107 protein-coding genes, 1 other RNA gene, 1 pseudogene and 1 riboswitch (1 of these 110 running past the window's edge) are annotated in these 112,481 nt (G+C 60.8%); of the genes and pseudogenes, 81 read left to right on the top strand and 28 right to left on the bottom strand.

The window, feature by feature from the left end; translation table 11 throughout:
- The 4 genes from ACUXAC_RS00005 to ACUXAC_RS00020 form a co-directional block, all read left to right on the top strand.
- On the top strand, positions 1 to 333 hold a 333-nt coding region (locus tag ACUXAC_RS00005), incomplete at its 5' end, for a fimbrial protein (protein WP_454266376.1).
- A gap of 30 nt (positions 334 to 363) precedes the next feature.
- Positions 364 to 849: a type 1 fimbrial minor subunit FimG gene (locus ACUXAC_RS00010; RefSeq protein ID WP_228011820.1), complete on the top strand. Its 486-nt coding sequence runs from the start codon at positions 364 to 366 to the stop codon at positions 847 to 849.
- 16 nt (positions 850 to 865) lie between these two features.
- On the top strand, positions 866 to 1,837 hold the full coding sequence (locus ACUXAC_RS00015) for a fimbrial protein (protein ID WP_072271068.1): 972 nt from the start codon (positions 866 to 868) through the stop codon (positions 1,835 to 1,837).
- Positions 1,838 to 1,963: 126 nt separating this feature from the next.
- Positions 1,964 to 2,683, top strand: a complete 720-nt coding sequence (locus ACUXAC_RS00020) for a helix-turn-helix transcriptional regulator (RefSeq protein ID WP_060441107.1) — start codon at positions 1,964 to 1,966, stop codon at positions 2,681 to 2,683.
- 771 nt (positions 2,684 to 3,454) lie between these two features.
- On the opposite strand, the gene ssrA is transcribed toward ACUXAC_RS00020, so the two are convergent.
- Positions 3,455 to 3,818: a transfer-messenger RNA gene (gene ssrA / locus ACUXAC_RS00025) on the bottom strand.
- 49 nt (positions 3,819 to 3,867) lie between these two features.
- Entirely contained in the window at positions 3,868 to 4,350 is a 483-nt protein-coding gene (gene smpB, locus ACUXAC_RS00030; protein WP_033654311.1) for an SsrA-binding protein SmpB, read from the bottom strand.
- A gap of 161 nt (positions 4,351 to 4,511) precedes the next feature.
- On the opposite strand from smpB, the gene ACUXAC_RS00035 reads away from it, so the two are divergent.
- The gene (locus tag ACUXAC_RS00035; protein ID WP_004929096.1) at positions 4,512 to 4,946 is read left to right on the top strand and encodes a type II toxin-antitoxin system RatA family toxin; all 435 of its coding nucleotides are present in this window, start codon (positions 4,512 to 4,514) and stop codon (positions 4,944 to 4,946) included.
- On the top strand, positions 4,939 to 5,223 hold the full coding sequence (locus ACUXAC_RS00040; protein WP_004929098.1) for an RnfH family protein: 285 nt from the start codon (positions 4,939 to 4,941) through the stop codon (positions 5,221 to 5,223). Before ACUXAC_RS00035 ends, ACUXAC_RS00040 begins: the two co-directional genes overlap by 8 nt.
- 116 nt (positions 5,224 to 5,339) lie before the next feature.
- Here the strand turns inward: ACUXAC_RS00040 and bamE are convergent, their stop codons facing one another.
- From bamE to nadK, 3 genes are all read right to left on the bottom strand, one after another.
- Positions 5,340 to 5,678, bottom strand: a complete 339-nt coding sequence (gene bamE, locus ACUXAC_RS00045) for an outer membrane protein assembly factor BamE (protein WP_004929101.1) — start codon at positions 5,676 to 5,678, stop codon at positions 5,340 to 5,342.
- A gap of 240 nt (positions 5,679 to 5,918) precedes the next feature.
- Positions 5,919 to 7,580 carry a DNA repair protein RecN gene (recN, locus tag ACUXAC_RS00050; RefSeq protein ID WP_387444605.1) on the bottom strand — a complete coding sequence of 554 codons (1,662 nt, stop codon included), beginning with the start codon at positions 7,578 to 7,580 and terminating at the stop codon, positions 5,919 to 5,921.
- Positions 7,581 to 7,666: 86 nt separating this feature from the next.
- On the bottom strand, positions 7,667 to 8,545 hold the full coding sequence (gene nadK, locus ACUXAC_RS00055; protein WP_019452304.1) for an NAD(+) kinase: 879 nt from the start codon (positions 8,543 to 8,545) through the stop codon (positions 7,667 to 7,669).
- Positions 8,546 to 8,670: 125 nt separating this feature from the next.
- Here nadK and grpE point away from each other — a divergent pair, with 125 nt between their 5' ends.
- Positions 8,671 to 9,255, top strand: a complete 585-nt coding sequence (gene grpE / locus ACUXAC_RS00060; RefSeq protein WP_025303955.1) for a nucleotide exchange factor GrpE — start codon at positions 8,671 to 8,673, stop codon at positions 9,253 to 9,255.
- Positions 9,256 to 9,310: 55 nt separating this feature from the next.
- On the opposite strand, the gene ung is transcribed toward grpE, so the two are convergent.
- Positions 9,311 to 9,994, bottom strand: coding sequence for a uracil-DNA glycosylase (gene ung, locus ACUXAC_RS00065; protein WP_033635636.1), 684 nt, complete (start codon positions 9,992 to 9,994; stop codon positions 9,311 to 9,313).
- Positions 9,995 to 10,340: 346 nt separating this feature from the next.
- Here ung and grcA point away from each other — a divergent pair, with 346 nt between their 5' ends.
- From grcA to ACUXAC_RS00080, 3 genes are all read left to right on the top strand, one after another.
- On the top strand, positions 10,341 to 10,724 hold the full coding sequence (grcA, locus tag ACUXAC_RS00070; RefSeq protein ID WP_004929114.1) for an autonomous glycyl radical cofactor GrcA: 384 nt from the start codon (positions 10,341 to 10,343) through the stop codon (positions 10,722 to 10,724).
- A 183-nt stretch (positions 10,725 to 10,907) separates the two neighbouring features.
- Entirely contained in the window at positions 10,908 to 11,870 is a 963-nt protein-coding gene (locus ACUXAC_RS00075; protein ID WP_100397051.1) for a DUF2974 domain-containing protein, read from the top strand.
- Positions 11,863 to 12,618 carry an ankyrin repeat domain-containing protein gene (locus ACUXAC_RS00080; RefSeq protein WP_387444612.1) on the top strand — a complete coding sequence of 252 codons (756 nt, stop codon included), beginning with the start codon at positions 11,863 to 11,865 and terminating at the stop codon, positions 12,616 to 12,618. Before ACUXAC_RS00075 ends, ACUXAC_RS00080 begins: the two co-directional genes overlap by 8 nt.
- 52 nt (positions 12,619 to 12,670) lie before the next feature.
- On the opposite strand, the gene srmB is transcribed toward ACUXAC_RS00080, so the two are convergent.
- The gene (gene srmB / locus ACUXAC_RS00085) at positions 12,671 to 13,993 is read right to left on the bottom strand and encodes an ATP-dependent RNA helicase SrmB (RefSeq protein ID WP_016929798.1); all 1,323 of its coding nucleotides are present in this window, start codon (positions 13,991 to 13,993) and stop codon (positions 12,671 to 12,673) included.
- Between the two features lie 99 nt (positions 13,994 to 14,092).
- On the opposite strand from srmB, the gene trmN reads away from it, so the two are divergent.
- A complete protein-coding gene (gene trmN / locus ACUXAC_RS00090) occupies positions 14,093 to 14,872 on the top strand; it encodes a tRNA(1)(Val) (adenine(37)-N(6))-methyltransferase TrmN (protein WP_060441112.1) in 780 nt (259 codons plus the stop codon).
- Between the two features lie 38 nt (positions 14,873 to 14,910).
- Here trmN and nadB read toward each other — a convergent pair whose 3' ends face one another.
- Positions 14,911 to 16,512, bottom strand: a complete 1,602-nt coding sequence (gene nadB / locus ACUXAC_RS00095) for an L-aspartate oxidase (RefSeq protein WP_387444616.1) — start codon at positions 16,510 to 16,512, stop codon at positions 14,911 to 14,913.
- Positions 16,513 to 16,726: 214 nt separating this feature from the next.
- Between nadB and rpoE the strand changes: the two genes are divergently transcribed.
- The 4 genes from rpoE to rseC are packed head-to-tail and all read left to right on the top strand — an operon-like array spanning position 16,727 to position 19,418.
- Complete coding sequence (gene rpoE, locus ACUXAC_RS00100; RefSeq protein WP_004929136.1) at positions 16,727 to 17,302, top strand: RNA polymerase sigma factor RpoE; 576 nt, start codon at positions 16,727 to 16,729, stop codon at positions 17,300 to 17,302.
- A 30-nt stretch (positions 17,303 to 17,332) separates the two neighbouring features.
- Complete coding sequence (gene rseA / locus ACUXAC_RS00105) at positions 17,333 to 17,986, top strand: anti-sigma-E factor RseA (protein WP_060441113.1); 654 nt, start codon at positions 17,333 to 17,335, stop codon at positions 17,984 to 17,986.
- Positions 17,986 to 18,942, top strand: coding sequence for a sigma-E factor regulatory protein RseB (gene rseB, locus ACUXAC_RS00110; protein WP_025303948.1), 957 nt, complete (start codon positions 17,986 to 17,988; stop codon positions 18,940 to 18,942). Before rseA ends, rseB begins: the two co-directional genes overlap by 1 nt.
- Positions 18,942 to 19,418, top strand: coding sequence for a SoxR-reducing system protein RseC (gene rseC / locus ACUXAC_RS00115; protein ID WP_004929144.1), 477 nt, complete (start codon positions 18,942 to 18,944; stop codon positions 19,416 to 19,418). The genes rseB and rseC overlap by 1 nt, the downstream gene beginning before the upstream one ends.
- Here the strand turns inward: rseC and ACUXAC_RS00120 are convergent.
- Positions 19,415 to 20,251, bottom strand: a complete 837-nt coding sequence (locus ACUXAC_RS00120; RefSeq protein WP_387444623.1) for a hypothetical protein — start codon at positions 20,249 to 20,251, stop codon at positions 19,415 to 19,417. The two genes, rseC and ACUXAC_RS00120, sit on opposite strands and share 4 nt — an antisense overlap.
- A 518-nt stretch (positions 20,252 to 20,769) precedes the next feature.
- Between ACUXAC_RS00120 and lepA the strand changes: the two genes are divergently transcribed.
- From lepA to acpS, 7 genes are all read left to right on the top strand, one after another.
- Positions 20,770 to 22,569 carry a translation elongation factor 4 gene (gene lepA, locus ACUXAC_RS00125; RefSeq protein WP_033635625.1) on the top strand — a complete coding sequence of 600 codons (1,800 nt, stop codon included), beginning with the start codon at positions 20,770 to 20,772 and terminating at the stop codon, positions 22,567 to 22,569.
- Between the two features lie 32 nt (positions 22,570 to 22,601).
- Positions 22,602 to 23,579, top strand: coding sequence for a signal peptidase I (gene lepB, locus ACUXAC_RS00130; protein ID WP_033644122.1), 978 nt, complete (start codon positions 22,602 to 22,604; stop codon positions 23,577 to 23,579).
- 235 nt (positions 23,580 to 23,814) lie between these two features.
- Positions 23,815 to 24,495 carry a ribonuclease III gene (rnc, locus tag ACUXAC_RS00135; protein ID WP_004929158.1) on the top strand — a complete coding sequence of 227 codons (681 nt, stop codon included), beginning with the start codon at positions 23,815 to 23,817 and terminating at the stop codon, positions 24,493 to 24,495.
- Positions 24,492 to 25,400: a GTPase Era gene (gene era / locus ACUXAC_RS00140; RefSeq protein WP_004929162.1), complete on the top strand. Its 909-nt coding sequence runs from the start codon at positions 24,492 to 24,494 to the stop codon at positions 25,398 to 25,400. The genes rnc and era overlap by 4 nt, the downstream gene beginning before the upstream one ends.
- A 6-nt stretch (positions 25,401 to 25,406) precedes the next feature.
- The gene (gene recO, locus ACUXAC_RS00145) at positions 25,407 to 26,138 is read left to right on the top strand and encodes a DNA repair protein RecO (RefSeq protein ID WP_004929165.1); all 732 of its coding nucleotides are present in this window, start codon (positions 25,407 to 25,409) and stop codon (positions 26,136 to 26,138) included.
- A gap of 71 nt (positions 26,139 to 26,209) precedes the next feature.
- On the top strand, positions 26,210 to 26,941 hold the full coding sequence (gene pdxJ / locus ACUXAC_RS00150; protein ID WP_047730060.1) for a pyridoxine 5'-phosphate synthase: 732 nt from the start codon (positions 26,210 to 26,212) through the stop codon (positions 26,939 to 26,941).
- Entirely contained in the window at positions 26,941 to 27,321 is a 381-nt protein-coding gene (gene acpS, locus ACUXAC_RS00155; protein ID WP_019452319.1) for a holo-ACP synthase, read from the top strand. Before pdxJ ends, acpS begins: the two co-directional genes overlap by 1 nt.
- A 45-nt stretch (positions 27,322 to 27,366) precedes the next feature.
- On the opposite strand, the gene ACUXAC_RS00160 is transcribed toward acpS, so the two are convergent.
- Together ACUXAC_RS00160 and ACUXAC_RS00165 are read right to left on the bottom strand one after the other, a co-directional pair.
- The gene (locus ACUXAC_RS00160; protein ID WP_100396630.1) at positions 27,367 to 27,627 is read right to left on the bottom strand and encodes a YfhL family 4Fe-4S dicluster ferredoxin; all 261 of its coding nucleotides are present in this window, start codon (positions 27,625 to 27,627) and stop codon (positions 27,367 to 27,369) included.
- A gap of 51 nt (positions 27,628 to 27,678) precedes the next feature.
- On the bottom strand, positions 27,679 to 28,527 hold the full coding sequence (locus ACUXAC_RS00165; RefSeq protein ID WP_033654299.1) for a MurR/RpiR family transcriptional regulator: 849 nt from the start codon (positions 28,525 to 28,527) through the stop codon (positions 27,679 to 27,681).
- Positions 28,528 to 28,694: 167 nt separating this feature from the next.
- On the opposite strand from ACUXAC_RS00165, the gene murQ reads away from it, so the two are divergent.
- Genes murQ through yfhb form a run of 3 tightly spaced genes read left to right on the top strand, consistent with a single transcriptional unit; the run spans position 28,695 to position 31,634 of the window.
- A complete protein-coding gene (gene murQ / locus ACUXAC_RS00170; RefSeq protein ID WP_443017434.1) occupies positions 28,695 to 29,588 on the top strand; it encodes an N-acetylmuramic acid 6-phosphate etherase in 894 nt (297 codons plus the stop codon).
- 18 nt (positions 29,589 to 29,606) lie between these two features.
- Complete coding sequence (locus ACUXAC_RS00175; protein WP_240023625.1) at positions 29,607 to 30,974, top strand: PTS transporter subunit EIIC; 1,368 nt, start codon at positions 29,607 to 29,609, stop codon at positions 30,972 to 30,974.
- Positions 30,975 to 30,977: 3 nt separating this feature from the next.
- Positions 30,978 to 31,634: a phosphatidylglycerophosphatase C gene (gene yfhb, locus ACUXAC_RS00180; protein ID WP_141959967.1), complete on the top strand. Its 657-nt coding sequence runs from the start codon at positions 30,978 to 30,980 to the stop codon at positions 31,632 to 31,634.
- A 47-nt stretch (positions 31,635 to 31,681) separates the two neighbouring features.
- Here the strand turns inward: yfhb and ACUXAC_RS00185 are convergent, their stop codons facing one another.
- A complete protein-coding gene (locus ACUXAC_RS00185) occupies positions 31,682 to 32,734 on the bottom strand; it encodes a DUF2157 domain-containing protein (protein WP_225529416.1) in 1,053 nt (350 codons plus the stop codon).
- Positions 32,735 to 32,851: 117 nt separating this feature from the next.
- On the opposite strand from ACUXAC_RS00185, the gene tadA reads away from it, so the two are divergent.
- Positions 32,852 to 33,358, top strand: coding sequence for a tRNA adenosine(34) deaminase TadA (gene tadA / locus ACUXAC_RS00190; RefSeq protein ID WP_015378796.1), 507 nt, complete (start codon positions 32,852 to 32,854; stop codon positions 33,356 to 33,358).
- On the opposite strand, the gene mltF is transcribed toward tadA, so the two are convergent.
- The gene (mltF, locus tag ACUXAC_RS00195) at positions 33,359 to 34,819 is read right to left on the bottom strand and encodes a membrane-bound lytic murein transglycosylase MltF (protein WP_084827256.1); all 1,461 of its coding nucleotides are present in this window, start codon (positions 34,817 to 34,819) and stop codon (positions 33,359 to 33,361) included.
- Between the two features lie 275 nt (positions 34,820 to 35,094).
- Between mltF and purL the strand changes: the two genes are divergently transcribed.
- The 15 genes from purL to ACUXAC_RS00270 all read left to right on the top strand — a co-directional run bounded on the left by purL (position 35,095) and on the right by ACUXAC_RS00270 (position 57,167).
- Positions 35,095 to 38,988 (top strand): phosphoribosylformylglycinamidine synthase, encoded by a 3,894-nt coding sequence (gene purL / locus ACUXAC_RS00200; RefSeq protein WP_197814707.1) that lies wholly within the window; start codon positions 35,095 to 35,097, stop codon positions 38,986 to 38,988.
- A gap of 886 nt (positions 38,989 to 39,874) precedes the next feature.
- Positions 39,875 to 41,311, top strand: coding sequence for a sensor histidine kinase (locus ACUXAC_RS00205; RefSeq protein WP_049200747.1), 1,437 nt, complete (start codon positions 39,875 to 39,877; stop codon positions 41,309 to 41,311).
- Positions 41,312 to 41,314: 3 nt separating this feature from the next.
- Positions 41,315 to 42,187 carry a two-component system QseEF-associated lipoprotein QseG gene (qseG, locus tag ACUXAC_RS00210; protein ID WP_060425036.1) on the top strand — a complete coding sequence of 291 codons (873 nt, stop codon included), beginning with the start codon at positions 41,315 to 41,317 and terminating at the stop codon, positions 42,185 to 42,187.
- Positions 42,184 to 43,524 (top strand): two-component system response regulator GlrR, encoded by a 1,341-nt coding sequence (gene glrR, locus ACUXAC_RS00215; protein WP_025303931.1) that lies wholly within the window; start codon positions 42,184 to 42,186, stop codon positions 43,522 to 43,524. The genes qseG and glrR overlap by 4 nt, the downstream gene beginning before the upstream one ends.
- A 130-nt stretch (positions 43,525 to 43,654) precedes the next feature.
- Positions 43,655 to 45,277, top strand: a complete 1,623-nt coding sequence (locus tag ACUXAC_RS00220; protein WP_025303930.1) for an NAD+ synthase — start codon at positions 43,655 to 43,657, stop codon at positions 45,275 to 45,277.
- An 11-nt stretch (positions 45,278 to 45,288) separates the two neighbouring features.
- A complete protein-coding gene (gene glnB, locus ACUXAC_RS00225) occupies positions 45,289 to 45,627 on the top strand; it encodes a nitrogen regulatory protein P-II (protein ID WP_004847623.1) in 339 nt (112 codons plus the stop codon).
- Positions 45,628 to 45,959: 332 nt separating this feature from the next.
- Positions 45,960 to 46,883, top strand: a complete 924-nt coding sequence (locus tag ACUXAC_RS00230; RefSeq protein WP_038874511.1) for a LysR substrate-binding domain-containing protein — start codon at positions 45,960 to 45,962, stop codon at positions 46,881 to 46,883.
- Positions 46,884 to 46,998: 115 nt separating this feature from the next.
- Entirely contained in the window at positions 46,999 to 48,462 is a 1,464-nt protein-coding gene (locus tag ACUXAC_RS00235; protein ID WP_047730064.1) for a gamma-aminobutyraldehyde dehydrogenase, read from the top strand.
- A gap of 73 nt (positions 48,463 to 48,535) precedes the next feature.
- On the top strand, positions 48,536 to 49,690 hold the full coding sequence (gene ydcS, locus ACUXAC_RS00240; RefSeq protein WP_454266381.1) for a putative ABC transporter substrate-binding protein YdcS: 1,155 nt from the start codon (positions 48,536 to 48,538) through the stop codon (positions 49,688 to 49,690).
- Between the two features lie 53 nt (positions 49,691 to 49,743).
- Complete coding sequence (locus tag ACUXAC_RS00245; protein ID WP_033651579.1) at positions 49,744 to 50,772, top strand: ABC transporter ATP-binding protein; 1,029 nt, start codon at positions 49,744 to 49,746, stop codon at positions 50,770 to 50,772.
- Between the two features lies 1 nt (position 50,773).
- On the top strand, positions 50,774 to 51,718 hold the full coding sequence (locus ACUXAC_RS00250; protein ID WP_033644105.1) for an ABC transporter permease: 945 nt from the start codon (positions 50,774 to 50,776) through the stop codon (positions 51,716 to 51,718).
- The gene (locus ACUXAC_RS00255; RefSeq protein WP_038874514.1) at positions 51,708 to 52,514 is read left to right on the top strand and encodes an ABC transporter permease; all 807 of its coding nucleotides are present in this window, start codon (positions 51,708 to 51,710) and stop codon (positions 52,512 to 52,514) included. The genes ACUXAC_RS00250 and ACUXAC_RS00255 overlap by 11 nt, the downstream gene beginning before the upstream one ends.
- Positions 52,515 to 52,549: 35 nt before the next feature.
- Positions 52,550 to 53,974 (top strand): aminobutyraldehyde dehydrogenase, encoded by a 1,425-nt coding sequence (patD, locus tag ACUXAC_RS00260; protein WP_015378788.1) that lies wholly within the window; start codon positions 52,550 to 52,552, stop codon positions 53,972 to 53,974.
- 101 nt (positions 53,975 to 54,075) lie between these two features.
- Positions 54,076 to 55,986 (top strand): NAD(P)-binding protein, encoded by a 1,911-nt coding sequence (locus tag ACUXAC_RS00265; RefSeq protein WP_454266382.1) that lies wholly within the window; start codon positions 54,076 to 54,078, stop codon positions 55,984 to 55,986.
- Positions 55,983 to 57,167, top strand: coding sequence for a c-type cytochrome (locus tag ACUXAC_RS00270; protein WP_197658719.1), 1,185 nt, complete (start codon positions 55,983 to 55,985; stop codon positions 57,165 to 57,167). Before ACUXAC_RS00265 ends, ACUXAC_RS00270 begins: the two co-directional genes overlap by 4 nt.
- A gap of 37 nt (positions 57,168 to 57,204) precedes the next feature.
- Here ACUXAC_RS00270 and hmpA read toward each other — a convergent pair whose 3' ends face one another.
- A complete protein-coding gene (hmpA, locus tag ACUXAC_RS00275; protein WP_197658718.1) occupies positions 57,205 to 58,395 on the bottom strand; it encodes an NO-inducible flavohemoprotein in 1,191 nt (396 codons plus the stop codon).
- A gap of 357 nt (positions 58,396 to 58,752) precedes the next feature.
- On the opposite strand from hmpA, the gene glyA reads away from it, so the two are divergent.
- Positions 58,753 to 60,006, top strand: coding sequence for a serine hydroxymethyltransferase (glyA, locus tag ACUXAC_RS00280; RefSeq protein WP_004941389.1), 1,254 nt, complete (start codon positions 58,753 to 58,755; stop codon positions 60,004 to 60,006).
- 157 nt (positions 60,007 to 60,163) lie between these two features.
- Complete coding sequence (locus tag ACUXAC_RS00285) at positions 60,164 to 61,309, top strand: 3-phenylpropionate MFS transporter (protein ID WP_038874523.1); 1,146 nt, start codon at positions 60,164 to 60,166, stop codon at positions 61,307 to 61,309.
- On the opposite strand, the gene csiE is transcribed toward ACUXAC_RS00285, so the two are convergent.
- Positions 61,310 to 62,575 (bottom strand): stationary phase inducible protein CsiE, encoded by a 1,266-nt coding sequence (gene csiE, locus ACUXAC_RS00290; RefSeq protein ID WP_203088695.1) that lies wholly within the window; start codon positions 62,573 to 62,575, stop codon positions 61,310 to 61,312.
- A 182-nt stretch (positions 62,576 to 62,757) separates the two neighbouring features.
- Here csiE and ACUXAC_RS00295 point away from each other — a divergent pair, with 182 nt between their 5' ends.
- Together ACUXAC_RS00295 and ACUXAC_RS00300 are read left to right on the top strand one after the other, a co-directional pair.
- Positions 62,758 to 63,393 (top strand): DUF1007 family protein, encoded by a 636-nt coding sequence (locus ACUXAC_RS00295; protein WP_033651572.1) that lies wholly within the window; start codon positions 62,758 to 62,760, stop codon positions 63,391 to 63,393.
- Positions 63,384 to 64,406, top strand: coding sequence for a nickel/cobalt transporter (locus ACUXAC_RS00300; RefSeq protein ID WP_049200710.1), 1,023 nt, complete (start codon positions 63,384 to 63,386; stop codon positions 64,404 to 64,406). Before ACUXAC_RS00295 ends, ACUXAC_RS00300 begins: the two co-directional genes overlap by 10 nt.
- A 56-nt stretch (positions 64,407 to 64,462) precedes the next feature.
- Here the strand turns inward: ACUXAC_RS00300 and suhB are convergent, their stop codons facing one another.
- A complete protein-coding gene (suhB, locus tag ACUXAC_RS00305; protein WP_004941400.1) occupies positions 64,463 to 65,266 on the bottom strand; it encodes an inositol-1-monophosphatase in 804 nt (267 codons plus the stop codon).
- 119 nt (positions 65,267 to 65,385) lie between these two features.
- Here suhB and trmJ point away from each other — a divergent pair, with 119 nt between their 5' ends.
- The 22 genes from trmJ to ACUXAC_RS00415 all read left to right on the top strand — a co-directional run bounded on the left by trmJ (position 65,386) and on the right by ACUXAC_RS00415 (position 85,358).
- Entirely contained in the window at positions 65,386 to 66,120 is a 735-nt protein-coding gene (trmJ, locus tag ACUXAC_RS00310) for a tRNA (cytosine(32)/uridine(32)-2'-O)-methyltransferase TrmJ (RefSeq protein WP_025303916.1), read from the top strand.
- 193 nt (positions 66,121 to 66,313) lie between these two features.
- Positions 66,314 to 66,808 carry a Fe-S cluster assembly transcriptional regulator IscR gene (iscR, locus tag ACUXAC_RS00315; RefSeq protein ID WP_004941404.1) on the top strand — a complete coding sequence of 165 codons (495 nt, stop codon included), beginning with the start codon at positions 66,314 to 66,316 and terminating at the stop codon, positions 66,806 to 66,808.
- 54 nt (positions 66,809 to 66,862) lie between these two features.
- Positions 66,863 to 68,077: a cysteine desulfurase gene (gene iscS / locus ACUXAC_RS00320; protein ID WP_015378780.1), complete on the top strand. Its 1,215-nt coding sequence runs from the start codon at positions 66,863 to 66,865 to the stop codon at positions 68,075 to 68,077.
- A 24-nt stretch (positions 68,078 to 68,101) separates the two neighbouring features.
- The gene (gene iscU / locus ACUXAC_RS00325; RefSeq protein ID WP_004941408.1) at positions 68,102 to 68,488 is read left to right on the top strand and encodes a Fe-S cluster assembly scaffold IscU; all 387 of its coding nucleotides are present in this window, start codon (positions 68,102 to 68,104) and stop codon (positions 68,486 to 68,488) included.
- 54 nt (positions 68,489 to 68,542) lie between these two features.
- Positions 68,543 to 68,866, top strand: coding sequence for an iron-sulfur cluster assembly protein IscA (gene iscA, locus ACUXAC_RS00330; protein ID WP_004941410.1), 324 nt, complete (start codon positions 68,543 to 68,545; stop codon positions 68,864 to 68,866).
- Between the two features lie 62 nt (positions 68,867 to 68,928).
- Positions 68,929 to 69,450: a co-chaperone HscB gene (gene hscB, locus ACUXAC_RS00335; protein WP_004941412.1), complete on the top strand. Its 522-nt coding sequence runs from the start codon at positions 68,929 to 68,931 to the stop codon at positions 69,448 to 69,450.
- A gap of 32 nt (positions 69,451 to 69,482) precedes the next feature.
- A complete protein-coding gene (hscA, locus tag ACUXAC_RS00340; RefSeq protein ID WP_100396640.1) occupies positions 69,483 to 71,333 on the top strand; it encodes a Fe-S protein assembly chaperone HscA in 1,851 nt (616 codons plus the stop codon).
- A gap of 2 nt (positions 71,334 to 71,335) precedes the next feature.
- Positions 71,336 to 71,671 carry an ISC system 2Fe-2S type ferredoxin gene (gene fdx / locus ACUXAC_RS00345; RefSeq protein WP_004941417.1) on the top strand — a complete coding sequence of 112 codons (336 nt, stop codon included), beginning with the start codon at positions 71,336 to 71,338 and terminating at the stop codon, positions 71,669 to 71,671.
- Between the two features lie 32 nt (positions 71,672 to 71,703).
- Positions 71,704 to 71,904 (top strand): Fe-S cluster assembly protein IscX, encoded by a 201-nt coding sequence (iscX, locus tag ACUXAC_RS00350; protein ID WP_006327336.1) that lies wholly within the window; start codon positions 71,704 to 71,706, stop codon positions 71,902 to 71,904.
- A gap of 83 nt (positions 71,905 to 71,987) precedes the next feature.
- Positions 71,988 to 73,283, top strand: a complete 1,296-nt coding sequence (gene pepB / locus ACUXAC_RS00355; protein ID WP_198509101.1) for an aminopeptidase PepB — start codon at positions 71,988 to 71,990, stop codon at positions 73,281 to 73,283.
- Between the two features lie 89 nt (positions 73,284 to 73,372).
- Positions 73,373 to 74,203 (top strand): enhanced serine sensitivity protein SseB, encoded by an 831-nt coding sequence (gene sseB / locus ACUXAC_RS00360; protein ID WP_038874537.1) that lies wholly within the window; start codon positions 73,373 to 73,375, stop codon positions 74,201 to 74,203.
- 161 nt (positions 74,204 to 74,364) lie between these two features.
- Positions 74,365 to 74,790, top strand: coding sequence for a nucleoside-diphosphate kinase (gene ndk / locus ACUXAC_RS00365; protein WP_421115171.1), 426 nt, complete (start codon positions 74,365 to 74,367; stop codon positions 74,788 to 74,790).
- 237 nt (positions 74,791 to 75,027) lie between these two features.
- Positions 75,028 to 76,224 carry a bifunctional tRNA (adenosine(37)-C2)-methyltransferase TrmG/ribosomal RNA large subunit methyltransferase RlmN gene (locus tag ACUXAC_RS00370; protein ID WP_004941426.1) on the top strand — a complete coding sequence of 399 codons (1,197 nt, stop codon included), beginning with the start codon at positions 75,028 to 75,030 and terminating at the stop codon, positions 76,222 to 76,224.
- Between the two features lie 98 nt (positions 76,225 to 76,322).
- A complete protein-coding gene (gene pilW, locus ACUXAC_RS00375) occupies positions 76,323 to 77,072 on the top strand; it encodes a type IV pilus biogenesis/stability protein PilW (protein WP_060424943.1) in 750 nt (249 codons plus the stop codon).
- Entirely contained in the window at positions 77,062 to 78,036 is a 975-nt protein-coding gene (gene rodZ / locus ACUXAC_RS00380; protein ID WP_038874539.1) for a cytoskeleton protein RodZ, read from the top strand. The genes pilW and rodZ overlap by 11 nt, the downstream gene beginning before the upstream one ends.
- A gap of 47 nt (positions 78,037 to 78,083) precedes the next feature.
- Positions 78,084 to 79,205 (top strand): flavodoxin-dependent (E)-4-hydroxy-3-methylbut-2-enyl-diphosphate synthase, encoded by a 1,122-nt coding sequence (ispG, locus tag ACUXAC_RS00385; protein WP_016929756.1) that lies wholly within the window; start codon positions 78,084 to 78,086, stop codon positions 79,203 to 79,205.
- Between the two features lie 139 nt (positions 79,206 to 79,344).
- Positions 79,345 to 80,619: a histidine--tRNA ligase gene (gene hisS, locus ACUXAC_RS00390; RefSeq protein WP_025159556.1), complete on the top strand. Its 1,275-nt coding sequence runs from the start codon at positions 79,345 to 79,347 to the stop codon at positions 80,617 to 80,619.
- Positions 80,620 to 80,632: 13 nt separating this feature from the next.
- Positions 80,633 to 81,253 carry a YfgM family protein gene (locus ACUXAC_RS00395; protein ID WP_033635592.1) on the top strand — a complete coding sequence of 207 codons (621 nt, stop codon included), beginning with the start codon at positions 80,633 to 80,635 and terminating at the stop codon, positions 81,251 to 81,253.
- Positions 81,254 to 81,264: 11 nt separating this feature from the next.
- Complete coding sequence (gene bamB, locus ACUXAC_RS00400) at positions 81,265 to 82,446, top strand: outer membrane protein assembly factor BamB (protein WP_060424928.1); 1,182 nt, start codon at positions 81,265 to 81,267, stop codon at positions 82,444 to 82,446.
- A gap of 131 nt (positions 82,447 to 82,577) precedes the next feature.
- Positions 82,578 to 84,068 (top strand): ribosome biogenesis GTPase Der, encoded by a 1,491-nt coding sequence (gene der, locus ACUXAC_RS00405; protein ID WP_019452357.1) that lies wholly within the window; start codon positions 82,578 to 82,580, stop codon positions 84,066 to 84,068.
- 99 nt (positions 84,069 to 84,167) lie between these two features.
- Positions 84,168 to 85,124 (top strand): AEC family transporter, encoded by a 957-nt coding sequence (locus tag ACUXAC_RS00410; RefSeq protein WP_047570928.1) that lies wholly within the window; start codon positions 84,168 to 84,170, stop codon positions 85,122 to 85,124.
- A 12-nt stretch (positions 85,125 to 85,136) separates the two neighbouring features.
- On the top strand, positions 85,137 to 85,358 hold the full coding sequence (locus tag ACUXAC_RS00415; protein WP_421115172.1) for a zinc ribbon domain-containing protein: 222 nt from the start codon (positions 85,137 to 85,139) through the stop codon (positions 85,356 to 85,358).
- Positions 85,359 to 85,362: 4 nt separating this feature from the next.
- On the opposite strand, the gene ACUXAC_RS00420 is transcribed toward ACUXAC_RS00415, so the two are convergent.
- From ACUXAC_RS00420 to ACUXAC_RS00430, 3 genes are all read right to left on the bottom strand, one after another.
- Complete coding sequence (locus ACUXAC_RS00420) at positions 85,363 to 85,704, bottom strand: protealysin inhibitor emfourin (RefSeq protein ID WP_033635587.1); 342 nt, start codon at positions 85,702 to 85,704, stop codon at positions 85,363 to 85,365.
- A complete protein-coding gene (locus tag ACUXAC_RS00425) occupies positions 85,704 to 86,729 on the bottom strand; it encodes a M4 family metallopeptidase (RefSeq protein WP_060424922.1) in 1,026 nt (341 codons plus the stop codon). The genes ACUXAC_RS00420 and ACUXAC_RS00425 overlap by 1 nt, the downstream gene beginning before the upstream one ends.
- Before the next feature lie 62 nt (positions 86,730 to 86,791).
- Positions 86,792 to 87,874 (bottom strand): LacI family DNA-binding transcriptional regulator, encoded by a 1,083-nt coding sequence (locus ACUXAC_RS00430; RefSeq protein WP_060424920.1) that lies wholly within the window; start codon positions 87,872 to 87,874, stop codon positions 86,792 to 86,794.
- A gap of 359 nt (positions 87,875 to 88,233) precedes the next feature.
- On the opposite strand from ACUXAC_RS00430, the gene ACUXAC_RS00435 reads away from it, so the two are divergent.
- Positions 88,234 to 89,544 carry an MFS transporter gene (locus ACUXAC_RS00435; protein WP_421115173.1) on the top strand — a complete coding sequence of 437 codons (1,311 nt, stop codon included), beginning with the start codon at positions 88,234 to 88,236 and terminating at the stop codon, positions 89,542 to 89,544.
- An 11-nt stretch (positions 89,545 to 89,555) separates the two neighbouring features.
- Positions 89,556 to 91,922, top strand: coding sequence for a glycoside hydrolase family 31 protein (locus tag ACUXAC_RS00440; RefSeq protein ID WP_387444763.1), 2,367 nt, complete (start codon positions 89,556 to 89,558; stop codon positions 91,920 to 91,922).
- A gap of 3 nt (positions 91,923 to 91,925) precedes the next feature.
- On the opposite strand, the gene xseA is transcribed toward ACUXAC_RS00440, so the two are convergent.
- Entirely contained in the window at positions 91,926 to 93,302 is a 1,377-nt protein-coding gene (gene xseA, locus ACUXAC_RS00445) for an exodeoxyribonuclease VII large subunit (RefSeq protein ID WP_055312720.1), read from the bottom strand.
- Positions 93,303 to 93,472: 170 nt separating this feature from the next.
- Here xseA and guaB point away from each other — a divergent pair, with 170 nt between their 5' ends.
- The 3 genes and pseudogenes from guaB to ACUXAC_RS00460 all read left to right on the top strand — a co-directional run.
- On the top strand, positions 93,473 to 94,936 hold the full coding sequence (gene guaB / locus ACUXAC_RS00450) for an IMP dehydrogenase (protein ID WP_004941460.1): 1,464 nt from the start codon (positions 93,473 to 93,475) through the stop codon (positions 94,934 to 94,936).
- A 102-nt stretch (positions 94,937 to 95,038) separates the two neighbouring features.
- Positions 95,039 to 96,616, top strand: coding sequence for a glutamine-hydrolyzing GMP synthase (gene guaA / locus ACUXAC_RS00455; protein WP_025303899.1), 1,578 nt, complete (start codon positions 95,039 to 95,041; stop codon positions 96,614 to 96,616).
- Positions 96,617 to 96,829: 213 nt separating this feature from the next.
- Positions 96,830 to 96,961, top strand: a pseudogene (locus tag ACUXAC_RS00460) (type II toxin-antitoxin system Phd/YefM family antitoxin); the annotation flags it as partial.
- Between the two features lie 204 nt (positions 96,962 to 97,165).
- Here the strand turns inward: ACUXAC_RS00460 and ACUXAC_RS00465 are convergent.
- Complete coding sequence (locus ACUXAC_RS00465) at positions 97,166 to 97,528, bottom strand: winged helix-turn-helix transcriptional regulator (protein WP_060424915.1); 363 nt, start codon at positions 97,526 to 97,528, stop codon at positions 97,166 to 97,168.
- Positions 97,529 to 97,650: 122 nt separating this feature from the next.
- Here ACUXAC_RS00465 and ACUXAC_RS00470 point away from each other — a divergent pair, with 122 nt between their 5' ends.
- Positions 97,651 to 98,484: an enoyl-CoA hydratase/isomerase family protein gene (locus ACUXAC_RS00470; RefSeq protein WP_454266385.1), complete on the top strand. Its 834-nt coding sequence runs from the start codon at positions 97,651 to 97,653 to the stop codon at positions 98,482 to 98,484.
- A gap of 14 nt (positions 98,485 to 98,498) precedes the next feature.
- On the opposite strand, the gene ACUXAC_RS00475 is transcribed toward ACUXAC_RS00470, so the two are convergent.
- Positions 98,499 to 100,280, bottom strand: a complete 1,782-nt coding sequence (locus ACUXAC_RS00475) for a hybrid sensor histidine kinase/response regulator (RefSeq protein ID WP_049270632.1) — start codon at positions 100,278 to 100,280, stop codon at positions 98,499 to 98,501.
- Entirely contained in the window at positions 100,277 to 100,909 is a 633-nt protein-coding gene (locus tag ACUXAC_RS00480; RefSeq protein WP_141967240.1) for a response regulator transcription factor, read from the bottom strand. Before ACUXAC_RS00480 ends, ACUXAC_RS00475 begins: the two co-directional genes overlap by 4 nt.
- Positions 100,910 to 101,084: 175 nt before the next feature.
- On the opposite strand from ACUXAC_RS00480, the gene ACUXAC_RS00485 reads away from it, so the two are divergent.
- The gene (locus tag ACUXAC_RS00485; RefSeq protein ID WP_025303891.1) at positions 101,085 to 101,399 is read left to right on the top strand and encodes a putative periplasmic lipoprotein; all 315 of its coding nucleotides are present in this window, start codon (positions 101,085 to 101,087) and stop codon (positions 101,397 to 101,399) included.
- Positions 101,400 to 101,594: 195 nt separating this feature from the next.
- Positions 101,595 to 104,657: an autotransporter outer membrane beta-barrel domain-containing protein gene (locus ACUXAC_RS00490; RefSeq protein WP_387444795.1), complete on the top strand. Its 3,063-nt coding sequence runs from the start codon at positions 101,595 to 101,597 to the stop codon at positions 104,655 to 104,657.
- A 138-nt stretch (positions 104,658 to 104,795) separates the two neighbouring features.
- On the opposite strand, the gene rluF is transcribed toward ACUXAC_RS00490, so the two are convergent.
- The gene (gene rluF, locus ACUXAC_RS00495; protein ID WP_141967245.1) at positions 104,796 to 105,665 is read right to left on the bottom strand and encodes a 23S rRNA pseudouridine(2604) synthase RluF; all 870 of its coding nucleotides are present in this window, start codon (positions 105,663 to 105,665) and stop codon (positions 104,796 to 104,798) included.
- 212 nt (positions 105,666 to 105,877) lie between these two features.
- On the opposite strand from rluF, the gene ACUXAC_RS00500 reads away from it, so the two are divergent.
- Both ACUXAC_RS00500 and ACUXAC_RS00505 read left to right on the top strand, forming a co-directional pair.
- Positions 105,878 to 106,258, top strand: coding sequence for a putative T6SS immunity periplasmic lipoprotein (locus ACUXAC_RS00500; RefSeq protein WP_387444799.1), 381 nt, complete (start codon positions 105,878 to 105,880; stop codon positions 106,256 to 106,258).
- A gap of 55 nt (positions 106,259 to 106,313) precedes the next feature.
- Complete coding sequence (locus ACUXAC_RS00505; RefSeq protein ID WP_033655345.1) at positions 106,314 to 106,574, top strand: DUF1158 family protein; 261 nt, start codon at positions 106,314 to 106,316, stop codon at positions 106,572 to 106,574.
- On the opposite strand, the gene ACUXAC_RS00510 is transcribed toward ACUXAC_RS00505, so the two are convergent.
- Entirely contained in the window at positions 106,571 to 107,029 is a 459-nt protein-coding gene (locus ACUXAC_RS00510; RefSeq protein WP_072271073.1) for a winged helix-turn-helix transcriptional regulator, read from the bottom strand. The genes ACUXAC_RS00505 and ACUXAC_RS00510 overlap by 4 nt on opposite strands.
- A gap of 95 nt (positions 107,030 to 107,124) precedes the next feature.
- Here ACUXAC_RS00510 and ACUXAC_RS00515 point away from each other — a divergent pair, with 95 nt between their 5' ends.
- Positions 107,125 to 108,354 (top strand): MFS transporter, encoded by a 1,230-nt coding sequence (locus tag ACUXAC_RS00515; RefSeq protein ID WP_201966041.1) that lies wholly within the window; start codon positions 107,125 to 107,127, stop codon positions 108,352 to 108,354.
- Here ACUXAC_RS00515 and ACUXAC_RS00520 read toward each other — a convergent pair.
- Both ACUXAC_RS00520 and ACUXAC_RS00525 read right to left on the bottom strand, forming a co-directional pair.
- On the bottom strand, positions 108,331 to 109,011 hold the full coding sequence (locus ACUXAC_RS00520) for a methyltransferase (protein ID WP_387444806.1): 681 nt from the start codon (positions 109,009 to 109,011) through the stop codon (positions 108,331 to 108,333). The two genes, ACUXAC_RS00515 and ACUXAC_RS00520, sit on opposite strands and share 24 nt — an antisense overlap.
- 101 nt (positions 109,012 to 109,112) lie before the next feature.
- On the bottom strand, positions 109,113 to 109,538 hold the full coding sequence (locus tag ACUXAC_RS00525; RefSeq protein ID WP_047730087.1) for a GNAT family N-acetyltransferase: 426 nt from the start codon (positions 109,536 to 109,538) through the stop codon (positions 109,113 to 109,115).
- A gap of 142 nt (positions 109,539 to 109,680) precedes the next feature.
- Positions 109,681 to 109,777: riboswitch (TPP riboswitch) on the top strand.
- Positions 109,778 to 109,812: 35 nt separating this feature from the next.
- Between ACUXAC_RS00525 and thiM the strand changes: the two genes are divergently transcribed.
- From thiM to ACUXAC_RS00540, 3 genes are all read left to right on the top strand, one after another.
- On the top strand, positions 109,813 to 110,604 hold the full coding sequence (gene thiM / locus ACUXAC_RS00530) for a hydroxyethylthiazole kinase (RefSeq protein WP_033644073.1): 792 nt from the start codon (positions 109,813 to 109,815) through the stop codon (positions 110,602 to 110,604).
- A complete protein-coding gene (gene thiD, locus ACUXAC_RS00535; RefSeq protein WP_197848212.1) occupies positions 110,604 to 111,404 on the top strand; it encodes a bifunctional hydroxymethylpyrimidine kinase/phosphomethylpyrimidine kinase in 801 nt (266 codons plus the stop codon). Before thiM ends, thiD begins: the two co-directional genes overlap by 1 nt.
- Before the next feature lie 84 nt (positions 111,405 to 111,488).
- Complete coding sequence (locus ACUXAC_RS00540; protein ID WP_084827272.1) at positions 111,489 to 111,947, top strand: inhibitor of vertebrate lysozyme family protein; 459 nt, start codon at positions 111,489 to 111,491, stop codon at positions 111,945 to 111,947.
- Positions 111,948 to 111,986: 39 nt separating this feature from the next.
- On the opposite strand, the gene gutQ is transcribed toward ACUXAC_RS00540, so the two are convergent.
- Positions 111,987 to 112,481: the 3' portion of an arabinose-5-phosphate isomerase GutQ gene (gutQ, locus tag ACUXAC_RS00545; protein WP_049270680.1), read on the bottom strand. It continues 477 nt past the right edge of the window; the window shows 495 of its 972 coding nt (coding positions 478–972); the start codon falls outside the window, past its right edge; it ends in the stop codon at positions 111,987 to 111,989.

The raw sequence follows: 112,481 nt of genomic DNA on the forward strand, positions 1-112,481 counted from the left end.
CCATCCATACCTTTCAAGATTGTCTTCGACAAGTGCGGCAGTTCCGCGACGGCAGTTCGCGTGGGGTATGTCGGAACCTCTGACAGCGACAACACAACCCTGTTAAAGATTGATACTGGAACAAACGCCGCAAGCGGTATTGGGGTGCAAATACTGGATCGCGACAAGACTCCGATCCCTTTAAATGCGGCTCAGGACTCCCTGAAGTGGACGACATTGACGGCGGGCCAGTCCAATACATTGGGCTTTTATGCACGCTTAATGGCAACGCGCGCGCCCGTGACGGCAGGAACAGTGACAGCGACGGCCAATTTCACCTTAGAGTTTCAGTAAGGAAGTCTGAAGATGATCATTATCAAGAACATGATGCTGGCGGGGGCGTTGCTTTTTACTACAACATTCGCCGCGCATGCAGCTGACGTGACCATTACGGTCAACGGACGCGTAGTGGCCAAGCCCTGCACCGTATCAACGCCTTCGGCGATGGTAGACTTGGGTGACCTTTTTTCTTTCAATTTTACACAGCCCGGTTCGGGCTCGGCCTGGCATCCGGTAACGCTGAATTTGACCAATTGTCCAATAGGCACTTCGAGAGTCACGGCAACATTCACGGGGACAACGGACAGCACGGGATATTACAAAAATCAAGGTGGGGCAACCAATCTTCAATTGGAACTGCAGGACACCAGTGGCAATAACCTAAACAACGGAAAAACCAAGGCGGTTCAGGTTGATGATTCCACACAGTCAGCGAGTCTGCCATTACAGGTTCGTGCGTTATCAGTTAATGGCAACGCCAAGCAAGGCAGTATTCAGGCCGTAATTAATGTCACATACACTTACGCCTAAATTGAGGAGTCACGTCATGACACTGGTTTCAAAACTAAATAAAGTGTTGAAGAAAAAAGAAGTTGCTGCCCTCGTGGCTTCTGTATGCCTAATGGCATATTCATCCGGCGCTAATGCTTTTGCTTGTAAGGATGCTACAGGAAATGTAATTAATTCTAGCTCTGGAGGAGGGGCAGGAACTTTCACTGTTTATGCTAACTTAACGCCTAGCGTACAGGCTGGTCAGAACCTCGTTGTAGACCTAAACTCAAGCATAAGTTGTCGAAATGAACTTCCACAATCCTATATTGACTGGGTGGCTTTAAATGACGGCAGCGCCTATGGTGGGGCGCTGGAAAATTTCACAGGAACGGTGAAGTATTATAATTCAAGCTATCCACTGCCAGTTACTAATAGAACCAAAGAGACCGCATTTACAACCAGTTCATATCAGCCATGGAATGTTATGCTATTTCTGAAGCCTATTTCAGCGGCGTCAGGAGTATTAATTAATAAGGGTAGTTTGATTGCCAGATTAAATATGTATAAATATTCAACAAACCCTCAAACCGGTCAACAAAATGGCACAATAGACCGTTTCACATGGAATATTTATGCTAATAACACAGTGGTGGTTCCCACTGGTGGTTGCGACGTGTCATCGCGCAATGTGACGGTTACCTTGCCGGATTACCCCGGCACGGCTGCTGTACCGCTGACTGTCCATTGCGGACAAAACCAACAGCTGGCTTATTATCTGACCGGCACAACTGCTGATACGGCAAGCACCATATTTACCAATACGTCATCTTCAAATCCGGCTACTGGCGTTGGCGTACAACTGTCTAACCGTAATGGCATTGTAGCTACCAATAAGAATGTCTCTCTCGGTACGGTCGGTACCAGCCCCCAAAGTTTGGGACTAACGGCTTCCTATGCACGAATCAATGGGCAAGTGGTAGCAGGCAATGTTCAGTCCATTATTGGCGTGACGTTCGTTTACGAGTAGCATTATCTATATCTTATACCTCGATAAAACGCTTTAGCAGATAAAAATTCGCGACATGATTATCATGTAGGGCTCGTTTAATCTCGAAACTACTTGCGCTCGGGGTCATAAGTATATGGTTATTACATGGGCATCGCAATCTTGAAGAAAAACAACAGAAAGATAAATATTGTAGTGATGGATCCGGTGGTTTTTTATCGGGAGAGTATGGTTCAGGTATTAAGTAAATATTTTGTTGAAAGAATAAATGTTACCGATGTGGTATCCAGTCTATCCGCACTAATGTGTTTGGCGCTGAGGAAAGGACCTGCCGATGTCTATTTGATGGAGGCCTTCGGTCAGAATGAGAGTTATAATAACTGGGGAGAGTTCACTCACTTCATGGCCACTTATCATCCGTCAGTAAAGTGTCTGCTCTGGTCTTCAAAACCGACCATGTTTATAAATAAATTCAATAATTTTGAGCGGGGGGAGGCTGGCTGGCAGATACCAAAAAAAATTGACATAAGTTGCTTTGTTAGTTTTTTGACACGATTTTTTGATGGAGAGAATTTTGCCTCATATAATTCCCAGTTTTACATAGGTCCTCCCATGTCAAACCTCACACCTAGTGAAATAGCTATAATTACAGGTATCATTGAAGGGGATAGTATCAAGTGTTTGGCCAAGAAATTTAATGTTGCATATAAAACTATAAGCACGCACAAACGGAACGCCATGATAAAAATGCGCATATCGTCGACAGCTCAGCTACGTAGCCTTTTTCTGGACGGGCATATCTTGCGAGGCGATAAGGAACGATATCTTCCAATTGAAACTAGCTCTAACCAACCTTTTATGTTGTAACCTTAGGTAGTAGAGTGGCTTACTGAATTCGTCCATCTGAACAGAAGTGATATGTTTACCTAATCACGGCGCAGCTGTAGAAATTACATTCTAAACGTCTGTTAGGGTGGCTTTTTTTCGAAAATAATGATCTTCATCTGCTTAATGGGCATTTTTTTATAAGTAAAAGGGTATGGTTTATCGAGGTATTTATTCTCCATAATCAAGGTTGTCTGCCTCAGAAGCGTATCGCTAAACGGTTAGGACTCCCCAGGTTAACTGTAAACATTAGTTTCTTGCGAGCTACCCAAACTGGGGTGCGTTGACCTGTCAACTAACTGGAACTGGAATGCACTCTACTATTGCCATACTAATGCTTCAATCACCATTCTTGCCTTAATTTCCTGAATTAGGATAACTACAGACCTCGGAAAACAACTTTCTTAAGATCGCCAGATATCCTTGGCTAGTCCGCAGTTATCCTTGTTCGCTTAAGGGCAAACCAATTGGCCTCGACGGCTGCGAAAATGCTCTCTAAGGCAATTTGCTGCTATTCTGCCATTTGCTGGGCTCTGGTTTTTATACTTATGTAGTCCACGCTATGCACGGAGTCTTCCATCTATTGGTTGTACGTAATTGGTATCAATTTAGCGTATACCTAACCGCATACCAACAGTCTCCAGATTTAGCCGGATAAACTCGAACGATTACGGATACAAAAAAGCCCGCAACCGAAGTTGTGGGCTTTTTCGCTATTATCGCCGGGTCTATCTGGTTCACTGGCGACGTATTTGGTGGAGCTGGGGGGATTTGAACCCCCGTCCGAAATTACTACACCGTCGGCACTACATGCTTAGTCCAATCTTTACATTCGCCGGCCAGCTGCGGATGGACACGCTACTGACAGACTAGCCTGATTGAGTTTAACGCTTCAGCCCCAGGCAGGACGTCCACGCGATCTCTTTTGGGTTTGACCTCTCTTGATCCCCGTCCTAAGAGCGGAGGCTAGGGAGAGAGGGCTCTAAGCAGGGTATTAAGCTGCTAAAGCGTAGTTTTCGTCGTTTGCGACTATTTTTTTGCGGCTTTTTACGAGGCCAACCGCCCCTCGGCATGCTCCTAGGGCTTCGCAAATCCCGTCGAATCCAGAATCAGCCCCAAGTAACTTTGTGCAGTATACCAGAAGTTTACCTCGATAAGCCAGCGGCTTAACGATTGGCGTGCTTCATGATACGGGCTTTCGCCGTCTGCCATTCGCGATCTTTGATGTCATCGCGTTTGTCGTGCTCTTTCTTGCCTTTGGCTACGCCGATCTTGATCTTGCTCCAGGCATTTTTCCAATACAGGGACAAGGCCACCACGGTGTAGCCATCGCGGTTGACGCGGCCGAGCAGGGTGTCCAGCTCGCGTCGTTTCAGCAGCAGTTTACGGGTACGCGTCGGATCGCACACCACATGCGACGAAGCCACGTTGAGCGGAGTGATGGTGGCGCCAAACAGATAGGCTTCACCGTCACGGAACGTCACGTAGCTGTCGCTGAGGTTGGCTTTGCCTGCACGCAGCGATTTAACTTCCCACCCTTGCAGCGACAGGCCCGCCTCGAACTCTTCTTCAATGAAGTATTCGAAACGTGCGCGCTTGTTTTGAGCAATGGTGGCGGAACCGGGTTTGTGTGCTTTTTTCTTTGTCATAGTGCGTTCATTATACTGGATGCTTCAGCGAAAGAAATCCTTTCCCGTTCAGCACCTGCGCAATTTTTCGCATTTTTGGCGCCCCCATCCCTTAGCAGATTTTTTGTTTGCCGCCAGATAAATGGTATTATCTGTACGTTTTATGTCTCACAGGAAATGATATGCCCCAGATCAGTCGGTCTGCATTAGTGCCGTTCAGCGCCGAGCAGATGTATCAGTTGGTTAACGATGTTCACTCTTATCCCGATTTTCTGCCAGGCTGCACCGGCAGCCGGGTGCTTAACGCTACCTCCAACGAAATGACCGCCGCGGTGGACGTCGCCAAGGCTGGTATCAGCAAGACCTTCACCACGCGCAATACGCTGCTGGATAACCAGAGCATCAATATGCAGCTGGTCGATGGTCCGTTCCGCAAGCTGATGGGCGGCTGGCAGTTCACGCCGCTGAGCGAAGAGGCCTGCAAGGTGGAGCTGCACCTGGACTTCGAGTTCACCAACAAACTGATTGAGCTGGCGTTTGGCAAGGTGTTCAAAGAGCTGGCGGGCAGCATGGTGCAGGCATTTACCCAACGGGCGAAAGAGGTCTACAGTGTCTGACATCCAGGTCGAGGTGGTGTACGCTTTGCCGGAGCGTCAGTACCTGCGCAAGGTGAAACTGGCCGAGGGCAGCAGCGTCGAGCAGGCGATCCAGGCTTCGGGCCTGCTGGAGCTGCGCCAGGATATCGATCTCAAGAGCAACAAAATCGGCATCTACAGCCGCCCGGCCAAGCTGGGCGATACGCTGAACGACGGCGACCGGGTGGAGATCTACCGGCCGCTGATAGCCGATCCGAAAGAGCTGCGCCGGCAACGGGCAGAAAAGGCAAAAAAATAAGGCGCTTATAGCGCCTTATTTTTTATCTGAAACTGATTTCTCTTCCGCGTTGCAGCCTGCGACTGTCATGAGGAACATCATGCCCCCTCATGGGCCGGAAGAGCGGGCGGCGCCGATTACTTGGTCAGCGCCGGTTTGTTCTGGATATCGGTCAACACGCCTGCGCTGTCGAAGGTCAGCGTCAGCGTCTGCTGGGTGATGTCTTCATGGCCAGGCTGCTGGCGGAACACATAGAACCACGTCTGAGTCCCGAACGGGTCTTGCAGCATTGGGGTGCCCAATGTGTAAGCGACCTGTTGCTGGGTCATCCCTTTCTGAATTTTCGCCACGTCGGTCGACGTCAGGTAGTTCCCCTGGTTGATGTCAGGACGATAAACCACCTTTTCAAAAGTAGAACAGCCTGCAGTCAGCATCACAAGAACTACAGCGGCGGCAGTCAGCGTTTTACAGCGCATAGTAATCACATTCCTTTAGGGCATAGGATGCCGATGATAATAGACCTTGCGGCAGTTGGAAACCTTTATACCCTTCATCTTTCAAGTTGCGACGCGTTGGCTTTCTTTCAGCACCTCAAGCGCTTGGCCTGTTTCAGGCCGTTGAGGAAGCTTAAGATCACCGCCGCGCCGCACTTTAGATATCTTTCGGGTCAACAGCGTCACTGTCAGACCGCAGGAAAGTGAAAAAGTTGAGCTTTTTTATGCCGCCAGCAGTTCTTTGGCGTTCGCCAGCGTATTGCGGGTGACTTCGCTGCCGCCGAGCAGGCGCGCCAGCTCCTGCAACCGGGCGCGCTTATCCAGCGGCGCCATCTGGGTTTCGGTGACCGTGCCATCGGTCTGCTTACTGACGAACAGGTGCTGATGCCCGCATCCGGCCACCTGCGGCAGGTGAGTCACGCACATCACCTGGGTGGATTCGCCGAGCTGGCGCAGCAGGCGGCCGACGATGGCGGCGGTCGGGCCGCTGATGCCCACGTCGACCTCATCGAAGATCAGCGCCGGGGTTTCCATCTTGCGGGCGGTAATCACCTGAATGGCCAGCGCGATGCGCGACAGCTCACCGCCGGAGGCGACCTTCGCCAGCGGCTGCAGCGGCTGCCCCGGGTTGGTGGAGACGCAGAACTCGGTGCGGCTGGCCCCTTCGGCGCTCAGATGCTGCGGCTCGAAACGCACATCGATGTTGAACTTGCCGTGCGGCATGGAGAGCGCCTGCATGCTGTCGGTAATGAGCGTGGTCAGCTCGGCGGCGTAATGCAGGCGTTTCTGATGCAGCTGCTCCGCCAGCGCCAGCGCCTGCTGGTGATGCAGGGTGACCGCCTCATTCAGGTGCTCATGGTCGCTTTCCTGCTGTGAAAGCAGCTGTTGTTCATCCAGCAACTGTTGATGCAGCTGCGGCAGCTCTTCCGGCGCAACCTGGTGTTTGCGCGCCAGGCTGATTTGGCGCGACAGGCGCTGTTCCAGCTCGTGCAGGCGATTGGGATCGAGATCCATACGATCGGCGTAGTGACGCAGCTCGTCGCTGGCTTCGCTAATCTGGATAGAGGCCTCTTCCAGCATGTCCAGCAGGCCGCTGAGCTTGTCGTCCAGCCCGGCCAGCTCGAGCAGCAGGTGCTTGGCGCTGTAGAGTTGGCTGAGCATGTTGTTCTCGTCGCTGTCGGCCAGCAGCTGCAGCGTCTGCTGGCTGAGGGTCAGCAGCTGGCCGCTGTTGGCCAGGCGCTTGTAGTCGGCGTCGGTCTGTTCGAACTCGCCGGCCTGCGGCGCGAATTCGTTCAGCTCTTTCAACTGGTATTGCAGCAGCTGCTTGCGCGCTTCGCGCTCGATGGATTGCTGCTGATGGTGCGCCAGCTCGCGGCAGCTCTGGTGCCAGAGTTGGTAGGCCTGGCTCATCGCCGCCAGCAGGGCGGGTTCGTCGGCGTAGGCGTCGAGCAGCGCTTTTTGGTGCTCCGGTTTGAGCAGCAACTGATGGGCGTGTTGACCGTGGATTTGGATCAGGCGTTGCCCCAGCTCGCGCAGCTGCGACAGCGGCACGGCGGTGCCGTTGATAAAGCCGCGCGAACGGCCGTCGGCGTTGATCACCCGGCGCAGCAGGCATTCGTTGCTGTCGTCCAGTTGGTTCTGTTCCAGCCATTCGCGCGCGGACGGGGTGTCCGCCAGCGAGAAGCGGGCGCAGATGTCGGCGCGGGCGGCTCCCAGGCGCACCACGTTGCCGTCGGCGCGGTTGCCGAGGCACAGCCCCAGCGCATCGATGGCGATGGATTTGCCGGCGCCGGTTTCACCGGTGATCGCCGTCATACCCGGTTGAAAATCGATTTCCAACTCACGAACGATAGCAAAGTTGCTGATGGTTAATTGCGCCAGCATGGGAACCTTCCTGTGTATAAACACATAACTGTAGTTTCATACAGTATAAACTGGTTTTATATACAGTAAAGTGGCCGGCGCAGATTTTAGAACAATTTTTTCGACCAGCCCAGCTTGGTGCTTAACGTGTTGAAATAGCTGTAGTCCTTCGGGTGAATCAGATTCAGGTGGAAATCGCTGCGGCGGATCAGCACTTCTTCGCCTTCCTGGATAGGCAGCGCGATCTGGCTGTCGCAACTGATCTCCAGATCGCTGCCGATCTGCGAAAACTTCAGGCGGATGGTGCTGTCGCCGTTGATCACCAGCGGCCGGGCGGAGAGAGTGTGTGGGAACATCGGCACCAGCGCGATCGCCTCCAGCGACGGGGTGAGGATCGGCCCGCCGGCGGAGAGCGAGTAGGCGGTGGAGCCGGTCGGCGTGGCGATGATCAGGCCGTCGGAGCGCTGCGAGAAGGCGAAGCGATCGTCGATGTACACTTCGAATTCGATCATGTGCGCCACTTTGCCGGGGTGCAGCACCACTTCGTTGATGGCGGTGCTGATGCGGCACTGCTGGTGCTCTTTATGCACGATGGTTTCCAGCAGGAAACGCTGTTCGTCGATGTATTCGCCTTCCAGCACGTCCGCCAGCTGCTGCAGGGCGTTGTCGGGATCGAGATCGGTGAGGAAGCCGAGGTTGCCGCGGTTGACCCCGATCACCTTAATGTCGTAACGCGCCAGCACGCGCGCGGCGCCGAGCATGTTGCCGTCGCCGCCGACCACCACCGCCAGATCGGCCCGCTGGCCGATATCCGCCAGGCTGCCGGTCACGGCGTCTTTCAGCCCCAAATCATGGGCGATCTGGCGTTCGACCATCACCGAATAGCCGCGGGCGACCAGCCAGTGGAACAGCATCTCGTGGGTTGCCAGCGCTGAAGGGTGACGCGGGTGACCAACAATGCCAATACAGGCGAATTTTTTATTCATTTGTTGTGATTTTCCTCACCGGGACCCGTTTATGCCCCACATTGTGACCGGTTGACTTGAAACCCCGGTTTTGATCCCCATAATAAGCCAAGTTGCGAGATTAATGCTAAAACGCGGAGATATTCATGAGTAGTAAAGAACAGAAGACGCCAAACGAGCAAGTCTCGGAAGAAATGGAACAACACGCTCATCACGATGATACGCTGCCGGAAGCGGCGGAAGGCGTCGATCTGCGCGATGCGCGTATCGCCGAACTGGAAGCCCAACTGGCGGAAGCTCAGCAGCATGAGCGCGACAGCCTGCTGCGCGCCAAAGCGGAAGCGGAAAACATCCGCCGCCGCGCCGAACTGGACGTCGAGAAAGCGCACAAGTTCGCCCTGGAGAAATTCTCCGGCGATCTGCTGCCGGTGATCGACAACCTGGAGCGCGCGCTGGATCTGGCGGATAAAAACAACCCGGAACTGGCCGCGATGATCGAAGGCATCGAGCTGACGCTGAAATCGCTGCTGGACGTGGTGCGCAAGTACGGCATCGAAATCGTCGGCGACGTCAACGTGCCGTTTAACCCGGAAGTGCATCAGGCGATGAGCATGATGGAATCCGCCGATCATCAACCGAACCACGTGATGATGGTGATGCAGAAAGGCTATACGCTGAACGGCCGCCTGCTGCGTCCGGCGATGGTTGCAGTCTCCAAAGCCAAGGCGTAATCGCCCCGGCAACGCATAAAGAAAGGCACCCGAGGGTGCCTTTTTTGTCTCTGTGCTACGCCTGCGGCAGGCGCGGCATCCAGTCGATCGGCGTGAGCCCTTGCTGCTCCAGCAGCTGATTGGCCTGCGAGAAGTGACGGCAGCCGAGGAAACCGCGGTGCGCGGAGAGCGGCGACGGGTGCGGCGCCTTCAGCACATGGTGGCGGTTGCGGTCGATAAAGTTGCCTTTCTTCTGCGCGTGCGAGCCCCACAGCAGGAACACCACGCCTTCACGGTTCTCGTTCAGGGCGGCGATCACTTTGTCGGTAAAGGTTTCCCAGCCCAGGTTGGCGTGCGAGTGCGCGCGGCCGCCTTCCACCGTCAGCACGGTGTTGAGCAGCAGCACCCCCTGTTCGGCCCAGCTTTGCAGGTAGCCGTGATCTGGGCGTTCGAAGCCGGGAATGTCGGTCGCCAGTTCTTTATACATGTTCACCAGCGACGGCGGCGCCGGCACGCCGGGGCGCACCGAGAAAGAGAGGCCGTGCGCCTGATTGGGGCCGTGATACGGATCCTGGCCGAGGATGACGACCTTGACGTCCGCCAGCTCGGTATAGCGGAAAGCGTTGAACACGTCCTTCTGCGGTGGATAAATGGTCTTACCGGCCTGGCGTTCAGCGGCAACAAAGGCGAGCGTTTCAACAAAATAGGGCTGCTCTTTCTCTTTGCCGATCACGTCATGCCAGGTGAGGGAGGTGGCCATAAACGCTCTCCTTTGTTTTCTTTAGCAATTCATGGCCTATAGCTTACCGTTTCGGCACGCGCAGCGAAACCCGCTTTTCATTTCTCGCCGCCGTGTCCTATGCAATTATTTTTGAAAATTTACAAAAATAATTGGTTTTTGCCGCAGTGGGAAAATTGATATAAAACATAAATTTGCCCCTTCACGCCCTGTGCCTACCCGGTAAAAATTGACTTTAATCAAGGAACTGGCCCGGTCAGGCTGGTATACAGAACAACAAGACAACAATGGTTTTACCAAATGGCCGAAACCAGAATTGGGTTTTCTCACGACGTGAATTTTTACGCCCTTGTACGGAGGCAACATAATGATTACCGGTATTCAAATTACCAAAGCGAATGACCAGGCGCTGGTGAATTCTTTCTGGCTGCTGGACGATGAAAAAGCGGAAGCTCGCTGCGTGTGCGCCAAGGCCAACTACGCGGAAGATCAGGTTGTCGCGGTGAGCGACCTGGGCCAGATCGAATACCGTGAAGTGCCGCTGGAAATGCAGCCGACTGTGCGCGTGGAAGGCGGTCAGCACCTGAACGTCAACGTGCTGCGTCGCGAAACCCTGGAAGACGCGGTCAAGCACCCGGAAAAATACCCGCAGCTGACCATCCGCGTGTCCGGCTATGCGGTGCGCTTCAACTCCCTGACGCCGGAACAGCAGCGCGACGTTATCGCCCGCACCTTTACCGAAAGCCTGTAATTTGCGGCGCAGTCAATCAGGGAGCTTCGGCTCCCTTTCTTGCGTTTGGCGGCCGAAAACCGAACGCGGATCACATTCTGTACAAAGATAAGCATTTCTAATACAGAACTCATCCGACCTGCCGATAGCTAAATCAGCACCTATTCAGGTGCTCAATAAAAAGTCTATCGACAAGGAGTCGGCATGAGTATGCCTTTAAGTTTTACCTCTGCAGTATCCCCGGTGGCCGCGATCCCTACGCCTCGCGCCGCTGCCGAGACGGCGACGGCGGCGCAGCCCGCGGCAGCGCCGGCAAATCCGGCGCCGGTGGCCTCTCCCTCTCAGAACACGCTCAATGCGCAGAATCTGTTGAATACGCTGGTCGGCGATATCTCAGCGGCGGCACCGACGGCGGCGGCAGCGCCGGGCGTGACGCGGGGGCAGCAATCGCAGGAGGGGGATTATGCGTTGGCGCTGTTGGCCAAGGACGTTTACTCACTCACTGGCCAGGGTGCCGCCGGGTTCAACCGCCTGAGCGACAGCGCGCTGCTCGGTTTCGGCATCGATCCCGCCAGCCTGCACGACGCGGGCAGCGGTTTCCAGGCCGGGATTTACAGCAACGACAAGCAGTATGTGTTGGCGTTCGCCGGCACCAACGACTGGCGCGATTGGCTGAGCAACGTGCGGCAGGCGACGGGCTATGACGATGTGCAGTACAATCAGGCGGTTGCCGCTGCCAAAAGCGCCAAGGCGGCCTTCGGCGATGCGCTGGTGATCGCCGGCCATTCGCTCGGCGGCGGCCTGGCGGCCACGGCGGCGCTGGCGACCGGCACGGTCGCGGTCACCTTCAACGCGGCCGGGGTGTCGGATTACACCCTGAATCGCCTGGGTATCGATCCGGCGGCGGCGAAGAAAGATGCCGAAGCCGGCGGTATTCGCCGTTACAGCGAACAATATGACATGCTGACCAGCACCCAGGAGTCGACCTCGCTGATCCCGGATGCCATCGGCCACAACATCACCCTGGCCAACAACGATACCCTGACCGGCATCGATGACTGGCGGCCGAGCAAACATCTAGATCGCAGCCTGACGGCGCACGGCATCGACAAGGTGATAAGCTCGATGGCGGAACAAAAGCCGTGGGAGGCGAAGGCCAATGCCTGAAGGGCGTCGCTTGCGGCGGGCGCTGGCGATAGCCTTACTGGCGCTGGTCGCGGTGACCGGTTTACTGATGATGGCTAAGGAGCAACAGATGGGGCAGGAGATTTCGCCGTTTGACGGCCACAGCAATCTGGCGCTGGCTCAGGCGGTGGCGCGTGGCGATACGCAGGGTATCCATGCGCAGGCCACGCAGGATCGCTTGCGCGAACGGGGCGATCGGCAGGTCACGCTGTTGCAGTGGGCGGTGCTTTCGCAGCAGTCGGATAGCGTGCAGGCGTTGCTGGATCTCGGCGCCGACCCGGCGGCGGCGGGGCTGGACGGCAACAGCGCGCTGCACACCGCGGCGATGCTGCAAGACGCGCAGTACCTGCGGCTGTTGCTGGCCAAAGGGGCGCAGGTGAACGTGCGTAATGCCGTTACCGGCGCCACGCCGCTTGCGGCAGCGGTGCTGGCCGGGCGTGAAGAGCAACTGCGGCTGTTGCTGGCGGCCGGGGCGGACACCACCTTGAGCGACCGACTGGGGGATACCCCGCTGCATCTGGCGGCGAAGATTAACGCGCCGCACCTGGCGCTGCTGCTGTTGCAGGCCGGGGCCGATGCCCGGGCGCGCAACCAGCAGGGCGTCGCGTTCCAGTTTTATTTCTCGCAAACGCCGGCGCATTTGCAGAATGACGAACTGAAGGCGCAGTTCCGCGAACTGGATAAATGGCTGCAGGGGCACCGCTTGGCCACGCACTACGCACAGCAGTAAACGCCCATAAAAAAACCGCCTGTACAGGCGGTTTTTTCTTAGGCAGCGGTGGTTATTCCGCGTCGCCGGCCGGTTTGGCCTTCGCCTGACGGCGTTTACCGACGTTTTTGGCGTCGCGATGGCGCACTTTCACCTTGGCCTTTTCTTTGTTCTTCGCTTTATCTTCCGCGCGTTTGGCCAGCACTTTCTTCGATGGCTTGCCGTTGCTCTTCTCGTTCGGCACCTTGGTTTTTGGCCGCAGTTCGTCGATCACGCGCGCTTTCAGCGGCTCGTTCAGGTAACGGCCCACTTTGCCCAGCAACAGATGGTCGTGCGCTTCCACCAGCGAAATGGCGGTGCCTTTGCGCCCGGCGCGGCCGGTACGGCCGATGCGGTGCAGGTAGGTGTCCGCCGTGCGCGGCATGTCGAAGTTGAACACGTGGGTGATATCGAGGATATCCAGACCGCGTGCGGCAACGTCGGTGGCGACCAGCACGTTAACCCGGCCATCCATCATGCGTTTGACCGCTTCGTTGCGTTTGGCCTGCACCATTTCGCCTTCGAGATAGCAGGTGTTGATGCCCGCTTCGCGCAGCCAGGTGGCCAGCTCGTGCACGCGCTCGCGTTTGCGCACGAAGATCACCGATTTCTGCACGTCCGGCTGCTTCAGCAGGTGGATCAGCAGCGCGGTTTTGTGCTGCACGTCATCAGCGCGGTAGTACCACTGCAGGATCTTTTTGCGTTCGCGGCGCGACGGATCGGCTTCCACTTCCACCGGCTCTTTCAGGATGCGCTCGGCGAATTCGCGAATTGCTTCGCCTTCCAGCGTGGCGGAGAACAGCAGCGTCTGGTTGCGCCAGCGGGTTTCGGCGGAGATGGTTTCGATGTCCTGCGCGAAGCCCATATCGAGCATGCGGTCGGCTTCGTCGAGGATCAGGGTTTCCACCGCGCGGCAGTCGAAGTTCTCTTCTTTAATGTATTGCAGCAAACGGCCGGTGGTGGCGACCACCACGTCCTGGTTTTCGCTGAACACTTCCGCGTGGTTCATGTAAGCGACGCCGCCGGTGATGGTGGCGATATCCAGCGAGGTATGAGCAGCCAATTCACGCGCCTGATCGGCGACCTGCATCGCCAGTTCACGCGTTGGCGTCAGGATCAGTACGCGCGGCGGGCCGGATTTTTTGCGTGGAAAGTCCAGCAGGTGCTGCAACACGGGCAGCAGGAAGGCGGCGGTTTTGCCGGTGCCGGTCGGAGCCGAACCTAAGACGTCGCGCCCGTCCATCGCCGGCGGGATCGCAGCGGCCTGAATGGCGGTGGGGCGATCGTAGCCTTTGTCGCGCAGCGCGTCGATCAGGCGATCATCGAGTTCGAGTTCGGAAAAAGTGGTTGCTGTCATGGTCTACCTCTACTTGGGGCGCCGATTATAGACGGGTTGGCCGCGATCTTCACCTATTTAAGCGGAAAGCCGCTCTTTTCCCGTCGATCAGATTGCCTTATGCTACGCCAGTTTTATAGCCAGGTGGTGAGTGTGAGCAAGCGATCGAAAGCCGATTTTACCCCGCGCCGCGGGGGTTTTACCTTTAAACAATTCTTTGTCGCCCACGATCGTTGCGCCATGAAAGTGGGCACCGACGGGGTGCTGCTCGGCGCCTGGGCGCCGCTGGGGCAGGCGCGCCGGGTGCTGGACATCGGCAGCGGCAGCGGGCTGATCGCGCTGATGCTGGCGCAGCGCAGCGGCGACGAAGTGACCATTGACGCGGTGGAGCTGGATGAAGCCGCCGCCGGCCAGGCGCGCGAAAATGCGGCGGAGTCGCCGTGGCCGCAGCGCATCCGCGTGCATGCGCAGGATATTCACCATTATGCGCAGCAGCATGCCGCTGAGTATGATCTGATCGTCAGTAATCCGCCTTATTTCGAGCCGGCGGTGGCCTGCCGCGACCAGGCGCGCCACAACGCGCGTTACACCGAAACCCTGACGCACGATGCGCTGTTGGCCTGTGCGGCACAGCTGCTGGCGGAACAGGGAACGTTCTGCGTGGTGCTGCCGCATGACATCGGCGCCGAATTCGAACGTCTGGCGCAGCAAAGCGGCTGGCAGACGGCGGCGAAAGTGAACGTCAGCGATCGGGCCGATACGCCGCTGCACCGGGTGCTGCTGGCGCTGACGCGGCGGGAAACGCCGCTGCGGGAGCAGGCGCTGGCGATCAAGCAGGCCGATGGCAGCTATACCGACGATTTCCGCCGGTTGATCGCCGACTTCTACCTGTTCTACTGAAAAGAAAAGGGCGCCGATTAGGCGCCCTGTCGCAGAGGTTAAGGCTGCAAAATGGTCGGCAGCGCTTCCGGCAGCAAATCCGGGTAGTCCAGCGTGTAATGCAGGCCGCGGCTCTCTTTGCGCGCCATGGCGCTGCGCACGATAAGCTCGGCCACCTGCACCAGATTGCGCAGCTCCAGCAGGTTGTTGGAGATGCGGAAGTGAGCGTAGTACTCGTCGATTTCCGCCTGCAGCGTGTTGATGCGGCGCAGGGCGCGTTCCAACCGCTTGGTGGTGCGCACGATGCCGACGTAATCCCACATGAACAGCCGCAGCTCGTGCCAGTTGTGCTGAATCACCACCCGTTCGTCCGCATCGTCCACCCGGCTTTCATCCCAGTGCGGCACCTGTTTGGCCTGCTGAATGAACGGCAGGCGCTGCAGAATGTCTTCCGCCGCCGACCAACCGTACACCAGGCACTCCAGCAGCGAATTCGACGCCATGCGGTTGGCGCCGTGCAGGCCGGTATAGCTGACCTCGCCGATGGCGTACAGCCCGTCGAGATCGGTGCGGCCGTGCTGATCGACCATCACGCCGCCGCAGGTGTAGTGCGCCGCCGGGACGATCGGGATCGGCTGCCGGGTCAGATCGAAGCCCAGCGTCAGCAGCTTCTCGTGGATCATCGGGAAGTGCTGGGTGATGAACTCCGCCGGCTTGTGGCTGATGTCCAGGTACATGCAGTCGGCGCCCAGGCGCTTCATTTCATGGTCGATGGCGCGGGCGACGATATCGCGCGGGGCCAGTTCGCCGCGCGGGTCAAAATCGGGCATAAAGCGGCTGCCGTCCGGGCGCTTCAGGTAAGCCCCTTCGCCGCGCAGCGCTTCGGTCAGCAGGAAGTTGCGCGCCTGAGGATGGAACAGGCAGGTCGGGTGGAACTGGTTGAACTCCAGGTTGGCGACCCGACAGCCGGCGCGCCAGGCCATGGCGATGCCGTCGCCGGAGGAGATGTCCGGGTTGGTGGTGTATTGGTATACCTTAGCTGCGCCGCCGGTGGCCAACACCACCGTTTTGGCGCGGTAGGTTTCCACCCGCTCCAGCTCGCGGTTCCAGACGTAAGCGCCCACCACTCGGCGGGTGCCCGGCAGGCCGATTTTGTTCGAGGTAATCAGGTCAACCGCGTTGCAGCGCTCCATCACGCAAATATTGGGGTGAGCGCTTGCTTTCCCCACCAGCGTGGTCTCTACTTCCTTACCGGTAGCGTCCGCGGCGTGCAGAATGCGGCGATGGCTGTGGCCGCCTTCGCGCGTGAGGTGATAATGCTCCTCGCCCTGCGCGTTGACCTCGGTGTCGAACAGCACGCCCTGATCGATCAGCCACTGCACGCAGTGGCGCGCGTTGCCGGCGATGAATTCGACGGCCTCTTTGTCGCACAGGCCGGCGCCGGCAATCAAAGTGTCATCAACGTGTGAGGCAATGCTGTCCGTCTCATCGAACACCGCGGCGATCCCGCCCTGGGCGTAAAAGGTGGCCCCCTCGCTGAGCGGCCCCTTGCTGAGAACGGTAACCTTGCAATGCTGCGCCAGGCGCAGCGCCAGTGACAGGCCCGCAGCGCCGCTGCCGACGATCAGTACATCGCTAACATGTTCAGATGATGGTTGCATAACGTATGATGTGTGCAGAAGAAGAGTGAATTTCATGTTAGCCTAACTGTCCGGGCAAAAGCCACGGATAGGGCGACATCAACAGAAAAAACAATGGCGATATGGAACTTCGTGTTCTATATGAACTCCAAGCGAGTGCTTGCTCAGGAAAATAATGTATGGCTGGCAGTACAATTTTACGCGTGGAGACGGATTTGGGGAGAGTTTACCTCGGATGAGCGAGCAGTTAACGGATCAAGTTCTGGTCGAGCGGGTCCAAAAGGGCGATCAGAAATCGTTTAACCTACTGGTAGTGCGCTATCAGCATAAGGTGGCGAGTCTCGTTTCCCGCTATGTGCCGCAGGGCGATGTGCCCGATGTGGTGCAGGAGTCGTTTATCAAGGCCTATCGCGCACTGGAATCGTTCCGTGGCGACAGCGCTTTTTATACCTGGTTGTATCGAATCGCCGTGAACACGGCAAAGAATTATCTGGTTGCTCAGGGGCGCCGTCCGCCATCCAGTGATGTGGACGCCAACGATGCGGAAAATTACGAAAGTGCGGGCGCACTGAAAGAAATTTCGAACCCTGAGAACTTAATGTTGTCAGAAGAGCTGAGACAGATAGTTTTCCGTACCATTGAGTCGCTCCCTGAGGATCTTCGCATGGCGATTACCCTGCGGGAGTTGGATGGTCTAAGCTACGAAGAGATAGCTGCCATCATGGATTGCCCGGTCGGAACCGTACGTTCGCGTATTTTCCGCGCCCGGGAAGCTATCGATAATAAAGTTCAACCGCTGATCCAGCGTTAGCAATGGCGGGCACAGGAAGGGTACTTAGGCATGCAGAAAGAAAAGCTTTCCGCTCTGATGGATGGTGAATCGTTCGACAGCGAGCTGTTGAGTTCTCTGTCGCAAGATCGAACGCTTCAACAAAGCTGGCAGAGCTATCACCTGATACGTGACACACTGCGAGGTGATGTCGGGCAAGTGATGCATCTCGACATCGCCGATCGCGTAGCCGCTGCACTTGAGAAAGAACCCGCCCGGCTGGTGCCTTCCGCCGTTCAGGAATCTCAGCCGCAGCCTCACACCTGGCAGAAAATGCCGTTCTGGGACAAAGTGCGTCCTTGGGCGAGCCAGATTACGCAAATCGGTATGGCGGCCTGTGTGTCGCTGGCGGTGATCGTCGGCGTACAGCACTATAACCAACCTGCTGCGACATCGAACGCGTCCGAATCGCCGGCCTTCACCACGCTGCCGATCATGGGCCAGGCCTCACCGGTCAGCCTGGGCGTCCCGGCCGACAGCTTCTCCACCGGCAGCGGCCAACAGCAGCAGGTGCAGGAACAGCGCAAGCGTATCAACGCCATGCTGCAGGACTATGAACTGCAACGTCGCCTGCATTCGGATCAGCTGCAGCTTGAACAAAGCAACCCGCAACAGGCTGCCATTCAAGTTCCCGGAACTCAGTCTTTAGGAATGCAACAGCAGTAATGAAGCAAATCTGGTTCTCCGTTTGTTTATTGACGGGCAGCCTGCTCTATTCCAGCATCGCCCCGGCGCAGCCAACTGCGTCCGGGGCGTTATTGCAACAGATGAGCAGCGCCAGCCGTTCTCTCAATTACGAGCTCGCCTACATCAGCATCAGCAAGCAGGGAATCGAGTCGTTGCGCTATCGCCATGCGGTGATCGGCAACGTGCCGCTCGGCCAGCTGTTGCATATGGACGGCCCGCGCCGCGAGGTGTTGCAGCGCGGCGGCGGGATCAGCTACTTCGAGCCTGGCCTGGAGCCGTTCACGCTCACCGGCGATCACATCGTCGATGCGCTGCCGGCGATCGTCTATGCCGATTTCACCCGTCTGGCCAAGTACTACGACTTCATCTCCGTGGGCAGCACCCGCATCGCCGATCGGCCGTGTGAAGTGCTGCGCGTGGTGGCGCGCGACGGTTCCCGCTACAGCTACATCGTCTGGATGGACGAGGACACCAAGCTGCCGCTGCGGGTGGATCTGCTCGATCGCGACGGCGAAACGCTGGAGCAATATCGGGTGATCTCCTTCGCGGTCGGCGCCGACGTGCAGGGCGCGATGCAGGGGCTGCTCAAAGCCAACCTGCCGCCGCTGCTGTCGCTACCGGCGGTGGAAAACGTCCAGCTCAGCTGGAGCACCGGCTGGCTGCCGGCCGGAGTGGACGAGGTGGCGCGCAATCGTCGCAAATTGCCGAACGTTGCCGTGCCGGTCGAATCCCGGCTTTACAGCGACGGTCTGTTCAGCTTCTCGGTCAACGTCAGCCCGGCGGGCAGCGGAGCCGGGCAGCAATACTACCGTCAGGGGCGCCGTACCATTCAGACCGAAGTGCGCGCGGGTAACGAAATCACTATCGTGGGCGAATTGCCGCCGGCTACGGCCAAACGCATCGCCGACAGCATTTCTTTCAAGGTATCGCCGTAATGATGAAAGAGTGGGCCACGGTGGTTTCGTGGCAACAGGGCGTAGCGCTGCTGCGCTGTGAACCCAAGGCCGGCTGCGGCAGCTGTACCGCGCGCTCCGGCTGCGGCGCGCGCGCGTTGAACGAGCTGGTGCCGGAAACCGAGCATCAGCTGCAGGTGCATATCGATCAGCCGCTCGAACCGGGGCAGCGTGTCGAAGTTGGCATTGCGGAAGGCAGCCTGCTGCGCTCCGCTATGCTGGTTTACCTGACGCCGCTGCTGGGCATGATGCTGGGCGGCACCTTGCTGCAATATTGTTTCGGCAGCGACGCCTCGGCGGCAGTCGGCGCCGTGCTGGGCGGCGGGGCGGCCTTTATGCTGGCGCGCCGGTTGGCCCGGCGTCTGGGCGAGCAGGCCGATTACCAGCCGGTGGTGCTGCAGATTGGGCTGCCGCCTACCGCGATGCGCATGCAGGCGGAAAACTCCCCGCTGATTTAAACCGACGGCCGCGTTATCGCCGGGTTGTGATAGGCGGGGATGCGGTTGTGGATCATATGCTCCAACAGCGCGATAAACAGATCGGCGCTGAGCAGCGAATCGTAGTTAATCGCGAACAGCACATTTCCCTGGCCGTCGAGCAAACGGATGCCGAGCTGCGGATGGTTTTCCACCGCGCGGATCTGCTCGAGCGGCACGTTTCCCCGTTCCGTGGCCAGCAAGGTGGCGCTTAGCCGCAGCGTTTCAGTCGGCGTACCTTGCCGTTTGCCCAGCAGCAGCTGCCACAGCCAGCGTGCGTCGCCCTCAACGGTGTGAAACGGCACCACTTCCCCCTGATAGAGCGCATTCAATGCCAGCGGCCCGCGCTGCTGCAGCTGTTGGTCAACGATCACGTCCGCCAGCCGCCACGAATGGGCGACGTTGCTGAAAACCGTACACCAGGGCTGATCCGCGCCGGCGCGGAACGCCGTGACGTCAAACAGCCCGCCAAAAGCTTTGCCGCCGCGAAAGCGATAGATGTCGCCGATCTTCTCAAACGGGATGAAGCGCTCTTTGTGATGGTGGCCGTCAAAGACCCGCACGCCGTGCTCGTACAGGCGATAGGTCAGCGTCGGGCGCAGATAGTGCCGCAGCGCCAGCAGCGTACAGCCGAGTAAAACCGTGCCCGCGCCGGCCTGCAACAGCGTGATGACTTCACTCTCATCAATGCTGCTCAGCAGCGGCAGCACCAACAGCGCGGCTCCCACGCTAAACAGCAGCGCCGCCGCCGCCAGAATGCCCCAGTTGACCTTCGAAAAATCGTGCCGGCTCAGCATTTGCCCTTTATCGATCATATGCACCTTCCAATCAACGTACGCAGATATGCTGCTGAACCCCGGTGGGCTGCCGATGTAGTGCCCGGAATAATGTTTTGTCGCGGAGTTCATGCCCTTTCTATCCGAGGGGCGGTGGTGGCGTATATGGGGTTTTTCCTAAAGGAAGAGGGGCGAAATGGAATTCTAAGAGGTTGATCCAAATATTCTTTTCTTATAATTTCGGAGAGGGTTTATTGCGCTGCGGCCGGTTATGTATTAGCGCCGGAGTTTGACGGCCACGGATCACCTGCAAGCCTTGGGTTCAGGCCGTATCGTCCGCGTTAACATCTGTTTTCACCCGCCGGGGTGCCCTGTAACATTTAGCTGCGCATAATAGAATGCCTTCACTGCACCGATCGCTAGGTTTTCAGTGGTGTGGCATGTAGAATGCAGCGATTCAGGTGCAAGACGGCCTAACCCATTCACTGTCGCTTTAGGTCCATGCGGGTTTCTATAGGCGAGTAATTCAGAAATACCAAGGCAGAAAAACTTTTATAATGAAGCATATACGAAATTTCTCCATTATTGCCCATATTGACCACGGTAAGTCGACGCTGTCTGACCGCATTATCCAAATCTGCGGTGGCTTGTCCGACCGTGAAATGGCCGCGCAGGTGCTCGATTCCATGGATCTGGAGCGCGAGCGCGGCATCACCATCAAAGCGCAGAGCGTGACGCTGGATTATAAGGCGCTGGATGGGCAGACCTATCAACTCAACTTTATCGACACCCCCGGCCACGTTGACTTCTCCTATGAAGTTTCCCGCTCGCTGGCGGCCTGCGAAGGCGCGCTGTTGGTGGTGGATGCCGGTCAGGGCGTAGAAGCCCAGACGCTGGCCAACTGCTACACCGCGATCGAAATGGATCTGGAAGTGGTGCCGGTACTGAACAAGATTGACCTGCCGGCCGCCGATCCGGATCGCGCCGCACAGGAAATCGAAGACATCGTCGGTATCGACGCTACCGATGCGGTGCGCTGCTCGGCCAAAACCGGCGTCGGCGTGCCCGAGGTGCTGGAGCGCCTGGTGCGCGACATCCCGCCGCCGCAGGGCGATCCGGATGCGCCGCTGCAGGCGCTGATCATCGACTCCTGGTTCGATAACTACCTGGGCGTCGTCTCTCTGGTGCGCGTCAAGAACGGCACGCTGCGCAAGGGCGACAAGATCAAGGTCATGAGCACCGGCCAGGTGTACAACGCCGATCGCCTGGGCATCTTCACGCCGAAGCAGGTCGATCGCGACGTGCTGAACTGCGGCGAAGTAGGCTGGCTGGTCTGTGCGATTAAAGACATCCTCGGCGCGCCGGTGGGCGATACCTTGACGCAGGCGCGTCAGCCGGCGGATAAAGCGCTGCCGGGCTTCAAGAAAGTGAAGCCGCAGGTGTACGCCGGTCTGTTCCCGATCAGCTCCGACGACTATGAATCCTTCCGCGATGCGCTGGGCAAACTGAGCCTCAACGACGCCTCCCTGTTCTACGAGCCGGAAAGCTCCACTGCGCTGGGCTTCGGCTTCCGCTGCGGCTTCCTCGGCCTGCTGCACATGGAGATCATTCAGGAGCGTCTGGAGCGTGAATACGATCTGGATCTGATCACCACCGCGCCGACGGTCGTCTACGAAGTGGAAACCACCGGCAAAGAAGTGATCTACGTCGACAGCCCGTCCAAGCTGCCGCCGTTGAACAATATCCAGGAACTGCGCGAGCCGATCGCCGAATGCCACATGCTGATGCCGCAGGAATACCTGGGCAACGTCATCACCCTGTGCGTTGAGAAGCGCGGCGTGCAGACCAACATGGTCTACCACGGCAACCAGGTGGCGTTGACCTATGAAATCCCGATGGCGGAAGTGGTGCTCGACTTCTTCGACCGCCTGAAGTCCACGTCGCGCGGTTATGCGTCGCTGGATTACAACTTCAAGCGCTTCCAGGCTTCCGACATGGTGCGCGTGGACGTGCTGATCAACAACGAGCGCGTGGATGCGCTGGCGCTGATCACCCACCGCGACAACTCGCAGTATCGCGGCCGTGAACTGGTGGAGAAGATGAAAGATCTGATCCCGCGTCAGCAGTTCGACATCGCGATTCAGGCGGCGATCGGCACGCACATCATCGCGCGTTCCACCGTGAAGCAGTTGCGTAAAAACGTGCTGGCGAAATGCTACGGCGGTGACGTCAGCCGTAAGAAAAAGCTGCTGCAGAAACAGAAAGACGGTAAGAAACGCATGAAGCAGGTCGGCAACGTCGAGCTGCCGCAGGAAGCGTTCCTGGCCATTCTGCACGTTGGTAAAGACGGCAAGTAACCGCGACGAGTTCGCGAAACGAGGGAGTTTGCATGGCGAATATGTTTGCCCTGATCCTGGCGTTGGCCACCCTGGTCACCGGGATCATCTGGTGCTTCGAGCGCTTTAAATGGGCGCCGGCCCGCCGCGCGAAGATCGCGGCGGTCAACGAGCAGACCGCGGGCGCCGTAGACGATAAAACGCTGGCGAAAGTGGCGAAGCAGCCTGGTTGGGTAGAGACTGGCGCATCGGTGTTCCCGGTGCTGTTGCTGGTCTTTGTGGTGCGTTCGTTTATTTACGAACCGTTCCAGATCCCGTCCGGCTCAATGATGCCGACGCTGTTGATTGGCGATTTCATTCTGGTGGAGAAATATGCCTACGGCATTAAAGATCCGATTACCCAGACCACGCTCATTGAAACCGGCCATCCGAAGCGCGGCGATATTGCGGTATTTAAATATCCGCTGGATCCGAAGCTGGATTATATCAAGCGCGTAATTGGCCTGCCGGGCGATCGTATTACTTACGATCCGGTGAATAAGCGCGTTACGGTGCAGCCGTCCTGCAACAGCGGGCAGTCCTGCGATACCGCGCTGGCGGTGACCTACGCGGACGCCCAGCCGAGCGACTTCGTGCAGCTGTTCAGCCGCAGCGGCATGGGTGAGGCCAGCAACGGCTTCTACCAAATCCCGCTGAACGACAACGTGCCGCAGGGCGGCATTCGTCTGCGCGAGCGTCAGGAGAGCCTGGGCAACGTGACCCACCGCATCCTGACCGTGCCGGGCACGCAGGATCAGGTGGGCGCTTACTACCAACAGCCGGGCAAACCGCTGGCGGAGTGGGTGGTGCCGGCCGGGCATTACTTCATGATGGGCGACAACCGCGACAACAGCGCGGACAGCCGCTACTGGGGCTTTGTGCCGGAGAAGAATCTGGTGGGTAAAGCCACGGCCATCTGGATGAGCTTTGAAAAGCAGGAAGGTGAGTGGCCTACCGGCGTGCGTTTCAGCCGGATCGGCGGCATTCATTAATCGCTGACTTATTCTCTGTCTATTTCACGCCGCAGCCTACTGCGGCGTGAAAGATTAAGGGGATATAAACACAGCATTATGTTTCCACTCGTTGTAGAATACTTTCTCGAGCGATAAAAAGTTGGCTCCTGCTGGGAGCCACTGCAAACGAAACAGCTTTGGATCGGCTTTCGGCGAAGCAGGCCTGTTCCGTATGCTGCAAGTTTTTGACGCATTCTTGATCTATTGGTAACTCATGAACCCCATCGTAATAAACAGGCTGCAGCGGAAGCTGGGCTACACTTTTCAACAGCAGGAGCTTTTACTGCAGGCTTTGACTCACCGCAGCGCCAGCAGTAAACACAATGAACGTCTTGAGTTTCTGGGTGACTCGATTCTGAGCTTTGTCATCGCCAATGCGCTCTATCACCGCTTTCCTCGCGTAGACGAGGGCGATATGAGCCGCATGCGTGCCACGCTGGTGCGCGGCAACACGCTGGCGGAGATGGCGCGCGAGTTTGACCTGGGCGAATGTCTGCGGCTGGGGCCGGGCGAATTGAAAAGTGGCGGGTTCCGCCGCGAGTCAATCCTGGCGGATACGGTGGAGGCATTGATCGGCGGCGTGTTCCTGGACAGCGACATCCAGACCGTCGAGCGTCTGATTTTGGACTGGTATCGCAGCCGGTTGGACGAAATCAGCCCCGGTGATAAGCAGAAAGACCCGAAAACCCGTTTGCAGGAGTTTTTGCAGGGGCGTCATCTGCCGTTGCCTTCTTATTTGGTGGTGCAGGTTCGCGGTGAAGCGCACGACCAAGAGTTTACCATCCACTGCCAGGTGAGTGGTTTGAGCGAGCCCGTGGTGGGCACCGGCTCGAGCCGCCGTAAAGCCGAGCAGGCGGCAGCGGAACAAGCGCTGAAAAAGCTGGAGCTTGAATGAGCGAAGTAAAACAACACTGCGGGTTTATCGCCATCGTCGGCCGCCCGAACGTGGGCAAATCGACGTTGCTGAACCAACTGCTGGGGCAGAAGGTTTCCATTACGTCGCGTAAGCCGCAGACGACCCGTCACCGCATCATGGGCATCGACACCGATGGCGCCTATCAGGCGATCTACGTCGACACCCCTGGGCTGCACATCGAAGAAAAACGCGCCATCAACCGCTTGATGAACCGCGCGGCCAGCAGCTCGATCGGCGACGTCGAACTGGTGATCTTCGTGGTCGAAGGCACCAACTGGACCGCCGACGACGAAATGGTGGTCAACAAGCTGCGCAGCCTGCGTTGCCCGGTATTGCTGGCGATCAACAAGGTTGATAACGTCACCGACAAATCCAAGCTGTTGCCGCACATCGCGTTCCTCAGCCAGCAGATGAACTTCCTCGACGTGGTGCCTATCTCCGCCGAGAAAGGGATGAACGTCGACACCATCGCCGGCATCGTGCGCAAGCTGCTGCCGGAAGCGGAACACCACTTCCCGGAAGACTACATCACCGATCGCTCGCAGCGCTTTATGGCGTCCGAGATCATCCGCGAGAAGCTGATGCGTTTCCTGGGCGAAGAGCTGCCGTATTCGGTGACGGTGGAAATCGAACAGTTCGTGGCTAACGATCGCGGCGGCTACGATGTGCACGGCCTGATCCTGGTCGAGCGCGAAGGCCAGAAGAAAATGGTCATCGGCAACAAAGGCGCCAAGATCAAAACCATCGGCATCGAAGCGCGCCAGGACATGGAACAGATGTTCGACGCCAAAGTGCATCTCGAGCTGTGGGTGAAAGTGAAATCCGGTTGGGCGGACGACGAACGTGCGCTGCGCAGCCTAGGCTATGTTGACGATCTGAAGTAACGATCCGTGGACGGCTGGGAGCGCGCTTTCGTCCTGCATGGGCGGCCGTACAGTGAAACCAGTCTGATGCTGGATCTGTTTACCGAAGGTCATGGGCGGGTGCGCTTGCTGGCGAAAGGCGCGCGCAGCCGCCGTTCCAATCTGAAGGGTTGCCTGCAGCCCTTTACCCCCCTGTTAGTGCGCTGGGGCGGCCGCGGCGAAGTGAAAACGCTGCGCAACGCCGAAGCGGTCTCCCTCGGTTTACCCCTCAGCGGCATGATGCTTTACAGCGGCCTGTACGTGAACGAACTGCTGGCGCGCGTGCTGGAGCAGGAAACCAACTACTCGGTGCTGTTCTTCGACTATCTGCAATGCCTGCAGGCGCTGGCGGCGGAAGACAGCTCGCCGGAACAGGCGCTGCGTCAGTTCGAACTGGCCTTGCTGCATCACCTGGGCTACGGCCTCGATTTCCTGCACTGCGCCGGCAGCGGCCTGCCGGTGGATGATGCCATGACCTATCGTTACCGCGAAGAGAAAGGCTTTATCGCCAGCCTGGTGGTGGATCACTACAGCTTCACCGGGCGCGAACTGCGCGCGCTGGCGGAGCGGCAGTTTCCCGATGCCGAGACGCTGCGCGCCGCCAAGCGTTTCACCCGTATGGCGCTGAAACCCTACCTCGGCGGCAAGCCGTTGAAGAGCCGCGAACTGTTCCGCCAGTTCGTGCGCAAACAGCCGAATACGCCGGTCGACGACGCCTGACCTTTTCCCCTTTTGCCGCCCTGCGCCCGCGTGTAAACTGCTGGCACTGAAAATCGTATTTAGAGGTTGTCATGGCTGATTTGCTGCTGGGCGTCAATATCGATCACATCGCCACGTTACGTAACGCGCGCGGAACCCAATACCCGGATCCGGTTCAGGCGGCATTCATTGCCGAACAGGCGGGGGCCGACGGCATTACCGTGCATCTGCGCGAAGACCGCCGCCACATCACCGACCGCGACGTGCGCCTGCTGCGCCAGACCATCCAGACGCGCATGAATCTGGAGATGGCGGTGACCGACGAGATGCTGGATATCGCCATTGAGCTGAAGCCGCACTTCTGCTGCCTGGTGCCGGAAAAGCGTGAAGAAGTGACCACCGAAGGCGGCCTGGACGTCGCCGGCCAGCTGGACAAAATGAGCGTGGCGGTTGAGCGCCTGGCGCAGGCGGGCATTTTGGTCTCGCTGTTCATCGATCCCGATCATCGCCAGATCGACGCGGCGGTGGCGGTGGGCGCTCCTTATATCGAGATCCACACCGGTGCCTACGCCGAAGCGCAGGGCGAGCTGGCGGTACAGGCCGAGCTGCGCCGCATCGCGGTAGCCGCCGCCTACGCGGCCGAGAAGGGGCTGAAGGTCAACGCCGGCCACGGCCTGACCTACCACAACGTGCAGCCGATTGCCGCGCTGCCGGAAATGCACGAGCTGAACATCGGCCATGCAATTATCGGCCAGGCGGTGATGTGCGGGCTGCCGGCCGCGGTTGCCGACATGAAAGTGCTGATGCGGGAAGCGCGTCGGTAATGGCGGTGCTCGGGCTGGGTACCGACATCGTCGAGATGGCGCGTATCGAAGCGGTGGTGGAGCGCAGCGGCGATCGTCTGGCACGCCGCGTGCTGAGCGACGCCGAGTGGGCGCTGTATCAGCAGCACCAGCAGCCGATTCGCTTTCTGGCCAAACGTTTCGCCGTGAAAGAGGCCGCCGCCAAGGCGTTCGGCACCGGCATTCGCAACGGCCTGGCGTTCAATCAGTTCGAAGTGTTCAACGATGCGTTGGGCAAGCCGAATATTCGTTTGCACGGCCGCGCCGCCGAGCTGGCCGGGGAGATGGGGGTCGCCGCGATCCACGTTTCGCTGGCCGACGAACGGCGCTACGCCTGCGCGACGGTGATCGTCGAAAGCTGAAAAGAGAAAGGGCGCCTGTGGCGCCCTTGTCAGTCCTGCGGCGGATTAAATGCGATCGGCGTGGTGCAACACCACGAACTTGTCCCACAGCTGTTCGTTGCTCTCGCGATGCTGCGGATCGGTGATGATGGTATTGTCGATCGGGCAAACCTGCTGACAGGTCGGCGTATCATAATGGCCGACGCACTCGGTGCAGCGATCGGTATCGATCTGATAAATCTCATCGCCCATCGAAATCGCCTGGTTCGGGCATTCCGGCTCGCACATGTCGCAGTTGATGCATTTGCGTGTGATTAGCAGGGCCATGGCGTATCTCTCATTATTAACAGGGGTATTTTCGCAGCGGCATTATACCGGTTAAACCAACTTTTTCATTAACTGTTCGCTGTGCTTGATGCGGTCGCGGGCATGATCGAGATCGTGCTGGATCAGCGCCATAAACAGCAGATCGGTGAGAGCGTACTGGGCCGTGCTGGAAGAGATGGCCGCGCTGCGGGTGTGGGGCTCTTCGGCGATGGTGTAGAGGCAGTGATCCGCGCGCTGCTGCAGGCCGTTGGGAGAAAAGCTGGTCAGCGCCAACACCCTGGCGCCGGCCTGGCGCGCCTCTTCCGCCGCCAGATTGATTTCACGCCGTTCGCCGCTGAAGGAGATAGCGAGCAGCAGATCGCGTTTGTCCAGCGCCTGCACCGCCGCCAGCTGAACGTGCATGTCCGCTTCGGCCACCGCCATCACGCCGATTTTCAGCAGCTTGAAGGAAAAATCCTTGGCCACCAGCCCGGAAGCGCCGATGCCGATCAGCATTACCCGACGCGCCTGGCGCAGCATGTCCAGCGCCTGATGCAGCCGCTCTTCGCTGTTGATGTCCAGCGTCGCGCGCAGCGCCGCCTGCTTTTCCGCCAATAGCTTTTCACCGACGGTTTTCAGCGTGTCGCTGCTGAGGATGTGGTTGTGAACGGTCACGACCGGCTCGGCCTGCGGCTGGGCCAGCGTCTCGCTCAGCGCCAGCTTCAACGCCGGGAAACCTTTATAGCCCAGTTTTTGGGCGAACTTCACCACGCTCGACTGGCTGATGCCGGCCAGCTGGGCCAGCTTTTGCGAGCTGAGATGGCGCGCCTGCTCGGCGTTGTTCAGCAAAAAATCCGCCAGCTTGCGGTCGTTTTGCGCCAGTGTCGGATACATCTGGCGAATGCGCAGAAGGGTACTCATTGATCTTTCCCTGGAAACCAGCGGCCATTTTGCCACGCAGGCGGCGAAAACGCGCGGTGAAAATTTTTGTGAGCTCGTCGTTAAAATAGCAAATAGCGCTCGCTTTGTTGAATAAAATATTCAAATATTGACTTAATTTTGTGAATTAAAAATTCAAAGGTGAACAGATGAACTTAGGCGCACTGGTATCGGAAACCCGCAACCCGGCCACCATGAGGCTGGATGAGATGTCGACGCTGGAGATGGTCCGCTGCTTTAACCAGGAAGACCGCAAGGTGCCGGAGGCGATCGAAAAGGTGCTGCCGGCGATCGCGCAGGCGGTCGATTTGGCGGCGGCGGCGTTGAAGGTTGGTGGGCGGCTGATTTATTTGGGCGCCGGCACCAGCGGCCGCCTGGGCGTGCTGGATGCCTCCGAGTGCCCGCCGACCTTCGGTGTGCCGCACGGCGTGGTGGTGGGGCTGATCGCCGGCGGGCCGGGCGCGCTGCTTAAAGCGGTGGAGGGGGCGGAAGACGACGAAGCTTTGGGCGAAGCCGATCTCCGGGCGCTTAACCTCACCGCCGTCGATATGGTGGTGGGGTTGGCGGCCTCCGGGCGCACGCCTTATGTGATTGGCGCACTGCGCTATGCGCGCGGGCTGGGCTGCCCGACGGCGGCCATCTCCTGCAACCCGGATTCGCCGATCGCGCACGAAGCGCAGGTGGCGATCTCGCCGGTGGTGGGGCCGGAGGCTCTGACCGGCTCGACGCGTCTGAAATCCGGCACTGCGCAGAAGCTGGTGCTCAACATGCTGTCGACCGGCGCGATGGTCAAGCTGGGCAAGGTCTACCAGAACCTGATGGTGGACGTGAAGGCCACCAACGTCAAACTGGTGGATCGCGCTTGCCGCATCGTGGTAGAGGCGACCGGCGCCGAACGCGCTCAGGCGGAGGCGGCGCTGGCGCAGACCGGCTTCGAAGTCAAACCGGCGATCCTGATGCTTTTGGCCGGCGTCAGCGCTGAAGAGGCGCAGCAGCGGCTGCAGCGGCGCGACGGCTACCTGCGCGCAGCGCTGGCGCGTTAATTCACGGTGGGGGCGGCGATGGACAAGACAACGGCATTGGCGACACAGATCCTGGCGGGCGTGGGGGGCGAGGGTAATATCCTCAAACTGGAGAACTGCATGACGCGGGTGCGCGTCGAGGTCAGCGACGAGCAGCGCCTGGATCTGGCCGCCCTCAGGCAGCTGCCCGGCGTGAAGGGCTATATCAAGCAAGGTGAGCAGCATCAGTTTATCGTCGGCCCAGGCGCCGCCGCCAAGGTGGTGGACGCCATGCGCGGGCTGTTGAGCGGTGACGTGCAATCGGTCGCCGCCGTCGGTGACGCCGCCCGCACCAAAGCGCAGGCCAAACAGAAATATGCTGCGCCGATGAGCGGCGCGCTGAAAAAACTGGCCGATGTCTTTATTCCGCTGATCCCGGCGTTTATCGCCTCGGGCCTGATCACTGGCATCATCAACCTGCTGAAACGGCCTGACATCGCCGGCCAGCTGGCGGTGGACTACCCGAACGTGCTGGGGCTGTTGGCGATCTTCGGCAGCGCGGTGTTCGCCATCATGAACATTTTGGTCGGGGTCAACGCCGCGCGGGTATTCGGCGGCTCTCAGGCAATGGGCGGCGTGATGGCCGGCATTCTCTCCAGCCCGGCGCTGGCGCAGATTACCTTGTTCGGCGAGGCGTTGCAGCCGGGGCGCGGCGGGGTGATCGCCGTGCTGCTGGTGGTAGCGTTAATGTGCTGGGTGGAGAAACGCCTGCGCACGCTGCTGCCGGAATCGGTCGAACTGATCCTTAACCCACTGCTGACCACGCTGGTCACCGCCTCGCTGGCGATCCTGATTCTGCAGCCGATCGGCGGCATTATCTCCGACGCCATCGCCCACGGTGCCAATCTGGCGATCGACAAGGGCGGGCTGCTGGTGGGAGCGCTGCTCTCGGGGCTGTTCCTGCCGCTGGTGCTCTCCGGCCTGCATCAGGGGCTGGTGCCGATCCACGTCGAGCTGGTGCAGGCGCACGGTTCCAACCCGCTGCTGCCGATCCTGGCGATGGCCGGCGTTGGGCAGGTGGGGGCAGCGCTGGCGGTGCTGTTGAAAACCCGCAATGCGCGGCTGAAAAAGGTGATCAAAGGGGCGTTGCCGGTCGGCATTCTCGGCATCGGCGAGCCGCTGATCTTCGGGGTGACGCTGCCGCTGGGCCGGCCGTTTATCGGCGCCTGCCTCGGCGGTGCGGTTGGCGGAGCGCTGATCAGCTACTGGAAGGTGGCGACGGTGATCACCTTCGGCATTTCGGGGCTGCCTTTGGCGTTGACCATCGTCTCAGGTAAGGTGATGTTGTATCTGGCGGGGATGCTGATTACGATTATCGCCGGTTTTCTCTTCACCTGGATGATGGGGTTCAACGATCCCGAGGAGTAGCGTTTGAGCGACAAGCAGCAACAACCGGCCGCAGAGGGGCGCCGCGTGGTCTTTTTCGATCTGGACGGCACCCTGCATCAGGAAGATATGTTCGGCAGTTTCTTGCGTTTTCTGCTGCGCCGCTTACCGCTGAACCTGTTGCTGGTGATACCGCTGCTGCTGCCGATCGGTCTGGCGCTGCTGCTGCTGGGGCGCGCCGCGCGTTGGCCGATGAGCCTGCTGCTGTGGGCGATCACCTTTGGGCGTTCCGAAGCGAAGCTCAAGGCGCTGGAGCGGCAGTTTATCGAGGCCTTTCGTCAGAAGGTGACCGCATTTCCGGTGGTGCAAATGCGGCTGCGGCAGTACCTGGAGGAGCACGATGCCGAAGTGTGGCTGATTACCGGCTCGCCGGAGCGGCTGGTGGAGCAGGTGTATCGCGATTCGGCGTTTCTGCCGCGGGTGCGGTTGATCGGCAGCCGCATCACGCGCCGCTGCGGCGGCTGGGTCTTGACCCTGCGCTGCCTGGGAGCCCAGAAAGTGGTGCAGCTCGAGCAGCGGCTCGGTGCGCCGCTGAAGCTGTACAGCGGTTACAGCGACAGCAAGCAGGATAATCCGCTGCTGTTCTTTTGCGAGCACCGCTGGCGGGTAAGCAAGCAGGGCGAGCTGCAGCAGCTGGAATAAACCAAGGGCGGAAGATTCCGCCCTTTCTGTTTTTATCGGCAGCGCGATCAGTCGTCGGTCACGTCGTGCGGCTTGCGCCCCAGCTGCCAAATCCTCTCCGCATAATGCCCCAGCGCCCACAGGCTCAGGCCGAGCAGCACGAAGAAAACCGCCTTCGGCATGCTGTCCCAGAAAAACTCGAACAGACGGGTATACAGGTTAATGCCGAGGAAGGTCAGCCCGAAGCCGCGCAGCATGGCGTCGTCATGCTTCAACCCCAGCCAGATGGCGGCGAGGGCGGCCAGCCCGAACAGCAGGCTCCAGTGGAACAGCTCGATCTGGCGCGCGCTGTACCAGCTGTCGAGATCGCCGTAGTTGCCGAAGATAGACAGCAGCCACAGAGCGATAAACAGGTACAGCAGGCCCATCGCCAGCGACACCCGCTGCAGGCCGCGTTGCGCCAACAGCGGCCGCAACAGCAGCGCGGCGGCGATCAGCACCGCACCAAAGGCGATAAAGCGAATCGGGTAGCTCATGCCGAGCCAGTAGGCGCTCCAGCCGGACAGGTAGCCGGTCTCGGCGCCGAAGGCATTGCCGAGCGACAGCAGGGCGAACCACCACACCAGCCCGGAGCGGCTGAACCAGCCGATCGCGCCGTACAGCAGCGCGGCGAACAGCAGCAGCACGGAAACCCGGCCGCTGCCGTTATCCAGCCAGACCCCCAGCTGCCATAAGGCGCAGGCGGTAAGCAACACGGCGACAAACAGCGCGGCCTCATTGCCGTAGCGTTTTTCCGGGTGGCGCCGGCGGCGACGCAGCGCCCAGACGTAGGCCAGCGCCGCCAGTATGCCGGCGATCGCCATGCGCACCGGCGCGTCGAAGCGGAACAGTCCGCTGAGCCATGCAAGCAGTTCGCTGTCGGCGAACAGGCTGGTGACGGCGATCAGCAGCGAGGCCAGCGCGCCGAGAAACGCATAGCGCGCCAGCCGCCGCCAGTCGAAAGGCTGCACGGCCACATGCTGCAGCAGTTGCTGGCGTTGTTCGGGCGTCAAGGCGCCTTCTCCCACCCAACCGTCCAGCGCCTTGCGCACCACGACCGCGTTCTTTTTACTGAGTTTCATGCTTCTTGTCCCTGAATCACACGCTGATTCGGCCAGTATAGCCATTGGCGGGTGGCTACGACAAAGGGAGGCTAGTGTGTATAATGCCCGCCGCAAAAGCGCACGAGGAATTATGCGATGACTGAATATAACGATGAGTACTGGATGCGTCAGGCATTGCAGCTGGCCCTGCGCGCGCAGGAAGAGGGCGAGGTGCCGGTGGGTGCGCTGCTGGTGCTGGACAATCAGGTCATCGGCGAGGGTTGGAACCGCCCGATCGGCCGACACGATCCTACCGCACACGCCGAGATCATGGCGCTGCGCCAGGGCGGCGCGGTGCTGCAAAACTACCGTTTGCTGAACGCCACGCTGTACGTCACGCTGGAGCCCTGCGTGATGTGCGCCGGTGCGATGGTGCACAGCCGTATCCGCCGGCTGGTGTATGGCGCCGCCGACGAGAAAACCGGCGCGGCCGGTTCGCTGGTGGACATTCTGCGCCATCCGGGCATGAACCATCAGGTGGAGATCGTCTCGGGCGTGCTGGCGGACGAATGCGCCGCCACCCTGAGCAATTTCTTCCGCCTGCGCCGTGAACAGAAAAAAGCGCTCAGGCTGGCGCAGCGGGCGGCGGATAAGCCGGAATAATCAGTAGTTGAGCGCCAGTTCCGGCATCACCGTCGGGTAGCCTTTCCCCAACGCCTCTTGCTCGGCGGCCGCTTGCGCCGCCTTTCTCTCTTTTTCCTGCAGATAGCCCACCAGACTGACCTGGTAGCGGCGGATGTTTTCTACATAGTTGTAGGCTTCACGCCCGCGCGCATAGCCGTAGGTCAGCTGCGGGTAGTAGCGCTTCTGGCTGAGCATCGGCAGGCGCTGCTTGACGTCGACCCAGCTGTCCGGGTTGCCCTTTTGCGTCTTGGTCAGCTTGCGCGCGTCCAGCATGTGGCCCCAGCCCATGTTGTAGGCCGCCAGCGAGAACCAGATGCGCTCGTCTTCCGGCACGCTGTCCGGCACCTTGGCCATCAGCCGTTGCAGGTAAAGGGCGCCGCCTTGAATGCTCTCTTCCGGATCGAGGCGATCGTTGACCCCCAGGCCATCGGCGGTGGCGCGGGTCAGCATCATCAGGCCGCGCACGCCGGTGGGCGAGGTGGCCTGCGGATTCCAGTGCGATTCCTGATAGGCGATGGCCGCCAGCAGCTTCCAGTCGATCTCGTTGGCGTGCTTCTCGAACAGCGGGCGGAAGTTGGGCAGCACCGAGTCGATGGCCGACAGGAAGGTTTTGGTGTCCACATAGTCGAAGCTGCCGACGTGGCCGAGGTACTTCTCTTCCAGCCGCGCCAGGGTGCCGTCATCCACCATCTGGCTGTAGAAGTCCAGCATCGCCGCGTACAGGCTGTCGTCGCCGTCGCGTTTGAGGTACCAGGTGACCGGCTCTTCGTCGGTGACGTCGAACGCCACCGCCAGCTGCGGATGGATGCGCTGCAGCAGCGCGATGGTTACCGAATCGCCGAGGGTGTAGTCCAGCTTGCCGTCGGCGACTCGCTCCAGCAGCTCTTTGGAGGTGAGATCGCTGGAGGACTCCCAGGCGAGATCCGGGTATTTATCCTGCTTGAGCTGCTTTAGCGTGCTGACGTGCGCGGAACCGGAGGCGACCGCCAGCTTGCCTTTAATGTCGGCGAAGTTTTTCGGCCGCGGGGTGCCCAGCCGGTACACCAGCTGTTGGGAAACGGAGTAGTAGGCCGGGCCGGTGCGCGCGCGGCTGAGGCGCTCCTGGTTGTAGATCAGGCCGGCCGCCAGCAGGTCGGCGTCGTCATCGTCCAGATCGTCAAACAGGTCATTGATGTTCTGATGGGGGATCACCACCAGCTTCACCCCGAGGTAGTTGGCGAAGCGCTTCGCCAGTTCGTAGTCGAGCCCACCCGGCCCTTGCTTGGTGTTGAAATAGGTCAGCGGTGAATTCAGCGTGCTGATACGCAACTCGCCGCGGGAAATGATCTCCTGGAGCTGCCCGCCCTGGCCGCTGCGCCAGGTGATATTGGGCCACAGCGCGAGAGCCAGAAGCAGGGTGACAACGCCGATGAGGATGTAGTTTATTTTAAGACGTTTCAAATAGTTATCCAGTGGTGGCACAGGTACACCGGCGACGACAACCGCGACTTTTCTCATGGTTAAATCACCAGTGCGGGGGGCATTTTGCGCAACAAAACGCCAGTGTGCAACTTTATTGACACGTTATGACAATTCGACGGTGCGGCACGCTTTTATCAATAATCCCTACGCAAACGGTTTCGTCGGCGGCGAGGATTCTCTATAATGGCGCGCGTTTTCCCCTGTTGCGCCCAATGAAGCGTCTTATCCGCCGCTTCGAAGACGAGAGAACTTTGATTATGGAAATTCTGCGTGGTTCGCCCGCTTTATCGGCTTTTCGCATTACCAAACTGCTGTCCCGCTGCCAGGACGCCCACCTGCCCGTCAGTGATATCTACGCCGAGTATGTCCACTTTGCCGATGTTAGCGCACCGCTCAGTGCCGAAGAACACGCCAAACTTCAGCGGCTGCTCAAGTACGGTCCTTCTCTCGCCGAACATGCCCCTGAAGGCCGGTTGCTGCTGGTCACGCCGCGTCCGGGCACCATTTCTCCCTGGTCTTCCAAAGCCACCGACATCGCCCACAACTGCGGTCTGCAGCAGGTGCTGCGGTTGGAGCGCGGCCTGGCGTTCTACGTCAAGGCGCCCGAGCTGACGGAAACCCAGTGGCGCCAGCTCGCCGCGCTGCTGCACGATCGCATGATGGAAACCGTCTTCAGCGAGCTGCAACAGGCCGAACAGCTGTTCGCGCACCATCAGCCGGCGCCGTATCAGTCTGTCGACGTGCTGGGCGCAGGGCGCACCGCGCTGGAGCAGGCCAACGTCCGGCTCGGCCTGGCGCTGGCGCAGGACGAGATCGACTACCTGCTGAATGCCTTTACCGGTTTGGGGCGCAACCCGACGGATATCGAACTTTATATGTTCGCGCAGGCCAACTCCGAGCACTGCCGCCACAAGATTTTCAACGCCGATTGGATCATCGACGGCGAACAGCAGCCTAAATCGCTGTTCAAGATGATCAAGAACACCTATGAGCAGACGCCGGACTACGTGCTGTCGGCGTATAAAGACAACGCCGCGGTGATGGAAGGCTCGCAGGTCGGCCGCTTCTTCGCCGCACCGGAGAACGGCAAATACGATTACCATCAGGAAGAAGCGCACATCCTGATGAAGGTAGAAACCCACAACCACCCAACGGCGATCTCGCCGTGGCCGGGCGCCGCGACCGGCTCCGGCGGCGAGATCCGCGACGAGGGAGCTACCGGCCGCGGCGCCAAGCCGAAAGCCGGCCTGGTGGGCTTCTCGGTGTCCAACCTGCGTATTCCCGGCTTTGAACAGCCGTGGGAGCAGGATTTCGGCAAGCCGGAACGCATTGTCACCGCACTGGATATCATGACCGAAGGCCCGCTGGGCGGCGCGGCGTTCAACAACGAATTCGGTCGTCCGGCGCTGCTGGGCTACTTCCGTACCTATGAAGAGCGCGTCAACAGCCACAACGGCGTCGAGCTGCGCGGCTACCACAAACCGATCATGCTGGCGGGCGGCATCGGCAACATCCGCGCCGATCACGTGCAGAAAGGGGAAATCACCGTCGGCGCCAAGCTGGTGGTGCTGGGCGGCCCGGCGATGAATATCGGCCTGGGCGGTGGCGCGGCCTCGTCGATGGCGTCCGGTCAGTCCGATGCCGATCTGGACTTCGCTTCGGTGCAGCGCGACAACCCGGAAATGGAGCGCCGCTGTCAAGAAGTGATCGACCGCTGCTGGCAGCTGGGCGACCAGAACCCGATCCTGTTTATTCATGACGTCGGTGCCGGCGGCCTGTCCAACGCCATGCCGGAGCTGGTGAGCGACGGCGGCCGCGGCGGCCGCTTCGAGCTGCGCGATATCCTCAACGACGAGCCGGGCATGAGCCCGCTGGAAGTGTGGTGCAACGAATCGCAGGAGCGTTACGTGATGGCGATTGCCCCGGCGCAGATGGCGCAGTTCGACGAGATCTGCCGCCGTGAGCGCGCACCTTATGCGGTGATCGGCGAAGCGACCGAAGAACAGCACCTGACGTTGAACGACCGTCACTTCGACAACCAGCCGATCGACATGCCGCTGGACGTGCTGCTCGGCAAGACGCCGAAAATGACCCGCGACGTTACCCGCCTGCAGGCGAATGGCCAGCCGGTGCAGCGTGAGAACATCACGCTGGCCGACGCGGTGAAACGCGTGCTGCATCTGCCGGCCGTTGCGGAGAAAACCTTCCTGATCACCATCGGCGATCGCACCGTTACCGGCATGGTGGCGCGTGACCAGATGGTCGGCCCGTGGCAGATACCGGTAGCCGACTGTGCGGTCACTACCGCCAGCCTGGACAGCTACTACGGCGAGGCGATGTCGCTCGGCGAACGTGCGCCGGTGGCGCTGCTGGACTTCGCCGCCTCCGGCCGCCTGGCGGTCGGGGAAGCGCTGACCAACCTGGCTGCCACCGAAATCGGCAGCCTGAAGCGCGTGAAGCTGTCCGCCAACTGGATGGCCGCCGCCGGCCACCCGGGCGAAGACGCCGGCCTGTACGAAGCGGTGAAAGCGGTGGGCGAAGAGCTGTGCCCGGCGCTGGGCATCACCATCCCGGTGGGCAAAGACTCCATGTCGATGAAAACCCGCTGGCAGGAAGGCAACGAACAGCGCGAAATGACCTCGCCGCTGTCGCTGGTCATAACCGCTTTCGCCCGCGTGGAGGACGTGCGCCACACCGTGACGCCTCAGCTGCGCACCGATAAGGGCGACAGCGCGCTGCTGTTGATCGACCTGGGCAACGGCCATAACGCGCTGGGTGCCACCGCGCTGGCGCAGGTTTACCGCCAGCTGGGCGACAAACCGGCCGACGTGCGCAACGTTGCGCAGCTGGCGGGCTTCTTCAACGCCATGCAGCAGCTGGTGGCCGATCAAGCGCTGCTGGCTTACCACGACCGCGCCGACGGCGGCCTGCTGGTGACGCTGGCGGAGATGGCCTTCGCCGGTCACTGCGGTGTGGACGTCAATCTCGACGGCCTCGGCGACGATGCGCTGGCGGTGCTGTTCAACGAAGAGCTGGGCGCGGTGATCCAGGTGAGCGCCGAACGTCTCGACGACGTGAAGCAGGCGTTCGCTCAGCACGGACTGACCGACAACGTGCATCACATCGGCAGCGTGCAGGCCGGCGATCGTTTCGTCATCACCCAACACGGCAAGGCGCTGTACAGCGAAAGCCGCAATACGCTGCGCACCTGGTGGGCGGAAACCACCTGGCAGATGCAGCGCCTGCGCGACAACCCGGCGTGTGCCGATCAGGAGCATCAGGCCAAGCAGGATGAACAAGATCCCGGCCTGAACGTGAAGTTGACCTTCGCACCGGAGGAAGACATCGCCGCGCCGTACATCGCCAAGGGCGCTCGCCCGAAAGTGGCGGTGCTGCGTGAGCAGGGGGTGAACTCCCACGTTGAAATGGCGGCGGCGTTCCACCGCGCCGGCTTTGACGCGGTGGACGTGCACATGAGCGATCTGTTGGCAGGGCGCCGCGATCTGCAGGACTTCCACACGCTGGTGGCCTGCGGCGGCTTCTCTTACGGCGACGTCCTGGGCGCCGGCGAAGGTTGGGCGAAGTCTATCTTGTTCAACGAGCGGGTACGCGACGAGTTCGAAGCGTTCTTCCACCGTCCGCAGACGCTGGCGCTGGGCGTGTGCAACGGTTGTCAGATGATGTCCAACCTGCGCGAGCTGATCCCGGGCGCAGAACACTGGCCGCGTTTTGTGCGCAACCTGTCGGATCGTTTCGAGGCGCGCTTCAGCCTGGTGGAAGTGGCGGCCAGCCCGTCGCTGTTCCTGCAGGGCATGACCGGTTCGCGTATGCCGATCGCCGTTTCCCACGGTGAAGGGCATGTCGAAGTGCGCGATGCGGCGCATCTGGCGGCGCTGGAAAGCCACGGTTTGGTGGCGCTGCGTTTCGTCAACAACGCCGGTCAGGTGACGGAAGCTTACCCGGCTAACCCGAACGGTTCGCCGAACGGCATTACCGCCGTGACCAGCGCCAGCGGGCGTGCCACGGTGATGATGCCGCACCCGGAACGCGTGTTCCGCACGGTCAGCAACTCCTGGCACCCGGAAGAGTGGGGCGAGGACAGCCCGTGGATGCGCATGTTCCGCAACGCCCGTAAGCAACTGGGCTAAGACGGCCACCACCGGACAGAGGGCGCAAGCAATTGCGCCCTTTTTTATGGCCGGCGTTCGGCGATTGGCGGCAGTGTCTGCATTTTGCGACAGGCGCTATTTCCTCTGTCGCTAAATGGAGACATTTAACTAATTGATTTTATTGGTGGTAATCGGGTTTGGCTTTAATTGTCTGCATTTGGCGACAGCGCGGCGTTTTTTTCATCGCTCATCGGGGCGTGATGCGCAAAGAAACTTACGGGTATAATTTTATTTTTTAATAAAATCATGTTGTTATTATTTTTATTGAAAAGTTGGCACGTAACGTGCATTATTCTCGTCGGTTGCTCATTCAACTTTTTATGACGGCGCCGTAATTAGACGGCAAATCGCCTCATAAGCCTCCGAATGATGCCAAAGAAATGGTGCCTATCGTCCAACCAAACCGATAACAGACCGTGCAAACGGCTTTATCAAGCATCGGGCGACACGTGGAGTGAGGCACCGCCTGTATCCAACTGTGATGAAGGGTTCATCAATCCTGGATACTTACGGATGCTATTCGTCCTGTTCGATGCCAGCCGCTGCGCTACATCACCCTGGGGACGAGACTTAAGGGCATCCACACTTTCCTTGCGTTGGGGCAAGTTTCTTGCCCCGATGTCAATTCTCAACGCTGCGCTTTTCCCTGTTTCGTTGCCTATGCCCTCGAACGCAGACGCTCTCCCCACACTCTTGCTTTCACACCGGTTGATGTTACCGAGGCCGCATGCCGTCGGCAGGCCAGGCCTATGGGCGCGGTTCACCGAACCCGCAGCTTTTTCCTTGTGCGTTCAGGATTCTCCCTTGCCGGGCTTTTCTCTTTCCGGCGAGTCAGTTAGCATCGTGACAGAGCTGAGAGAATGAGATGATTTCGTTGAAAAAATGGCGTTTATTCCCCCGTTCGCTGCGGCAATTGGTGCTGCTGGCGTTCCTGTTGGTGCTGTTGCCGCTGCTGGTGCTGGCCTATCAGGCCTACCAGAGTCTGGATCACCTCAGCGCGCAGGCGGCGGACATCAACCGCACCACGCTGGTGGACGCGCGGCGCAGCGAGGCGATGACCAGCGTGGCGCTGGAGATGGAGCGCAGCTATCGTCAGTACTGCGTGCTGGTCGATCCTACGCTGCAGAAGCTGTACCAGAACCAGCGCAAGCAGTATTCGCAGATGCTGGACGCCCACGCGCCGATCCTGCCGGACGAGCGCTACTACCAAACGCTGCGCCAGTTGCTGACCCAACTGGCGGCGATCAAATGCCATAACAGCGGGCCGGACCAAGAGGCTTCCGCCTTGCTCGAGTCGTTCTCCCGTTCCAACGCCGAAATGGTGCAGGCCACGCGCGCGGTGGTGTTTTCGCGCGGCCAGCAGCTGCAGCAGGCCATTGCCGAGCGCGGCCAGTTCTTCGGCTGGCAGGCGCTGCTGCTGTTCCTGGTCAGCGTGCTGCTGGTGGTGCTGTTCACCCGCATGATCATCGGGCCGGTCAAGGCCGTGGAGCGGATGATCAACCGCCTGGGGGAAGGGCGTGCGCTGGGCAGCACCGCGTCGTTCAAAGGGCCGCGCGAGCTGCGTTCGCTGGCGCAGCGCATCATCTGGCTGAGCGAGCGGCTGGCGTGGCTGGAGTCGCAGCGCCACGAGTTCTTGCGCCATATTTCACACGAGCTGAAAACGCCGTTGGCCAGCATGCGTGAAGGCACCGAACTGCTGGCCGACGAGGTGGCGGGACCGCTGACTTCCGATCAGAAAGAGGTGGTGGCGATCCTCGACAACAGCAGCCGCCATCTGCAGCAGCTGATCGAACAGCTGTTGGATTACAACCGCAAATTGGCCGATGGCCCGGCGGAACACGAGAACGTCGAGCTGCGCGAAATGGTCGATTTGGTGGTCGCCGCGCACAGTTTGCCGGCGCGGGCGAAGATGATTTCCACCGAAATTACGCTGGAGGCGGAAATCTGCTGGGCAGAGCCTACGCTATTAATGCGCGTGCTGGATAATCTCTACTCCAATGCGGTGCACTACGGCAAGGAATCCGGTAACATTTGGATCCGCAGCCGTCAGGTTGGACAACGGGTGCAAATCGACGTCGCCAATACCGGCACGCCGATCCCCGAGGCTGAAAGAGCCATGATTTTCGAGCCTTTTTTCCAGGGTAGTCACCAGCGAAAAGGGGCGGTAAAAGGAAGCGGACTGGGGTTGAGCATCGCTCAGGACTGTATCCGTCGCATGCGCGGTGAGCTGCAACTGGCGACGGTCGCCGGTGCAGACGTCTGCTTCCGCATTGAACTGCCGTTAACCGCCGAGAATGAATAAATAATGTACACATGGTCTAAACGCCTTCGTCTTGCACAGACCGAACGTTCACCGCGTGCCACGCACAGAGCGCCGCTCGGCAAACGCCCGATCAGCTGGTTGGGCGCCGTCTTCTTTATGCCGCTGTTGCTGGCGGGCTGCGTCGATCGCGCCGTCAGCGGTGGCTTGAACCCTCAGCAGCAAGAGGCGATCCCGGATACCAAGGTAATCGATTACCGCACCGCGGCTTGCGATACCCTGTGGCAGTTGGACGATAAGGACGCGCTGGCTAACTCGCTCTACTGGCTGCGCGCGATGGACTGCGCCGATCGCATCGGGTCGACCCAGGCGCGTGCGCTGGCGAAAACGGTGCCTGGCGACAGCTGGTCCGGCGTTTTCAAACAGAGCATCCTGCTGGGCAGCGCGCAGCCGACCTCCGGCGAACGCCGCCAAATCATCGACAGGATCAACAGCTACCGGATGGAGTTCCCCGGTTCACTGCGTCCGCTGACGCAGCTGTGGCGCCAGCAGCAATTGCTGCAGATCACGCTGTTCGATGAGAAAGCACGCTATCAGCATCTGCAGGAGAGCAGCGACAGTCAGATCGATTCGCTGCGCCAGAGCCAGGCGCGTCTGCAATCGCAGCTGCAGGACACCTCGCGCAAGCTGGAGAACCTGACCGATATCGAGCGCCAGCTCTCTTCGCGCAAGCAGCTGCAAGGGGAAATCCCGGACAACAGCGCAGGTTCGCAAAAGGGCGAAGCCGCCGGTAAAAACGGCGCGGCCGCCAAAGGGGCTGAATCGCAGGACGAACCGGAAAAAGGCACCGCGCTGCCGGTTGAACCGGAAGACACCTATACGCCGCACCCTGCCAATAAGGAGTCCCACGCGCAATGACCGCACGCAAACCGGCCAATTTGCTCTTGGTTGACGACGATCCCAGCCTGCTGAAGCTGCTGGGCATGCGTCTGACCAGCGAAGGTTTTCACGTCACCACCGCCGAAAGCGGCCAGGAAGCGCTGCGCCTGCTGGCGCGCGAACAGATCGATCTGGTGATCAGCGATCTGCGTATGGACGAGATGGACGGCATGGCGCTGTTCGCCGAGATCCAAAAGCATCAGCCGGGCATGCCGGTGATCATCCTCACCGCGCACGGTTCGATTCCCGATGCGGTGGCCGCCACCCAGCAGGGGGTGTTCAGCTTTCTCACCAAACCGGTGGATCGCGATGCGCTGTATAAGGCCATCGACGAAGCGCTCGCGCTGTCGGCCACCCCGGCCGGCGACGAGGCCTGGCGCGAAGACATCGTCACCCGCAGCCCGCTGATGCTGCGCCTGCTGGAGCAGGTGAAAATGGTGGCGCAGTCCGACGTCAGCGTCTTGATCAACGGCCAGAGCGGCACCGGTAAAGAGGTGGTGGCGCAGGCGATCCACGCCGCCAGCCCGCGCGCCGGCAAGGCGTTTATCGCCATCAACTGCGGTGCGCTGCCGGAGCAGCTGCTGGAGTCCGAACTGTTCGGCCACGCCAAGGGCGCCTTTACCGGCGCGGTCAGCAGCCGCGAAGGGCTGTTCCAGGCGGCGGCGGGCGGCACGCTGTTCCTCGACGAGATCGGCGATATGCCGCTGTCGCTGCAGGTGAAGTTGCTGCGCGTGCTGCAAGAGCGCAAGGTGCGGCCGCTGGGCAGCAACCGCGATCTGGACATTGACGTGCGCATCATCTCCGCCACCCACCGCGATCTGCAAAAGGCGATGGCGAAGAACGAGTTCCGCGAGGATCTCTACTACCGCCTCAACGTGGTGAACCTGAAGATCCCGGCGCTCAACGAACGCGCCGAAGATATCCCGCTGCTGGCCAACCACCTGTTGCGCGAGGCGGCTCAGCGGCACAAGCCGTTCGTGCGCAGCTTCTCGACCGACGCCATGAAGCGGCTGATGACCGCCAGCTGGCCGGGCAACGTGCGTCAGCTGGTCAACGTCATCGAGCAGTGCGTGGCGCTGACCTCGGCGCCGGTGATCAGCGAAGCGCTGGTGGAGCAGGCGCTGGAAGGGGAAAACACCGCGCTGCCGACCTTCGCCGAAGCGCGCAACCAGTTCGAGTTGCACTACCTGCGCAAGCTGCTGCAGATCACCAAGGGCAACGTGACCCAGGCCGCGCGCATGGCGGGCCGCAACCGCACCGAGTTTTACAAATTGCTGTCGCGCCACGAGCTGGACGCCAACGATTTTAAAGAATGACAGTTTGCCGCCGGCGCCTGCCACGCAGGTTCTCAACAAATCCGGCGGAATGATTTACACTCCGTTCTCTTTGCCGCGGCGCGCCCCGGCGTAGAGCACCATGGAACGTATTAAGCGGGATCGTACACAAATGAGCAGATCACTTTCCATCGCCCTGGCCCAGCTGAACCTGCTGGTCGGCGACATTGAAGGCAACACCGAACGCATGTTGCAAATCGTGCAGGAGCAGCAGAAGGCGGGAGCCGATCTGGTCATGTTCAGCGAACTGGCGCTGTCCGGCTACCCGCCGGAAGATCTGCTGTATCGCAATGACTTCTATCAGCGCTGCGACGCGCAGCTGCTGCGCCTGCAGCAAGCCTCCGCCGAGACGGCGATCCTGGTCGGCCACCCGTGGCGCGAAGGTGACAAGTTGTATAACGCGCTGTCGCTGTTTGCCGAAGGCCGCCTGCTGACCCGCTACTTCAAGCAGCAGCTGCCGAACTACGGCGTGTTCGATGAGAAGCGCTATTTCCACGCCGGCAACGACACCTGCGTGGTGGAGCTGAAAGGCTACCGTCTGGGTCTGCTGATTTGCGAAGATCTGTGGTTCCCTGAGCCGATCGACGCCGCCAAGGCGGCCGGCGCGGAAATTATCCTGTCGATCAACGCCTCGCCGTATAACCGCGAAAAGCCGTATATCCGCAAAACGCTGATGGCCGGCCACTGCCAGCGCACCCAGCTGCCGCTGGTGTACCTCAATCAGGTCGGCGGCCAGGATGAGCTGATCTTCGACGGCTGCTCCAAGGTATTTGACGCCGCCGGCACCATGACTCACCGTCTGGCGGCCTTCGACGAGCAGGTGACTCGTCTGGAATTCAACGAGCTGGCCGTGGTGCCGATGGCCGATCCGGCCGCTGAGCTGCCGCAGCTGGCGCAGGTATACCAGGCGCTGGTGTTGGCGGTGCGCGACTACGTGACCAAAAACGGCTTTAAAGGCGCGGTGCTGGGCCTGTCCGGCGGCATCGACTCGGCGCTGACGCTGGCGATCGCCGTGGATGCGCTGGGCAAAGACAAGGTGCAGGCGCTGATGATGCCGTTCCGCTATACCGCGGATATCAGCATCGCCGACGCCAAGGAAGAGGCGGAAATCCTCGGCGTGGAGTTCGATATCGTCTCCATCGAACCGATGTTCGACGCCTTTATGGGCCAGCTGTCGCCGATGTTCGCCGGCACCGAGCGCGACACCACCGAAGAAAACCTGCAGGCGCGTTGCCGCGGGGTGGTGCTGATGGCGCTGTCCAACAAACGCCGCAGCATCGTGCTGACCACCGGCAACAAGAGCGAAATGGCGGTGGGTTACGCCACGCTGTACGGCGATATGGCCGGCGGTTTCGACGTGCTGAAGGACGTGCCGAAAACGCTGGTGTTCAAGCTGTCCGAATACCGTAACACCGTCTCCTACGTGATCCCGCAGCGGGTGATCGATCGTCCGCCGTCCGCCGAGCTGGCGCCGGATCAGGTCGATCAGGACAGCCTGCCGCCGTACGATATCCTGGACGCGATCCTGGAAGGCTACGTTGAGCGCGACAAGTCGGTTGCCGATCTGGTGGCCGAAGGGTTCGACGAAGCGATCGTGCGCAAGGTGATCCGCCTGGTGGACATCAACGAATACAAGCGGCGTCAGGCCGCCGTCGGGCCGCGTATCACCGCCCGTAACTTCGGCAAAGACCGCCGCTACCCCATCACATCCGGTTTTGGCCGCAAAAATTGGTAAAAGGAAAGAAGATGAAAAAGATCGACGCGATTATCAAGCCGTTCAAACTGGATGACGTCCGCGAAGCGCTGGCCGAAGTGGGCATCACCGGTATGACGGTCACCGAAGTGAAAGGCTTCGGCCGCCAGAAGGGCCACACCGAGCTGTACCGCGGTGCCGAGTACATGGTCGACTTTCTGCCTAAGGTGAAGATCGAGATCGTGGTTGCCGACGACATCGTCGACACCTGCGTGGAAACCATCATGCAGACCGCGCAGACCGGCAAGATCGGCGACGGCAAAATCTTCGTCTTCGACGTGGCGCGCGTGGTGCGTATCCGTACCGGCGAGCAGGACGAAGAAGCGATCTGATCCTCCGCAGGGTCATCGGCCATCCAGGGCGCAGCGTGCTGCGCCCTTGTCATTTCTGCTCCCCGCGCATCATGCTTCTTCGCCTCGCCGTTTCCCCCCTTTTTGCCCGTCGGCATTCTAAAAAAGCGAACGCTATCGCGTTTTTGATACTTTTCCCGATCGCTTTTCTCGCGGGATCTACAATCAATCTAACTATCTTGATTGAGGTGATCCCCAATGAATTTCAAGTTGCGGCTAGGCGGCAAGGGCGTGCATCCCCAGGAGCTTACTCAAGTAAGTGACTGGGGTAAGCGCACGCAGACAACAACGCAGCGGCTTGAAAGGCGATAGGGATGATGACGTTACGCCAAATCCGCCACTTCATCGCGGTGGCGGAAACCGGGTCGATCTCCGCCGGCGCCCAGGCGGTGTTTGTCTCCCAGTCTTCGCTGACGCTGGCGATCCAGCAGTTGGAAACCGAGATTGGCGTGCGGCTGTTCGATCGCCACGCCAAGGGCATGACGCTGACCCATCAGGGGCATCAGTTCCTGCGCCAGTCGTATCTGATCCTGGCGACGGTGGACAACGCCAAGCGCAGCCTGCAGATCGGCACCGAAAGCCTGACCGGCAAGCTGACCGTCGGCGTTACCAGCCTGGTGGCTGGCTACTTCCTGGTGGAGCTGCTCACGCGCTTCAAATCGGCCTATCCCAACGTCACCGTGCAGGTGGTTGAAGACGAGCGCCCGTATATCGAGCATCTGCTGGTCAGCGGCGAGATCGACATCGGCGTGCTGATCCTGTCGAACATCGAAGACCGCGACGCGCTGCAGACCGAGGTGCTGATGCACTCGCCGTATCGCCTGTGGCTGCCGCCGCTGCACCCGCTGCTGGAGCACGAGAGCATCAGCCTGGCGGACGTGGCCAAACAGCCGCTGATCCAGCTCAACGCCGATGAAATGGACGTGCATGCGCGGCGCATCTGGTCGCGCGCCGGGCTGAAGCCGGAGATCGCCATGAAGACCGCCTCTACCGAGGCGGTGCGCAGCCTGGTGGCGGCGGGGATGGGGGTCTCCATCCAGCCGGATATGGCGTACCGCGCCTGGTCGCTCGAGGGCAACATGATCGAAGCGCGCAAGCTGGACGATCTGCTGGAGCCGCTGGATATCGGGCTGGCGTGGCGGCGCGGCAGCGCGCGGCCGGAGCTGGTGACGCCGTTCCTTACCATCGCGCGCGAGAACGGCAGCAAACATGCCGCCGGGCTTAAGCATTCGATTTAATCGAACGCGTCGTTCAGTATTTAGAATTTGTTGCCCGCCAGAGGCTCGCTTAGGCTGATTAAAACTAACTTATTCACATTTGGTTAACGTTTTTGTCACTTAGGGGCGTCAGGCGATGGCAGATGTGCAGGTTCTCTCAGGTTTGTCCTGTCAGCAGTTCATTAACGGTCAGTTGGTCGACGGCGAAGGCCAGCAGGAGTGCATCGTCAATCCGGCCAACGGCGAGACGCTAATCGCCCTGACCGAAGCCTCTTCGGCGCAGGTCGGCGGCGCGGTGAAAGCCGCGCAGCAGGCGTTCGGCCACTGGTCGCGCACCACGCCGGCCCAGCGCGCCGCTCTATTGCTGCGCATCGCCGACGCCATCGAGCGGCAGGCGCCGCAGCTGGCGCAGCTGGAAGCCCTCAACTGCGGTAAACCGCTGCATCAGGCGCTCAATGACGATCTGCCGGCGGCGGTCGACGTGTTCCGCTTCTTCGCCGGCGCGGTGCGCACGCAGCAAGGGCAGCTGGCCGGCGAGTATGTGCCGGGCCACACCTCGATGATCCGCCGCGATCCGATCGGCGTGGTGGCCTCGATCGCCCCCTGGAACTATCCGCTGATGATGGCGGCGTGGAAGATTGCGCCAGCGTTGGCGGCGGGCAATACCGTGGTGTTTAAACCCTCCGAACATACGCCGCTGACCATTCTGGCGCTGGTGCCGGCGCTGCAGGAGATCCTGCCGCCGGGCGTGCTGAATATCGTCTACGGCGGCGGGGAAGGGGTCGGCAGCCAGCTGGTGGGGCACCCGCAGGTGCGGCTGGTGTCGGTCACCGGCGATATCGTCACCGGGCAAAAAATTCTTCAGGCGGCGGCCAAAAGCGTCAAGCGCACCCACCTGGAACTGGGGGGCAAGGCGCCGGTGATCGTCTGCGACGATGCCGATCTCGACGAGGTGGTCAACGGCATCCGCACCTACGGCTATTACAACGCCGGCCAGGACTGCACCGCCGCCTGCCGCATCTACGCGCAGGCGGGCATCTATCCCAAGCTGGTGGACGCGCTGGGCGAGGCGGTTGCCAGCCTGCGCTTTGCCCGCAAGCGCGATCAGGACAACGAGATCGGCCCGTTGATAAGTAGCCGCCAGCGCGATCGCGTCGCCAGCTTCGTCGAGCGAGCGCTCAGCCAACCGCATATCGAATTGATCACCGGCGCCGCGGCCCACTCCGGGCCGGGGTTCTACTACCAGCCGACCCTGCTGGCGGGCTGCCTGCAAAGCGACGAAATCGTGCAGCGCGAGGTATTTGGCCCGGTGGTCAGCATCACGCGCTTCGAACACCTGGAGCAGGCGGTCGAGTGGGCCAACGACTCGGAATACGGGCTGGCTTCGTCGGTGTGGACGCAAAATATCGATCGGGCGCTGCACATCGCCGCCCATCTGCAGTACGGCAGCACCTGGATCAACACCCATTTCACCTTGGCGAGCGAGATGCCGCACGGCGGCCTGAAACGCTCCGGGTACGGCAAGGATCTGTCCAGCGATTCACTGCAGGATTACAGCGTTGTCAGGCACGTAATGGCGAAGTTCAAAGCCAGCTTCTAGCGGTTCTATAAAGCAAAATCAGGCGGCAGCCGTTCCCTGCCGCACACAGATACGCAACACAGGGGTAATTACGATGAGAAAAACTACCGCAGTCACCACCACCGTCTCCGCGCTCTGTCTCACCGTGCTGTGCGGCCTGGCCCAGGCGGCCGATCTGCCGCAGTCGCTGGGCAAAGGCGAAGGCCGGCTGGATATCATCGCCTGGCCTGGCTACATCGAACGCGGCCAGTCCGACAAAAACTACGACTGGGTCACCCAGTTTGAAAAGCAAACCGGCTGCGCGGTGAACGTGAAGACTGCCGCCACCTCCGATGAAATGGTCAGCCTGATGGCCAAGGGCGGCTACGATCTGGTGACCGCCTCCGGCGACGCCTCGCTGCGCCTGATCTTCGGCAAGCGGGTGCAGCCGATCAACACCGCGCTGATCCCTAACTGGAAGAACATCGATCCGCGCCTGCTGAACGGCGCCTGGTACACCGTGGACGGCAAAACCTACGGCACGCCGTACCAGTGGGGGCCGAACCTGCTGATATACAACACCAAAACCTTCCCGACGCCGCCGGACAGCTGGGCGGTGATCTTCCAGCAGCAGAACCTGCCGGACGGCAAGAGCAACCAGGGCCGGGTGCAGGCTTACGACGGCCCGATCTACATCGCCGACGCGGCGCTGTTCCTGAAGGCCACCCAGCCGCAGCTCGGCATCAGCGATCCTTATCAGCTCAACGAAGAGCAGTATCAGGCGGCGCTGAAGCTGCTGCGCAGCCAGCACGCGCTGATCCACCGCTACTGGCACGACACCTCGGTGCAGATGAGCGACTTTAAAAACGAAGGTGTGGTGGCCTCCAGCGCCTGGCCGTATCAGGCCAACGCCCTGAAGGGCGAGGGGCAGCCGATCGCCACCGTGTTCCCGAAAGAGGGCGTGACCGGCTGGGCGGACACCACCATGCTGCATGCCGATGCCAAGCACCCGAGCTGCGCCTACCAGTGGATGAACTGGTCGCTGGAGCCGAAGGTGCAGGGCGACGTGGCGGCCTGGTTCGGATCGGTGCCGGCTTCACCGGCGGGCTGCAAGGCCAGCGCGCTGTTGGGTGAGAAGGGCTGCGAAACCAACGGCTTCAACCAGTTCGACAAAATCGCCTTCTGGAAAACGCCGCAGGCGCAGGGCGGCAAGTTCGTGCCGTACAGCCGCTGGACCCAGGATTACATCGCCATCATGGGCGGCCGCTAAGCCGCGGGGCGCAGCCCGCTGCGCCCGAACTACATCAGTATGGAGCACAGAAAATGACCATTGCCGTGCAATTCATCGATGTTTCGCGGACTTTCGGCGATGTTCGCGCCGTGGATCGGGTATCCATCGACATTCAGGACGGAGAATTCTTCTCCATGCTCGGGCCGTCCGGCTCGGGCAAAACCACCTGCCTGCGCCTGATCGCCGGCTTTGAACAGCTCACTTCCGGCTCGATTCGCATCCACGGCCAGGAAGCCGCCAACCTGCCGCCGTATCAGCGCGACGTGAACACCGTGTTTCAGGATTACGCGCTGTTCCCGCACATGTCGGTGCTGGAAAACGTCGCCTACGGCCTGATGGTGAAGGGCGTCGCCAAACGCGAGCGGCTGGCGCGGGCGCAAGAGGCGCTGGAGAGCGTGGCGCTCGGTTTCGTTGCCGAACGCAAGCCTGCGCACCTGTCGGGCGGCCAGCGGCAGCGCGTGGCGTTGGCGCGCGCGCTGGTCAATCGGCCGCGGGTGCTGCTGCTGGACGAACCGCTCGGCGCGCTGGATCTCAAGCTGCGTGAGCAGATGCAGGGCGAGCTGAAGAAGCTGCAGCGCCAGCTGGGCATCACCTTTATCTTCGTCACCCACGATCAAAGCGAAGCGCTGTCGATGTCCGATCGGGTTGCGGTGTTCAATAACGGCCGCATCGAACAGGTGGATACGCCGCGCGAGCTTTACATGCGGCCGAAGACGCCGTTCGTCGCCGAGTTCGTCGGCACCTCCAACGTGGTGCGCAGCGAACTGGCGCAGCGCCTGCTCGGCGAAAGCCGAACCTTCTCGATCCGGCCGGAACACATCCGCCTGCTGGAGCACGGCGGCGCGGCGCAGGACGAGATCCAGGTGCAGGGCACGCTGCAGGAAATCCATTACCAGGGTGCGGCCACGCGGTATGAAATCGCGCTGAACGGCGGCGAAAAGCTGCTGGTCAGCCAGGCCAATCCGCAGTGGATCGCCGAAGGGCAACAGCGGCAGATCGGCCAGCCGATCGTCGCCTGCTGGCCGCGCGCGGCGATGGTACCGCTGCTGGAGGAGAGGTGAGATGGACATGAGCATCGATTCCCCCTCGGCGCGCGGCGGTACCGTGCGCGCGCTGTCGACCTGGCTTTATCGCCGGCCGACGCTGTATCTGCTTTTGCTGCTGGTGCCGCCGCTGCTGTGGTTCGGCGCGGTGTACCTCGGTTCACTGCTGACGCTGCTGTGGCAAGGGTTTTACACCTTCGACGATTTCACCATGGCGGTGACGCCGGATCTGACCTTCGCCAACCTGGCGGCGCTGTTCAACCCGGCCAACTACGACATCATCCTGCGCACGCTGACCATGGCAGTGCTGGTGTCGCTGGCCAGCGCGGCGCTGGCGTTCCCGATCGCCTATTACATGGCGCGCTACACCAGCGGCCGCGTCAAGGCGTTCTTTTACATCGCGGTGATGATGCCGATGTGGGCCAGCTATATCGTTAAAGCCTATGCCTGGACCCTGCTGCTGGCGAAGGACGGCGTGGCGCAGTGGTTCCTGCAGCACCTGGGGCTGGAGCCGCTGTTGGCTTCGCTGCTGACGGTGCCCGGCGTCGGCGGCAACACGCTGTCGACCTCGGGGCTGGGGCGTTTTCTGGTGTTCGTCTATATCTGGCTGCCGTTCATGATCCTGCCGATCCAGGCGGCGCTGGAGCGCCTGCCGCCCTCGCTGCTGCATGCCTCGGCGGATCTGGGCGCGCGACCGGCGCAGACCTTCCGCCACGTCATTTTGCCGCTGGCGGTACCGGGCATCGCCGCCGGATCGATCTTCACTTTCTCGCTGACGCTGGGCGACTTTATCGTGCCGCAGCTGGTGGGGCCGCCGGGCTATTTCATCGGCAGCATGGTGTACGCCCAGCAGGGTGCGATCGGCAATATGCCGATGGCCGCGGCCTTTACGCTGGTGCCGATCGTCCTGATCGCCATTTACCTTTCCATCGTCAAACGTCTGGGGGCTTTCGATGCACTCTGAACGCGCGCCCTTAGGGCTGAAGCTGGCCGCCTGGGGCGGACTGATCTTCCTGCATTTCCCGTTGGCGATCATCGCCATCTACGCCTTCAACACCGAGGATGCCGCCTTCAGCTTCCCGCCGAAGGGCTTCACACTGCACTGGTTCAACGTTGCCGCCGGGCGGCAGGACATCATCGATGCGGTGCTGCTGTCGGCGCAGATCGCCTGCCTGGCGACCGCCATCGCGCTGGTGCTCGGCACGCTGGCGGCGGCGGCGCTGTATCGGCGCGATTTCTTCGGCAAGGACAGCATTTCGCTGTTGCTGCTGCTGCCGATCGCGCTGCCGGGGATTGTCACCGGTCTGGCGCTGCTGGCCGCGTTCAAGGCGCTGAACATCGAGCCGGGCATCCTGACTATCGTCGTCGGCCATGCGACGTTCTGCGTGGTGATCGTGTTCAACAACGTCATCGCCCGGTTCCGCCGCACCTCGTACAGCCTGATCGAAGCGTCGATGGATCTCGGCGCCGACGGCTGGCAAACCTTCCGTTACGTGATCTTGCCGAACCTCGGCTCGGCGCTGCTGGCCGGGGGCATGCTGGCGTTCGCGCTGTCGTTCGATGAAATCATCGTGACCACCTTTACCGCCGGCCACGAGCGCACGCTGCCGCTGTGGCTGCTGAACCAGCTCGGTCGCCCGCGCGACGTGCCGATCACCAACGTGGTGGCGCTGTCGGTAATGCTGTTGACCATGCTGCCGATCCTCGGCGCTTACTACCTGACCAAAGGTGGGGAAAGCGTCGCCGGCAGCGGCAAATAATTTCCTTACCCGACCTCTGATAAAAGGATAACCCTATGCAAAGCCAACTGTTGATTGACGGCCAACTGGTGAATGGCCAGGGCGCGACCCAGCCGGTGTATAACCCGGCGACCGGCGAAGTGATTGCGCAGGTGGCGGAGGCCAGCCCGGAGCAGGTCGATCGCGCGGTGCTGGCGGCGGACGCCGCGTTCGCCGCCTGGGGGCAAACCACGCCGAAGGAGCGCGCCGAGCATCTGCTCAAGCTGGCGGATCTGATCGACGAGCATGCCGAGACTTTCGCCAGGCTGGAGTCGCTCAACTGCGGCAAACCTTATCACTGCGTGTTGAACGACGAACTGCCGGCGGTGGCCGACGTGTTTCGCTTCTTCGCCGGGGCCAGCCGCTGCCTGACCGGCATGGCGGCCGGCGAGTATCTGGCCGGGCATACCTCGATGATCCGCCGCGATCCGCTCGGCGTGGTGGCCTCGATCGCGCCGTGGAACTACCCGCTGATGATGGCTGCCTGGAAACTGGCGCCGGCGTTGGCGGCGGGCAACTGCGTGGTGATCAAGCCGTCGGAGCAGACGCCGCTGACCACTTTCAAACTGGCCGAACTGGCCGCCGGGCTGTTCCCGCCGGGCGTGCTCAACGTGCTGTTCGGCCGCGGCGCAAGCGTCGGCGATCGGCTGACCGGGCATGACAAGGTGCGCATGGTGTCGCTGACCGGCTCGATCGCCACCGGCGAGCACATCATCGCCCACACCGCCGCTGGCATTAAGCGCACCCATATGGAGCTGGGCGGTAAGGCGCCGGTGCTGGTGTTTGACGACGCCGATCTGCAGCAGGTGGTGGACGGCATTCGCGGCTTCGGTTTCTACAACGCCGGGCAGGATTGCACCGCCGCCTGCCGCATCTACGCGCAGAAAAGCATTTATCCCGAGCTGGTGAAGCGGCTGGGCGAGGCGGTGGCCAGCCTGAAGATCGGTGCGCCGGACGACGAGAGCACCGAGCTGGGGCCATTGATCACCGCCCAGCATCTGGAGCGGGTCGCCGGTTTTGTCGAGCGCGCCAAAGCGTTGCCGCACGTGCAGGTGGTGACCGGCGGCGAGAAGGTGAAAGGACCGGGTTACTACTTCCAGCCGACGCTGCTGGCCGGCGCGCGCCAGGAGGATGAGATCGTGCAGCGCGAGGTGTTCGGCCCGGTGGTGACGGTGACGCCGTTCGACGACGAAGAGCAGGTGCTGGCCTGGGCGAACGAATCCAACTACGGGCTGGCGTCGTCCGTGTGGACCCGCGACGTGGGCCGCGCGCATCGCTTAAGCGCCCGCCTGCAATACGGCTGCACCTGGGTGAACACCCACTTCATGTTGGTGAGTGAAATGCCGCACGGTGGCCAGAAACTGTCCGGCTACGGCAAGGACATGTCGATGTACGGATTGGAGGATTACACCGCCATTCGTCATGTGATGTTCAAACATTGATTTTACAATAATTATCCGCACAATAGCGCGGCCTTCGGGCCGGCCCCGGCCGGCCGATGATAATAAAAGCCGATGATAATAAAAATTGAAAGGAAGCCTATATGGGTATCACCAGACGCGATTTTCTCAACGGGGTGGCGATCACCATCGCCGCCGGGTTGACGCCGCTGCAAATCTTGCGCGCGTCGCCGCAAACCGCCAATCAAACCCTGTACTATCCGCCGGCGCTGACCGGGCTGCGGGGTAATCATCCGGGCTCGTTCGAGCATGCGCACCAGCTGGGGCGCGACGGTAAAACCTTTGATTTCGGCAGCGTGCCCGCCGTTGAAGAGTTCGATCTGGTGGTGGTGGGCGCCGGCATCAGTGGGCTGGCGGCCGCCTGCTTCTGGCAGCAGCTGAAAGGCGAGCAGCAGCGCATTTTGCTGATCGACAACCATGACGACTTCGGCGGCCACGCCAAGCGCAACGAATTCAACACCGACGACGGCATGCTGCTCGGCTACGGCGGCAGCGAATCGCTGCAGTCGCCGCGCTCCAACTTCAGCCCGGTGGCGATGGGGCTGCTGCGCAAGCTCGGCGTCGATATCGACCAACTGGAGCAGGCGTTTGACACCACCTTCTACCCGGATCTGAACCTGAGCCGCGGGGTTTACTTCGATCGCAAGAACTTCGGCGTCGACAAGGTGGTGAGCGGCGATCCGGGCCGCACGGTGGCGGACGATATTCCGCGCGATCGCCTCAACGGCCGCTCTTATGAAGCGTTCATCGGCGATTTCCCGCTGCCGGAAAGCGATCGCCAGGCGCTGATCGCGCTGCATACGGTGGAGAAAGATTATCTGCCGGAGATGACGCTGGAGCAGAAGGTCGAGTGGCTCGATACCCACAGCTACACCCAGTTCCTGCGCGAGAAGGTGGGCCTGAGCGAGCTGGCGATCCGTTATTTCCAGCAGACCACCAACGACTTCCAGGCGGTGGGCATCGACGGCACGTCGTGCAGCGATGCGCGCATCTGCGATCTGCCGGGCCTCGGCGGCATGAATCTGCCGCCGCTGGACGAAGAGTCGCAGGCGGATCTCGACGATCCTTATGTGTTCCACTTCCCGGACGGCAACGCCACGCTGACGCGCCTGATGGTGCGCAAGCTGATCCAGGCGGTGGCGCCGGCCGGCAAGGACATGAACGACGTGGTGCTGGCCAAATTCGACTACAGCCAGCTCGATCGGCCGGAGTCGCCGGTGAAGCTGCGTTTGAACAGCACCGGGCTGCACGCGGCCAACGTCGGCGACAAGGTGGAAGTCTCCTACATGACCGGCGAGAAGATGACCAAGGTGCGCGCCGGGCAGGTGGTGATGGCCGGCTATAACATGATGATCCCGTACCTGGTGCCGGAGATGTCACACGAGCAGCAGGAGGCGCTCAAGCAGAACGTCAAGGCGCCGTTGGTGTACAGCAAAGTGGTGATCCGCAACTGGCAACCGTTCATCAAGCTAGGCGTGCACGAAATTTATTCGCCGGCCGCGCCGTACAGCCGCGTGAAGCTGGACTACCCGGTGAGCATGGGCGGGTATCAGCACCCGCGCGATCCGGATCGGCCAATCGACCTGCATATGGTGTACGTGCCGACGCTGCCGGGCAGCGGCCTCAGCCCGCGCGAGCAGTCGCGCAAAGGGCGCGCGCTGCTGCTGGGCACGCCGTTCGAGGTGCATGAGCAGATGATCCGCGAACAGCTGCAGGGCATGCTGGGCGAGGCGGGTTTCGACCATCAGCGCGATATTCAGGCGATCACCGTCAACCGCTGGTCGCACGGTTATTCCTACTTCCTCAACGGGCTGTTTGACGATGAAGAAGAAGCCAAGAAAATCATCGAAACGGCGCGGCAGCCGATCGGCAAGATCGTTATCGCCAACTCCGATTCTGACTGGAGCCCGTACGCCAACTCGGCGATCGATCAGGCGTGGCGCGCGGTGAACGAACTGGCCTACGGCAAGGTTGCCGCCAAGGAGGGAGCATGAGTCTGCGTTCGCTGTACCTGTTGAGCCTGCTGGCGGCCGGCGGCTCGGCCCAGGCGATGTCGGCCGGGGAATATGTCGCCAAGGCCGGCGACTGCACCGCCTGCCACACCGCGCCGGGCGGCGCTGAACTGGCGGGAGGCATGAAGTTCCCGACGCCGCTCGGGGCTATCTACGCCACCAACATCACGCCGGACAAGCTGCACGGCATCGGTGCCTATTCGTTCGAGGAGTTCGATCGCGCCATGCGCCAGGGGGTGGCCAAAGACGGTCACCGCCTTTACCCGGCGATGCCGTATACCTCGTACGCCAAAATGAGCGCGGAAGACATGCGCGCGCTGTATGACTACCTGATGAATGAGGTGCCGGCGCAGAACGTCGCCAACCGGGACAGCGACATCAGCTGGCCGCTGTCGATGCGTTGGCCGCTGGCGGTGTGGAACCAGTTGTTCCACGACGACCAGCCGTATCAGGCAGATCCGCAGCAAAGCGCCGAGTGGAACCGCGGCGCCTACCTGGTACAGGGCGCGGGCCATTGCGGCAGCTGCCACACGCCGCGCGGCTGGGCGATGCAAGAGAAGGGGCTGGACGGTAAGGAACCGGTGTTCCTGAGCGGCGCCGAGCTGGACGGCTGGTACGCCTCCAATCTGCGCGGCCTGCCGCCGGAAGAGGTGACGGCGCTGCTGAAAACCGGCCGCAGCCGCCATGCGGCGGTCGCCGGGCCGATGAGCGAGGTGGTGACCCACAGTACGCAGTATCTCAGCGACGGCGATTTGAACGCCATCGCGGTGTACCTGCGCAGCCTGGCGCCGGAAACCGCCGCCAAAGCCGCTGCGCCTGCCGTGCAGGCGAATAATCCGGGCGGCAAGGCGACCTACGCGATGTACTGCTCGACCTGTCACGGCAACAAGGGCGAGGGCACCGATTTTGTCATTCCGGCGCTGGCGGGCAATGCCACGGTAACGGCGGACAATCCGCTGACCGCGCTGCGGGTAGTGCTGGAAGGGGCGCATACCCCGGCCACGCAGCAGGCGATGGCGTTCGATATGCCGGCTTACGGCTGGGCGTTGAACGATCGGCAGGCGGCGGATCTGATGAGCTATCTGCGGGGAAGCTGGGGCAACCAGGCGGCGCCGGTGACGGTGCAGCAGGTGCAGGACGCGCGCCAGCTGCAGGCGAAATGAGGGGGGAGCGCGGTCTGACGGCCGCGCTCCGCAAGCATTACAGCACCTTATGCGGGCCGAAACATTCGTAGTGGATGCGTTCGGCCTCTACGCCCATCTCCAGCAGTTGTTTGCCCACGAACTGCATGAAGGCCACCGGGCCGCAGAAGTAATAGTGCATCTGCGGATCGGCCAGGCTGCCTTGCAGCGCGCTCAAATCCATCAATCCGCGGCTGTGGTAGTCGCGGCCTTCCACGTCATCGGCACCCGGCTCGCGGTACCACACATGGCGGCTCAGATTCGGCATACGCCCGGCAATATCCGCTACCTCATCGGCAAAGGCGTGCACGCTGCCGTTTTCCGCCGCGTGCAGCCAGTGGACCTGCGCCTGATGCTGGTTGTCGTGCAGGGTGTTGAGCATGCCGAGCATCGGGGTTTGGCCGACGCCGGCGGAGATCAGCGCCACCGGCGTGGTCGGCGCCACGTCGAGGAAGAAGTCGCCGTGCGGCGGGGCGATGTAGATCACGTCGCCTTCCTGCGCCTGCTGGTGCAGGTAGTTGGACACTTTCCCCTGATCTTCGCGCTTCACCGCGATGCGGTAGAACTCGCCGTTCGGCGAGGTGGTCAGCGAGTACTGGCGAATTTCCTGATGCTCCAGGCTGTCGTGCTTGATGTAGACCGCCAGGTATTGCCCCGGTTTGAAGTCCGCCACCCGGCCGCCGTCCACCGGCGCCAGCACGAAGCTGCAGATCACGTCGCTCTGCGGCTGTTTCTTCAGGATGCGGAACGCGCGCAGATCGCGCCAGCCGCCGTTGTCGGTTTCGCTCTGCTGATAAATCTGCTCTTCACGCTGGATAAATACGTTGGCCAGCACGCCGTAGGCTTTGCCCCAGGCGTCCAGGACTTCCTGACCCGGGCTGAACATTTCGTCCAGCGTCGCCAGCAGGTGACCGCCGACGATGTTGTACTGCTCCGGCTGGATATTGAAGCTGGTGTGCTTCTGCGCGATGCGCTCCACCGCCGGCAGCAGCGCCGCCAGGTTCTCGATGTTGGCGGCATAGGCGCAGATGGCGTCGAACAGCGCCTGACGCTGATCGCCGTTGCGCTGGTTGCTCATGTTGAAAATGTCTTTCAATTCCGGGTTGTGCGCGAACATGCGATCGTAAAAGTGGGCGGTCAGCTTCGGCCCGGTCGCAGCCAGCAGGGGAAGGGTGGATTTCACGGTGGCGATGGTTTGGCTATCCAGCATGGAAGCGCTCCTTGGGTTGGGATCTTGACGAGAATTCTAATGATGTATTTTAAATGCATCTTATTGGGTTCCGCGTCGCTTGTAAATACCCTTGTTTTCGTTGCGGTGTTCTTCGGGCGTCGATCGCGCTCACAGAACATGAAAAAAGCGCATTGTTCGCATGAGGAAATGTCCGTTGATAAACGGCGGCGTTTCGCGGATCAAAGCCTTGCGCCACCTTATGCCAATCGTTTGCGTAAAAACCTCTGTCAAGACCTATCTTCGGTGGGGTGAAACGGTTTACACTGTGGCCCAGAACCCAAACGGGTAGTTATTTGGTGATTTTTTAGTTAGCTGATTTAAGTCAGGAGATGCCGGATGTTAAAGCGTGAAATGAACATTGCCGATTACGATGCGGAACTGTGGCGTGCCATGGAGCAGGAAGTGGTGCGTCAGGAAGAGCACATCGAGCTGATCGCGTCTGAGAACTACACCAGCCCGCGCGTGATGCAGGCTCAGGGTTCCCAGCTGACCAACAAATACGCTGAAGGCTATCCGGGCAAGCGTTACTACGGCGGCTGCGAATACGTGGATATCGTTGAGCAGCTGGCTATCGATCGCGCCAAAGAATTGTTCGGCGCCGATTACGCCAACGTGCAGCCGCACTCCGGCTCCCAGGCTAACTTCGCCGTGTACACCGCGCTGCTGCAGCCGGGCGACACCATTCTGGGCATGAACCTGGCGCACGGCGGCCACCTGACCCACGGTTCCCCGGTCAACCTGTCCGGCAAACTGTATAACGTGGTGCCTTACGGCATCGACGACAAAGGCCAAATCGACTATGACGATCTGGCCAAGCAGGCGCAAACCCACAAGCCGAAAATGATCATCGGCGGCTTCTCCGCTTACTCCGGCGTGGTTGACTGGGCCAAAATGCGCGAAATCGCCGACAGCATCGGCGCTTACCTGTTCGTCGACATGGCGCACGTGGCGGGCCTGATCGCTGCCGGCGTGTACCCGAACCCGGTACCGCACGCGCACATCGTCACCACCACCACCCACAAAACCCTGGCGGGTCCGCGCGGCGGCCTGATCCTGGCGAAGGGCGGCGACGAAGAGCTGTACAAAAAGCTGAACTCCGCCGTGTTCCCTGGCGGCCAGGGCGGCCCGCTGATGCACGTGATCGCCGGCAAGGCGGTGGCGCTGAAAGAAGCGATGGAGCCTGAGTTCAAGGTTTACCAGCAGCAAGTGGCGGTCAACGCCAAGGCGATGGTGGAAGTGTTCCTGCAGCGCGGCTACAAAGTGGTCTCCGGCGGCACCCATAACCACTTGTTCCTGCTGGATCTGGTCGACAAAAACCTGACCGGTAAAGAAGCGGACGCTGCCCTGGGCCGCGCCAACATCACCGTCAACAAAAACAGCGTGCCGAACGATCCGAAGAGCCCGTTCGTTACCTCCGGCGTGCGTATCGGCACCCCGGCCGTGACCCGTCGCGGCTTCAAAGAGGCCGACGTGCGCGAACTGGCCGGTTGGATCTGCGATGTGCTGGACAACATCAACGATGAAGCCACCATCGAACGCACCAAGAAGAAAGTGCTGGATATCTGCGCCCGCCTGCCGGTTTACGCATAATCCCGCTTTCGCCCAAAAAAACCCGCTGCGGCGGGTTTTTTTTATGCCCGCCAGCAGCAAACTGTGAACTGTCTGGCACTCTAACGCATTGAAGTGGAATGACGATTGCGGGGCAGTGTGAGCTCTGTCAAAGTATTGCCCTCACTCCGGAGGGATCATGGTTCTGCAATCAACGCGTTGGCTCGCTCTCAGTTATTTCACCTACTTCTTTTCCTATGGCATCTTCTTACCGTTCTGGGGCGTATGGCTGAAAGGCGAGGGCATCGCACCCGAAACCATCGGCATGTTGCTCGGCGCCGGCTTGGTGGCCCGCTTCCTCGGCAGTTTACTGATTGCACCCCGCGTTAAAGATCCCTCTCATTTAGTCTCCGCCCTGCGCCTGCTGGCGCTGCTGACCCTGGCCTTCGCGGTCGGCTTTTGCTTCGGCAACGGCTGGGGCTGGCTGATGCTGGTGATAGCGGGGTTCAACCTGTTCTTCTCGCCGCTGGTACCGCTGACCGACGCGTTGGCTGGCACCTGGCAAAAGCAGATCCGTATGGACTACGGCCGGGTGCGGCTGTGGGGCTCGCTGGCGTTCGTCATCGGCTCGGCGCTGACCGGGCAGCTGGTGGCGGTGTGGGGCCATAACGCCATTCTCTACAGCCTGATCTTCAGCGTGTTGGCGATGCTGCTGGGCATGTTGCTGAAGCCGAGCGTCATGCCGCAGGGCGAAGCGCGCACGCACAGCGGAGCTGAGCGCTCGCTGTGGGCACTGCTGAAAGAAGGGCCGGTCTGGCGCTTCCTGCTGTGCGTCACGCTGCTGCAGGGGGCGCATGCCGGCTACTACAGCTTCGGTTCCATTTACTGGCAGGAAGCCGGCTATTCGGCCTCGACCATCGGCTATCTGTGGTCGCTCGGCGTAGTGGCGGAGGTGATTATTTTCGCCAGCAGCAACGTGCTGTTCCGCCGCTGGAATGCGCGCAACCTGCTGTTGCTCTCCGCCTGCTGCGGCGTGCTGCGCTGGAGCCTGATGGCCTACAGCACCGAGCTGGGCTGGCTGCTGCTGATCCAGATCCTGCACTGCGGCACCTTCACCGTCTGCCATCTGGCGGCGATGCGCTTTATCGCCGCGCGCCAGGGGCAAGAGGTGATCCGGCTGCAGGCGGTGTATTCGGCGCTGGCGATGGGCGGCGGCATCGCCGTCATGACGGTCATTGCCGGGTTCCTGTTCGAACATTGGCAGGGCGGGGTATTCTGGGTGATGGCGGCGGTCGCGGTGCCGGCCTTGTTCATCCGGCCGCCGGCGGTCAGCGTCAGCCGCTGATTAAGGGGCTTCCAGCAGCGCGCGGATCGCCTGGCGCTGCCGGGTTTCCAGCGGCAGTTCGGTATAGATCAGCGGCGGGTGCGGATCGCTGTGCACCGCCGCATAAGGGGTGATCACCAGCATGACGCCCTGCGGCGCGCCGCCGCGCAGATAGTCGTTCAGCGGCAGATACTTGATGTTCAGCGGCAGCAGCGTGAGCTCGCGAATCTGGTATTCCACTTCTTCTTCCAACTGCGGGTTGTCCAGCGTCAGCAGCAGCACCTGTTTTTCCTGCAGCGCGTTGTCCTGCATCAGCCAGGCGCCGAAGCTGATGGCCACCAGGCCCGCCTCCTCGTTGGAAAAATGCACGCCGTACTCCTGCTCCAGCGGTTTCAGCGCTTCCTGCGTGGTGCGCATCAGCCGCGGGTATTTGCGCACCACTTCTTCCAGCAGCATATTGTCGATGCCGATGGCGAAACGGCAGCGCTCCAGCGCCGGCGCCAGATGGGCAAACAGCTGGCTGACCAGCTCAGTTTTGCTGCTGAAGGCCATGCCGGAAAGTTGCTGGAAGCGCTCGACCATGCTGTCGATGGCCGCCATCAGCCGCTGTTCCTGCGCGGAGTCGTTGCTGTGGTAGCTGTGATTTTTCAACATGGTAAACGTCAGCGCCAAAAAATCGCGCTCGTCTGCCTGCGGCGGCTGATTAAACAGCCGGTTGCAGGCCTGATGCAGCCAGGCGGCGGCCTGCTGCTCCGGTTTTTGCCGCAGCCAGTCACGCTGAACGGCGTCGAAACGCGGATGCTGCCGCAGGCGATTTTGCCAGGCGCAGTAGAGCAGATAATGCTGCAGGAATTGGCGGTCGCGTGCATCGAAGCGGCGGTTGAGCAGCGGCTCGCAGGCATCGATCGCCTCTGCCAGCGCAGACGCCGGGGCGGCATCGGCCGCCAGCGCGTGCCGCAGGCGCGGGGCGAAATCGCCTTCAACGAATTGCGGGCTGCAGCGCAGGGCCCGCCGCAGCCAATGGATCAGGCACAGGCGCTGGTCGAGCGTGCTGCCCCGCAGTTGGTAACCACGATCGTGATCGACGGCGATCTCCAGGTGGTGGAAACGCTGGATTTCACTGGCCACCTCGGCTATATCTTGCCGGGTTATCGGGGGGGCGACGCCGTTGATTCGGCTCAGGGTCTCCAGCTGTAACTCGGGCTCCGGCGTGTACAGCATCAGCAGCAGATGGCAGCGCCGTTGTTGTCCGGAGAGCTCGGGCACGGGAGAGGTGTCCAGGCTCATTATCACCTTCCGGCATAAAAGGTTGCGATTATGCCTAAGCATAGCAAAAGGCTTTGTAATGGCAGGGTTACCGCGCGCCTTTTACTTCGGCTTACAACTTTCGTCACAAATATCGCCGGGAGAGGCGGGCCGTTCGGTATTTATTTGTGTTACGTTATAACAAATGCAGGTAAGACAGGATAATGATGAAGTTACGTCGTCTTTTGGCTGCCTTCGGCGCCGTGTTCAGCGCCGGTGCGATCGCGCATCCGCACAGCTTTATCGACATGAATACCACCTTCGTCGCCAAAGACCAGCGGCTGGTAGGCCTGAAAATGGTGTGGGTGATGGATGAAATCACCTCGGCGGATCTGCTCTACGATGCGAAAAACGCCAAGAGCGATTCGGAAGTGTGGAAAAAGCTGGCGGCGGAAGTGATGGCCAACGTGCTGGGGCAGCACTATTTCACCGATCTTTACCGCGACGGCAAGCCGGTGAAATACCTGAACTTGCCCAGCGAATATCACCTGTCGCGCCAGGGCAATCAGGCGGTGCTGGAGTTCGTGCTGCCGTTGGCCGAGCCACAGCCGCTGGCGGGCAAGCCGTTCGAACTTTCTACTTACGATCCGACTTATTTCGTGGATATGACCTATAAAGACCAAAATGCGCTGCATCTGCCGCCGGAGATGGCGCAGCTGTGCAGCTACAAGCTGATGACGCCGAAGCCGAATGCGTCGCTGCAGGCCTATGCGCTGTCGCTCGACAAGAACGACTCGCCCGGTGAAGACCTGGCGCTGGGGCAGCAGTTCGCCCAGCGGGTGACGCTGCAATGTCGTTAAATTTCTCACCTCCGACGACGAGCCGACGCCACTGGGCCTTCGGCCTGTGGCCGCTGCTGCCATTCACGCTGGCGTTGGCGGCCGCCGCGCTGCTGGCGTGGCACTATTGGCCGCAGCTGCTGATGCAGAGCGTGGTATGGCAAAAAGCGCTGCACCAGCAGATGGCGGGATTGTTGCAGCAGGTGAAGGCCGCGCCGCAGCAGGCCGGGCTGGCACTGATGCTGTTCAGCCTCGGCTATGGCGTCTTGCATGCGCTTGGCCCCGGGCACGGCAAAGTGGTGATCGCCACCTACCTGGCTACCCATCCGGCGCGGCTGAAAAGCAGTCTGAAGCTGACCTTCGCCGCCTCGCTGGTACAGGGCGGGGTAGCGATCGCGCTGGTCACGCTGATGCTGGTGGTATTGCAGCTCTCTTCGCGCCAGCTGCACCAAAGCAGCTTCTGGCTGGAGAAGGGCAGTTTTATTCTGGTGATGCTGCTTGGCGTGCTGCTGAGTTGGCGCGCGCTGAAACGCCTGTTTGCGGCGATCAAGGCGATGCGCCCGGCGCCGGCGCTGCGCATCAACAGCCTGACGCCGCTGGCGGCGGATCATGTGCACAGCGCCCACTGCGGCTGCGGCCACCGGCATCTGCCGAGCGACAGCGAGCTGCAGGCGGGAAGCGACTGGCGCACTCAGGCCGCCATCGTGCTGGCGATGGGCATGCGCCCCTGTTCGGGGGCGATTTTGGTGCTGCTGTTCTCCAAGGTGATCGGCGTGTTCGGCTGGGGAGTGATCTCCGCGCTGGCGATGGCGTTCGGCACCTCGTTGACCATCTCGATGCTGGCGCTGCTGGTGCATTACAGCCGCCGGCTGGCGGTGCGCCTCAGCCGTTCGCGTGCCCCCGCCGCCTGGAGCGCGGTGGCCTGGGGGGCGCTGGCGTTAGCCGGCGGCCTGATCCTGTTGGCTGCAGGGCTGTTGCTGTACGTCAGCGCGCAGCCGGAATTCGGCGGCGGCATCCGGCCCTTCTCCCGCTAACGGGCATAAAAAAAGCGCTGCATCGGCAGCGCTTTTTTTCGATTCGCTTCTGGCGATTAACGCTTCAGCGCTTCGCTCAGTTCTTCACGCATGGTGGCCAGCATGGCTTTCACTACGCGCGGGTTGCCTGCAACCACGTTGCCGGAGCTGAAGTGGTTGTGGCCACCGACGAAGTCGGTCACCAGGCCGCCGGCTTCACGCACCAGCAGTTCGCCCGCGGCGAAATCCCACGGCTTCAGGCCGATTTCGAAGAACCCGTCTACGCGGCCGGCGGCCACATAGGCCAGATCCAGCGCGGCGGAACCGGTGCGACGGAAGTCTGCGCACTGGGTGAACAGCTTGCCGACGATGTTGATGTAAGGCGTTGCGTGCTGCTTGACCTTGAACGGGAAGCCGGTCGCCAGGATGGTGCCATCCAGATCTTTGGCGTTGGTGCCGCGCAGGCGGTAACCGTTGAGCTGTGCGCCCTGGCCGCGAGTGGCGGTGAACAGTTCGTTGCGCATCGGATCGTAAACCACGGCCACTTCAGTACGGCCTTTGATGCGTACGGCGATGGAAACGGAGAAATGAGGGAAACGTTTGATGAAGTTTGCAGTGCCATCCAGTGGATCGATCACCCATTGCACATCGCGATCTTCGCCGATCAGCTCACCGCGTTCTTCGCTCACGATACTGTGTTGCGGATAAGACTTGCGGATGACGTCGATGATCAGATGCTCTGCATCGCGATCGACGTTGGTGACGAAGTCATTGGTCCCTTTCTGGCTCGCTTCTACAGCGTCCGGGGTTTCGTAGTTTTTGGCAATCAGGTTACCGGCCTTGCGCGCAGCGCGCACGGCGATAGTCAGCATCGGATGCATGGGTATCTTCCAACTAGGATGTTAAAGAACAGGAAACGGCGCGAAGTATAGCAGCTGTTCGGCAAATTGCCTATGGCTGTGTTAAGATGCTGCGATTTTCCGCCACGCTCAGAGTTTGTATGCTGCACAATATCCGCATTGTTCTGGTAGAGACTTCACATACCGGCAACATGGGCTCGACCGCCAGAGCCATGAAAACCATGGGTTTAACCAACCTTTATCTGGTTAATCCGCTGATCAAACCCGATTCTCAGGCCATCGCCCTGGCCGCCGGTGCCAGCGACGTGATCGGCAACGCCACTATCGTCGATACCCTCGATGACGCCATCGCCGGCTGTAGCCTGGTGGTGGGCACCAGCGCACGTTCTCGCACCTTGCCGTGGCCGATGCTGGAGCCGCGTGAATGCGGCGTGCGCGCGGTGCACGAGGGCGAACACGCGCCGGTGGCGCTGGTGTTCGGCCGCGAACGCGTCGGGTTGACCAACGATGAACTGCAGAAGTGCCACTACCACGTCGCCATTCCGGCCAACCCGGACTACAGCTCGCTGAACCTGGCGATGGCGGTGCAGATCCTGGCGTACGAAGTGCGCGTGGCTTACCTCGATCGCCAACAGGCGGGCGCGCCGCAGCTGGAAGAGACGCCGTATCCGCTGGTGGACGACCTCGAGCGTTTCTATCAGCACCTGGAGCAGACGCTGCAGCGCACCGGCTTTATTCGCCCGTCCCATCCGGGGCAGGTGATGAGCCGCCTGCGTCGGCTGTTCACCCGCGCGCGCCCGGAAGGGCAGGAGCTGAATATCCTGCGCGGCATGCTGACGTCGATCGAGAAACAGGATAAACATCAAGGTAATTAATTGATGTGGCATAACGGTGGGCGACAATAGTATTAGTTATCCAAAGGTTATAACATGTATTTTATATACCTTTGTTCTTGCTAAGTTCAAAACGTGCTAATACTTGAGTCAATTACTAGGTTAAATAGTTGACTGTTTTACTCAGGAATGTCAGACTTTCGGCCATATTTGACCAACAGGTAACCATTGAGCTATGAGACTGACATCCAAAGGCCGTTATGCCGTAACCGCTATGCTTGACGTAGCGCTGCATTCCCAGGAAGGGCCGGTACCACTGGCGGACATTTCCGAACGCCAGGGTATTTCGCTCTCTTATCTGGAACAATTATTCTCCCGTCTGCGCAAGAACGGCCTGGTGGCCAGCGTGCGTGGTCCGGGCGGTGGTTATCTGCTGGGTAAAGACGCGGGTGAGATCGCCGTTGGCGCTGTCATCACTGCCGTCGATGAATCGGTAGATGCAACCCGTTGCCAGGGCAAAGAAGGCTGTCAGGGCGGCGATCGCTGCTTGACCCACGCCCTGTGGCGCGATCTGAGCGAGCGCATCAGCGGGTTCCTGAACAACATTACGCTGGCAGAACTGGTCAATAACCAGGAAGTGCTGGTGGTGGCGGATCGTCAAAACAACGATACGCGCCGCACGGCCAACGGTCGTCCGCAAGAAACTATCAACGTTAATCTGCGCGCATAAGCAGCTGGCGAAATTATTTTAGTTTTTGGAAGTGATGTACGGAGCACAAGAGCAATGAAATTACCGATTTATCTGGATTACTCAGCAACGACGCCGGTTGACCCGCGCGTTGCTGAGAAGATGATGCAGTTTTTGACCCTGGACGGCACTTTTGGCAACCCGGCTTCCCGTTCCCACCGTTTCGGTTGGCAGGCGGAAGAGGCGGTAGACATCGCCCGTAACCAAATCGCCGAACTGGTGGGCGCCGACCCACGCGAAATCGTCTTCACCTCCGGGGCGACCGAATCCGACAACCTGGCGATCAAAGGCGCTGCCAATTTCTACCAGAAAAAAGGCAAGCACATCATCACCAGCAAAACCGAACACAAAGCCGTGCTGGACACCTGCCGTCAGCTGGAGCGCGAAGGGTTTGAAGTGACCTACCTGGCGCCGCAGAGCAACGGCATCATCAGCCTGCAGGATCTCGAAGCGGCGATGCGCGATGACACCATTCTGGTCTCCATCATGCACGTCAATAACGAAATCGGCGTGGTGCAGGACATCGAAGCGATCGGCGAAATGTGCCGCGCGCGCGGTATCATCTACCACGTTGACGCCACCCAGAGCGTGGGCAAACTGCCTATCGATCTGAGCAAGCTGAAAGTCGACCTGATGTCGTTCTCCGGCCACAAAATCTATGGCCCGAAAGGCATCGGCGCGCTGTATGTGCGCCGCAAGCCGCGCATCCGCATCGAAGCGCAGGTACACGGCGGCGGTCACGAGCGCGGCATGCGTTCCGGCACCCTGCCTGTCCACCAGATCGTCGGCATGGGCGAAGCTTACCGCATCGCCAAAGAAGAGATGACCGAAGAGATGGCGCGTCTGCGCACCCTGCGCGATCGTCTGTGGAACGGCGTGAAAGATATGGAAGAAGTGTATCTGAACGGCGATCTGGAGCACGGCGCACCGAACATCCTGAACGTCAGCTTCAACTACGTTGAAGGCGAGTCGCTGATCATGGCGCTGAAAGACCTGGCCGTTTCCTCCGGTTCAGCCTGTACCTCCGCCAGCCTCGAGCCGTCCTACGTGCTGCGCGCGCTGGGCATGAGCGATGAATTGGCGCACAGCTCGATCCGTTTCTCCCTGGGGCGTTTCACCACGGAAGAAGAGATCGACTACACCATTCAACTGGTGCGTAAATCCATCGGCCGTCTGCGCGATCTGTCCCCACTGTGGGAGATGTTCAAGCAGGGCGTGGACATCAACAGCATCGAATGGGCGCATCATTAATTCTCAGGTTTCAGGAGCAAGGTCATGGCTTACAGCGAAAAAGTAATCGATCATTATGAAAACCCGCGCAACGTGGGTTCTTTCGACAACGAAGATCCTACCGTCGGCAGCGGCATGGTAGGGGCGCCGGCTTGCGGCGACGTCATGAAGCTGCAGATCAAGGTTAACGATGAAGGCATCATCGAAGACGCGCGCTTTAAAACTTACGGCTGCGGTTCCGCCATCGCCTCCAGCTCGCTGGTGACCGAATGGATGAAAGGCAAGTCGCTGGATCAGGCTGAAGCGATCAAAAACACCCAGATCGCCGAAGAGCTGGAATTGCCGCCGGTCAAAATTCACTGCTCGATCCTGGCTGAAGACGCCATCAAAGCAGCGATTGCCGACTATAAGAGCAAGCACAGCGCCAAGTAATTTGTCTGAGTCGGCCCGGCCGCGCCGGGCTTTGATGTGAAGTGTGAGGTTGTGATGTCTATTACCATGAGCGACAGCGCTGCGCAGCGTGTTCAGGCGTTTTTGACGAACCGCGGCAAAGGTCTCGGCCTGCGTCTGGGAGTGCGAACTTCCGGCTGCTCCGGGATGGCGTACGTGCTGGAATTTGTTGACGAAGCCAACGATGACGACATCGTGTTTGAAGACAAAGGCATCAAGGTGATCATCGACGGCAAGAGCCTGGTCTACCTTGACGGCACCGAGCTTGATTTCGTTAAGGAAGGCCTGAACGAAGGCTTCAAGTTCAACAACCCGAACGTCTCAAGCGAATGCGGCTGCGGCGAGAGTTTCAACGTCTGACAGTCCATCGTGCTCCCCCGTTTCGGCGGGGGAACTTCATCCGCTAACGCCCAGAGCACGCTATGGATTACTTTACTTTATTCGGGCTGCCAGTTCGCTACACCGTGGACGGCAGCCTGCTTGCGTCCCGCTTCCAGGATCTGCAGCGCCAATTCCACCCCGATCGTTTCGCCAACCAGCCGGAGCGCGAACGCCTGATGGCGTTGCAGCAGGCGGCGACCATCAACGAAGCCTACCAGGCGCTGAAGCACCCGTTAAAACGCGCGGAGTATATGCTATCTTTGCACGGCTTCGATCTGGGCAACGAACAGCATACGATGCGCGACACCGCGTTCCTGATGGAACAGCTGGAACTGCGCGAAGAGCTCGACGCCATTGAGCGCAAGCCGGAGGCGGAAAGCCTGCTGGCCGATTTCGGCGCGCGGCTGGCCGTCTCCATCAAGCAGCGCAGCGCGCTGATGCTGCAGCAGTTGGACAGTGAACAGTGGGCGGATGCCGCCGACACCGTGCGCAAGCTGCGCTTTTTGGACAAACTCCAGCAACAGGTTGAACAACTCGAAGAAAAACTGCTGGGTTTTGAGTAACACCTTCTGATTCTGATTGTGGAAGCTTCAACATGGCCTTATTACAAATTAGTGAGCCTGGCCTCAGCGCCGCGCCGCACCAGCGACGTCTGGCCGCCGGCATCGACTTAGGCACCACCAACTCGCTGGTCGCCACGGTGCGCAGCGGGCAAGCGGAAACGCTGGCCGACGAACAGGGCCGCCATTTGCTGCCTTCGGTGGTGCATTATCAGGCGGACGCGCAGCGCGTCGGCTGGGAGGCGCGCCAACAGGCGGCGCAGGATCCGGCCAATACCGTCAGCTCCATCAAACGCATGATGGGCCGCTCGTTGGCGGACGTGCAGCAACGTTACCCGAACCTGCCTTATCAATTCCAGGCCAGCGACAACGGCCTGCCGCTGATCGTCACCGCCGCCGGCCCGGTTAACCCGGTCGGCGTCTCCGCCGATATCCTGCGGGCCCTGTCCGCGCGCGCGCAAGCGGCGCTGGAAGGCGAGCTGGATGGCGTGGTGATCACCGTTCCTGCCTACTTCGACGACGCTCAGCGCCAGGGCACCAAAGACGCGGCGCGTCTGGCCGGCCTGCACGTCCTGCGCCTGCTGAATGAACCGACCGCGGCGGCGATCGCCTACGGGCTGGATTCCGGCCAGGAAGGGGTGATCGCGGTTTACGATCTGGGCGGCGGCACCTTTGATATCTCCATTCTGCGCCTCAGCCGCGGCGTGTTCGAAGTGCTGGCCACCGGCGGCGATTCCGCGCTGGGCGGCGACGACTTCGATCACCTGCTGGCCGACTGGCTGCGCGAGCAGGCCGGCGTGGCCGATCGCAGCGACCATGGCGTGCAGCGCCAGCTGCTGGACGCCGCCATCGCCGCCAAAATCGCGTTGAGCGATGCCGACAGCGTGCGCGTCGAGGTGGCCGGCTGGCAGGGCGAGGTGACCCGCGCCCAGTTCGAAGCGCTGATCGCTCCGCTGGTGAAACGTACGCTGATGGCCTGCCGCCGCGCGCTGAAAGACGCCGGCGTCGCCGCGGACGAGGTGCTGGAAGCGGTGATGGTCGGCGGTTCCACCCGCGTGCCGCTGGTGCGTGAGCAGGTGGGGGCCTTCTTCGGCCACACGCCGCTGACGTCGATCGATCCGGATAAAGTGGTCGCCATCGGCGCCGCGATCCAGGCCGACATTCTGGTGGGCAACAAGCCGGACAGCGACATGCTGCTGCTGGACGTGATCCCGCTGTCGCTGGGCCTCGAAACCATGGGCGGCCTGGTGGAGAAAGTGATCCCGCGCAACACCACCATTCCGGTGGCGCGCGCGCAGGAGTTCACCACCTTCAAAGACGGCCAGAGCGCGATGATGATCCACGTGCTGCAGGGTGAGCGCGAGCTGGTGCAGGATTGCCGTTCGCTGGCGCGCTTCACGCTGCGCGGCCTGCCGCCGCTGCCTGCCGGGGGGGCGCACATTCGCGTTACCTTCCAGGTGGATGCCGACGGTCTGCTGAGCGTCACCGCAATGGAGAAATCCACCGGCGTTGAGGCCTCGATCCAGGTCAAGCCGTCGTACGGCCTGTCGGACGGCGAAATCGCCGGCATGATCAAGGATTCGATGGCCAACGCGCAAAGCGACGTGGGCGCGCGCAAGCTGGCGGAGCAACGCGTGGAAGCCGCGCGGGTGCTGGAAAGCCTGCAGGGCGCGCTGGCCACCGACGCCGCGCTGCTGAGCGAGGCGGAAAGCCAGGCGATCGCCGCCGCCACCCAGGCGTTGCAGCAGGCGGTGCAGGGGGAAGATCCCGCCGCTATCGAAGACGCCATCAAAACATTAGATGCACAAACGCAAGATTTTGCCGCGCGCCGCATGGACGCTTCCATTCGCCGCGCGCTGGCTGGCCATTCTGTGGATGAGGTTTAACCATGCCTAAAATTGTTTTCCTACCCCATCAAGATCTTTGCCCGGAAGGGGCGGTTCTGGAAGCCGAAAAAGGGGAGTCGATCCTCAACGTTGCGCTGCGCAACGGCATTGAAATCGAGCACGCCTGCGAGAAATCCTGCGCCTGCACCACCTGCCACTGCATCGTGCGTGAAGGTTTCGATTCGCTGGAAGAGAGCAGCGAGCTGGAAGACGACATGCTGGACAAAGCGTGGGGGCTGGAGCCGGAAAGCCGTCTGAGCTGCCAGGCGCTGGTCGCCGACGAAGATCTGGTGGTCGAAATGCCGCGCTACACCGTCAACCACGCGCGTGAGCATTAATTGTTAGCCGCAGCGCCAACCCGGAGATCATAATGGGACTGAAGTGGACCGACAGCCGAGAAATCGGCGAAGCCCTGTACGACCAATACCCGGACACCGATCCGAAAACCGTGCGTTTTACCGACATGCATCAGTGGATCTGCGATCTGGAAGAGTTCGACGACGATCCGCAGGCTTCCAACGAAAAAATACTGGAAGCGATCCTGCTGGTCTGGTTAGATGAAGCGGAGTAAATAGCGTAACGGGCTGCCATGGGCGGCCCGTTTATTTTGTATCCGACAAGATTAATAAAAGAATAATCCGGAGTAAGAAGGCTATGACAACAGAATTCATGCAGGTCACGCTGTCGCAACAACCTGCCGACGCCCGTTGGGGTGAAAAAGCGCTGCTCAGCACCAACGGCGAAGGGATGACCATCCACCTGACCGGCGCCGACAAACTGGGTGCGATCCAGCGTGCCGGCCGCAAAATTGACGGTCAGGGCATCAAAAAAGTCAAACTCGCCGGCGACGGTTGGGACTTGGAAAACAGCTGGGCGTTCTGGCAGGGCTACCGCGGGCCGAAAGGGCAGCGCAACGTCGAATGGGCCGAGCTGCCGGAAGCCGCGCGTCAGGAGCTGGATAAGCGCCTGAAGATCGTAGACTGGGTGCGCGACACCATCAATATGCCGGCGGAAGAGCTGGGGCCGGAGCAGCTGGCGACCCGCGCCGTCGATCTGATGTGCGACGTCGGCTGTGATGCCGTCAGCTACCGCATCACCAAGGGTGAAGATCTGCGCGAGCAGAACTATGCCGGCATCCACACCGTCGGCCGCGGCTCCGAGCGCCCACCGGTGCTGCTGGCGCTCGACTTCAACCCGACCGGTAACCCGGACGCGCCGGTGTTTGCCTGCCTGGTCGGCAAGGGCATCACCTTCGATACCGGCGGTTATAGCCTGAAGCAGAGCGCCTTTATGGACTCGATGAAGGCTGACATGGGCGGTGCGGCCACCATCACCGGCGCCCTGGCGCTGGCGGCGGCGCGCGGCCTGAAGCAGCGCGTGAAGCTGTACCTGTGCTGCGCCGACAACATGGTCAGCGGCAACGCTTTCAAGCTGGGCGACATTATTCGCTACCGCAACGGCAAAACCGTTGAGGTGATGAACACCGATGCGGAAGGGCGCCTGGTGCTGGCCGACGGCCTGATCGACGCTTCTGAGCAGAACCCGCAGCTGATTATCGACTGCGCCACCCTGACCGGCGCGGCCAAAACCGCGGTCGGCAACGACTACCATGCGCTGTTCAGCTTCGACGACGCGCTGGCGCAGGAGCTGCTGAGCAGCGCCGCCGCCGAGCAAGAGCCGTTCTGGCGTCTGCCGCTGGCCGAGTTCCACCGCAGCCAGCTGCCGTCCAACTTCGCCGAGCTGAACAATGTGGCCGGCCCGGCCTACACCGCCGGCGCCAGCACCGCGGCGGCCTTCCTGTCGCACTTCGTCAAGAATTACCAGCAAGGCTGGCTGCACATCGACTGTTCCGCCACCTACCGCAAAGGCGCGGTGGAGCAGTGGTCGGCCGGCGCGACCGGTTTGGGCGTGCGTACCCTGGCCAATCTGCTGCTGAGCAAAGCCAAATAATTGAACGCCCGCTACGTCGGGCGCTAGAATGCGCATTATCTTCGGGGCCCAGCATGCTGGGCCTCGCTATTTGATCCCTGGAGTTTGCCATGAGTGCCCATCATCACGATGCCGCCCCGAGCGAGAACGAACTTGAACGCCTGCTGAAGCTGGCGGTGACGGAGCCGGCCCACCGCCCGGCGTTCTTCCGTGAACTGCTCGACGCCACGGTGCTGATCCTCGGCGACAGCGAGCAGGTGCAGCAGGACGGCGACATCGCGCTGAACGCGGATACGCCGGTCAATATCCAGCATTGGGAAAAGCAGGACGGCGGCAGCATCATTCCGTTCTTCACCTCGCTGGAAGCGCTGCAGAAGGCCGTTGAGGACGAACAGCCGTTTATCGCCATGCCGGCGCGGGTGCTGTTCGAAATCACCCAGGGCGCGGATCTGTTCCTCAACCCGAAGGCGGAGTACGGCAAGGAGTTCTATCCGGAAGAGGTGGCGATGCTGCTGGCGACCGGCGGCGTCGTCAAACCGGTGGAGCATTACGTCGACAAAGAGACCCAAATCCTGCTAGGGCAGCCCGAAGAGTATCCGTCGGCGATGGTGGACGCGTTGACCACGCTGTTCAGCCAGCGCAAGCCGGTGCGCCGCGCGTTTCTGGCGCTGATGCACGACCAGGCGGCGGACGAGAAGCCGAATTTGCTGATCGGGCTGGAAGTGGACGCCGAGCCGGCGGAGATCGAGGCGTTGATCAACGAGGCCGGCAGCGTCGCCAGCGAAACGGCGCCGAACGACGAACCAGTGGATTTCTGTCTGGTGTCGGAGAAAGAGCGCGGCATCAGCCACTATCTGATCTCCCATACGCAGCCGTTTTATCAGCGCCGCTGGGGCAGCTGGCTGCGCAATTTGATCCCGTCTACCGACAAGACCCAGTAGCGCCGTCACGTTGTCGAAAATGGCCCATGAAGATCATATTTTTTAATGAAATGTTGATTTTCCCGTAGGCAAGCGTTAACGGCGCACATATAATCTGCGCCACTTGAGAAGGCCGGCAACATTGCAGACCGGCCTGTTTTGGAAGTCATACAGAGGCCATCATGACCGTAGAACGTACCTTTTCCATCGTTAAACCAAACGCTGTAGCCAACAACGACATCGGCGCTATCTATGCGCGTTTCGAGCGCGCCGGTTTCAAAATCATCGCCGCTAAAATGCTGCGTCTGACTCGCGAGCAAGCTGAAGGCTTCTACGCTGAGCACAAAGGCCGCCCATTCTTCGACGGTCTGGTTGAGTTCATGACCTCCGGCCCAATCATGGTGCAGGTTCTGGAATCTGAAAACGCCGTACAGCGCAACCGCGACATCATGGGCGCAACCAACCCGGACAACGCGCTGGCTGGCACCCTGCGTGCCGACTACGCGGACAGCTTCACCGCTAACGCCGTGCACGGTTCCGACTCCGTTGAATCTGCACAGCGCGAAATCGCTTACTTCTTCAACGAAAGAGAAATCTGCGCACGTTAATCGTGCCGTTTCTTGGCTGATAACCAGGCATTCACCGGCTGAAACAATAAAAATGCCCTGAATGCCTTTCAGCCGTAGCCACCCGCTACTAAAATTTGTACAATGCCGCGCCCCTGATAAGACGACTTGTCAGGGGCGTGTTTTTAGTGCCGCCACCCGAATCATGCGGGCTGAAATGCACAACTTACTGTCCATTCTTTAGCGCCATAACGTGTAATAACGAGGCCAGAGATCATTATGTTAGAACCCATCACGTCCGAGCACACCGTGTCTGAAAATAATTCGCTGACTACCCCCTCCGTTAACGTGGAGCAACCGGCTGCGGCCAAAATCAACCTGCTGGACCTGAACCGCCAGCAAATGCGCGAGTTCTTCGCCGAAATGGGCGAGAAACCGTTCCGCGCCGATCAGGTGATGAAGTGGATTTACCACTACTGCTGCGACGATTTCGAGCAGATGACCGACATCAACAAAGTCCTGCGCGGCAAGCTGCAGCGCGTGGCGGAGATCCGCGCGCCGGAAGTGGCGGAAGAACAGCGTTCGGCCGACGGCACCATCAAGTGGGCGATTAAAGTCGGCGATCAGCAGGTCGAAACCGTGTACATCCCGGAAGCCGACCGCGCGACGCTGTGCGTCTCCTCGCAGGTAGGCTGCGCGCTGGAGTGTAAATTCTGTTCGACGGCGCAGCAGGGCTTCAACCGCAACCTGCGCGTGTCGGAAATCATCGGCCAGGTGTGGCGCGCGGCGAAGATCATCGGCGCGCTGAAGGTGACCGGCCAACGCCCGATCACCAACGTGGTGATGATGGGCATGGGCGAGCCGCTGCTCAACCTGAACAACGTGGTGCCGGCGATGGAAATCATGCTGGACGACTTCGGCTTTGGCCTGTCCAAACGCCGCGTGACCCTGTCTACCTCCGGCGTGGTGCCGGCGCTGGACAAGCTGGGCGACATGATCGACGTGGCGCTGGCGATCTCGCTGCATGCGCCGAACGACACCATCCGCGATGAGATCGTGCCGATCAACCGCAAGTACAACATCGAGACCTTCCTGTCCGCGGTGCGTCGCTATCTGGAAAAATCCAACGCCAATCAGGGCCGCGTGACCGTCGAGTACGTGATGCTGGATCATATCAACGACAGCACCGACGATGCGCATCAGCTGGCGGAAGTGCTGAAAGACACGCCGTGCAAGATCAACCTGATCCCGTGGAACCCGTTCCCGGGCGCCCCCTACGGCCGCAGCTCCAACAGCCGGGTGGATCGTTTCTCCAAGGTGTTGATGGAATACGGCTTTACGACTATTGTTCGTAAAACCCGTGGTGACGATATCGACGCCGCCTGCGGGCAACTGGCGGGTGAAGTGATCGACCGTACCAAGCGTACCCTGAAGAAGAAAATGGCCGGGGAACCTATCAACGTACGGGCGGTCTGAATCCTATAGCACCATTTTTTGTTATCTAACAGCCTGTTATGCGCAAGCGTGTCGCTGGCGGGCGTTAGCTGACGGCCGATAAGGAAATGAATGCGGGCATGAAGCTGAAACTGTGGGGTGTGTGGCTGGCGGCCGGGTTGTTGGCCGGGTGTTCCGGTTCAGCGCCGGAAAAGGATGCACAAGTCTCTGAGGCGGGCCAGACGCGGTTGCAGCTGGGCCTGGAGTACCTGCAGCAAGGCGACATGGACGCCGCGCGCCAGAACCTGGAAAAGGCGCTGGACGCGGCCCCACAGGATTACCGCACGCAGTTGGGCATGGCGCTCTATGAGCAGCGGATCGGTGAAAATGCCGCGGCCGAACAGCGTTATCGGCAAGCGCTCAAACTTGCGCCAGGCAATGGCACCGTATTGAATAATTACGGTGCGTTTCTTTGCGGTTTAGGGCAGTATGTACCGGCGCAACAGCAGTTTAGCGCTGCGGCGCTGGCGCCCGATTATGGCCAGGTCGCCGACAGCCTGGAAAACGCAGGTTACTGTTTTCTCAAGGCCGGACAAAACGATGAGGCGCGCACGCTGTTGAGCCGCGCGCTGAAGGTCGATCCGGACAAAGGCACTCCGCTGTTGGCGGAGGCCGAAAAGCAATTTGGAGAAGGGAAGCGCGCCCAGTCGCAACTTTTATTGGATGTTTATCAGCATGTTCTGCCGGCCAGCGCCAGCAGCTTATGGTTACAGATTCGTTTCGCCGCGTTAGCCGGCCGTCAGGATAGCGTTCAACGCTATGGCAAGCAGCTAGCGCGAAGTTTTCCACAATCCAAACAGTACCAGCAGTTCTTAGCTAATGAATACTGAAGCCTCCCAAGATAAAACCGTATCCATGACGACGGGCCAGCGCCTGCGTCAGGCCCGTGAGCAACTCGGGCTGAGCCAACAGACCGTTGCAGAACGCCTGTGTCTCAAAATGTCCACCGTGCGCGATATTGAGGAAGACAGCGTGTCTGCTGACCTCGCGTCCACCTTCGTGCGCGGTTACATCCGTTCCTACGCCAAGCTGGTGCATTTGCCGGAAGACGAACTGCTGCCGATGCTGGCCAAGCAGGCGCCGTTGAAGATGGCGAAAGTGGCGCCGATGCAAAGCTTCTCGCTGGGCAAGCGCCGCAAGAAACGCGACGGCTGGCTGATGAGCTTCACCTGGCTTATCGTGTTTGTGGTGATCGGCCTGACCGGCGCCTGGTGGTGGCAAAACCACAAGGCCCAGCAGGAAGAGATCGCCACCATGGCCGATCAGTCCTCCGCGCAGCTTTCACAGAATAACGAAGGGCAGTCCGTGCCGCTGACCGACGGCAACGCCGACGCCGGCACCAACGTGCCGTTGACCGACAACAGCGCTGCGCCGGCCGATGCCGGCGCAGCGGCTCAGGCACCGGCGGCTACCGCTCAGGTGCCGGGCACGGCTCAGCAGCAGCCTGCCGTGGTGTCGCCAAGCCAGACTACCCTGCCGGAAACCACCCCGGCGGCACAAGCGCCGCTGCCGACCGCCGATGCGGGCGTGGCTGCGCCGGCAGCCGATCCGAACGCGCTGGTAATGGACTTCTCCGCTGACTGCTGGCTGCAGGTGAGCGACGCGAGCGGTAAAACGCTGTTCAGCGGCACCCAGAAGAAGGGCGGCAAGCTGAACCTGGCCGGCACCGCGCCGTATAAGCTGACCATCGGCGCGCCGGCGGCAGTACAGATCCAGTATCAGGGTAAACCGGTTGATTTAAGCCGGTTCGTTAAGTCAAACCGTGTTGCTCGCCTGACCGTCGCCGCGCAGTAATCGCGCGGCCCCGGTCGTGATGTCAGAGCAGCAATGGAGAGTAAGTAATGCATAACCAAGCGCCCATCAACCGTCGAAAATCTACACGCATTTACGTCGGCAAGGTGCCTATTGGTGATGGCGCGCCGATTGCCGTGCAGTCGATGACCAACACCCGTACCACCGATGTTGAAGCAACGGTTAATCAGATCAAAGCGCTGGAGCGCGTGGGCGTCGACATCGTCCGCGTTTCAGTTCCTACCATGGACGCCGCCGAGGCGTTCAAGCTGATCAAGCAGCAGGTCAACGTGCCGCTGGTCGCCGATATCCATTTCGATTATCGCATCGCGCTGCAGGTTGCCGAATACGGCGTAGACTGCCTGCGCATCAACCCGGGCAACATCGGTAACGAATCGCGCATTCGCTCGGTGGTGGACTGCGCCCGCGACAAGAACATCCCGATTCGCATCGGCGTCAACGGCGGCTCGCTGGAGAAAGACCTGCAGGAAAAGTACGGCGAACCGACGCCGGAAGCGCTGCTGGAATCTGCCATGCGCCACGTGGACATCCTCGATCGCCTCAACTTCGACCAGTTCAAGGTCAGCGTCAAGGCGTCGGACGTGTTCCTGGCGGTGCAGTCTTACCGCCTGCTGGCCTCGCGCATCGATCAGCCGCTGCATCTGGGCATCACCGAAGCCGGCGGCGCACGCAGCGGGTCGGTCAAATCGGCCATCGGCCTGGGCATGCTGCTGTCTGAAGGCATCGGCGACACCCTGCGCATCTCGCTGGCGGCGGATCCGGTCGAAGAAGTGAAGGTCGGTTTCGATATCCTGAAGTCGCTGCGCATCCGCGCGCGCGGCATCAACTTCATCGCCTGCCCGACCTGTTCGCGTCAGGAGTTCGACGTGATCGGCACGGTGAACGCGCTGGAGCAGCGCCTGGAAGACATCATCACGCCGATGGACGTTTCGATCATCGGCTGCGTGGTGAACGGCCCAGGCGAAGCGCTGGTGTCCACCATGGGCGTGACCGGCGGCCATAAGAAGAGCGGCTTCTATGAAGACGGCGTGCGCCAGAAAGAGCGTTTCGACAACGAACAGATGATCGACCAGCTGGAAGCGAAAATTCGCGCCAAGGCCGCGATGATGGACGAAAGCAACCGCATCACGGTCAACCTGCTGGAAAAATAAGCGTTATCGCTACACGGCGGGCCTGTTGGCCCGCTTGTTTATGAACCTGAAGGGCAGAAAACCGCATCCGCGTTGAATACCGGGCGGCAAAGTCCCTATAATCGGGTTCATTTTTACAGACAACGGACAGAGAACTCACGTGGCAAAGAACATTCAAGCCATTCGCGGCATGAACGACTACCTGCCGGAAGAAACGGCATTATGGCAGCGTATTGAAGGCACCCTCAAGCAGGTGCTGGGCAGCTACGGTTACAGCGAAATCCGGTTGCCGATTGTAGAGCAGACCCCGTTATTCAAACGCGCGATCGGCGAAGTGACCGACGTCGTGGAAAAAGAGATGTATACCTTCGAAGACCGCAACGGCGAAAGCCTGACGCTGCGTCCGGAAGGGACGGCTGGCTGCGTGCGCGCCGGCATCGAACATGGTCTGCTGTACAATCAGGAACAGCGTCTGTGGTACATCGGCCCGATGTTCCGCTACGAGCGCCCGCAGAAGGGCCGCTACCGTCAGTTCCATCAGCTGGGCGCGGAAGTGTTCGGCCTGCAAGGCCCGGACATCGACGCCGAGCTGATCCTGCTGACGGCCCGCTGGTGGAAAGCGCTGGGCATCGCCGAGCACGTCAAGCTGGAGCTGAACTCCATCGGTTCTCTGGAGGCGCGCGCCAACTACCGCGACGCGCTGGTGGCGTTCCTGGAGCAGCACGTCGAGGTGCTGGACGAAGACTGCAAACGCCGCATGTACAGCAACCCGCTGCGCGTGCTGGATTCCAAAAATCCTGAGGTGCAGGCGCTGTTGAACGACGCGCCGCGCCTGTCCGAGTACCTGGACGAAGAATCCCGTGCTCACTTCGCCGGTCTGTGTGAACTTTTGGCGCAGGCAGGTATCCCATATACCGTTAACGAGCGCCTGGTGCGCGGTCTGGATTACTACAACCGCACCGTGTTTGAGTGGGTGACCACCAGCCTGGGCGCGCAGGGCACCGTCTGCGCGGGCGGCCGTTACGACGGCCTGGTCGAGCAATTGGGCGGCCGCGCCACCCCGGCGGTCGGTTTCGCCATGGGCCTCGAGCGCCTGGTGTTGCTGGTGCAGGCGGTTAACCCGGAATTCAAGGCGCCGTCGGCTATCGACGTGTACGTCATCTCTTCCGGCGCGGGCACCCAGAGCGCGGCGATGCAGCTGGCTGAACAGGTGCGCGACGCGGCGCCGCAGCTGAAGCTGATGACCAATTACGGCGGCGGCAACTTCAAGAAGCAGATCACCCGTGCGGACAAATGGGGCGCGCGCATCGCGCTGATCCTGGGGGAGAGCGAAGTGGCGGCGCAGCAGGTGGTGGTGAAAGACCTGCGCAGTGGTGAACAAGAAACGCTGGCGCAAAGCGAAGTCGCTGCGCGTCTGGCTTTGATGTTAGGTTAAGGAGAAGGACACCGTGGAAGTCTATACCACTGAAAACGAACAAGTCGACGCACTGCGTCGGTTCTTTGCCGAGAACGGCAAAGCGCTGGCGGTGGGCGTGGTGCTCGGAATTGGTGCCCTGGTTGGCTGGCGTTACTGGCAGAGCCATGAAAACTCCAACATGATGGCTGCGTCGCAATCCTATCAGGAAGCCAGCGATCGTCTGGCGGCCGGCAAGCCGGATGACGTGGCTGCCGCGGAGAAATTTGTCCAGGCTAACGGCAACAGCTACGGCGTATTGGCCGCGCTGCAGTTGGCCAAGCACTTTGTCGAACAGAATGATTTCGCCAAGGCGGAACAGCAACTGGCGCTGGCGCAGGGCCAGACCAAAGACGACAACCTGTTGGCAATGATCGATCTGCGTCTGGCGCGCGTCCAGTTGCAGGAGAAAAAGCTGGATGAAGCGCTGAAAACGCTGGATGGCGTGAAAGGCGAAGGCTGGGCGGCGATGATGCAGGATGTGCGCGGCGATGTGCTGCTGGCCAAGGGCGACGCCAAGGGCGCACGCGAAGCTTACAGCAAAGGCATTGAATCCAACGCTTCTCAGGCGCTGCAGGTTCTGCTGCGCATGAAATTGAATAACTTGTCCAGCTAAGGGGAATTCCCATGCAATTGCGTAAAACACTCTTGGTCGGACTGGTTTCCGCTGCCTTGCTGAGTGGTTGCTCGCTGTTTAACAGCGAAGAAGACGTGGTTACCATGTCGCCGTTGCCGAAAGTTGAAAATCAGTTTACGCCGAACAAGGCGTGGAGCACCTCGGTGGGCGACGGTATCGGTGAGTATTACTCCCACCTGCGTCCGGCCTATCAGGACAGCACCATTTACGCCGCCGATCGCTTCGGCATCGTGAAAGCGATGGACGCCGACAGCGGCAACGAGAAGTGGAAGGTCAATCTCTCGGAGAAGACCGGTTTCTTCTCCAGCAACCTGTCTGCGCTGCTGTCGGGCGGCCTGACGGTCGCGGGTGACAAGGTTTACGTCGGCAGCGAAAAAGCGGTGGTTTACGCATTGAACACCGCCGACGGCGCCATCGCCTGGCAGACCAAAGTGGCCGGCGAAGCGATCTCCCGTCCGGTTGTCAGCGACGGCATGGTGTTGGTGCACACCTCCAACGGCATGCTGCAGGCGCTGAACGAGGCCGACGGCGCGGTGAAATGGACGGTTAACCTGGACATGCCTTCGCTGTCGCTGCGCGGTGAATCCGCGCCGGCCGTCGCCTTTGGCGCTGCCATCGTCGGCGGTGACAACGGCCGCGTCAGCGCCGTGCTGATGCAGCAGGGTCAACTGATCTGGCAACAGCGCATTTCTCAGCCGAGCGGCGCGACCGAAATCGATCGCCTGAACGACGTGGACACCACGCCGGTGATCGTTGACGGCGTGGTCTACGCGCTGGGCTACAACGGCAACCTGACGGCGCTGGATCTGCGTTCCGGCCAGATCATCTGGAAACGCGAGCTGGGTTCGGTGAACGATTTCATCGTCGACGCGGGCCGCATCTACCTGATCGACCAAAACGATCGCGTCGTCGCGCTCAGCACCGAAGGCGGCGTGACCGTGTGGACGCAGAGCGATCTGCTGCACCGCAACCTGACGCCGCCGGTGATGTATAATGGTTATCTGGTGACCGGTGACGCCGAAGGCTATCTGCACTGGATCAACACCACCGATGGCCGTTTTGTCGCCCAGCAGGAAGTGGACAGCTCCGGCTTCCTGTCTGCGCCGATGGTGGCCGGCGACAAGCTGGTCATCCAGGCTCGCGGCGGGAAAGTTTACGCTTTCACCCGCTAACGCCGCTCGTCGCAAGGCTTGAAAACGGCTCCTGAATGTTCAGGGGCCGTTTCGTATTTTTATAAGCTGCACCGCTGGTGTCTATCCACAGTGCAGTAACGCATTGATTATTAAGTAATGAGGCTTCAACAATGATACCTGTCGTCGCGCTGGTCGGGCGCCCGAATGTGGGTAAATCCACCTTGTTCAACCGTTTAACCCATACGCGCGATGCGCTGGTGGCGGATTTCCCGGGGCTGACGCGTGACCGCAAGTATGGTCGTGCTGAAATCGAAGGCAATGAATTCATCATCGTCGATACCGGCGGTATCGACGGCACCGAAGACGGCGTCGAAACGCGCATGGCCGGTCAGTCGCTGCTGGCGATCGAAGAAGCGGACATCGTGCTGTTCATGGTCGACGCCCGCGCCGGCCTGATGCCGGCGGATCAGGGCATCGCCCAGCACCTGCGCAGCCGTCAGAAGGCAACCTTCCTGGTGGCCAACAAGACCGACGGCCTGGATCCGGACACCGCTACCGCCGATTTCTACTCGCTCGGCCTGGGTGAAGTGTTCGCTATCGCCGCTTCCCACGGCCGTGGCGTGACCCAACTGATCGAACACGTGCTGGTGCCGTTCGTGCCGGAAAAACCGGAAGACGTCGAGCTGACCGAGGAAGAGGCCAACGCCGCTTACTGGGCCGAGCAAAACGGCGAAACGCTGGAAGGCGAAGAAGACGAAGAGCCGGAAGAAGAGTTCAACCCGCAGGATCTGCCGATCAAACTGGCGATCGTCGGTCGTCCGAACGTTGGTAAGTCTACGCTTACTAACCGCATCCTCGGCGAGGAGCGCGTGGTGGTGTACGACATGCCGGGCACCACCCGCGACAGCATCTACATTCCGATGGTGCGCGACGAACGCGAATATGTGCTGATCGACACCGCCGGGGTGCGTAAACGCGGCAAGGTGACCGAAACCGTCGAGAAGTTCTCGGTGATCAAAACCCTGCAGGCGATTGAAGACGCCAACGTCGTGCTGCTGGTGATCGACGCGCGTGAAGGCATCTCCGATCAGGATCTCTCGCTGCTTGGCTTTATCCTCAATAGTGGGCGCTCACTGGTGATTGCGGTCAACAAGTGGGACGGCATGAGCGAAGAAGATCGCGAGCACGTGAAAGAGATGCTCGACCTGCGTCTGGGCTTCGTCGACTTCGCGCGCGTGCACTTTATTTCCGCGCTGCACGGCAGCGGCGTCGGCAACCTGTTCGAATCGGTGCAGGAAGCCTACGAGTGCGCAACCCGCCGCGTAAATACCTCGATGCTGACCAAAATCATGCAGATGGCGGTTGACGATCACCAGCCGCCGTTGGTGCGCGGCCGCCGCGTGAAGCTGAAATACGCCCACGCCGGCGGTTATAACCCGCCGATCGTGGTGATCCACGGCAACCAGGTCAGCGATCTGGCCGATTCGTACAAGCGCTACCTGATGAACTACTTCCGCCGCTCGCTGAACGTGATGGGGACGCCGATCCGTATTCAGTTCAAAGAGGGCGACAACCCGTTCGCCGGCAAACGCAACCTGCTGACGCCGACCCAGATGCGTAAGCGCAAGCGCCTGATGAGCCACCTGAAAAAGAGCAAGTAATCGCTCATGTGGGGCGCGGCAGTGATGCCGCGCCCCTTTTTTATTGGCCCGAAATCGTTTTATTATCTGAAGATTACCTCGCCTGCCTGAAGGAACACCATGTCCTGGGAAACCTGGAGTTTTGCGTTTAACGTCACCGTGCCGAATCTGTTGATGATGCTGCTGGGGATCCTGCTGCGCCATTGGCGCCTGATGGATGACCGCTTTGTCGACGGCGCGACCCGCCTGGTGTTCAATCTGGCGCTGCCGTGCCTGCTGTTTTTCAGCATCGCCACCAACCACCCGCAGCTGCTCGGCAACCTGCCGCTGGTGCTGTTTGGCGCGGTCGGCACGCTGGCGACCTTCCTGCTCTTGGAGCTGGCCGCCAAGTGGCTGGTGAAAGAGCCGCGTGAGCGCGGGGTGTTCGTACAGGGCGGTTTCCGCGCCAATACCGCCATCGTCGGCCTGGCCTACGCCATGACCGCCTATGGCAGCGAAGGCATTGCGCTCGCCTCGCTGTACCTGACGGTGACGGTGATCCTGTTCAACGTGCTGTCGGTCATCACCCTCACGCGCAGCCTGCAGGGCGGGCAGGGCAAGAAAATCAGCCACCTGTCTTTGCTGCGCAGCATCGTAACCAACCCGCTGATCATTGGCCTGGTGTGCGGGCTGCTGTATGCGCAAACCGGGCTGGGCATCCCGGCCGTGATCCGCCAGACCGGCAGCTATATCTCCGCGCTGTCGTTGCCGCTGGCGCTGCTGTGCACCGGCGCCAGCCTGGATTTTCGCGCCATGTTCCGCTCGTCCAACGTGGCGGCGCTGTCGTCGGCGGCCAAGCTGTTTCTGGTGCCGTGCCTGATGACGCTGGCCGGCTGGCTGTGCGGGTTTCAGGGGGCGGCGCTGGGCATTATCTTCCTGTTTTCCGCCACGCCGACCGCTTCGGGCAGCTATGTGATGACGCGCGCCATGGGCGGCAACGCCACGCTGGCGGCCAACATTATCGCCATCACCACCGTCGGTTCGTTCTTCACCACCGCGTTGGGGATCTATTTCTTGCGCTCATGGGGCGCGATTTAACCTGGAGTCGTTATGGAAGCGCACTGTCCGCACTGCCGTCAGACCATGAAGTGGGTAGCGGGTCACTACCATTGTGAAACCTGCCAGAGCGATTATCGGCAGCTGGCGAGCTGCCCGGAGTGCGGGCAGCCGCTGCAAGAATTGAAAGCCTGCGGGGCGGTGGATTACCTGTGCCAGAACGGGCACGGGCTGATCTCCAAAAAACGGGTGAATTTCAGATATCAGCCGCTGTAAGCACTCACTCATCCACCTGGCCGGTTTTCCACAGATCCACCAGCGCCTGCGGCGCGCTGCTTTCCGGGATTAACAGCACGATCTCAGTGCTCAGGGTGGGGCTGGTGTAGTTGATTTGCACGCGGTAGTAGCGCTGGTCGCCGCAGCCGGGGGAGGTGGGCTGGCCTTCTTCCTGCGCATAGGGCAGCGTCTGGTTCAGCAACTGATTCAGGCGCTGCCGCTGCTCCGGCGTGATATCGGCCAGCGCGATGCGGCGCTGGCCCGCCAGTTTGGGAATGTAGGCGAAGCCCCCCTCGCGCGCCAGCTCAATGACCGTATCCTGATTGAGCGTCGGCAGCGGTTTCATTATTCCACCCCCACCTGATGCCAGGCTTGCTGCACCTTGTCCGCCACGCTCTGGTCGAAACGCGCTAGCGCATGTTTCACCGTGGCGCGGGCGAAGGTGGCGAAGTCGGCGTTTTGCGGCAGCGCTTTGTCGCACACCGTGTCATACCAGACGTAGCCGGCTTTCTCCCAGGCGAAGCCGCCCAGCGCCGTCGCCGCCAGGTAGAAGGCGCGGTTGGGGATGCCGGAGTTGAGGTGCACGCCGCCGTTGTCTTCCTTGGTCTGGATATAGTCCTTCATGCTGGCGGGCTGCGGATCTTTGCCCAGCAGCGGATCGTCGTAGGCGGTGCCGGGTGCCGACATCGAGCGCAGCCCTTTGCCTTTGATGCCCTTGGCGAGCAGCCCGGCGCCGATCAGCCAGTCGGCTTTATCGGCGGTTTGCTGCAGGTGGAACTGCTTGACCAACGAGCCGAATACGTCGGACAACGACTCGTTGAGCGCCCCGGACTGCTGGTAGTAGATCAGCCCGGCTTCGCTCTCGGTCACGCCGTGCGCCAGCTCGTGGCCGACCACGTCGATGGCAATGGTGAAACGGTTGAAGATCTCGCCGTCGCCGTCGCCGAACACCATCTGCTGGCCGTTCCAGAAGGCGTTCTGGTACTCCTTGCCGTAGTGCACGCTGCCAACCAGCGGTAGCCCCTGGTTATCCAGTGAATTGCGGCGGTAGGCCTGCCAGAAGAAATCGTAGGTGACGCCGAGATAGTCGTAGGCCTCGTCCACCGCCACGTCGTGGTTGCTGGGCTGGCCCTCTTTGCGCACCTGTTTGCCGGGCAGCTGGGTGCCGTTTTGGGCGTCGTAGATATCGCGGAGCGCTTCGCCGGCTCGGGCGTTTTTCTCGGCCGGCGAACGCAGCGGCTTATTGCCGAGCAGGCTTTGCACGTGGTTCAGCGTGTGCAGCGCGCAGTCGCGCTGCGGGGCGTTGCCGTGTTCAATGATGCGGCGCAGCATGTAGGGAGGAATGACGGAACGCATGCGCTGGGCTGGCATAGTGGCTCTCCTTAGGCAAAAATTTTACCTCATCGAATGAATGCACTGTGCCTAAGTGTAGCCTACTCGTCATAAAGCCTGTGGTCATGCGTGCTCACCGCCGGCGCGGTCTTGTGCGGGCTGATGCGCCGCACCGAGGCGCGCACCGCCAGCCGGCCGTGCAGCAGCAGATTGCACGGCGGCGCGTCGGCGCGCAGCATGCGCCGCTGCAGCAGTTGGATCGCCTCGTAGCCCAGCTCATCGCGCGGAACCTGCACCGAGGTCAGCGGCACATCGTGGATTTCCGCCAGGTTGAAGCCGTCGGTGCTCATCACCGAGACGTCGCCCGGCACGCTCAGCCCCCGCTTGTTGAGCGCCTTGACCGCCCCGACCGCCATGTAGTCGCCGCCGGCCAGGATCGCCGTCGGCAGCGGGGAGTGGCCGAGGAGGCCGTCGAGATAGGTGGTCAGCGCCTGCTCGGCCTCTTCGCCGCCGAAGCCCGAGGTGGTGACCAGATGGCGGCCGTCGTCGAACGGCAAATGATGCCGGGCATAGGCCTGCCGGATGCCCGCCAGCCGCAGCTCCATGGTGTGGCGGCGCAGACACTGCAAATTGAGGATATGGCTGTGCCCCTGCTGGAACAGGTAGCTGGCGGAATAGTCGCCGATCAGCTGATGATCCGGTGAGACGCTGTCCAGCCGCATCTGCCGATCGCTGCAGTTGATCAGCACGCAGGGCTTGTGCAGATCGGCGGCCAGGGTGTGGATATGCTCGTCGTCGATGCCGATGATCAGCGCCGCTTCGGTGTGCGGGTCGCTCATCTTTTCCAGAAACAGCGCGCCGTCGCTGTGTTGCTCTTCCAGCCCGCAGTAGCGGATGCGCACCTCGTGCTCCATCAGCGCGGCGGCGATACCCTGAATGACCTTGTAGTAGAAGATGTCGGTGCGCACGTCGAACGCGCGCTGCGGCGCGAACACCATCACGTTGTTCAGCATCAGCCGGCCGCTGGAAATACCCTGCAGAATGCCGTTTTGCTGCGCACAGTCCAGCACCTTGCGGCGCGCCTCGGCGCTGGTGTTGGCCTTGCCCGCCAGCACGCGGGAAACGGTGCTGATCGACAATCCGGTTTGGCGAGCGATCTCCTGAATTTTCAGCTTTCCGTTCATTCTGTGATCTCCTTCAAATTCGTCCATGAGAATATTTTCACCGCGGATTTTCAGCGTCTTGACCGGCTTTCATGCCCATTATGACTATTTTTTCACCCGCCTGTGAAAATCTTTGCAAAAAACCCCGTTTCGCTACGCGCTCTCGCTGAGTAGTCTGCATTGGTACACCAATTTTAGCGACCTGTCAGTCCAATTTTAACGGTGTGCGAAAAAGAAAACAAAAAATAAATCATGGGGTTGTGATTGTCTGTCGGCCAATGCTACGGCGCCGACCCGTTTTCACCGTCCCGTGTTTGATAGCACAACGTACCCTACTAAAACGCGCGTTGCCGTCGCCGGCGGCCGCGGGGAGAGAACCGATGAGTGTGGAGATCAATCAGGCGGTCGCGCAGAGCGGCCGGCGCAAGTTCAAATCGCTGCGCTGGTGGATGCTGGCGCTGTTCTTGCTGGGCGTCACGGTCAACTACATCACCCGTAACTCGCTGGGCATTTTGGCGCCGGAGCTGAAAACCAGCCTGAACATGAGCACCGAGCAATATGCCTGGGTGGTGGCGTCGTTCCAGCTGGCTTACACGGTGTTTCAGCCGATCTGCGGCTGGCTGATCGACGTTATCGGCCTGAAGATGGGCTTTCTGATCTGCGCCGGCATTTGGGCGGTGGTATGCATGCTGCACGCCGGCGCCGGCAGCTGGCTGCAACTGGCCATTCTGCGCTTCTTCATGGGGGGCGCGGAGGCGGCGGCTACCCCGGCCAACGCCAAGGCGATCTCCGACTGGTTCCCGAAGCGGGAACGGCCGATCGCCGCCGGCTGGGCGGGCGTCGGTTTCTCCATCGGCGCCATGCTGGCGCCGCCGATCATCGTCATCGCTCACGTCTCCTTCGGCTGGCAGGGCGCCTTCCTGTTCTCCGGCGGGCTGGCGCTGATTTGGGTGGTGCTGTGGTGGCTGTTCTACCACTCGCCGCAGCAGCACCCGAACCTCAGCCAGCAAGAGCTGGATCTGATCCGCGAAGACAACGAGCCGGTGCTGCCGAAGCTGCCGTTCCTCACCTCGCTGGCCAGCCTGTGCAAGAACAAGAAGTTCTACGGCATCGCCATCCCGGCCTTTCTCGCTGAACCGGCCTGGGCGGTCTTCAGCTTCTGGGTGCCGCTGTACCTGGCCACCGAACGCGGCATGGATCTGAAACAGATCGCGATGTTCGCCTGGCTGCCGTTCCTGGCGGCGGATATCGGCAGCGTCGCCAGCGGCTATCTCACCACCCTGTACCGCAAATGGTTCGGCTGCAGCCGCGTCAACTCGGTGGTCGCCAGCTCGGTGACCGGCGCTTTCCTGATGGTGTCGCTGGCGTTCGTGGCGATCACCCAAGATCCCTATGTGGCGATCGCGCTGATCTCGATCGGCGGCTTCGGCCACCAGGTGATCTCCTGCATGCTCAGTGCGCTGGTGGTGGAGTCGTTCGATAAAAACCAGATGGCGACGGTCAATGGTATGCGCGGCTCCAGTGCCTGGATCGCCAGCTTCCTGTTCACGCTGCTGATCGGCGCGGTATCCGACACCATCGGCTTCAACCCGCTGTTCATCGCCATGGGTTTCTTTGACCTGATCGGCGCCCTGTTCCTGATTGCCCTGATCGCCGAACGCGGCGGTAAGAAAACACTTTCACACAGCTAAGTGGAATGCTTATGAAAACCTTGAAAAACTGGACGTTGGCGGCGCAGCATGCCGACCACGTTGAGCTGCTGGTCGATGAACGCCACCGTTTCTGCCTGTACGTGCTGGAAAACGATCTGTTCCGCGTGTTGATCAAACGTGAGGGCGAGCTGGCGCTGGATCGCACCTGGAGCATCGCGCCGCAGGAGGATGTGCCCTGGGAGGGGCGCGATCGGCTCAGCGTCGCCGGCTTCAGCCTGCCGGGCTATCAGCTGCGCCAGGAGGGCGAGCGGCTGGTGGTCAGCACGCCGCGTCTGCGTGTGACGGTTCATCAGCCGCTGTGGCTGGAATGGGCGTACTGCAACGCCGCCGGCGAATGGCGGCCGCTGGCGGCGGACCGGCCGACCAGCGCCTATCTGCTCAATGCGCACGGCGACGGCGTGGCGCATTACCAGCGCCGTTTCGCCGATGAGCGCTATTACGGCCTGGGGGAAAAAGCCGGCGATCTGGAACGCACCGGCCGCCGCTTCGAGATGCGCAATCTGGACGCGATGGGCTACAACGCCGCCAGCACCGATCCACTGTACAAGCACATTCCGTTTACCATCACCCGCGGGCCGGAGGCGAGCTTTGGCCTGTTTTACGATAACCTGAGCAGCTGCTGGCTGGATCTGGGCAACGAGATCGACAACTACCACGCGGCCTATCGCCGCTATCAGGCCGAAGCGGGCGATCTGGATTACTACCTGTTCCTCGGGCCGAAGGTAATGGACGTCACCAAGGCCTTCGTGCGCCTGACCGGCCGCACTCACTTCGGGCCGAAGTGGAGCCTGGGCTACAGCGGCTCGACCATGCACTACACCGACGCGCCGGATGCCCAGCAGCAGCTGCAGCAGTTCATCGCGCTGTGCCGTCAACACGCCATTCCCTGCGACTCCTTCCAGCTGTCGTCGGGCTACACCTCGATCAACAACAAGCGCTACGTGTTCAACTGGAATTACGACAAGGTGCCGCAGCCCAAGCAATTGAGCCAGGCGTTTCACGACGCCGGTCTCAGGCTGGCGGCCAACATCAAGCCGTGCCTGCTGCAGGATCACCCGCAGTATCAGGCGGTGGCGGCGCAGGGGCTGTTTATCCGCGATTCGCAAAGCGACGCACCCGAGCGCTCCAGCTTCTGGGACGATGAGGGATCGCACCTCGACTTCACCAACCCGGCGGCGGTGCGCTGGTGGCAGCAGGGTGTCACGCAGCAGCTGCTGGAGATGGGCATCGATTCGACCTGGAACGACAACAACGAGTACGAAGTGTGGGACGGCGAAGCGCGCTGCCACGGCTTCGGGCGGCCGATCGCCATCAAGCACATCCGCCCGGTGATGCCGCTGCTGATGATGCGCGCCTCGATGGAGGCCCAGCAGCGCTTCGCGCCGCAGAAGCGGCCGTACCTGATCTCGCGCTCCGGCTGCGCCGGCATGCAGCGCTACGTGCAGACCTGGAGCGGCGACAACCGCACCAGCTGGCAGACGCTGCGCTACAACATCCGCATGGGGCTGGGCATGAGCCTGTCCGGGCTGTATAACCTCGGCCACGACGTCGGCGGCTTCTCCGGCGACAAGCCGGACGCGGAGCTGTTGGTGCGCTGGGTGCAAAACGGCGTGATGCATCCGCGTTTCACTATCCACTCCTGGAACGACGACGCCACGGTCAACGAGCCCTGGATGTACCCGGCCGCCACCCCGGCGGTGCGCGAGGCGATCAACCTGCGTTACCGGCTGCTGCCGTATTTCTACACCCTGCTATGGCAGGCCTGCGCCGACGACGAGCCGATGCTGCGCCCGACCTTTCTCGATCATGAACAGGATGCGCGCACCTTCGACGAGAACGACGATTTTCTGATCGGCCGCGATCTGCTGGTGGCCAGCGTGGTGGAACCGGGGCAGCGCCGGCGTTCGGTGTATCTGCCGGACAACGGCGAAGGCTGGTACTGCTTCTACAGCGGCCAGTGGTTCGGCGGCGGCCAGACGGTGACGCTGGCGGCGCCGCTGGAGCGTCTGCCGCTGCTGGTGCGCGCCGGGGCGGCGTTGCCGCTGTCGCAGCGGTTGGCGCATGTGGACGTGGCCGCCGACGATCGGCGCGAGCTGTGGCTGTTTCCGCTCAAGGGCTGCGGTGCAAGTAGTGGGTTGTTGTTTGAGGACGACGGTGAAAGCGAAGGCTGGCGGCAGGGCGATGCGCTGTGGCTGCGCTGGGAAATGCGCTGCGACAATCAGCGCATCATGCTGGATATCACGACGGAAGGGCGTTTCCGCCCGGCCTGGCGCACGTTGGCGCTCAGCCTGCCGGAAGGCGAGACGCGCGCGCTGTGGGTAAACGGCGAACCGGGCGAGCGTTTTACGCTGGAGTAGGGGTTACTCGGCCGCGCGTTTCTTGCGCGGCTTCTTGGCGACGGTGATGGTTTTCACCTCGCTTTCCACCCAGCCGTCCTGCAGGCGGGTTTTCAGCAGTTCGCCGACCTGCGCCTGCTTGGTGGTTTTCAGCAGCTCGCCGCGCGGGGTTTGCGTCACGCTGTAGCCGCGCGCCAGCGTCGCCAGCGGGCTGACGGTTTCCAGTTGGCTGCAGGCCACGCCGAAGCGCTGGCGGTAGGCGTTGAGCTGCCGCTCCATCGCCTGCTGCAGGCGGTATTCCTGCTGCTGTACGCGCTGTTGGTAGCGGTGAATGCGGCCCTGCGGCTGCACCTGCGCCAGCCGCTGCTGGGCGCGTTCGCTGCGGCGGGCGGCCAGGCGCAGCTGTTGCTGCATGCCGTCTTCCATCCGGCGCTGCAGCTTGAACAGCAGCGTCTGCTGGCGCGCCAGGCGCAGATGCGGATGCTGCTGCTGTAAACGGTGGTGAATGCGGGTGAACTGCTGCTGGCGCTGCGCCAGATAGTAATCCATCGCCATCTCCAGCCGCTGCTGCTGCGACTGCAGCTGGCGCAACAGCTCAAGCTGATTGCGGCTGACCAGTTCGGCGGCGGCGGAAGGGGTCGGCGCGCGCAGATCGGCGACGAAATCGGCGATGGTGACGTCGGTTTCATGGCCGACGGCGCTGACGATCGGAATGCGGCTGGCGAAGATCGCCCGTGCCACGCGTTCGTCGTTGAAGCTCCACAGATCTTCCAGCGAACCGCCACCGCGGCCGACGATCAGCACGTCGCATTCGTCGCGGCGGTTGGCGGTCTCGATGGCGCGCACGATCTGCATCGGCGCTTCTGCGCCCTGCACCGAGGTGGGGTAGATGACGATCGGCAGCGACGGATCGCGCCGCTGCAAGACCTGCAGAATATCGTGCAGCGCCGCGCCGCTGGCGGAGGTGATCACCCCGACGCGTTTGGCCGGGGCGGGCAGCGGCTGCTTGAACTGCTGATCGAACAGCCCTTCGGCGCTCAGGCGCTGTTTCAGCTGCTCGAACTGTTGCTGCAGCAGGCCGTCGCCGGCGGGCTGCATGCTCTCGGCGATCAGCTGGTAGTCGCCGCGCGGTTCATACAGCGTGATGCTGGCGCGCACCAGGACCTGCTGGCCGTTTTGCGGCCGGAAGGTGACGCGGCGGTTGCTGTTTCGGAACATCGCGCAGCGCACCTGGGCGCGGTCGTCTTTCAGCGTGAAATACCAGTGGCCGGAGGCGGGCTGGGAGAGGTTGGAGATCTCGGCGGAGAGCCAAATCTGCCCCATTTCCATTTCCAGCAGTTGGCGAACCGTCTGATTGAGGCGGCTTACGGTAAAAATGGAAGGCGAAACAGGTAGCGACATGTGACCCAGATCAAATTTCAAAACAATCACTTAATTGGTCGATACTACATGGCTGAAAAAGGTAATCAAGACTTTTTGTAAGAAAGTGCTGGAGGCAACCGATTCCGCTCTGTATAATGCCGCGGCAATATTTTATCTTTTTCACAGCCCACCCTGGTGAGATATTGCCCATGCTACGTATCGCTAAAGAAGCTCTGACGTTTGACGACGTCCTCCTGGTTCCAGCCCACTCCACGGTTCTGCCTAACACTGCAGAGCTCGGCACTCAACTGACCAAAACCATCCGCCTGAACATCCCTATGCTGTCCGCAGCCATGGATACCGTTACCGAATCCGGCCTGGCCATCGCGCTGGCGCAGGAAGGCGGCCTGGGCTTCATCCACAAAAACATGTCTATCGAGCGCCAGGCTGAAGAAGTCAGCCGCGTGAAGAAGCATGAAAGCGGCGTAGTCACCGACCCGCAGACCGTTACCCCGGCCACCACGCTGCAGGAAGTGAAAGAGCTGACCGCGCGCAACGGCTTCGCCGGTTACCCGGTCGTCACCGAAGACAACGAGCTGGTCGGCATCATCACCGGCCGCGACGTGCGCTTCGTGACCGATCTGACCCAGCCGGTCACCGCGGTCATGACGCCAAAAGATCGCCTGGTCACCGTGAAAGAAGGTGAAGCGCGCGACGTGGTGCTGCAGAAGATGCACGAAAAGCGCGTAGAAAAAGCGCTGGTGGTGGACGACAGCTTCCACCTGCTGGGCATGATCACCGTTAAAGACTTCCAGAAAGCGGAACGCAAACCGAACGCCTGTAAAGACGAGCACGGCCGTCTGCGCGTGGGCGCGGCGGTCGGCGCCGGCGCCGGCAACGAAGAGCGCGTTGACGCGCTGGTGGCGGCAGGCGTTGACGTCCTGCTGATCGACTCATCGCACGGCCACTCCGAAGGCGTGCTGCAGCGCATCCGCGAAACCCGCGCCAAATACCCGGATCTGCAGATCGTCGGCGGCAACGTCGCGACCGCAGCGGGCGCCAAAGCGCTGGCTGAAGCCGGCGTGAGCGCGGTGAAAGTCGGTATCGGCCCTGGCTCTATCTGTACCACCCGCATCGTGACCGGCGTGGGCGTACCGCAGATCACCGCCATCGCCGACGCGGTGGAAGCGCTGGAAGGCACCGGCATCCCGGTTATCGCCGACGGCGGCATCCGCTTCTCCGGCGACATCGCCAAAGCGATCGCCGCGGGCGCATCCTGCGTGATGGTCGGCTCCATGCTGGCGGGCACCGAAGAATCCCCGGGCGAAATCGAGCTGTATCAGGGCCGTTCGTTCAAATCTTACCGCGGCATGGGCTCGCTGGGCGCGATGTCCAAAGGTTCTTCCGACCGTTACTTCCAGACCGATAACGCCGCCGACAAACTGGTGCCGGAAGGTATCGAAGGCCGCGTGGCCTATAAAGGCATGCTGAAAGCCATCGTGCACCAGCAGATGGGCGGCCTGCGCTCCTGCATGGGCCTGACCGGCTGCGCCACCATCGACGATCTGCGCACCAAGGCGGAGTTCGTGCGCATCAGCGGCGCCGGCATTCAGGAAAGCCACGTGCACGACGTGACCATCACCAAAGAGTCGCCGAACTACCGCATGGGCTAATGCCTTAACCTCTCCTGAGTGAGAGGCCGGGGTGGGGCGTTAAGCCCCATCCCGAAACACACATTTTCGCTCTTTTTCTCTTGTTGCTGGAATTCGCCTCACATGACACAAAATATCCATAAGCATCGCATCCTGATACTGGACTTCGGTTCGCAATACACCCAACTGGTCGCCCGCCGCGTGCGCGAAATCGGCGTTTACTGCGAACTGTGGGCCTGGGACGTTAGCGAAGAGCAGATCCGCGAATTCAACCCAAGCGGCATCATCCTGTCCGGCGGCCCGGAAAGCACCACCGAAGCCGGCAGCCCGCGCGCCCCTGACTATGTGTTCAACGCCGGCGTGCCGGTGCTGGGCGTGTGCTACGGCATGCAGACCATGGCGATGCAGCTGGGTGGCCATGTGCAGGGCTCCAACGAACGCGAGTTCGGCTACGCGCAGGTGGAAATCGTCAAAGAGAGCGCGCTGCTGCGCGATATCGAAGACGCCATCAGCCCGGCCGGCAAACCGCTGCTGGACGTGTGGATGAGCCACGGCGACAAAGTGACCGCGATCCCGTCCGACTTCGTGACCATCGCCAGCACCGACACCTGCCCGTTCGCCATTATGGCCAACGAAGAAAAACGCTTCTACGGCGTGCAGTTCCACCCGGAAGTGACCCACACCCGCCAGGGCCAACGCATGCTGGAGCGCTTCGTACTGGACATCTGCCAGTGTGAAGCCCTGTGGACCCCGGCCACCATCATCGAAGATGCGGTTGAGCGCATCCGTGAGCAGGTGGGTGAAGACCACGTGATCCTCGGCCTGTCCGGCGGCGTAGACTCCTCCGTGACCGCGATGCTGCTGCACCGCGCCATCGGCAAACGCCTGACCTGCGTGTTCGTCGACAACGGCCTGCTGCGCCTGAACGAAGCCAAGCAGGTGATGGAAATGTTCGGCGACCACTTCGGCCTGAACATCGTGCACGTCGAAGCGGAAAATCGCTTCCTGACCGCGCTGGCGGGCGTGGACGAGCCGGAAGCCAAGCGTAAAATCATTGGCCGCGTGTTCGTTGAAGTGTTCGACGAAGAAGCCTGCAAACAAGAGCAGGTGAAATGGCTGGCGCAGGGCACCATCTACCCGGACGTGATCGAGTCCGCCGCTTCCGCCACCGGCAAAGCGCACGTGATCAAGTCGCACCACAACGTGGGCGGCCTGCCGAAAGAGATGAAGCTGGGCCTGGTCGAGCCGCTGAAAGAGCTGTTCAAAGACGAAGTGCGCAAGATCGGCCTGGAGCTGGGCCTGCCGTACGACATGCTGTTCCGTCACCCGTTCCCGGGCCCGGGTCTGGGCGTGCGCGTGCTGGGCGAAGTGAAGAAAGAGTACTGCGATCTGCTGCGCCGCGCCGACGCCATCTTTATCGAAGAGCTGCACAAGGCCGACCTGTACAACAAAGTCAGCCAGGCGTTCACCGTGTTCCTGCCGGTGCGTTCGGTCGGCGTGATGGGCGACGGCCGCAAATACGACTGGGTGGTCTCCCTGCGTGCGGTAGAAACCATCGACTTCATGACCGCGCACTGGGCGCACCTGCCGTATGACTTCCTCGGCCGCGTCTCCAACCGCATCATCAACGAAGTGGACGGCATCTCCCGCGTGGTGTACGACATCAGCGGCAAGCCGCCGGCGACGATTGAGTGGGAGTGATTTAACACTTCCTGCAGCCTGTTCGTAACTAGGCCGTAGTGACTAAGACCCTCTGTTTTTACAGGGGGTTTTTCTTTATTTGGCCATATCTTTTCCGCCATGCTTCCAGCCTTGGGTAAAGCCGAACATTGTTTGTGGTCGAAATATGGCCTATGTTCAGACCTTGGTATGATTGATAGCGACTGGGATACGATGAAAGTAGAGACCATCAACTACGTTATAGAATCCTATGAGCAGCAGAAGCGAGAGAACGCCATTGCTCTGCTGAAATTACTGATACTGTCAGCGAAGGATAAAGCGGAAGGGCGTGTGTTCTCGAAGGAACAGCTGTTGGATGGGCTTTAAGCATTACAGTGCTCAACATTAAGGGATTGCATTGGAACAGCAGGTGGCCTTTGAGCACACGCGTACCGTAAGGCACTGTATTGACTCCATTGTCACACCATCAGGACATCCAGCAGCTGCTGTTTAAGCGATTCATCATGCCCTGATAGCCCGAGGGCTTCCTAACCCTCGTTTACCTGCAAGTGAAAGACTTTGGGGATCGCATCACCCGTCCTGCTCATCATACTTGCGCTGGCACTCCTGAATCGCCTCAATATTTCCTAACGTCCAGTCGAACAGTACCGAGAACGGCCCCTGCAGGGATTTGCCGAGCGGCGTCAGCGAATACTCGACGCCAAGCACCCGCCCGTCCAACACTTTGCGATGCACCATGCCGTTGCGTTCCAGCTTGCGTAGTGTCTGGGTCAGCACGCGTTGCGTGACGCCATCCAGACGGCGCTTGATGGCGTTGAAACGCTGCGGCTCGCGCAGCACTTCCAGCACCATCATGGACCATTTATCGGCAATCTGATCGAGCACGATGCGGCTTGGGCAGTCGGCGCGGTAAACAACATCGGTCTTATCCATCGGTATCCTCCTGCATCCCTGGGATGCTTAAGGTGCGTAATTGACGCCAGGTATGCAAAGTATACCATTTGAAACAGGGCACGAATAACCCGCACTTGTACCCCAGGTAAAAGGACATTGAGATGACAGATACAGATTTCAGCAAACTCAGGCTGTCTTATGCGCACGGCGTGATGACGATCGCTATCGATAACCCACCGGTAAACGTGCTTGATGTGGCGCTGATGTCGGAAATCAGCCGTTTATTGCTCGCGGTGCGTGACGATCCGGATACGCGCGTGTTGGTGTTCCAGAGCGCGAACCCAGCGTTCTTTATTGCTCACGTCGACATGACCTTGATCGATGAGCCGCACGCTTTCGACGAACTGGCGAGCAACGCGCCGGAGGGGCTAAATCCGTTCCAGGCGTTTGGTGAACTGCTGCGCAGCCAGCCGCAGGTCACTCTCGTTAAGCTGGCTGGGCTGGCGCGCGGCGGCGGCGCCGAGTTTGTGGCGGCGGCCGATATGGCTTTCGCGGCACGGGAAGCGGCGGGGCTGGCCCAGTGCGAGGCCTTGATGGGCATTACGCCCGGCGGCGGCGCGACGCAGTATCTGACGAGTCGAATGACGCGCGGCCGCGCTCTGGAAGTGATCTTGGGCGCCGATCTCATCGATGCCGCTACCGCAGAGCGTTATGGCTGGATTAACCGTGCCTTGCCTGCCGCCGAGCTCGATGATTTCGTCGAGCGGTTAGCGCGCAATATCGCGGCATTGCCAGAGGGCGTGATTGCGGCGGCTAAGCAGGCGATGCCTGTACCGGATCTGCAGGCCGGTTTTTATCGCGAGCACGACGCCTGGGCGGGATTGTTCGCACGCCCGGCCGCGGAGCGGTTGATCCGCGGCGGACTGAAGGCCGGTGCGCAAACCCCGGAGGGGGAGCGCAACCTTGAAGGCCTGCTGCGGCATCTTGCCCGCTAAGGCGCCGCCGCGCGCTAGCCGGCCCCCCACTGCGTCAGCAGCGCATGCAGCCTGGCCGGCTCCAGCGGTTTGCGCAGCACCAGATAGCCTTCCTGCTCGGCCTCTTGCAATATCTGCGAGTTGAACTCGCCGCTGACCATCGCGCCGCTCACGTCCGGCAGGCGTTCGAACAGCGCTTTCAGGATGTCGAAACCGCTCTCGCCGGAGCGCAGGCGCTGGTCGCACAGCACGGCGAACGGCGTAAAACCGTCGTCGACGATGGCGAAGGCTTCCTCGGCGGAGGCCGCGCAGCGCACGGTGATGCCCCAGGTACTCATCAGGCTCTCCCAGGCGGAGGTCACCAAGGGATCGTCGTCCACCACCAGGCAGGCGCCGCGCAGCGGCGCATAGCGGATGGGCGTGGCGGTGTTGTCGTAGGCGGCCGCGGTTTCCGGCGCTTTGTCTTCGCCGATGTATTGCGTGAAGCGCATCCAGAAGCGCGAGCCTTTGCCTTCGACGGAGTGCATGCCGTACTTCACCTTCATCAGCTTGGCGCAGCGCGCCACCACCGCTAACCCCAGCCCGTGGCCGGCGCTGTCGATTTTCCACGCCAGCTCGGGGCGGTAGTAAGGGGAGAAGATTTTGCTTTTCTCTTCGTCGGCAATGCCCACGCCGGTGTCCCACACTTCCACCAGGCACTCGGCGCCGCGCGGGCGGATGGCGATCAGCACGCCGCCCTGTTGCGTGTAGCGCAGGGCGTTTTGGATCAGGTTAATCAGCGATTGCCGCACCAGCAGCGGATCGCCCATCACGCTGATGCGCCGTTTGGGCCGCCAGGTGCGCAGCGCCAGGGCGCGGCTGTTGGCCTCTTCGCGGAACAGGGTGATCACCGAGTCGAGCAGGGCGCCGATATCCACATGGGTGGCGGCGGTGCGCACGTTGCCGGATTCGATCTTGCTGAGATCGAGCAATGAATTGAACATCAAATGCACCGAACGCACGCTCTGCTGCAGATCCAGCAGCTGCGGCGTCAGGCTGTCGTCGCGGTTTTTGTGGATGATGGCTTCGATCAGAAAGCCCATGGCGTGCACCGGCTGGCGCAGATCGTGGCTGGCGGTGGTCAGGAACTGGTTCTTGTCCAGCAGCGCCTGTTCCGCCTCCTCTTTAGCCTGGCGGAACTGCTCCGCCAGGCGCGAGCTTTGTTCCTCGAGCAGCGCCTGCTGGATAAAGAACGCATGCGAGGTTAACGCGTGGCGGTAAATGGCGAAGCCGTACAGCAAGTTCAGCATCAGCACGATGAACATCACGTCTTCCAGCCGGCAGATGATGCCGAGGTTCAGCAGCCCCCAGGAAGCGAAGAAAAAGCGGGTAAAGGTGCTGATAACCGGCGTCAGATGCGTTGCGTTGGCGGCGACGATCGCGGCGATGCTGATATTGAGCAGCAGAAAAAAGTCAAAGTTATGGGTCTGCGGCGTAATTAAATAGAGTGATGAGATCCCCAACCCGTGAATAAACGCCACCTTATTAATGCGCGGCAGCCAGCGGCGCAGCACGGCGTCTTCATCATTTTCTTTGGCCTCATGCAGGTAGCGGCGGTGCCATATTCGGATCGCCACGGCGCATAGCAGGTAAACGATGATCCAGGTAATGGTGGGGCCGAGTTCATCACCCAGCAAATAAATCCAGATGGCGAACGGGATGCCGACGAAAGGCACGGCGGTGAAACTGAATACCAGCCGCATGAAGGTGTTGTCCAGCAGGCGGATCTGCGCGCGTGGGGAGATACCATCATTTTGTAAATTCTGGAAAAACCTCATGACGACGGATCCCGTTTGCCGTGCAACAGCGTGATGGCTTCTACCCGGCTGTTGACGCCGATCTTTTTCAATATATTGCTGATATGTTCTTTGACGGTAGGTTCGGAAATAGAGAGCTGCGTCGCGATTCTTTTATTTGGCAGGCCGCGCAACATCATGGTTAATACGTCTAATTGCCTTGGCGTTAAATTAAATTTATTTAAATGTTCATGGTTGTTTTTTATGACGGATTCATTCCCTTCAGGGAACCATTCCTGATTATTATTCAGCGCAAAAACCGCCCTGGCGAATAATTCTGGCGGTTCATTTTTCAAAACGAACCCATGCCCTCCGGCATTGTTCACTTTCTGCCAGATATCGTTATTCTCGTCGCCGCTGACCACCAAAAGGCGCACCTGCGGATAACGTTGTTTTACTTCTTTGAGTAATTTCAACGCCGTACCGGAAGAGAGCCAAAAATCAATCACCAGTAAACGCGGTGGGCCATTTTCCCTAATATGGCGGTAGCAATTCTCTTCATTGGTCACCACATGCGCCTGTTTGAATCGGCAATGCGTGCTGAGAAAATTGGCGATGCCGCTAGCTACCAATGGATGGTCATCAACGACCAACGCATAATCCTGCCCCAAAGGATTCTCCTTTCGCCTTCAAATATCAGATAGGTCTGATGAATTATTATCAACCCTCCCTACTTTAGGAGGGTTTTTTCGTTTAGGAAAGGGAAATATATTATTCGAGGATTTGGATAAGAGAAAACATAAAGCCAATCGGTAATTTTAACTGATTGGTTATAAAGGATAATTTATGAAGAAACCACTTATCGCTTTAACCGTTACGATGATGATAGCCGGTTGTTCCACCCTGAAAACCGATCAGGCCATTCCATTACTGCAGGCGGAAACCGCCAAAATGTTGGGCCTGGGTTCATCGGACGAAATTACCGTGACCAATGTGAATGGTGCACAGCCGGATGCGCTGGGCGGCCAAAAACTTTCTTATCGCGCCACCACGGAAAAAGGCCGTATTTTCGATTGCTCGTCGCTGATGATGCCGGGAATTTTAGGTTCCTCACCGTCGCTGAGTGCGCCGACCTGTACGCCGGTAGTCACGCATAAATAATTCGCTTTGGGGGCGGTATTACCGCTTCCTGGTTTTCCATCGTCGGAGCGCCAGCGCCGGGGGGCAATAAGCTTTTGCTTCGACGATCACTAAACCGGCGTGCGCGGAATAACGCCTCACACCTCCTCTAGCGCAGTGAGTTTCCCTATAACAAGACATTCCGCGACATCACGCTAACGAGTACGGAGATAGCCCGTGAATGACAAGACATCGCACCCTTTAGCGGTTAAAACACCGCTTTCCAAACTTTACCTCGCTCTATTTTCTGCGCCGCTGTTGATGCTGGCGCCCGCCGATATCGCTCGTGCAGACGATGCCATTTTTGACGGCGACTCAAAAATTACCGAATCATTGGCCTACACCGGGGACGTTTACGTCGGCCGCAATCAAAGCGGCAACCTGCTGATCGAGAATGGCAAGATCAGCGCCTATAACATCAATATCGGCCGGATGTTCAACGGCCAAATTCATGAGAGCGTAGTCACGGTCCGCGGGCCGAACGCCGAGCTGAACGCGGTGAACGATCAGTTCGTGCTGCGTGGCGGCCTGAATCTGGGGCGGGGCACCTTGCGGGTTGAAGACGGCGCGCTGGCCAGCGCGAAAGAGATCGTGGTCGGCACCACCCGCGGCTACGACAGCCACCTGATCGCCACCGGCGCCGGTTCTCGCGTCACCAGCAATTTTCTCAGCGTCGGCACCGACTTAGGGGCACGATCCACGCTGGCGATTGAAGACGGCGCGGTGCTGAACACCGCCTTTGACGCGCGCATCGGTAATGGCAGCGGGCCGGGCGAGACCGATACGCTGAGCCCGAAAGCCACGGTCACGGGGGCCAATTCCCAATGGAACGTTGGCCGCGCGCTCACGCTTTACGGCGATCTGGACGTGCTGAACGGCGGCGCGGTCAACGTCGGTAATATTCAGGTGGCGGGCGTCTCCGGCGCGCGTAAAACCGCCGAGCTGACGATCGCCGGCAACGGTTCACGGTTTACCAGCGGCAGCAGCGTCAACGTCGGCGATTACGGCAATGGCGTGTTGGCGGTCATGGACGGCGGCACATTCTCCGCCGGCGGCAACGAAGTGGTGCTGGGCGAGACCGGTTCCGGTTCTAACCGCGGCGCGCTGATTATCGGCAGCCGCGGCAACATGGATACCGGCACCGGGTTGACCGAGCCGACGCTCGGCGCGGCGGGCGCTGCAGGCACTATCGATGCCCAGACGGCGATCGCCCTGCGGGGCGGATTGTTCCGCAGCTATGTGTACTTTAACCATACCGACGGCAATTACGTCTTCAGCAACAAGATGAGCGGCGAAGGCGAGGTGATCAACACCGCCGGGCACACGACGCTGAACGGCGATCTCACTGGCCTGCAGGCAAACGTCACCGCGCGCGGCGGTAAGCTCATCATCGCCAGCGACATCAATACCCAGAAAGAAGACGATATCTTCGAGATCCAAACCCTCAGCGCCGAGAACGGCGGCACGCTGATCCTCAATGCGACGGCGGGTGCCGACGTCAATAACGGGCAGGGCTACAGCAGCGCCGCATCGATCAAGGCCGGCGGTACGCTGGGCGGCAACGGCACGCTGGGCCAGACCGAGATCCAGTCCGGCGGCCATATCTCGCCCGGCGACGGTAATATCGGCACGCTGACGCTGAAACGCTACCTGAATTTTATCGGCGAATCCTTCTATGACGTCGATATCGCCGGCGATGGCCGCAGCGACCAACTGCTGGTGGCGGGCAAAACCACCATCAGCGATCGGGCCAAGGTGCAGGTGACGGCGCTGGATCCGCAAACCAGCTATAAAACTGGCCAAAGCTACCGCATTCTGACCTCGGACGGCGGCATTGACGGCCAGTTCGCGGCGGCGGTCTCCAAGTCTGCCTTCCTCGATGTGGCGTTGAACCACAGCGCCAACGCCGTGGATCTGACCATTGCGCAGAAAGACACGGGCGGTGAAAACCCTGGCGGCGAGAATCCGGGTGGAGAAAATCCAGGCGGTGAAAACCCGGGCGGCGAGAATCCGGGTGGGGAAAACCCAGGCGGTGAGAATCCAGGGGGCGAGAATCCGGGTGGGGAAAACCCAGGCGGTGAAAATCCGGGCGGAGAGAACCCGGGCAGCGGCAAGCCGGGCATTTTCCAAACGGTGGCCGAGAGCAGCAACCAGTGGAATACCGCCGGTGCGCTCTCGACTCTGGTGCAGAGCGGCCCTTCGCTGGCTCTGTATAACTCGCTGCTGCTGCTGAGTGCGCCGGAAGCGCGCGAGGCGTTCAATCAGCTGTCCGGCGAAGTCTATCCGTCGATGCAGTCTAACCTGATCGCCGGCAGCACCCAGCTGTTCAACGTGCTGAACCAGCGCATGCTGCGCCTGTTCGACAATGACAGCCTGCCGATACCGCCGTTGGCGATGTCGCTGGTGCAACCGGCGCAGGCGCAAAACAGCGGCGTCTGGGGACAGACCTTCAGTTCCTGGGGCAAAAACAGCGGCAACGGCAACGTGGGCAAGCTGGATGGCAACACCACCGGCTTCCTGTTGGGCGCGGATCGCAAGCTGGCGGACCATAACGTGCGCATCGGCGGCTACTTCGGTTACAGCCGCGGCGACTACGACGTCGACAGCCGCCGTTCCAAGGCCGATACCGACAACTACCACCTCGGCCTGTATGCGGCGGGGCAGCAGGATGCGTTCTCGCTGCGCGGCGCGCTGGGTTACACCTGGCACAAGATTGAAGGCAAGCGCAACGTCGATTTCAGCGGCTTCTCGGATCGGCTGAAGTCGGACTACGACGCCAACTCGCTGCTGGCGTTCACTGAAGCGGGTTACCGTTTTGGCCAGCCGGAGATGAACGTCGAACCGTTCATCAACCTGAGCTATATCCGCCTGCATACCGACAGCTTCCAGGAGTCGGGTGGCGCGGCGGCGCTGAGCGTGCGCAATGAAACGATGAATACCTTCTACTCTACGCTCGGGGTGCGCGGCGTGACCGAGCTGCCGAAGAATGTCAGCCTTTACGGCTCGCTCGGCTGGCAGCACGCCTACGGCGATAAGAACACCTCATCGCGCATGGCGTTTGCCGGCAGCGACGCGTTCGTCACTCAGGGCCAGGCCGTGGATGACAACGTAATGGTGGGCGATATCGGCGTGAGCGTGAAGCTGTCGCGCGCCGCGACGCTGGATGTCGGCTATCAGGGGCAATTCGGCGCTGATACCCGCGTCAATTCGGTCAATGCCAACCTGCGCTGGTCGTTCTGATTTTTCCTCTAGACTTCTCTGGTACTTGCAGGCCCGCTTGATGCGGGCCTTTTTTATGGTGAGAACTCAGTGGCGGCCTGCGACTGACTTTTATGATAAAAAAGCCCGCGCAACGGCGGGCTGAGCAGGGAAGGACGTTTAACGCCCTTTTTTCTTGCGCCCTGGCTGGGCAAAGCGCTTGCGGCCGGCCGGCGCAGCGGCTTTGTCGGCGCTTTTGGGGCCGCCGGCGCTCGGTTTTTTCGCCGCGGCGGATTTGGCCGGGGCCTTCTTCGCCGGCTTGGCCTCGGACGAGGAGCCTTCAATCAGCTTGAACAGCTCGATCAGCTCGTCATCGGTCAGATCACGCCATTCGCCCAGCGGCAAGCCTTTCAGGCCGACGTTCATGATGCGCGTGCGTTCCAGCTTGGTGACCTCGTAGCCGAAGTGTTCGCACATGCGGCGGATCTGGCGATTCAGCCCCTGCACCAGCGTGATGCGGAACACGAACGGCGCTTCTTTCTTCACCTTGCACTTTTTGGTCACGGTGCCCAGCATCGGCACGCCGGCGCCCATGCCGCGAATAAACTCGTCGGTCACCGGCTTGTTGACCGTCACCAGATACTCTTTCTCGTGATTGTTGCCGGCGCGCAGGATCTTGTTGACCAGGTCACCGTGGTTGGTCAGAAAGATCAGCCCCTGCGAATCCTTGTCCAAACGGCCGATCGGGAAGATGCGTTTGCTGTGGTTGACGAAGTCGGCGATGTTGTCGCGCTCGCCGTCTTCGGTGGTGGTGACGATGCCGACCGGCTTGTTCAGCGCGATCAGCACCAGATCTTCTTCATTACGCGGTTCGATCAGCTGACCGTTAACCTTCACGACATCGCCGGCAAATACCTGAGCGCCAACGGTGGCGCGCTTACCGTTGATGAAAACGTTGCCCTGTTCGATGTATCGATCGGCATCGCGGCGTGAGCAGATACCGCTCTCGCTAATGTATTTGTTCAGACGAATGGATGAGTTGGTCAGCATGGGATCTCCGTAAAACGCGGACTATACATTACCCGGATGACGCTGCGAAGCGAATCGTTATGGCTTCCGATCGTGATTCACGTTAGACGTTAAGGTATAGATTCTTTTTTTAAGCGGGTTAGGATAATAAAACAATTCAGACAGCGATGAGTGAGCATTAGTCGACAGGGAGCCTCTGCGGTATACAGAGCCGCGTATAAGGAACGGGGAGCATGAAAAAATATGTGGTTCTATTCACGGCCTGCCTCCTGGTCGGCTGTCCGGGGCCTGGCGATAAGCTGACTCCACGCTTCCCCGCCGTCGTCACTGCCAAAGATAACCATGTCTGCATTCTTTCTTCTATGAAGGCGGGAGATAATATTCGCTTCGTTCAGATTTATAGCGAATCAGGCGATAAGCTCATTAAAGCTATCGATAATGACGTTTTCTTCGTTGAGCCGGGGAGGTGCATGCCGGTATTCGACTATGCTTTTCGGCCAGGGAAGCGTTATTCCGTCGCCTACGATATACAGACACCCGAAGGTTCGCATTTGATTACCGCCGCATTCATGGTTGTCTCCGACGAACGGGGCAACCTGAGGGTTAACCATTAACGCATGTTCTTAGGTTTAGTTTGTTGGACTGCGTTAGGTTGTAGAATGAAAGGCTATGAAAAAACTTGCCTTGTTGCTCGCTAACGCATTGGCTGTTGTTGGGCTGGCTGTGCTGACAATAAAGCTTTTTCCTGTACCCAGGCTAAACCAGAATCAAACCGCTTGGCTGATTGACGCCAGTGGGTTTTTCCATTTTAACGATACGGAATGGTTTGGTGCGCTCGTTTTTGGCGCGGTTTATCTGCTGGCCGGGTGTCTGGAATGGCTCTTTATCCGCCAGGTTTTTCAGCGGGTGAGCTGCGGGCACCGCCACTAACTCTCATCACCGTTCCCCACCTTCACCACCCGGGTATTCAGCGGGGTGAGCGTCTGCCCGGCGCTGCCGATCGGCGTCAGGCGCGGGACGGGGCGGTCGCTGTCGCTTTCCACCAGCGTTGAGTGCGCCTCTCCCTCGGCGAACAGATGATCTTCCCCCCACTGGCGCAGGCCGACGATCACCGGAAACAGCGCGCGGCCTTTCTCGGTCAGCACATATTCCTGATAGGCGCTGCCATCTGCGGCGGGCACGATCTCCAGCACGCCGTGCGTCACCAGGGCGCGTAGGCGGGTGGCAAGGATATTCTTCGCCATCCCCAGCCCTTTTTGAAATTCGCTGAAGCGGGTGACGCCGTCGAAGGCGTCGCGCACGATCAGCAGCGACCACCAGTCGCCAATCACATCCAGCGTGCGCGCCACCGGGCACGGCGCGTCTTCCAGACTTTTACGTTTCACGACGGTTATCTCCAGCTGCATATTCTGGTTGCATTATAAAACCTCCACGCCTAAAGTTCATTGAGTTTAATAATGAAACCAGATTGAGGTGTGCAATGAGCGACAAACTGCTGGATCCCCCCTGTGCGGTGCTGGGGCGCCTGCCGGCCCCCCTGGTGCTGCTGTTGGCCGCCGCCAGCGCCTTCAGCGTGGCCAACGTTTACTATGCGCAGCCGCTGCTGGACGCCATCGCCCATGATTTTTCCATCAGCCTGGCGGCGGTCGGCATGGTGATCAGCGTGACTCAGTTGGGCTGTGTGCTGGCGCTGCTGTTGGTGGTGCCGTTGGGGGATCGGCTGAACCGGCATCGGTTGCTGGCGGGGCAACAGCTGGGGCTGATCGGCGCGCTGCTATTGGTGGGCTGGGCGCACAGCGCGCCCTGGCTGCTGGCGGGAATGTTGCTGGTAGGCTTATTGGGCACCGCCATGACGCAGGGGCTGATCGCTTACGCCGCAGCCCTGGCGGCGCCGCAGGAGCGCGGGCGGGTGGTTGGTGCGGCGCAGGGCGGAGTGGTGCTGGGATTGCTGCTGGCGCGCACCCTGTCCGGCGCGCTGGCGGATGTCGGCGGCTGGCGCACGGTGTATTTCTTCTCTGCCGGAGTGACGCTGGTATTGCTGCCGATCTTGTCGCGCCTGCTGCCTGCGCCGCGCACCGCTCCCAGTACGCTGAGCTATCCCGCGCTGCTGCGTTCGATGCTGAGCCTGTTGCTGCATGACCGCACGCTGCAAATTCGCGGCATGTTGGCGCTGCTGATGTTCGGCGCTTTCAGCCTCTTTTGGAGTTCGCTGGTGTTGCCGCTGAGCCAGGCGCCGTTCAACTTCACCCATGCCGCGGTGGGGGCGTTCGGCCTGGTCGGCGCGGTGGGCGCACTGGCGGCGGTGCGCGCCGGGCATCTGGCGGATCGCGGGCTGGGGCAGGCGGCCAGCGGCGTGTGTCTGCTGCTGTTGACGCTGGCCTGGCTGCCGCTCGGTTTGCTCGGCAGCGGCCTGGTTTGGCTGGTGGCGGGCATCGTGCTGCTGGATCTGGCGGGCCAGGCGATCCACGTGCTGAACCAGAGCATGATCTTCAGCGCGCACCCGCAGTCGCACAGCCGGCTGGTGGGCTGCTACATGCTGTTTTACGCCGTCGGCAGCGGGCTGGGTGCCTTTGCCGGCACCCATATGTACGCCTGGGCGGGCTGGAGCGGCGTCTGCTGGCTGGGGGCAGGCGTGAGCCTGAGCGCGCTGCTGTTTTGGCGGCTGACGCTGCGCGGGATGCCGCCCTCATCGACGGCGGTGGAGCAGTGAAAGCTGGAAGCCCAGCGCACCGCACAACTGCTGAGGCGCGGTGAAGCCGCTTTCCGCCAAGAGGAGACGGCTGCGCGCCGCCGCCATCGGGTGCCAGTTGCGGCGGGTGCGTTCGATCACCTCCTGCGCCTGCGCCGCCGAGTGCCCGGCGCTTTGCAGCCAATTTTGGTAGTGGCTGACGGGCAGACCCTCCGGCTGATAGTCGAACAGCAGCAGCGGTGCTGCGGGGGAGAGGCGCTGCGCCAACTGCTGCAGGAAATGCAGTTTGGCGCCATCGTCGGCGATAAAGTGCAGCACCAATGAGCACACCGCCGCGTCGTGGCGGGTTTGCGGCGCTTGTTGCAGCAAGGTGGGCTGGAAGCTCACCCGTTGTGCGTAACCCGCGGCTTCGGCCTTGGCGCGCGCGACCGCCAGCATGCCGGCGGAGGGTTCCACGGCGCTGAAACGCCAGCTGGCGTTGGCGGCGGCCAGCGCCTCCAGTTCACTGCCGGTGCCGCAGCCGGCCAGCAACAGCGTGGCGTCATTCGGCAGCGTCTGTGCGAGCGTCGCCGTCAGCAGCGCCTGGGCAAACTGATAGCCGGGCACCAGGGTCAGAATACGGCGATCGTAGTCCGCCGCTGCGGCATCGGGGAAGCGTGTATCCGTTTGGTGTTGCATAACCTTCCTTGCCAAGTTCATTGAGAGAGACAAGGAAGGGTATGCTTAAATGATAATGAAATCCATTATCATTAATGAGTTCTGTGACGGGAAAGGCGGCGTTAGCGGGCCGGCGAATGCATCAGGTAATAATCTTCTTCGCCGTCGTTGCCGGTAGAGATGATGCGCCAGCCGTGTTTGCGGTAGAACGCCAGCGCCTTTTCATTCTTCACCAGGCATTTCAGCGAGCCGGTGGCGGTGAAGGTAGCTTCCGCCGCCTGCAGCAGCGCACTGCCGACGCCGCGCGGCGGCTGATGGGGATCGACATACAGGTTATGAATGAAGTTGTCTTCGCGGTAGACGGAGACGAATCCCAGCAGCGTGCCGCCGTCTTCCGCCACCCAAATCGCTTCGCCCAGCGTCGCGCCGTCGAAATCTTCCAACTGATAGTTTGAGGTATCGCGCCAGCCGAACGCCGCCTTGCGCGACGCCAGGTACAGCGTGCGCAGGAAGGGGCGATCGGTCTCTTGGTAGGGTCTTATCTGCATGGCATCTCCCGGTGGTTTGTGCTCACTATAGCGCATTGCGCGGCGTATGCCTGCCGAGCCAATTTATTCGCTTGTTTGTCCGCGCCGCCGCTGGCATGATCCCCTGCAGGGATTAACGCAACGTTGATCACAACCTATTGATTTTCATGACTCGGGGTGCCCTTCTACGTGAAGGCTGAGAAATACCCGTATTACCTGATCTGGATAATGCCAGCGTAGGGAAGTCACGGCCGCCCAGCCGGCGCCGCCTTCTTGAACGCCGGTTGGGAGGAATATGATCGCTCGACCTGATGCACTACCCGGCGCGCGCGCCGCGGCCTGTCTGACCCAATTCCAACAGCGGCCTCCGCTGATCCACTGCCTGACCAACGAAGTGGTGCAATCGCTGACCGCCAACGTGCTATTGGCGCTCGGCGCCTCCCCGGCGATGGTGGTGGAGCCGCAAGAGGCGGCGCAGTTCAGCGCGCTGGCCGATGGCCTGCTGATCAACGTCGGTACCCTCAATGCGCTGCGCGCCGAATCGATGCGGGCGGCGGTGGCCGCCGCCAATCGGGCCGGCAAGCCCTGGACGCTGGATCCGGTGGCGGTCGGCGCGCTCTCCTACCGCACCGCCTTTGCTAAACAGCTGCTGGACGAGAAACCGGCGGCGATACGCGGCAACGCCTCGGAAATCATGGCGCTCAGCGGGTTGCTGGCCAGCGGCCGCGGGGTTGACAGCGGCGACGATTCGCTGGCGGCCTTGCCAGCCGCGCGTGAGCTGGCGCAGCGCAGCGGCGCGGTGGTGGCGGTCACCGGCGCGGTGGATTACGTCACCGACGGCCAACGCGATTGGGCGATCGAAGGCGGTTCCCCGCTGATGACGCGGGTGGTGGGCACCGGCTGCGCGCTGTCGGCGGTCGTGGCGGCGTTTTGCGCCCTGCCGGGCGATCGCCTGGACAACGTGGCGACCGCCTGCCGGGTGATGTCCCACTGCGGCGGTCTCGCGGCCAGACAGGCCGGCGGGCCGGGCAGCTTTACGCCGGCGTTCCTCGACGCCCTGTATCAACTGCGCGGGGAGGATCTGTGATGAAACGCATTAACGCGCTGACCATCGCCGGCACCGATCCCAGCGGCGGCGCCGGCATTCAGGCCGATTTGAAGGCCTTCTCGGCGCTCGGCGCCTACGGCACCTCGGTGATCACCGCGCTGGTGGCGCAGAATACCCGCGGCGTGCAGTCGGTGTATTACATCGATCCGGCGTTCGTCGCCGCGCAGCTGGACTCGGTGTTCAGCGACGTGCGTATCGACAGCGTCAAGATCGGCATGCTGGCCAACGCCGACATTGTGCAGGCGGTGGCCGAACGGCTGCGCCATTACCGGCCGGAGTTCGTGGTGCTGGACACCGTGATGCTGGCGAAAAGCGGCGATCCGTTGCTGGCGCCGGAGGCGGTGGCGTCTATTCGGCGCGAGCTGTTACCGCTGGTGTCGATCATTACGCCGAACCTGCCGGAAGCGGCGGCGCTGCTGGCGTGCGCGCCGGCGGAAGATGAAGCGCAGATGCGCGAGCAGGGGCGGGCGCTGCTGGCGATGGGCTGCCGGGCGGTGCTGATGAAGGGCGGCCACCTGAGCGAAAGTGAGAGCCCGGACTGGCTGTTTACCGCAGAAGGCGAGCTGCGCTTTACCGCGCCGCGCGTCGCCACCCGCCACACCCACGGCACCGGTTGCACGCTCTCGGCCGCGCTGGCGGCGCTGCGCCCGCGCCATGCCGACTGGGCGGCGACGGTGGCCGCCGCCAAGGACTACCTGCAACAAGCGCTGCAACAGGCGGACACGCTGGAGGTGGGGCACGGCATCGGGCCGGTGCATCATTTCCACGCCTGGTGGTGAGTCAACTTTTTGCCGCAACCGTGGTCTGACTAGTTCAGGCCCGGTTTTATGGGCGAAACCTGATTTAACCTAGGGAGAAGGACTATGACGGGACACCAGGCGCTGCGTTGCGCCCTCTTCGGCGCACTGCTCAGCTTCAGCGCGGGCAGCTTTGCCCAGCAGATCGTCACCACGTCGGATTTGATTCAGCAGCCGGGGTATCAGGCCAGCTGGCAAAACATGGTGAAAGGCCAGGCGCGGATGCCGGGCTGGGCGCGTAAGGGCGTCGGCACCTCAACGCCGGCGCAGAATCTGAACTGGAAGGGCAAAGAGTATCTGGTCGGCAACCTGTGCAAGCCGCACGACTGCGGCAACAACTTTTTGATCGTGGCGTTCAGCGCGGACAAATCCCAGGCCTGGGGCGTGCGGGTGGCAGTGGAAGATCGGCCGGAAGCCGTCGATCATCCGAAGAAGTATGCCAAGTACCAGTGGCTCGGCAAGCCGAATGACGACATGAAGGCGCTGCTGAAGCAGCAGTTCGAGAACAATCCTGATTGGAAATGATCAGACCGGGGGCGCCGGTGATGGCGCCCCCGGCGTTGATCAGCCGATGCCGGCCTGATGCAGATCGTGCAGGTTGAGCGCCCCCACCAGCACGCCGTCCATATCGACCACCGGGGCCGCGCTGATGTGCTGTTCGTGCAGCGCTTCCAGCGCCTCGCCGGCGCGCCACTGCTCCGGCAGCCGATAGCCGGGGCGGGTGATCGCCGGGCTGAGCGGATCCTGCAGGCTGTTGCCCTTCACCAGCCAGCGGCGCAGGTCGCCGTCGGTAAACACGCCCACCACCCGCTGCTGCGCGTCGCAGACCGCCACTAACCCGAGCCCGGTGCGGCTCAGCTCCAGCATCGCTTCCATCACGTTGGCGCTTTCGCTCACGCGCGGCAGGCGATCGCCGGTGCGCATCAGGTGATGCACGCGGTTCAACAGGCGAGCCCCCAGGCTGCCGCCAGGGTGCGAGCGGGCGAAATCTTCCGCGTTGAAACCGCGCTGGCGCATCAGCGCCATCGCCAGAGCATCGCCCATCATCAGCGTGTTGAC

The organism is Serratia sp. 121840015-1 (genome assembly GCF_053627655.1).

What these genes read in the sequence shown, in the direction of transcription:
- glrR (WP_025303931.1), top strand. Translation starts at nt 42,184, where the DNA reads ATGACCGCACGCAAACCGGCCAATTTGCTCTTGGTTGACGACGATCCC.
- lepB (WP_033644122.1), top strand. Translation starts at nt 22,602, where the DNA reads ATGGCGAATATGTTTGCCCTGATCCTGGCGTTGGCCACCCTGGTCACC.
- rseC (WP_004929144.1), top strand. Translation starts at nt 18,942, where the DNA reads ATGATGAAAGAGTGGGCCACGGTGGTTTCGTGGCAACAGGGCGTAGCG.
- ACUXAC_RS00175 (WP_240023625.1), top strand. Translation starts at nt 29,607, where the DNA reads ATGGACAAGACAACGGCATTGGCGACACAGATCCTGGCGGGCGTGGGG.
- recN (WP_387444605.1), bottom strand. Translation starts at nt 7,580, where the DNA reads ATGCTGGCGCAATTAACCATCAGCAACTTTGCTATCGTTCGTGAGTTG.
- iscS (WP_015378780.1), top strand. Translation starts at nt 66,863, where the DNA reads ATGAAATTACCGATTTATCTGGATTACTCAGCAACGACGCCGGTTGAC.
- grcA (WP_004929114.1), top strand. Translation starts at nt 10,341, where the DNA reads ATGATTACCGGTATTCAAATTACCAAAGCGAATGACCAGGCGCTGGTG.
- ACUXAC_RS00075 (WP_100397051.1), top strand. Translation starts at nt 10,908, where the DNA reads ATGAGTATGCCTTTAAGTTTTACCTCTGCAGTATCCCCGGTGGCCGCG.
- ung (WP_033635636.1), bottom strand. Translation starts at nt 9,994, where the DNA reads ATGGCCACCTCCCTCACCTGGCATGACGTGATCGGCAAAGAGAAAGAG.
- ACUXAC_RS00020 (WP_060441107.1), top strand. Translation starts at nt 1,964, where the DNA reads ATGGGCATCGCAATCTTGAAGAAAAACAACAGAAAGATAAATATTGTA.
- ACUXAC_RS00285 (WP_038874523.1), top strand. Translation starts at nt 60,164, where the DNA reads ATGGTTCTGCAATCAACGCGTTGGCTCGCTCTCAGTTATTTCACCTAC.
- ACUXAC_RS00245 (WP_033651579.1), top strand. Translation starts at nt 49,744, where the DNA reads ATGACCATTGCCGTGCAATTCATCGATGTTTCGCGGACTTTCGGCGAT.
- csiE (WP_203088695.1), bottom strand. Translation starts at nt 62,575, where the DNA reads ATGAGCCTGGACACCTCTCCCGTGCCCGAGCTCTCCGGACAACAACGG.
- ydcS (WP_454266381.1), top strand. Translation starts at nt 48,536, where the DNA reads ATGAGAAAAACTACCGCAGTCACCACCACCGTCTCCGCGCTCTGTCTC.
- lepA (WP_033635625.1), top strand. Translation starts at nt 20,770, where the DNA reads ATGAAGCATATACGAAATTTCTCCATTATTGCCCATATTGACCACGGT.
- bamB (WP_060424928.1), top strand. Translation starts at nt 81,265, where the DNA reads ATGCAATTGCGTAAAACACTCTTGGTCGGACTGGTTTCCGCTGCCTTG.
- ACUXAC_RS00295 (WP_033651572.1), top strand. Translation starts at nt 62,758, where the DNA reads ATGATGAAGTTACGTCGTCTTTTGGCTGCCTTCGGCGCCGTGTTCAGC.
- rluF (WP_141967245.1), bottom strand. Translation starts at nt 105,665, where the DNA reads ATGCTGACCAACTCATCCATTCGTCTGAACAAATACATTAGCGAGAGC.
- ACUXAC_RS00185 (WP_225529416.1), bottom strand. Translation starts at nt 32,734, where the DNA reads ATGAAACTCAGTAAAAAGAACGCGGTCGTGGTGCGCAAGGCGCTGGAC.
- ACUXAC_RS00230 (WP_038874511.1), top strand. Translation starts at nt 45,960, where the DNA reads ATGATGACGTTACGCCAAATCCGCCACTTCATCGCGGTGGCGGAAACC.
- der (WP_019452357.1), top strand. Translation starts at nt 82,578, where the DNA reads ATGATACCTGTCGTCGCGCTGGTCGGGCGCCCGAATGTGGGTAAATCC.
- ACUXAC_RS00250 (WP_033644105.1), top strand. Translation starts at nt 50,774, where the DNA reads ATGGACATGAGCATCGATTCCCCCTCGGCGCGCGGCGGTACCGTGCGC.
- ACUXAC_RS00430 (WP_060424920.1), bottom strand. Translation starts at nt 87,874, where the DNA reads ATGAACGGAAAGCTGAAAATTCAGGAGATCGCTCGCCAAACCGGATTG.
- nadB (WP_387444616.1), bottom strand. Translation starts at nt 16,512, where the DNA reads ATGCAACCATCATCTGAACATGTTAGCGATGTACTGATCGTCGGCAGC.
- guaA (WP_025303899.1), top strand. Translation starts at nt 95,039, where the DNA reads ATGACACAAAATATCCATAAGCATCGCATCCTGATACTGGACTTCGGT.
- xseA (WP_055312720.1), bottom strand. Translation starts at nt 93,302, where the DNA reads ATGTCGCTACCTGTTTCGCCTTCCATTTTTACCGTAAGCCGCCTCAAT.
- ACUXAC_RS00410 (WP_047570928.1), top strand. Translation starts at nt 84,168, where the DNA reads ATGTCCTGGGAAACCTGGAGTTTTGCGTTTAACGTCACCGTGCCGAAT.
- rseB (WP_025303948.1), top strand. Translation starts at nt 17,986, where the DNA reads ATGAAGCAAATCTGGTTCTCCGTTTGTTTATTGACGGGCAGCCTGCTC.
- ACUXAC_RS00120 (WP_387444623.1), bottom strand. Translation starts at nt 20,251, where the DNA reads ATGATCGATAAAGGGCAAATGCTGAGCCGGCACGATTTTTCGAAGGTC.
- thiD (WP_197848212.1), top strand. Translation starts at nt 110,604, where the DNA reads ATGAAACGCATTAACGCGCTGACCATCGCCGGCACCGATCCCAGCGGC.
- suhB (WP_004941400.1), bottom strand. Translation starts at nt 65,266, where the DNA reads ATGCATCCGATGCTGACTATCGCCGTGCGCGCTGCGCGCAAGGCCGGT.
- rseA (WP_060441113.1), top strand. Translation starts at nt 17,333, where the DNA reads ATGCAGAAAGAAAAGCTTTCCGCTCTGATGGATGGTGAATCGTTCGAC.
- pdxJ (WP_047730060.1), top strand. Translation starts at nt 26,210, where the DNA reads ATGGCTGATTTGCTGCTGGGCGTCAATATCGATCACATCGCCACGTTA.
- ACUXAC_RS00540 (WP_084827272.1), top strand. Translation starts at nt 111,489, where the DNA reads ATGACGGGACACCAGGCGCTGCGTTGCGCCCTCTTCGGCGCACTGCTC.
- ACUXAC_RS00500 (WP_387444799.1), top strand. Translation starts at nt 105,878, where the DNA reads ATGAAAAAATATGTGGTTCTATTCACGGCCTGCCTCCTGGTCGGCTGT.
- pepB (WP_198509101.1), top strand. Translation starts at nt 71,988, where the DNA reads ATGACAACAGAATTCATGCAGGTCACGCTGTCGCAACAACCTGCCGAC.
- bamE (WP_004929101.1), bottom strand. Translation starts at nt 5,678, where the DNA reads ATGCGCTGTAAAACGCTGACTGCCGCCGCTGTAGTTCTTGTGATGCTG.
- ACUXAC_RS00205 (WP_049200747.1), top strand. Translation starts at nt 39,875, where the DNA reads ATGATTTCGTTGAAAAAATGGCGTTTATTCCCCCGTTCGCTGCGGCAA.
- patD (WP_015378788.1), top strand. Translation starts at nt 52,550, where the DNA reads ATGCAAAGCCAACTGTTGATTGACGGCCAACTGGTGAATGGCCAGGGC.
- thiM (WP_033644073.1), top strand. Translation starts at nt 109,813, where the DNA reads ATGATCGCTCGACCTGATGCACTACCCGGCGCGCGCGCCGCGGCCTGT.
- glnB (WP_004847623.1), top strand. Translation starts at nt 45,289, where the DNA reads ATGAAAAAGATCGACGCGATTATCAAGCCGTTCAAACTGGATGACGTC.
- ACUXAC_RS00270 (WP_197658719.1), top strand. Translation starts at nt 55,983, where the DNA reads ATGAGTCTGCGTTCGCTGTACCTGTTGAGCCTGCTGGCGGCCGGCGGC.
- ACUXAC_RS00010 (WP_228011820.1), top strand. Translation starts at nt 364, where the DNA reads ATGATGCTGGCGGGGGCGTTGCTTTTTACTACAACATTCGCCGCGCAT.
- rpoE (WP_004929136.1), top strand. Translation starts at nt 16,727, where the DNA reads ATGAGCGAGCAGTTAACGGATCAAGTTCTGGTCGAGCGGGTCCAAAAG.
- murQ (WP_443017434.1), top strand. Translation starts at nt 28,695, where the DNA reads ATGAACTTAGGCGCACTGGTATCGGAAACCCGCAACCCGGCCACCATG.
- rodZ (WP_038874539.1), top strand. Translation starts at nt 77,062, where the DNA reads ATGAATACTGAAGCCTCCCAAGATAAAACCGTATCCATGACGACGGGC.
- ACUXAC_RS00165 (WP_033654299.1), bottom strand. Translation starts at nt 28,527, where the DNA reads ATGAGTACCCTTCTGCGCATTCGCCAGATGTATCCGACACTGGCGCAA.
- ACUXAC_RS00255 (WP_038874514.1), top strand. Translation starts at nt 51,708, where the DNA reads ATGCACTCTGAACGCGCGCCCTTAGGGCTGAAGCTGGCCGCCTGGGGC.
- smpB (WP_033654311.1), bottom strand. Translation starts at nt 4,350, where the DNA reads ATGACAAAGAAAAAAGCACACAAACCCGGTTCCGCCACCATTGCTCAA.
- ACUXAC_RS00080 (WP_387444612.1), top strand. Translation starts at nt 11,863, where the DNA reads ATGCCTGAAGGGCGTCGCTTGCGGCGGGCGCTGGCGATAGCCTTACTG.
- trmJ (WP_025303916.1), top strand. Translation starts at nt 65,386, where the DNA reads ATGCTGCACAATATCCGCATTGTTCTGGTAGAGACTTCACATACCGGC.
- ACUXAC_RS00415 (WP_421115172.1), top strand. Translation starts at nt 85,137, where the DNA reads ATGGAAGCGCACTGTCCGCACTGCCGTCAGACCATGAAGTGGGTAGCG.
- srmB (WP_016929798.1), bottom strand. Translation starts at nt 13,993, where the DNA reads ATGACAGCAACCACTTTTTCCGAACTCGAACTCGATGATCGCCTGATC.
- iscU (WP_004941408.1), top strand. Translation starts at nt 68,102, where the DNA reads ATGGCTTACAGCGAAAAAGTAATCGATCATTATGAAAACCCGCGCAAC.
- ACUXAC_RS00470 (WP_454266385.1), top strand. Translation starts at nt 97,651, where the DNA reads ATGACAGATACAGATTTCAGCAAACTCAGGCTGTCTTATGCGCACGGC.
- rnc (WP_004929158.1), top strand. Translation starts at nt 23,815, where the DNA reads ATGAACCCCATCGTAATAAACAGGCTGCAGCGGAAGCTGGGCTACACT.
- ACUXAC_RS00465 (WP_060424915.1), bottom strand. Translation starts at nt 97,528, where the DNA reads ATGGATAAGACCGATGTTGTTTACCGCGCCGACTGCCCAAGCCGCATC.
- ACUXAC_RS00525 (WP_047730087.1), bottom strand. Translation starts at nt 109,538, where the DNA reads ATGCAGATAAGACCCTACCAAGAGACCGATCGCCCCTTCCTGCGCACG.
- trmN (WP_060441112.1), top strand. Translation starts at nt 14,093, where the DNA reads ATGCTACGCCAGTTTTATAGCCAGGTGGTGAGTGTGAGCAAGCGATCG.
- ACUXAC_RS00485 (WP_025303891.1), top strand. Translation starts at nt 101,085, where the DNA reads ATGAAGAAACCACTTATCGCTTTAACCGTTACGATGATGATAGCCGGT.
- ACUXAC_RS00420 (WP_033635587.1), bottom strand. Translation starts at nt 85,704, where the DNA reads ATGAAACCGCTGCCGACGCTCAATCAGGATACGGTCATTGAGCTGGCG.
- sseB (WP_038874537.1), top strand. Translation starts at nt 73,373, where the DNA reads ATGAGTGCCCATCATCACGATGCCGCCCCGAGCGAGAACGAACTTGAA.
- ACUXAC_RS00015 (WP_072271068.1), top strand. Translation starts at nt 866, where the DNA reads ATGACACTGGTTTCAAAACTAAATAAAGTGTTGAAGAAAAAAGAAGTT.
- tadA (WP_015378796.1), top strand. Translation starts at nt 32,852, where the DNA reads ATGACTGAATATAACGATGAGTACTGGATGCGTCAGGCATTGCAGCTG.
- ACUXAC_RS00265 (WP_454266382.1), top strand. Translation starts at nt 54,076, where the DNA reads ATGGGTATCACCAGACGCGATTTTCTCAACGGGGTGGCGATCACCATC.
- ACUXAC_RS00160 (WP_100396630.1), bottom strand. Translation starts at nt 27,627, where the DNA reads ATGGCCCTGCTAATCACACGCAAATGCATCAACTGCGACATGTGCGAG.
- ACUXAC_RS00370 (WP_004941426.1), top strand. Translation starts at nt 75,028, where the DNA reads ATGTTAGAACCCATCACGTCCGAGCACACCGTGTCTGAAAATAATTCG.
- ACUXAC_RS00520 (WP_387444806.1), bottom strand. Translation starts at nt 109,011, where the DNA reads ATGCAACACCAAACGGATACACGCTTCCCCGATGCCGCAGCGGCGGAC.
- fdx (WP_004941417.1), top strand. Translation starts at nt 71,336, where the DNA reads ATGCCTAAAATTGTTTTCCTACCCCATCAAGATCTTTGCCCGGAAGGG.
- ACUXAC_RS00505 (WP_033655345.1), top strand. Translation starts at nt 106,314, where the DNA reads ATGAAAAAACTTGCCTTGTTGCTCGCTAACGCATTGGCTGTTGTTGGG.
- ACUXAC_RS00220 (WP_025303930.1), top strand. Translation starts at nt 43,655, where the DNA reads ATGAGCAGATCACTTTCCATCGCCCTGGCCCAGCTGAACCTGCTGGTC.
- acpS (WP_019452319.1), top strand. Translation starts at nt 26,941, where the DNA reads ATGGCGGTGCTCGGGCTGGGTACCGACATCGTCGAGATGGCGCGTATC.
- ACUXAC_RS00035 (WP_004929096.1), top strand. Translation starts at nt 4,512, where the DNA reads ATGCCCCAGATCAGTCGGTCTGCATTAGTGCCGTTCAGCGCCGAGCAG.
- iscR (WP_004941404.1), top strand. Translation starts at nt 66,314, where the DNA reads ATGAGACTGACATCCAAAGGCCGTTATGCCGTAACCGCTATGCTTGAC.
- glyA (WP_004941389.1), top strand. Translation starts at nt 58,753, where the DNA reads ATGTTAAAGCGTGAAATGAACATTGCCGATTACGATGCGGAACTGTGG.
- qseG (WP_060425036.1), top strand. Translation starts at nt 41,315, where the DNA reads ATGTACACATGGTCTAAACGCCTTCGTCTTGCACAGACCGAACGTTCA.
- hscA (WP_100396640.1), top strand. Translation starts at nt 69,483, where the DNA reads ATGGCCTTATTACAAATTAGTGAGCCTGGCCTCAGCGCCGCGCCGCAC.
- ACUXAC_RS00475 (WP_049270632.1), bottom strand. Translation starts at nt 100,280, where the DNA reads ATGAGGTTTTTCCAGAATTTACAAAATGATGGTATCTCCCCACGCGCG.
- nadK (WP_019452304.1), bottom strand. Translation starts at nt 8,545, where the DNA reads ATGAATAAAAAATTCGCCTGTATTGGCATTGTTGGTCACCCGCGTCAC.
- ACUXAC_RS00425 (WP_060424922.1), bottom strand. Translation starts at nt 86,729, where the DNA reads ATGCCAGCCCAGCGCATGCGTTCCGTCATTCCTCCCTACATGCTGCGC.
- ACUXAC_RS00515 (WP_201966041.1), top strand. Translation starts at nt 107,125, where the DNA reads ATGAGCGACAAACTGCTGGATCCCCCCTGTGCGGTGCTGGGGCGCCTG.
- ACUXAC_RS00435 (WP_421115173.1), top strand. Translation starts at nt 88,234, where the DNA reads ATGAGTGTGGAGATCAATCAGGCGGTCGCGCAGAGCGGCCGGCGCAAG.
- era (WP_004929162.1), top strand. Translation starts at nt 24,492, where the DNA reads ATGAGCGAAGTAAAACAACACTGCGGGTTTATCGCCATCGTCGGCCGC.
- hscB (WP_004941412.1), top strand. Translation starts at nt 68,929, where the DNA reads ATGGATTACTTTACTTTATTCGGGCTGCCAGTTCGCTACACCGTGGAC.
- iscA (WP_004941410.1), top strand. Translation starts at nt 68,543, where the DNA reads ATGTCTATTACCATGAGCGACAGCGCTGCGCAGCGTGTTCAGGCGTTT.
- ACUXAC_RS00440 (WP_387444763.1), top strand. Translation starts at nt 89,556, where the DNA reads ATGAAAACCTTGAAAAACTGGACGTTGGCGGCGCAGCATGCCGACCAC.
- iscX (WP_006327336.1), top strand. Translation starts at nt 71,704, where the DNA reads ATGGGACTGAAGTGGACCGACAGCCGAGAAATCGGCGAAGCCCTGTAC.
- ACUXAC_RS00235 (WP_047730064.1), top strand. Translation starts at nt 46,999, where the DNA reads ATGGCAGATGTGCAGGTTCTCTCAGGTTTGTCCTGTCAGCAGTTCATT.
- grpE (WP_025303955.1), top strand. Translation starts at nt 8,671, where the DNA reads ATGAGTAGTAAAGAACAGAAGACGCCAAACGAGCAAGTCTCGGAAGAA.
- ACUXAC_RS00300 (WP_049200710.1), top strand. Translation starts at nt 63,384, where the DNA reads ATGTCGTTAAATTTCTCACCTCCGACGACGAGCCGACGCCACTGGGCC.
- ndk (WP_421115171.1), top strand. Translation starts at nt 74,365, where the DNA reads ATGACCGTAGAACGTACCTTTTCCATCGTTAAACCAAACGCTGTAGCC.
- ispG (WP_016929756.1), top strand. Translation starts at nt 78,084, where the DNA reads ATGCATAACCAAGCGCCCATCAACCGTCGAAAATCTACACGCATTTAC.
- hmpA (WP_197658718.1), bottom strand. Translation starts at nt 58,395, where the DNA reads ATGCTGGATAGCCAAACCATCGCCACCGTGAAATCCACCCTTCCCCTG.
- guaB (WP_004941460.1), top strand. Translation starts at nt 93,473, where the DNA reads ATGCTACGTATCGCTAAAGAAGCTCTGACGTTTGACGACGTCCTCCTG.
- pilW (WP_060424943.1), top strand. Translation starts at nt 76,323, where the DNA reads ATGAAGCTGAAACTGTGGGGTGTGTGGCTGGCGGCCGGGTTGTTGGCC.